At 72.5% G+C, this 115,343-nt stretch carries 111 protein-coding genes, 1 tRNA gene and 1 riboswitch (2 of these 113 cut by a window edge); of the genes, 92 read left to right on the top strand and 20 right to left on the bottom strand.

The window, feature by feature from the left end:
• Positions 1 to 246 carry the 5' portion of an SsgA family sporulation/cell division regulator gene (locus ASD18_RS17460; protein WP_056095121.1) on the bottom strand. 183 nt of this gene lie to the left of the window's left edge, so the window shows 246 of its 429 coding nt (coding positions 1-246); it begins with the start codon at positions 244 to 246; its stop codon lies beyond the left edge, outside the window.
• 291 nt (positions 247 to 537) lie between these two features.
• Between ASD18_RS17460 and ASD18_RS17455 the strand changes: the two genes are divergently transcribed.
• From ASD18_RS17455 to ASD18_RS17410, 10 genes are all read left to right on the top strand, one after another.
• Positions 538 to 613: transfer RNA gene (locus tag ASD18_RS17455), tRNA-Val, on the top strand.
• Between the two features lie 101 nt (positions 614 to 714).
• Positions 715 to 1,272: a hypothetical protein gene (locus tag ASD18_RS17450; protein ID WP_056095118.1), complete on the top strand. Its 558-nt coding sequence runs from the start codon at positions 715 to 717 to the stop codon at positions 1,270 to 1,272.
• Positions 1,273 to 1,388: 116 nt separating this feature from the next.
• Complete coding sequence (gene thrS / locus ASD18_RS17445) at positions 1,389 to 3,401, top strand: threonine--tRNA ligase (RefSeq protein ID WP_056095115.1); 2,013 nt, start codon at positions 1,389 to 1,391, stop codon at positions 3,399 to 3,401.
• Positions 3,402 to 3,403: 2 nt separating this feature from the next.
• Positions 3,404 to 3,955, top strand: coding sequence for an HIT domain-containing protein (locus ASD18_RS17440; RefSeq protein ID WP_056095110.1), 552 nt, complete (start codon positions 3,404 to 3,406; stop codon positions 3,953 to 3,955).
• Positions 3,956 to 3,962: 7 nt separating this feature from the next.
• Complete coding sequence (pgsA, locus tag ASD18_RS17435; RefSeq protein ID WP_056095107.1) at positions 3,963 to 4,577, top strand: phosphatidylinositol phosphate synthase; 615 nt, start codon at positions 3,963 to 3,965, stop codon at positions 4,575 to 4,577.
• Entirely contained in the window at positions 4,574 to 5,536 is a 963-nt protein-coding gene (locus ASD18_RS17430) for a phosphatidylinositol mannoside acyltransferase (RefSeq protein WP_056095100.1), read from the top strand. The genes pgsA and ASD18_RS17430 overlap by 4 nt, the downstream gene beginning before the upstream one ends.
• A complete protein-coding gene (locus tag ASD18_RS17425) occupies positions 5,533 to 6,759 on the top strand; it encodes a glycosyltransferase family 4 protein (RefSeq protein WP_056095097.1) in 1,227 nt (408 codons plus the stop codon). Before ASD18_RS17430 ends, ASD18_RS17425 begins: the two co-directional genes overlap by 4 nt.
• Positions 6,756 to 7,412 (top strand): hypothetical protein, encoded by a 657-nt coding sequence (locus ASD18_RS17420; RefSeq protein ID WP_056095093.1) that lies wholly within the window; start codon positions 6,756 to 6,758, stop codon positions 7,410 to 7,412. Before ASD18_RS17425 ends, ASD18_RS17420 begins: the two co-directional genes overlap by 4 nt.
• 109 nt (positions 7,413 to 7,521) lie before the next feature.
• Positions 7,522 to 8,445: a pyridoxal 5'-phosphate synthase lyase subunit PdxS gene (pdxS, locus tag ASD18_RS17415; RefSeq protein WP_156388062.1), complete on the top strand. Its 924-nt coding sequence runs from the start codon at positions 7,522 to 7,524 to the stop codon at positions 8,443 to 8,445.
• Positions 8,442 to 9,071 carry an NUDIX hydrolase gene (locus ASD18_RS17410; protein WP_235522446.1) on the top strand — a complete coding sequence of 210 codons (630 nt, stop codon included), beginning with the start codon at positions 8,442 to 8,444 and terminating at the stop codon, positions 9,069 to 9,071. Before pdxS ends, ASD18_RS17410 begins: the two co-directional genes overlap by 4 nt.
• A 1-nt stretch (position 9,072) precedes the next feature.
• On the opposite strand, the gene ASD18_RS17405 is transcribed toward ASD18_RS17410, so the two are convergent.
• Positions 9,073 to 10,305 carry a kynureninase gene (locus ASD18_RS17405; RefSeq protein WP_056095087.1) on the bottom strand — a complete coding sequence of 411 codons (1,233 nt, stop codon included), beginning with the start codon at positions 10,303 to 10,305 and terminating at the stop codon, positions 9,073 to 9,075.
• Positions 10,306 to 10,349: 44 nt separating this feature from the next.
• Between ASD18_RS17405 and pdxT the strand changes: the two genes are divergently transcribed.
• From pdxT to ASD18_RS17355, 10 genes are all read left to right on the top strand, one after another.
• The gene (gene pdxT / locus ASD18_RS17400; protein ID WP_056095084.1) at positions 10,350 to 10,949 is read left to right on the top strand and encodes a pyridoxal 5'-phosphate synthase glutaminase subunit PdxT; all 600 of its coding nucleotides are present in this window, start codon (positions 10,350 to 10,352) and stop codon (positions 10,947 to 10,949) included.
• A gap of 49 nt (positions 10,950 to 10,998) precedes the next feature.
• Complete coding sequence (locus ASD18_RS17395; RefSeq protein ID WP_056095081.1) at positions 10,999 to 11,754, top strand: YebC/PmpR family DNA-binding transcriptional regulator; 756 nt, start codon at positions 10,999 to 11,001, stop codon at positions 11,752 to 11,754.
• A gap of 48 nt (positions 11,755 to 11,802) precedes the next feature.
• On the top strand, positions 11,803 to 12,369 hold the full coding sequence (ruvC, locus tag ASD18_RS17390; protein WP_056095078.1) for a crossover junction endodeoxyribonuclease RuvC: 567 nt from the start codon (positions 11,803 to 11,805) through the stop codon (positions 12,367 to 12,369).
• Positions 12,370 to 12,453: 84 nt separating this feature from the next.
• Entirely contained in the window at positions 12,454 to 13,065 is a 612-nt protein-coding gene (ruvA, locus tag ASD18_RS17385) for a Holliday junction branch migration protein RuvA (RefSeq protein ID WP_056095076.1), read from the top strand.
• Complete coding sequence (ruvB, locus tag ASD18_RS17380) at positions 13,058 to 14,116, top strand: Holliday junction branch migration DNA helicase RuvB (protein WP_056095289.1); 1,059 nt, start codon at positions 13,058 to 13,060, stop codon at positions 14,114 to 14,116. The genes ruvA and ruvB overlap by 8 nt, the downstream gene beginning before the upstream one ends.
• 123 nt (positions 14,117 to 14,239) lie before the next feature.
• Positions 14,240 to 14,656: a preprotein translocase subunit YajC gene (gene yajC / locus ASD18_RS17375; protein ID WP_056095072.1), complete on the top strand. Its 417-nt coding sequence runs from the start codon at positions 14,240 to 14,242 to the stop codon at positions 14,654 to 14,656.
• 131 nt (positions 14,657 to 14,787) lie between these two features.
• A complete protein-coding gene (secD, locus tag ASD18_RS17370; RefSeq protein ID WP_369817311.1) occupies positions 14,788 to 16,638 on the top strand; it encodes a protein translocase subunit SecD in 1,851 nt (616 codons plus the stop codon).
• Positions 16,638 to 17,732, top strand: a complete 1,095-nt coding sequence (gene secF, locus ASD18_RS17365) for a protein translocase subunit SecF (protein ID WP_056095065.1) — start codon at positions 16,638 to 16,640, stop codon at positions 17,730 to 17,732. Before secD ends, secF begins: the two co-directional genes overlap by 1 nt.
• On the top strand, positions 17,729 to 18,307 hold the full coding sequence (locus tag ASD18_RS17360; RefSeq protein WP_200938631.1) for an adenine phosphoribosyltransferase: 579 nt from the start codon (positions 17,729 to 17,731) through the stop codon (positions 18,305 to 18,307). The genes secF and ASD18_RS17360 overlap by 4 nt, the downstream gene beginning before the upstream one ends.
• Positions 18,308 to 18,387: 80 nt before the next feature.
• On the top strand, positions 18,388 to 20,712 hold the full coding sequence (locus ASD18_RS17355; RefSeq protein ID WP_056095062.1) for a bifunctional (p)ppGpp synthetase/guanosine-3',5'-bis(diphosphate) 3'-pyrophosphohydrolase: 2,325 nt from the start codon (positions 18,388 to 18,390) through the stop codon (positions 20,710 to 20,712).
• 2 nt (positions 20,713 to 20,714) lie between these two features.
• Here ASD18_RS17355 and ASD18_RS17350 read toward each other — a convergent pair whose 3' ends face one another.
• The 3 genes from ASD18_RS17350 to ASD18_RS17340 form a co-directional block, all read right to left on the bottom strand.
• The gene (locus ASD18_RS17350; protein ID WP_056095058.1) at positions 20,715 to 21,275 is read right to left on the bottom strand and encodes a hypothetical protein; all 561 of its coding nucleotides are present in this window, start codon (positions 21,273 to 21,275) and stop codon (positions 20,715 to 20,717) included.
• Positions 21,276 to 21,384: 109 nt separating this feature from the next.
• Positions 21,385 to 23,217 (bottom strand): DUF349 domain-containing protein, encoded by a 1,833-nt coding sequence (locus ASD18_RS17345; protein ID WP_056095055.1) that lies wholly within the window; start codon positions 23,215 to 23,217, stop codon positions 21,385 to 21,387.
• Positions 23,214 to 23,990, bottom strand: a complete 777-nt coding sequence (locus ASD18_RS17340) for a peptidylprolyl isomerase (RefSeq protein ID WP_056095052.1) — start codon at positions 23,988 to 23,990, stop codon at positions 23,214 to 23,216. Before ASD18_RS17340 ends, ASD18_RS17345 begins: the two co-directional genes overlap by 4 nt.
• A gap of 161 nt (positions 23,991 to 24,151) precedes the next feature.
• Between ASD18_RS17340 and ASD18_RS17335 the strand changes: the two genes are divergently transcribed.
• Genes ASD18_RS17335 through ASD18_RS17310 form a run of 6 tightly spaced genes read left to right on the top strand, consistent with a single transcriptional unit; the run spans position 24,152 to position 30,654 of the window.
• Positions 24,152 to 24,868, top strand: a complete 717-nt coding sequence (locus tag ASD18_RS17335) for an MBL fold metallo-hydrolase (RefSeq protein ID WP_056095049.1) — start codon at positions 24,152 to 24,154, stop codon at positions 24,866 to 24,868.
• A gap of 31 nt (positions 24,869 to 24,899) precedes the next feature.
• Positions 24,900 to 26,249: a histidine--tRNA ligase gene (gene hisS, locus ASD18_RS17330; protein ID WP_056095046.1), complete on the top strand. Its 1,350-nt coding sequence runs from the start codon at positions 24,900 to 24,902 to the stop codon at positions 26,247 to 26,249.
• 31 nt (positions 26,250 to 26,280) lie between these two features.
• The gene (locus ASD18_RS17325) at positions 26,281 to 27,354 is read left to right on the top strand and encodes an Rv2578c family radical SAM protein (RefSeq protein WP_056095043.1); all 1,074 of its coding nucleotides are present in this window, start codon (positions 26,281 to 26,283) and stop codon (positions 27,352 to 27,354) included.
• Between the two features lie 51 nt (positions 27,355 to 27,405).
• Positions 27,406 to 28,071 carry a hypothetical protein gene (locus tag ASD18_RS17320; RefSeq protein ID WP_056095040.1) on the top strand — a complete coding sequence of 222 codons (666 nt, stop codon included), beginning with the start codon at positions 27,406 to 27,408 and terminating at the stop codon, positions 28,069 to 28,071.
• Positions 28,072 to 28,126: 55 nt separating this feature from the next.
• Entirely contained in the window at positions 28,127 to 29,896 is a 1,770-nt protein-coding gene (gene aspS, locus ASD18_RS17315) for an aspartate--tRNA ligase (protein ID WP_056095037.1), read from the top strand.
• Entirely contained in the window at positions 29,896 to 30,654 is a 759-nt protein-coding gene (locus ASD18_RS17310; RefSeq protein ID WP_056095034.1) for an N-acetyltransferase, read from the top strand. Before aspS ends, ASD18_RS17310 begins: the two co-directional genes overlap by 1 nt.
• On the opposite strand, the gene ASD18_RS17305 is transcribed toward ASD18_RS17310, so the two are convergent.
• Both ASD18_RS17305 and ASD18_RS17300 read right to left on the bottom strand, forming a co-directional pair.
• Positions 30,655 to 31,035: a hypothetical protein gene (locus ASD18_RS17305; RefSeq protein WP_056095032.1), complete on the bottom strand. Its 381-nt coding sequence runs from the start codon at positions 31,033 to 31,035 to the stop codon at positions 30,655 to 30,657.
• 93 nt (positions 31,036 to 31,128) lie between these two features.
• Entirely contained in the window at positions 31,129 to 33,372 is a 2,244-nt protein-coding gene (locus tag ASD18_RS17300; protein ID WP_056095030.1) for an MMPL family transporter, read from the bottom strand.
• Between the two features lie 93 nt (positions 33,373 to 33,465).
• Here ASD18_RS17300 and ASD18_RS17295 point away from each other — a divergent pair, with 93 nt between their 5' ends.
• The 30 genes from ASD18_RS17295 (at position 33,466) to ASD18_RS17150 (ending at position 66,374) form a co-directional block, all read left to right on the top strand.
• On the top strand, positions 33,466 to 34,836 hold the full coding sequence (locus ASD18_RS17295; RefSeq protein ID WP_056095027.1) for a replication-associated recombination protein A: 1,371 nt from the start codon (positions 33,466 to 33,468) through the stop codon (positions 34,834 to 34,836).
• Between the two features lie 199 nt (positions 34,837 to 35,035).
• Positions 35,036 to 35,662, top strand: coding sequence for a 30S ribosomal protein S4 (gene rpsD, locus ASD18_RS17290; protein WP_056095024.1), 627 nt, complete (start codon positions 35,036 to 35,038; stop codon positions 35,660 to 35,662).
• Between the two features lie 111 nt (positions 35,663 to 35,773).
• Entirely contained in the window at positions 35,774 to 36,142 is a 369-nt protein-coding gene (locus ASD18_RS17285; protein WP_056095021.1) for a DUF948 domain-containing protein, read from the top strand.
• A complete protein-coding gene (locus tag ASD18_RS17280; protein WP_056095018.1) occupies positions 36,142 to 36,498 on the top strand; it encodes a hypothetical protein in 357 nt (118 codons plus the stop codon). The genes ASD18_RS17285 and ASD18_RS17280 overlap by 1 nt, the downstream gene beginning before the upstream one ends.
• Positions 36,499 to 36,538: 40 nt before the next feature.
• The gene (gene alaS / locus ASD18_RS17275; protein WP_056095015.1) at positions 36,539 to 39,217 is read left to right on the top strand and encodes an alanine--tRNA ligase; all 2,679 of its coding nucleotides are present in this window, start codon (positions 36,539 to 36,541) and stop codon (positions 39,215 to 39,217) included.
• Position 39,218: 1 nt separating this feature from the next.
• On the top strand, positions 39,219 to 39,788 hold the full coding sequence (gene ruvX, locus ASD18_RS17270) for a Holliday junction resolvase RuvX (protein WP_056095013.1): 570 nt from the start codon (positions 39,219 to 39,221) through the stop codon (positions 39,786 to 39,788).
• Between the two features lie 58 nt (positions 39,789 to 39,846).
• A complete protein-coding gene (mltG, locus tag ASD18_RS17265) occupies positions 39,847 to 40,995 on the top strand; it encodes an endolytic transglycosylase MltG (RefSeq protein ID WP_056095010.1) in 1,149 nt (382 codons plus the stop codon).
• 181 nt (positions 40,996 to 41,176) lie between these two features.
• Positions 41,177 to 41,566 carry a peptidoglycan-binding domain-containing protein gene (locus ASD18_RS17260; protein WP_056095007.1) on the top strand — a complete coding sequence of 130 codons (390 nt, stop codon included), beginning with the start codon at positions 41,177 to 41,179 and terminating at the stop codon, positions 41,564 to 41,566.
• Positions 41,567 to 41,793: 227 nt separating this feature from the next.
• The gene (locus ASD18_RS17255; RefSeq protein ID WP_056095004.1) at positions 41,794 to 42,633 is read left to right on the top strand and encodes a shikimate dehydrogenase; all 840 of its coding nucleotides are present in this window, start codon (positions 41,794 to 41,796) and stop codon (positions 42,631 to 42,633) included.
• 90 nt (positions 42,634 to 42,723) lie between these two features.
• Positions 42,724 to 44,400, top strand: coding sequence for a GspE/PulE family protein (locus ASD18_RS17250; RefSeq protein ID WP_056095001.1), 1,677 nt, complete (start codon positions 42,724 to 42,726; stop codon positions 44,398 to 44,400).
• Between the two features lie 121 nt (positions 44,401 to 44,521).
• Positions 44,522 to 46,117: a type IV pilus twitching motility protein PilT gene (locus ASD18_RS17245; RefSeq protein WP_082574172.1), complete on the top strand. Its 1,596-nt coding sequence runs from the start codon at positions 44,522 to 44,524 to the stop codon at positions 46,115 to 46,117.
• Positions 46,117 to 47,349 carry a type II secretion system F family protein gene (locus ASD18_RS17240; protein WP_056094994.1) on the top strand — a complete coding sequence of 411 codons (1,233 nt, stop codon included), beginning with the start codon at positions 46,117 to 46,119 and terminating at the stop codon, positions 47,347 to 47,349. Before ASD18_RS17245 ends, ASD18_RS17240 begins: the two co-directional genes overlap by 1 nt.
• Positions 47,350 to 47,513: 164 nt before the next feature.
• Positions 47,514 to 47,948, top strand: coding sequence for a type II secretion system protein (locus ASD18_RS21790; protein WP_056094991.1), 435 nt, complete (start codon positions 47,514 to 47,516; stop codon positions 47,946 to 47,948).
• Between the two features lie 138 nt (positions 47,949 to 48,086).
• Positions 48,087 to 50,009 carry a type II secretion system protein gene (locus ASD18_RS20825; protein ID WP_162251760.1) on the top strand — a complete coding sequence of 641 codons (1,923 nt, stop codon included), beginning with the start codon at positions 48,087 to 48,089 and terminating at the stop codon, positions 50,007 to 50,009.
• Entirely contained in the window at positions 50,006 to 50,764 is a 759-nt protein-coding gene (locus ASD18_RS17225; protein ID WP_235522445.1) for a type II secretion system protein J, read from the top strand. Before ASD18_RS20825 ends, ASD18_RS17225 begins: the two co-directional genes overlap by 4 nt.
• Positions 50,764 to 52,659, top strand: coding sequence for a hypothetical protein (locus tag ASD18_RS17220; RefSeq protein ID WP_056094988.1), 1,896 nt, complete (start codon positions 50,764 to 50,766; stop codon positions 52,657 to 52,659). The genes ASD18_RS17225 and ASD18_RS17220 overlap by 1 nt, the downstream gene beginning before the upstream one ends.
• Positions 52,660 to 52,856: 197 nt before the next feature.
• Entirely contained in the window at positions 52,857 to 54,644 is a 1,788-nt protein-coding gene (locus ASD18_RS17215) for a prepilin-type N-terminal cleavage/methylation domain-containing protein (RefSeq protein ID WP_056094980.1), read from the top strand.
• Positions 54,637 to 55,338 (top strand): type II secretion system protein J, encoded by a 702-nt coding sequence (locus ASD18_RS17210; protein ID WP_056094976.1) that lies wholly within the window; start codon positions 54,637 to 54,639, stop codon positions 55,336 to 55,338. The genes ASD18_RS17215 and ASD18_RS17210 overlap by 8 nt, the downstream gene beginning before the upstream one ends.
• A 35-nt stretch (positions 55,339 to 55,373) precedes the next feature.
• Complete coding sequence (locus ASD18_RS17205; RefSeq protein WP_056094973.1) at positions 55,374 to 56,945, top strand: hypothetical protein; 1,572 nt, start codon at positions 55,374 to 55,376, stop codon at positions 56,943 to 56,945.
• Entirely contained in the window at positions 56,942 to 57,727 is a 786-nt protein-coding gene (locus ASD18_RS17200; protein WP_056094971.1) for an A24 family peptidase, read from the top strand. The genes ASD18_RS17205 and ASD18_RS17200 overlap by 4 nt, the downstream gene beginning before the upstream one ends.
• 112 nt (positions 57,728 to 57,839) lie before the next feature.
• The gene (pilM, locus tag ASD18_RS17195) at positions 57,840 to 58,904 is read left to right on the top strand and encodes a type IV pilus assembly protein PilM (RefSeq protein WP_056094968.1); all 1,065 of its coding nucleotides are present in this window, start codon (positions 57,840 to 57,842) and stop codon (positions 58,902 to 58,904) included.
• A complete protein-coding gene (locus tag ASD18_RS17190; protein ID WP_056094964.1) occupies positions 58,901 to 59,602 on the top strand; it encodes a PilN domain-containing protein in 702 nt (233 codons plus the stop codon). Before pilM ends, ASD18_RS17190 begins: the two co-directional genes overlap by 4 nt.
• Before the next feature lies 1 nt (position 59,603).
• Positions 59,604 to 60,389: a hypothetical protein gene (locus tag ASD18_RS17185; RefSeq protein ID WP_056094962.1), complete on the top strand. Its 786-nt coding sequence runs from the start codon at positions 59,604 to 59,606 to the stop codon at positions 60,387 to 60,389.
• A 73-nt stretch (positions 60,390 to 60,462) separates the two neighbouring features.
• Entirely contained in the window at positions 60,463 to 61,653 is a 1,191-nt protein-coding gene (gene aroC / locus ASD18_RS17180) for a chorismate synthase (protein WP_056094959.1), read from the top strand.
• A 5-nt stretch (positions 61,654 to 61,658) separates the two neighbouring features.
• On the top strand, positions 61,659 to 62,207 hold the full coding sequence (locus ASD18_RS17175; protein WP_369817314.1) for a shikimate kinase: 549 nt from the start codon (positions 61,659 to 61,661) through the stop codon (positions 62,205 to 62,207).
• Positions 62,204 to 63,328 carry a 3-dehydroquinate synthase gene (aroB, locus tag ASD18_RS17170; protein ID WP_056094954.1) on the top strand — a complete coding sequence of 375 codons (1,125 nt, stop codon included), beginning with the start codon at positions 62,204 to 62,206 and terminating at the stop codon, positions 63,326 to 63,328. Before ASD18_RS17175 ends, aroB begins: the two co-directional genes overlap by 4 nt.
• A 30-nt stretch (positions 63,329 to 63,358) precedes the next feature.
• Positions 63,359 to 63,799: a type II 3-dehydroquinate dehydratase gene (locus ASD18_RS17165; protein WP_056094952.1), complete on the top strand. Its 441-nt coding sequence runs from the start codon at positions 63,359 to 63,361 to the stop codon at positions 63,797 to 63,799.
• A 123-nt stretch (positions 63,800 to 63,922) separates the two neighbouring features.
• On the top strand, positions 63,923 to 64,486 hold the full coding sequence (gene efp, locus ASD18_RS17160) for an elongation factor P (protein ID WP_056094949.1): 564 nt from the start codon (positions 63,923 to 63,925) through the stop codon (positions 64,484 to 64,486).
• Between the two features lies 1 nt (position 64,487).
• Positions 64,488 to 64,904 carry a transcription antitermination factor NusB gene (gene nusB / locus ASD18_RS17155; protein ID WP_056094946.1) on the top strand — a complete coding sequence of 139 codons (417 nt, stop codon included), beginning with the start codon at positions 64,488 to 64,490 and terminating at the stop codon, positions 64,902 to 64,904.
• A 231-nt stretch (positions 64,905 to 65,135) separates the two neighbouring features.
• Complete coding sequence (locus ASD18_RS17150; RefSeq protein ID WP_056094940.1) at positions 65,136 to 66,374, top strand: maltose ABC transporter substrate-binding protein; 1,239 nt, start codon at positions 65,136 to 65,138, stop codon at positions 66,372 to 66,374.
• 12 nt (positions 66,375 to 66,386) lie between these two features.
• Here the strand turns inward: ASD18_RS17150 and ASD18_RS17145 are convergent, their stop codons facing one another.
• Complete coding sequence (locus ASD18_RS17145) at positions 66,387 to 68,648, bottom strand: bifunctional diguanylate cyclase/phosphodiesterase (RefSeq protein ID WP_235522444.1); 2,262 nt, start codon at positions 68,646 to 68,648, stop codon at positions 66,387 to 66,389.
• Positions 68,649 to 68,859: 211 nt separating this feature from the next.
• Here ASD18_RS17145 and pyrR point away from each other — a divergent pair, with 211 nt between their 5' ends.
• From pyrR to ASD18_RS17025, 24 genes are all read left to right on the top strand, one after another.
• Positions 68,860 to 69,450, top strand: a complete 591-nt coding sequence (pyrR, locus tag ASD18_RS17140; RefSeq protein ID WP_056094934.1) for a bifunctional pyr operon transcriptional regulator/uracil phosphoribosyltransferase PyrR — start codon at positions 68,860 to 68,862, stop codon at positions 69,448 to 69,450.
• Entirely contained in the window at positions 69,447 to 70,469 is a 1,023-nt protein-coding gene (locus tag ASD18_RS17135) for an aspartate carbamoyltransferase catalytic subunit (protein WP_056094931.1), read from the top strand. The genes pyrR and ASD18_RS17135 overlap by 4 nt, the downstream gene beginning before the upstream one ends.
• Positions 70,466 to 71,788, top strand: a complete 1,323-nt coding sequence (locus ASD18_RS17130; protein ID WP_056094927.1) for a dihydroorotase — start codon at positions 70,466 to 70,468, stop codon at positions 71,786 to 71,788. The genes ASD18_RS17135 and ASD18_RS17130 overlap by 4 nt, the downstream gene beginning before the upstream one ends.
• Positions 71,785 to 72,318 (top strand): hypothetical protein, encoded by a 534-nt coding sequence (locus ASD18_RS17125; RefSeq protein ID WP_056094925.1) that lies wholly within the window; start codon positions 71,785 to 71,787, stop codon positions 72,316 to 72,318. The genes ASD18_RS17130 and ASD18_RS17125 overlap by 4 nt, the downstream gene beginning before the upstream one ends.
• Complete coding sequence (carA, locus tag ASD18_RS17120) at positions 72,315 to 73,472, top strand: glutamine-hydrolyzing carbamoyl-phosphate synthase small subunit (RefSeq protein WP_056094920.1); 1,158 nt, start codon at positions 72,315 to 72,317, stop codon at positions 73,470 to 73,472. The genes ASD18_RS17125 and carA overlap by 4 nt, the downstream gene beginning before the upstream one ends.
• Entirely contained in the window at positions 73,472 to 76,810 is a 3,339-nt protein-coding gene (gene carB, locus ASD18_RS17115) for a carbamoyl-phosphate synthase large subunit (RefSeq protein ID WP_056094917.1), read from the top strand. The genes carA and carB overlap by 1 nt, the downstream gene beginning before the upstream one ends.
• A complete protein-coding gene (gene pyrF, locus ASD18_RS17110) occupies positions 76,807 to 77,652 on the top strand; it encodes an orotidine-5'-phosphate decarboxylase (RefSeq protein WP_082574170.1) in 846 nt (281 codons plus the stop codon). Before carB ends, pyrF begins: the two co-directional genes overlap by 4 nt.
• Before the next feature lie 144 nt (positions 77,653 to 77,796).
• A complete protein-coding gene (gene mihF / locus ASD18_RS17105) occupies positions 77,797 to 78,108 on the top strand; it encodes an integration host factor, actinobacterial type (RefSeq protein WP_028046342.1) in 312 nt (103 codons plus the stop codon).
• A gap of 43 nt (positions 78,109 to 78,151) precedes the next feature.
• A complete protein-coding gene (gene gmk / locus ASD18_RS17100) occupies positions 78,152 to 78,721 on the top strand; it encodes a guanylate kinase (protein ID WP_056094913.1) in 570 nt (189 codons plus the stop codon).
• Positions 78,722 to 78,763: 42 nt separating this feature from the next.
• Positions 78,764 to 79,027 carry a DNA-directed RNA polymerase subunit omega gene (gene rpoZ / locus ASD18_RS17095; RefSeq protein WP_028046344.1) on the top strand — a complete coding sequence of 88 codons (264 nt, stop codon included), beginning with the start codon at positions 78,764 to 78,766 and terminating at the stop codon, positions 79,025 to 79,027.
• Positions 79,028 to 79,036: 9 nt separating this feature from the next.
• A complete protein-coding gene (gene coaBC / locus ASD18_RS17090) occupies positions 79,037 to 80,233 on the top strand; it encodes a bifunctional phosphopantothenoylcysteine decarboxylase/phosphopantothenate--cysteine ligase CoaBC (RefSeq protein WP_056094909.1) in 1,197 nt (398 codons plus the stop codon).
• Positions 80,234 to 80,276: 43 nt separating this feature from the next.
• A complete protein-coding gene (metK, locus tag ASD18_RS17085) occupies positions 80,277 to 81,479 on the top strand; it encodes a methionine adenosyltransferase (protein ID WP_056094906.1) in 1,203 nt (400 codons plus the stop codon).
• A gap of 61 nt (positions 81,480 to 81,540) precedes the next feature.
• Positions 81,541 to 83,616, top strand: a complete 2,076-nt coding sequence (locus ASD18_RS17080) for a primosomal protein N' (RefSeq protein WP_056094903.1) — start codon at positions 81,541 to 81,543, stop codon at positions 83,614 to 83,616.
• Complete coding sequence (locus ASD18_RS17075) at positions 83,613 to 84,224, top strand: HAD-IA family hydrolase (RefSeq protein ID WP_056094900.1); 612 nt, start codon at positions 83,613 to 83,615, stop codon at positions 84,222 to 84,224. Before ASD18_RS17080 ends, ASD18_RS17075 begins: the two co-directional genes overlap by 4 nt.
• Positions 84,225 to 84,234: 10 nt before the next feature.
• Positions 84,235 to 85,173, top strand: a complete 939-nt coding sequence (gene fmt / locus ASD18_RS17070) for a methionyl-tRNA formyltransferase (RefSeq protein ID WP_056094897.1) — start codon at positions 84,235 to 84,237, stop codon at positions 85,171 to 85,173.
• Positions 85,170 to 86,681, top strand: a complete 1,512-nt coding sequence (locus tag ASD18_RS17065; protein ID WP_056094893.1) for an RsmB/NOP family class I SAM-dependent RNA methyltransferase — start codon at positions 85,170 to 85,172, stop codon at positions 86,679 to 86,681. Before fmt ends, ASD18_RS17065 begins: the two co-directional genes overlap by 4 nt.
• Before the next feature lie 19 nt (positions 86,682 to 86,700).
• Complete coding sequence (rpe, locus tag ASD18_RS17060) at positions 86,701 to 87,360, top strand: ribulose-phosphate 3-epimerase (RefSeq protein ID WP_056094890.1); 660 nt, start codon at positions 86,701 to 86,703, stop codon at positions 87,358 to 87,360.
• A gap of 51 nt (positions 87,361 to 87,411) precedes the next feature.
• Positions 87,412 to 87,544, top strand: a riboswitch (FMN riboswitch).
• Positions 87,545 to 87,620: 76 nt separating this feature from the next.
• Positions 87,621 to 88,685 carry a bifunctional diaminohydroxyphosphoribosylaminopyrimidine deaminase/5-amino-6-(5-phosphoribosylamino)uracil reductase RibD gene (ribD, locus tag ASD18_RS17055; RefSeq protein WP_056094888.1) on the top strand — a complete coding sequence of 355 codons (1,065 nt, stop codon included), beginning with the start codon at positions 87,621 to 87,623 and terminating at the stop codon, positions 88,683 to 88,685.
• The gene (locus tag ASD18_RS17050; protein WP_056094884.1) at positions 88,685 to 89,296 is read left to right on the top strand and encodes a riboflavin synthase; all 612 of its coding nucleotides are present in this window, start codon (positions 88,685 to 88,687) and stop codon (positions 89,294 to 89,296) included. Before ribD ends, ASD18_RS17050 begins: the two co-directional genes overlap by 1 nt.
• Complete coding sequence (locus tag ASD18_RS17045) at positions 89,293 to 90,660, top strand: bifunctional 3,4-dihydroxy-2-butanone-4-phosphate synthase/GTP cyclohydrolase II (protein WP_056094881.1); 1,368 nt, start codon at positions 89,293 to 89,295, stop codon at positions 90,658 to 90,660. The genes ASD18_RS17050 and ASD18_RS17045 overlap by 4 nt, the downstream gene beginning before the upstream one ends.
• Positions 90,657 to 91,151 (top strand): 6,7-dimethyl-8-ribityllumazine synthase, encoded by a 495-nt coding sequence (gene ribH / locus ASD18_RS17040; RefSeq protein WP_056094878.1) that lies wholly within the window; start codon positions 90,657 to 90,659, stop codon positions 91,149 to 91,151. The genes ASD18_RS17045 and ribH overlap by 4 nt, the downstream gene beginning before the upstream one ends.
• Positions 91,148 to 91,411, top strand: coding sequence for a phosphoribosyl-ATP diphosphatase (locus ASD18_RS17035; protein WP_056094875.1), 264 nt, complete (start codon positions 91,148 to 91,150; stop codon positions 91,409 to 91,411). The genes ribH and ASD18_RS17035 overlap by 4 nt, the downstream gene beginning before the upstream one ends.
• Positions 91,412 to 91,422: 11 nt before the next feature.
• Positions 91,423 to 92,271 carry an ATP phosphoribosyltransferase gene (gene hisG, locus ASD18_RS17030; protein WP_056094870.1) on the top strand — a complete coding sequence of 283 codons (849 nt, stop codon included), beginning with the start codon at positions 91,423 to 91,425 and terminating at the stop codon, positions 92,269 to 92,271.
• 20 nt (positions 92,272 to 92,291) lie between these two features.
• Positions 92,292 to 92,726, top strand: a complete 435-nt coding sequence (locus tag ASD18_RS17025; RefSeq protein ID WP_056095277.1) for a PH domain-containing protein — start codon at positions 92,292 to 92,294, stop codon at positions 92,724 to 92,726.
• 9 nt (positions 92,727 to 92,735) lie between these two features.
• Here the strand turns inward: ASD18_RS17025 and ASD18_RS17020 are convergent, their stop codons facing one another.
• The gene (locus tag ASD18_RS17020; RefSeq protein WP_056094867.1) at positions 92,736 to 93,842 is read right to left on the bottom strand and encodes a DUF3866 family protein; all 1,107 of its coding nucleotides are present in this window, start codon (positions 93,840 to 93,842) and stop codon (positions 92,736 to 92,738) included.
• A gap of 34 nt (positions 93,843 to 93,876) precedes the next feature.
• On the opposite strand from ASD18_RS17020, the gene ASD18_RS17015 reads away from it, so the two are divergent.
• The 10 genes from ASD18_RS17015 (at position 93,877) to ASD18_RS16970 (ending at position 105,665) form a co-directional block, all read left to right on the top strand.
• Entirely contained in the window at positions 93,877 to 94,890 is a 1,014-nt protein-coding gene (locus tag ASD18_RS17015) for a YafY family protein (protein WP_056094864.1), read from the top strand.
• On the top strand, positions 94,883 to 95,845 hold the full coding sequence (locus ASD18_RS17010; protein WP_056094862.1) for a YafY family protein: 963 nt from the start codon (positions 94,883 to 94,885) through the stop codon (positions 95,843 to 95,845). The genes ASD18_RS17015 and ASD18_RS17010 overlap by 8 nt, the downstream gene beginning before the upstream one ends.
• Before the next feature lies 1 nt (position 95,846).
• Positions 95,847 to 96,170, top strand: coding sequence for a hypothetical protein (locus ASD18_RS17005; RefSeq protein ID WP_056094859.1), 324 nt, complete (start codon positions 95,847 to 95,849; stop codon positions 96,168 to 96,170).
• A 72-nt stretch (positions 96,171 to 96,242) separates the two neighbouring features.
• A complete protein-coding gene (tatA, locus tag ASD18_RS17000; protein ID WP_056094857.1) occupies positions 96,243 to 96,548 on the top strand; it encodes a Sec-independent protein translocase subunit TatA in 306 nt (101 codons plus the stop codon).
• Positions 96,549 to 96,591: 43 nt separating this feature from the next.
• Positions 96,592 to 97,374: a twin-arginine translocase subunit TatC gene (gene tatC / locus ASD18_RS16995; protein WP_056094854.1), complete on the top strand. Its 783-nt coding sequence runs from the start codon at positions 96,592 to 96,594 to the stop codon at positions 97,372 to 97,374.
• Positions 97,371 to 98,285 carry a diacylglycerol kinase family protein gene (locus ASD18_RS16990; RefSeq protein WP_056094851.1) on the top strand — a complete coding sequence of 305 codons (915 nt, stop codon included), beginning with the start codon at positions 97,371 to 97,373 and terminating at the stop codon, positions 98,283 to 98,285. Before tatC ends, ASD18_RS16990 begins: the two co-directional genes overlap by 4 nt.
• Positions 98,286 to 98,332: 47 nt before the next feature.
• On the top strand, positions 98,333 to 101,200 hold the full coding sequence (locus ASD18_RS16985) for an RNA helicase (RefSeq protein WP_156388058.1): 2,868 nt from the start codon (positions 98,333 to 98,335) through the stop codon (positions 101,198 to 101,200).
• An 85-nt stretch (positions 101,201 to 101,285) separates the two neighbouring features.
• Entirely contained in the window at positions 101,286 to 102,914 is a 1,629-nt protein-coding gene (locus ASD18_RS16980; protein WP_056094842.1) for an amidohydrolase, read from the top strand.
• A 415-nt stretch (positions 102,915 to 103,329) separates the two neighbouring features.
• Positions 103,330 to 104,895: an apolipoprotein N-acyltransferase gene (lnt, locus tag ASD18_RS16975; RefSeq protein ID WP_056094839.1), complete on the top strand. Its 1,566-nt coding sequence runs from the start codon at positions 103,330 to 103,332 to the stop codon at positions 104,893 to 104,895.
• On the top strand, positions 104,892 to 105,665 hold the full coding sequence (locus tag ASD18_RS16970) for a polyprenol monophosphomannose synthase (protein ID WP_056094834.1): 774 nt from the start codon (positions 104,892 to 104,894) through the stop codon (positions 105,663 to 105,665). The genes lnt and ASD18_RS16970 overlap by 4 nt, the downstream gene beginning before the upstream one ends.
• A gap of 5 nt (positions 105,666 to 105,670) precedes the next feature.
• Here ASD18_RS16970 and ASD18_RS16965 read toward each other — a convergent pair whose 3' ends face one another.
• Entirely contained in the window at positions 105,671 to 106,015 is a 345-nt protein-coding gene (locus ASD18_RS16965; RefSeq protein WP_028046368.1) for an RNA polymerase-binding protein RbpA, read from the bottom strand.
• Between the two features lie 209 nt (positions 106,016 to 106,224).
• On the opposite strand from ASD18_RS16965, the gene ASD18_RS16960 reads away from it, so the two are divergent.
• The gene (locus tag ASD18_RS16960; protein ID WP_056094830.1) at positions 106,225 to 107,175 is read left to right on the top strand and encodes an aldo/keto reductase; all 951 of its coding nucleotides are present in this window, start codon (positions 106,225 to 106,227) and stop codon (positions 107,173 to 107,175) included.
• 6 nt (positions 107,176 to 107,181) lie between these two features.
• On the opposite strand, the gene ASD18_RS16955 is transcribed toward ASD18_RS16960, so the two are convergent.
• The 6 genes from ASD18_RS16955 to ASD18_RS16935 form a co-directional block, all read right to left on the bottom strand.
• A complete protein-coding gene (locus ASD18_RS16955; protein ID WP_056094827.1) occupies positions 107,182 to 107,694 on the bottom strand; it encodes a hypothetical protein in 513 nt (170 codons plus the stop codon).
• 89 nt (positions 107,695 to 107,783) lie between these two features.
• Positions 107,784 to 108,257, bottom strand: coding sequence for a heme-degrading domain-containing protein (locus tag ASD18_RS16950; RefSeq protein WP_056094823.1), 474 nt, complete (start codon positions 108,255 to 108,257; stop codon positions 107,784 to 107,786).
• A 4-nt stretch (positions 108,258 to 108,261) separates the two neighbouring features.
• Positions 108,262 to 110,547, bottom strand: a complete 2,286-nt coding sequence (locus ASD18_RS16945) for an LLM class flavin-dependent oxidoreductase (protein ID WP_056094819.1) — start codon at positions 110,545 to 110,547, stop codon at positions 108,262 to 108,264.
• An 89-nt stretch (positions 110,548 to 110,636) separates the two neighbouring features.
• A complete protein-coding gene (locus ASD18_RS16940; RefSeq protein ID WP_056095271.1) occupies positions 110,637 to 111,137 on the bottom strand; it encodes a GNAT family N-acetyltransferase in 501 nt (166 codons plus the stop codon).
• Between the two features lie 35 nt (positions 111,138 to 111,172).
• Positions 111,173 to 111,334 carry a hypothetical protein gene (locus tag ASD18_RS21095; protein WP_156388056.1) on the bottom strand — a complete coding sequence of 54 codons (162 nt, stop codon included), beginning with the start codon at positions 111,332 to 111,334 and terminating at the stop codon, positions 111,173 to 111,175.
• 63 nt (positions 111,335 to 111,397) lie between these two features.
• On the bottom strand, positions 111,398 to 112,042 hold the full coding sequence (locus ASD18_RS16935; protein WP_056094816.1) for an MBL fold metallo-hydrolase: 645 nt from the start codon (positions 112,040 to 112,042) through the stop codon (positions 111,398 to 111,400).
• Positions 112,043 to 112,119: 77 nt separating this feature from the next.
• On the opposite strand from ASD18_RS16935, the gene ASD18_RS16930 reads away from it, so the two are divergent.
• Complete coding sequence (locus ASD18_RS16930; protein ID WP_056094813.1) at positions 112,120 to 112,884, top strand: ParA family protein; 765 nt, start codon at positions 112,120 to 112,122, stop codon at positions 112,882 to 112,884.
• A gap of 52 nt (positions 112,885 to 112,936) precedes the next feature.
• Here the strand turns inward: ASD18_RS16930 and ASD18_RS16925 are convergent, their stop codons facing one another.
• The 4 genes from ASD18_RS16925 to ASD18_RS16910 all read right to left on the bottom strand — a co-directional run.
• Positions 112,937 to 113,530, bottom strand: coding sequence for a MerR family transcriptional regulator (locus ASD18_RS16925; protein ID WP_056094809.1), 594 nt, complete (start codon positions 113,528 to 113,530; stop codon positions 112,937 to 112,939).
• A 148-nt stretch (positions 113,531 to 113,678) separates the two neighbouring features.
• Entirely contained in the window at positions 113,679 to 114,203 is a 525-nt protein-coding gene (locus ASD18_RS16920) for a bifunctional nuclease family protein (RefSeq protein ID WP_056094804.1), read from the bottom strand.
• Between the two features lie 70 nt (positions 114,204 to 114,273).
• Entirely contained in the window at positions 114,274 to 115,038 is a 765-nt protein-coding gene (locus tag ASD18_RS16915; RefSeq protein ID WP_082574168.1) for a MerR family transcriptional regulator, read from the bottom strand.
• 40 nt (positions 115,039 to 115,078) lie between these two features.
• On the bottom strand, positions 115,079 to 115,343 hold the 3' portion of the coding sequence (locus tag ASD18_RS16910; protein ID WP_056094798.1) for an FHA domain-containing protein. The gene runs 200 nt beyond the window's last position; the window shows 265 of its 465 coding nt (coding positions 201-465); its start codon lies beyond the right edge, outside the window; it ends in the stop codon at positions 115,079 to 115,081.

The following is a 115,343-nucleotide window of genomic DNA, read 5'->3' as shown; positions in this document are numbered from 1 at the left end:
GTCACGCCACACCTGCACGTCACCGGTCCCGGCGGGGGCATCGGCCGTCGCGTGCATCCCCAGGGAGAGGAGCTCGCGGCCGATCAGCCAGGTCGACATGGTGTGGGGGCCCGTGAAGACCGCGCGCACCGTGTACGGATCGGAAGTTCTGAAGGAGAACTCGGCGCTCACGGGGATGACGCTGGCGTCGGACCCGATGAGCTGCATGGCGACGACCTCGACGACGTCATAAGTCGAGCTCGGCATCGGGTCCTCCTGTTCGCAAGGGCTGGAGGTCCCATCATGGCAGGCCAGATGCCCGATTGGACCGGTAGGCGCTGCGAGTTCACCCGGAGGGACGCGCGAGTGGATCAAGCGACCAGGTGACAGCACCCATCTTGGGGACGGCGCACCCTCTTGACGCCAGCCTCACGACCTGCGTGCGGCGCGTTTCGGATTCTAGACCCGACACGGGTAGCATCCTCTTCGATGTCACCCGCGGGTGCACGTCGTCTTCGCGTACCGGCGTGTCGCGAACAGGACGGTGCTGGCGGCGACGGGCGATTGGCTCAGTTGGTAGAGCGCCTCGTTCACACCGAGGAGGTCATCGGTTCGAGTCCGGTATCGCCCACCAGCGTCACACAGAAGAGGCCACCTTCGGGTGGCCTCTTCTGTCGTCCGCCCGGCGTAGCGTGAGGAGTGCAGAGGGCTCCCCTCTCGTGGAAGGACATCACGATGAAGCGCCGCGGAGTCGTGGCCGTCGTCGTCCTGCTGGTCGCCCTGCTCCTCACCCCCGCGGCGCCGGCCGCCGCGGCCCCCTACTGCGGCGTCCGATGGGGATCGCTCGCCAAGGGCACCAGCGCGGGCTCGATGACCGGGGACGTCGGCAACGTCCGTACCGGACGACACACCTGCTACGACCGGCTCGTCGTCGACGTGGTGGGGCCCTTCGCCGGCTACACCGTCTCGTACGTCGACACGGTCACCGGGGTCGACGGCCGCGCCGTGGCGGTCCGCGGTGGGGCGCGGCTCCAGATCGACGCCCGCGCCTGGACCCAGACCGATGCGGCATGGGTCCCGTACTTCGTGTCGGGCTTCGGCGGGACGGTCGAGGACATGCGCGACGTCAGCCGCTACCGGACCTTCCGGCAGGTCTCCTGGGCAGGGACGGCCGACGGGCTCTCCACGATCGGCCTGGGTGTGCGCGCCCGGCTGCCGTTCCGTGCGTTCCTCCTGCAGGGACCCGGCGAGGGGAGCTCGCGGCTGGTCGTGGACGTCGCCCACCGGTGGTGACGGTCGATCCCGCGCAGACCGGACGACGTGAGTAAGGCGTCGGGCAGGCGGCGGCCCCGCCGGTAGCATCGAGGGGCTCGCCGCCAGGGCGAGCGGCCACGAAGGAGGCTGTACCGGTGCCCGAGCTCATCACCCTGACCGTCGACGGGATCGCGACCACGGTGGAGCCGGGGACCACGGGTACGGACCTGTACTCCGCCCGCCGCGACGTGCTCGTCGCCCGTGTGGACGGTGAGCTCCGTGACCTGCACCTCCCGCTGCCGGACGGCGCCGTCGTGGAGGCCGTGACCATCGAGGAGCCGGACGGCCTCGCCGTGCTGCGGCACTCCGCCGCGCACGTGCTGGCCCAGGCCGTGCAAGAGGTCAACCCGAAGGCCAAGCTCGGCATCGGCCCGCCGATCACCGACGGCTTCTACTACGACTTCGACGTCGACACCCCGTTCACCCCCGAGGACCTCAAGGCGATCGAGAAGGTCATGGGCCGGATCGTCAAGGAGGGGCAGACCTTCCGGCGCTGGGACGTCACCGAGGAGCAGGCGCGCGCCGAGCTGCGCGAGGAGCCGTACAAGCTCGAGCTCATCGGCCTCAAGGGCGACCCGACGGCGGCCGACGGTGCCTCCGTCGAGGTGGGGCTCGGCGGCCTGAGCATCTACCAGAACGTGCGGGGCGCCGGCCGCGAGAGCGAGGCGGTCGTCTGGCAGGACCTGTGCCGCGGCCCGCACGTGCCGAGCACCCGGGTGCTCGGCAACGGCTTCCAGCTGACCCGGTCGGCGGCCGCGTACTGGCGCGGGTCCGAGAAGAACCCGCAGCTGCAGCGCGTCTACGGCACCGCCTGGCCGACGAAGGACGAGCTGCGCGCCTACCTCGAGCGCATCGCCGAGGCGGAGCGCCGCGACCACCGCAAGCTGGGCAACGAGCTGGATCTGTTCTCCTTCCCGGAGGAGATCGGCTCCGGGCTGGCCGTGTTCCACCCCAAGGGCGGCATCATCCGCATGGAGATGGAGCACTACTCCCGCCGGCGGCACGTGGAGGCGGGGTACTCGTTCGTCAACACCCCGCACATCACCAAGGAGCAGCTGTTCCAGATCTCGGGGCACCTGGACTGGTACTCGGAGGGCATGTACCCCCCGATGACCCTGGACGAGGAGCGCGACGCCGAGGGCAACATCCGCAAGCAGGGGCAGAACTACTACCTCAAGCCGATGAACTGCCCGATGCACAACCTGATCTTCGCGGCGCGCGGGCGTTCGTACCGGGAGCTGCCGCTGCGGCTCTTCGAGTTCGGCACCGTCTACCGCTACGAGAAGTCGGGCGTGGTGCACGGCATGACCCGCGCCCGCGGGTTCACCCAGGACGACGCGCACATCTACTGCACCCGCGAGCAGATGAAGGACGAGCTGACCAGCCTGCTGACCTTCGTCCTCGACCTGCTCAAGGACTACGGGCTCGACGACTTCTACCTGGAGCTCTCCACCAAGAACCCGGAGAAGTCCGTCGGCTCCGACGCAGCCTGGGACGAGGCCACCGAGACGCTGCGTCAGGTGGCCGAGGCGTCGGGCCTCGACCTGGTGCCGGACCCGGGCGGTGCCGCGTTCTACGGTCCGAAGATCTCCGTGCAGGCGAAGGACGCGCTGGGCCGGACCTGGCAGATGTCGACCATCCAGCTCGACTTCAACCTGCCGGAGCGGTTCGAGCTCGAGTACACCGCGCCCGACGGCACCCGCCAGCGGCCCGTGATGATCCACCGCGCACTGTTCGGGTCCATCGAGCGGTTCTTCGCCGTGCTGACCGAGCACTACGCCGGCGCGTTCCCCGCGTGGCTGGCGCCCGTGCAGGTGCTCGCGGTGCCCGTGGCGGAGCCGTTCGAGGGCTACCTCGACGACGTCGTCTCGCAGCTGCGGGCGCAGGGGATCCGTGCCGAGGTGGACCGGTCCGACGACCGGTTCGGCAAGAAGATCCGCAACGCCAGCACGCAGAAGATCCCGTTCGTGCTCATCGCCGGTGGCGAGGACGCGGACGCGGGGGCCGTGTCGTTCCGGTACCGCGACGGCCGCCAGGACAACGGCGTGCCGGTGGCGGAGGCGATCGAGCGGATCGTCTCGGCGGTGCGCGACCGCGTGCAGGTCTGAGCGTGAGCGAGCCCGCCGACCACTTCGCCGGCGTGCCGGACGGCTTCGAGAGGCTGTGGACCCCGCACCGCATGGCGTACCTGGGCGGCCAGGACAAGCCGGTCGACGGCGAGGCCGGCCAGGGGTGCCCGTTCTGCCGCATACCGACGCTGTCCGACGAGGACGGCCTTATCGTCGCGCGCGGCGAGGTCGCGTACGTGGTGCTCAACCTCTACCCGTACAACTCCGGGCACCTTCTCGTCTGCCCCTACCGGCACGTCGCCGACTACACGGAGCTGACCGAGCCGGAGGTGGCCGAGGTCGCCTCGCTGACCCGGACGGCGATGGGCGTCGTGCGGCAGGTGTCGGCTCCGCAGGGCTTCAACCTCGGCATGAACCAGGGCGACGTGGCGGGCGCGGGCATCGCGGCGCACCTGCACCAGCACGTCGTCCCGCGATGGGGTGGGGACTCCAACTTCCTGCCGATCGTCGGGCGCAGCCGCGCGCTGCCCGAGCTTCTCGGCGACACGCGGGCACGGCTGGCGGCCGCCTGGCCGACCGGATCGAAGGGATGATCGGCACGTGCTGAACGGACTGCGCGGCGCCATGACGCGCTTCTTCACCCCGATCGCCAGGGCGCTCCTGCGGCTGGGCGTCTCACCCGACGCGGTGACCATCGGGGGCACCCTCGTCGTCGTCGTCACGGCGTTGTGGGCGTTCCCCACCGGGCACCTGCTCGTCGGTGCCCTGGTCATCGGGGTCTTCGTGCTCACCGACTCGCTCGACGGCGTGATGGCGCGGCAGTCCGGCCGGTCCGGGCCGTGGGGCGCGTTCCTCGACTCGACCCTCGACCGGTTCGGCGACGGCGCGATCTTCGCCGGGCTCGTCCTGTGGTTCACGGCAGGCGGGGACGACCGGCTCACCGCGGTCCTGGCCCTCGCGTGCCTCGTGCTCGGCTCGATCGTCCCGTACGCCCGCGCCCGGGCCGAGGGTCTCGGCATGACGGCGTCCGGCGGCATCGCGGAGCGCGCCGACCGGCTCCTTCTCGTCCTCGTGGCGACCGCGGCAGTCGGGTTCGGCGCGCCGGACGTCGTCCTCACCGTCGTGCTGGCCCTCCTCGCGATCGCGTCGGCCGTGACGGTCGTGCAGCGGATGAGCAAGGTGTACCGCCAGGCCGCGACGCAGGTGTCCGAGTGAAGGTGGACGTCGCCCGCGCCTACGCCCTCGCGTGGAAGGTGGCCGGCAGGCTGCCCGGCGTGGTGCTGCGCGCCCTGTGCGACCTCGCGGCGGACGTGTCCTGGCTGCGTCACGGCGGTGGGGTCCGCCAGCTGGAGAGGAACCTCGCTCGGGTGCGTCCCGAGCTGGACGCGCGCGGCCTTCGCAGGCTCAGCCGGGCGGGCATGCGGTCGTACATGCGCTACTTCGGGGAGGCGTTCGCCCTCGCGACGATGTCCGAGGAGCAGGTGGACGCACGCGTCCGGGCCGTCGGCATGGAGAACCTGCGCCGCTTCACGGACCAGGGCCAGGCCGTCATCCTCGCGCTCGGTCACACCGGCAACTGGGACCTCGCCGGCGCGTACTCCACGCGGGTGATCGCGCCGGTCACCACGGTGGCGGAGCGCCTCGAGCCCGAGGAGCTGTTCCAGGAGTTCGTCGCGTTCCGGGAGAGCATCGGGATCACGATCTTCCCGCTGACCGGCGGCGGAGACGTGTTCCGCGGCCTGGTGCGCGCTGCACGTGGGGGGGCGGGCCTCCTGCCCCTGCTCGCGGACCGCGACCTCACGGCCAAGGGCCTCGAGGTGGACCTGTTCGGCCACCGCGCGCGCGTCGCCGCGGGTCCCGCCGCGCTGTCGGTGACGACCGGTGCGCCGCTGGTCACCACGGTCATCTACTACGAGCGCCTCCGCGGCGCGCAACGTCGGGCGGCCGGCTCGCCGTGGGGCATCGTCATCCAGTTCAACAAGGCGATCGAGATGCCCGCCGACCTGCCGCGTGCCGACCGGGTGCGCGCGTTGACGCAGGCCTGGGTCGACGAGTTCGCCGCCGGCGTCCGGCAGCGCCCGCAGGACTGGCACATGCTGCAGAAGGTGTTCGTGGAGGACCTGGACCCCGCTCGCTACGAGGCGACGCTCGCGGCGCAGGGGAGTGCGCCGTGAGCCCGCGCAGGGCGGAGCGGGCGCTGCGGGTCGGGATCGTGTGCCCGTACTCCTACGACGTCCCCGGCGGGGTGCAGTTCCACGTGCGGGACCTGGCCGAGGCGCTGATCGCCCGCGGGCACGACGTGTCGGTCCTGGTGCCCGCGGACGACGACACCCCGATCCCGCCGTACATGACCGCCGCCGGCCGTGCCATCCCGGTCCGGTACAACGGGGCGGTCGCGCGGATGACGTTCGGACCGGTGACGGCCGCGCGCGTCCGCAAGTGGCTCGCGGCGGGGGAGTTCGACGTCCTGCACCTGCACGAGCCGGTCACGCCCAGCCTCGGGATGCTCGCCCTGTGGATCGCCGACGGCCCCATCGTGGCTACGTTCCACACCGCCCTGATCCGCTCGCGGCCGCTCCAGATGGCCTATCCCTTGGTGCGGCAGTCCCTGGAGAAGATCTCCGCCCGGATCGCCGTGTCGGAGGACGCGCGCCGCACCCTGGTCGAGCACATGGGTGGCGACGCGGTGGTGATCCCGAACGGTGTCTACGTCGACGCGTTCACCGCGGCACAGCCGGACCCCCGGTGGACCGGCACCCCCGAGCGGCCCACGATCGCGTTCCTCGGGCGGCTCGACGAGGCGCGCAAGGGTCTGCCGGTCCTCCTCGAGGCCGTGCCCCACGTGCTCGCCGCCATTCCCGGTGCCCGCTTCCTCGTCGCCGGTCGCGGTGAGACCGGTCCCGACGAGGTGCGCGAGCTGCTGGGCGAGCAGGCGGCGGCTGCCGTCGAGTTCCTCGGCGGGATCTCCGACGACGACAAGGCGAACCTGCTGGCCTCGGTCGACGTCTACTGCGGTCCGCAGACCGGCGGCGAGAGCTTCGGGATCGTCCTGGTCGAGGCGATGAGCGCGGGAGCCACCGTCGTCGCCAGCGACCTCGGGGCGTTCTCGCGCGTGCTCGACGACGGCGAGGCCGGCGAGCTGTTCCGCACCGGGGACAGCGAGGACCTCGCGCGCACGCTGGTGCGGGTGCTGCAGGACCCGGAGCTGCGGGCCCGGGTCTCCGCGCACGCGCTCGAGGTCGTCCGGCAGTACGACTGGTCGACCGTGACGGACCAGGTGCTGGCCGTCTACGAGATGGTCGTGGCCGGGCGGCAGTCACCCGTCGGCGAGGACCCGTCGTCGGTGCGGGGCGCGCGGCTGCTCGAGCTGCGCCGGAACAGGGGTGAGTCCCGATGAGATGGTCCGAGATCACGGTCTACGTGACGATCGTCCTCGCGCTCGCCGGGTGGTGGCTGTGGGTGGCGGCGTCGCGCCTGGACCGCCTGCACCGGAAGGTCGGGACGTCCCGCGCGGTGCTCGACGCCCAGCTGGTCCGCCGCGCGACGGTCGCGGCGGAGATCGCGACGTCCGGCCTGCTCGACCCCGTGAGCTCCGTGCTCGTCGGCGAGGCGGCGTGGGCCGCGCTGTCGACGGGGACGAGCGAGCTGCCTGCCGACCTGCTCGCCCTGGTGGGACCCGACGACGTCCCCGCCGGCGGTGCGGCGCTGCTGGACGTCGACCGCGGGGGCATCGAGAGCGAGCTGTCGGCGACGTTGCGCGAGGCGCTCGACGAGCCCGAGGAGGTGGCCGCGCTGCGCGCCGACCCCGCGGGTGAGGAGCTGATCGCGCTCCTCGCCTCGTCCTGGTACCGGGTGCAGCTGGCCCGCCGGTTCCACAACGAGGCGGTCGCCCAGACGGCGCGCGCCCGGCGCGGCCCGCTGGTCCGGCTGCTGCGGCTGGCCGGCCACGCGCCCGAGCCGCGCAGCCTCGAGATGGACGACGCCTGGCCCGAGAACCTCGGCCGTCCGGGCGCGCGCAGCGGTCCCGCGGAGACCGCCGCCCCGCGCTGAGACGCGCCCGGACGTGCGTCGAGCACGGTCTACGATTGCCCGATCAGGCCGCCGTCCCTCTCGAGGTGGCGGCCACACCCCGACCGCACCACGATCTGTGAGGCTCGACGTGACCAGCGAGAACAGCCAGCCCACCACCGCGACGCACGCCGGCGTCATCGGCACCGCCCGCGTGAAGCGGGGGATGGCCGAGATGCTCAAGGGCGGCGTCATCATGGACGTCGTCACCGCGGAGCAGGCGAAGATCGCCGAGGACGCCGGAGCCGTCGCCGTGATGGCCCTCGAGCGCGTGCCCGCCGACATCCGCGCCCAGGGCGGCGTCGCGCGCATGAGCGACCCGGACCTGATCGACGGCATCATCGAGGCCGTCTCCATCCCCGTCATGGCGAAGGCCCGGATCGGCCACTTCGTCGAGGCGCAGGTGCTCCAGTCGCTCGGTGTCGACTACGTCGACGAGTCCGAGGTGCTCACGCCCGCCGACTACGCGCACCACATCGACAAGTGGGCCTTCACGGTTCCCTTCGTCTGCGGCGCCACCAACCTCGGCGAGGCCCTGCGCCGCATCACCGAGGGCGCGGCCATGATCCGCTCCAAGGGCGAGGCCGGCACGGGCGACGTCTCCAACGCGACCACGCACATGCGCACCCTGCGTGACCAGATCCGCCGCCTCACCTCGCTGCCGGAGGACGAGCTGTTCGTCGCCGCCAAGGAGCTGCAGGCGCCGTACGACCTGGTCAAGGAGGTCGCCCAGGCGGGCAAGCTCCCGGTCGTGCTGTTCACCGCGGGTGGCATCGCCACCCCGGCGGACGCCGCGATGATGATGCAGCTCGGTGCCGAGGGCGTGTTCGTCGGCTCCGGGATCTTCAAGTCGGGCAACCCGGCCGAGCGCGCCGCGGCGATCGTCAAGGCCACCACGTTCTTCGACGACCCGGACGTCATCGCCAAGGTCTCGCGCGGTCTCGGCGAGGCCATGGTCGGCATCAACGTCGAGGACGTGCCGGAGCCGCACCGCCTCGCCGAGCGCGGCTGGTGACGCAGGACCACGCCATGTCGGAGGCCGCGGACGAGTCGTCCGCGGCCTCTGCCGTGCCCTCCCGGTCGAGCGCCGACGGCGGGGGGCCGGTGCACGCGCTCGGGACGGAGTGGCGGCGGGGCGACGACGGCCTGCTGTTCCGCGAGGCGGCCCGCGTGATCCTGCTCGACGAGGACGACCGGGTGCTGCTGATCCGTGGGCACGACGCCGACCAGCCCGACCGCAGCTGGTGGTTCACGGTCGGCGGGGGGATCGACGACGGCGAGGACGCCCTGTCCGCCGCGGTGCGCGAGGTCCGCGAGGAGACCGGCATCGTGCTCGACCCCGCGCAGGTCCTCGGGCCCGTGTTCACCCGGTCGGCGATCTTCGACTTCTACGCCGAGCACTGCCGGCAGGACGAGGTCCTGTACCTGGCGCGCGTCCCCGCCGCCGCGTTCGCCGCGGTCGACCGGGCCGGTTGGACCGACCTGGAGCTCGACGTCATCGACGAGCTGCGCTGGTGGTCGCTCGACGACCTCGACCTGGTGGACCTCGAGGTGTTCCCCGACCGGCTGGTCGAGCTGGTCCGCGGGCTGCTGCCGGCGTGGGACGGCGTGACGCGTCACCTCGGGCTCGCCCGCGAGTAGGTCAGGTGACGACGTTCCGCCTCGACCACGCCGGGTTCAGGTGCTCGCCGCGGTCCAGCACGTCCCGGAGCGTCCGCGCGGCGGTGACCAGGTCCGCATGGGTCAGGTACGGCGCCGCGACGCCCAGGCGCACGATGTCCGGCGTCCGGAAGTCGCCGACGACGCCGCGGGCGGCGAGGGCCTGCACGATCCCGTAGGCGTCGGGGTGCCGGAAGGCCACCTGTGAGCCGCGCAGCCGGTCGACCTCCGGCGAGACGAGCGCCGCCTCCGGCACGACCGCGGCGACCGCGTCCCGCAGGAACCGCGTGAGGGACAGCGAGCGGACGCGGACGTCGTCGATCGTGAGGCCGTCGAACGCGCGGAGCGCCGCCTCGAGAGCGAGGAGCGAGAGCATCGGCGGGGTGCCGATCCGTGCCCGCGCGATGCCCGGGGCGCCCCGGTACACGCCGGCCATCGCGAACGGCTCCGCGTGGCCGTTCCACCCCGGCACGACGTTGACGAAGGCGGCGTGGTGCCGGGCCGCGACGTAGCCGTACGCGGGGGCGCCGGGACCGCCGTTGAGGTACTTGTAGCCGCAGCCCACCGCGAGGTCGACGTCGTGCTCGTCGAGCCCGACCGGGAGGGCACCCGCGGAGTGGCAGAGGTCCCAGACGACGACCGCGCCGGCGTCGTGCGCGGCCGCCGTGATTCCCGGCAGGTCGAGCAGCTCGCCGGTCCGGTAGTCCACGTGGGACAGGACGACGGCTGCGACCTCCGACCCCAGGCGTGCACCGATCTCGGCGGGGGTGGCGTGCTCCACACGCCAGCCGACCTGGGTGGCGACGCCGGCGATCACGTACTGGTCCGTGGGGAACGAACCCGGCTCCGTCAGCACGACCGAGCGGTCCGGGCGCAGGGCCGCGGCAGCGTGCAGCGACTGGTGCAGGCGGACGCTCGTGGAGTCGCCGACGACGATCTGGCCCGGCGCGGCGCCGACGAGCCGCCCGACGGCGTCGCCCACACGCTCGGGGGCGTCCCACCAGCCGTGCGTGTTCCACGAGCCGATCAGGTCGCGCCCCCACTGCTCGCGCACGGCCGACTCGACCGCCTCCGGCACGCCGACGGGGAGTGCCCCGAGCGAGTTCCCGTCGAGGTACACGACTCCGTCGGGGAGCAGGAACCGGTCCCGGAGGTCGGTCGCCGCGTGCTGGGCGTCGAGGGCGGCGGCCCGTGCGTCGAGGTCGTCGGTGGTCACGGCGGCGAGCCTACGGCCGCGGTCGACGCCTAGACTCGCCCGTCGTGACCGTGACCGTCGGAGTCCTCGCCCTGCAGGGAGACGTGCGCGAGCACGTGCACGCCCTCACGTCCGTGGGTGCGCAGGCCGTGCCCGTGCGCCGGCAGCGGGAGCTCGACACGGTCGACGCCCTCGTGATCCCGGGCGGGGAGTCGACGACGATCGACAAGCTCCTGCGGGCGTTCGAGCTGTTCGGGCCGGTCCAGGAGCGGTTGCGCGCCGGGATGCCCGCGTACGGGTCGTGCGCGGGGATGATCCTGCTGGCGGACCGCGTGATCGGCGGGATCGAGGGCCAGCAGACGCTCGGCGGGGTCGACGTCACCGTGCGCCGCAACGCGTTCGGGCGGCAGGTGGAGTCGTTCGAGACCGACCTGTCGATCGAGGGCGTCGACGGGCAGGTGCACGCGGTGTTCATCCGGGCGCCGTGGGTCGAGGAGGTCGGTCCCGCCGCCACGGTGCTGGCACGCGTCGAGTCGGGTCCCGCCGCCGGTAGGATCGTGGCCGTCCGCCAGGGCCCCTTGCTCGTGACCTCGTTCCACCCGGAGGTCACCGGTGACACCCGGGTGCACCAACTGTTCGTAGAGATCGTCCGCGACACCGTGTGAGGCGCAGCAGCCGGCACAGGTCGCGGGAGACGAAGGGGTAGCTGAAGCGATGTCGGGTCACTCCAAGTGGGCCACCACCAAGCACAAGAAGGCCGTGGTCGACGCCAAGCGGAGCAAGCTCTTCGCCAAGCTGATCAAGAACATCGAGGTGGCCGCGCGCACCGGCGGCGGTGACCTCGCGGGCAACCCGACGCTCTTCGACGCGGTCCAGAAGGCCAAGAAGAACTCGGTCCCGATCGACAACATCAACCGTGCGGTCAAGCGCGGGTCCGGCCAGGAGGCCGGTGGCGCCGACTACGCGACGATCATGTACGAGGGCTACGGATCCGGCGGCATCGCGGTGCTGGTCGAGTGCCTGACCGACAACCGCAACCGCGCGGCGTCCGACGTCCGCGTCGCGTTCACGCGCAACGGCGGTCAGATGGCCGACCCCGGCTCGGTCTCGTACCTGTTCTCCCGCAAGGGCGTCGTCATCGTGCCCAAGGAGGGCACCGACGAGGACTCGGTGGTCGAGGCGGTCCTCGACGCCGGCGGCGAAGAGGTCAACGACATCGGCGAGGCGTTCGAGGTCCTCTCGGAGGCGACCGACCTCGTCCCCGTCCGCACGGCCCTGCAGAACGCCGGGATCGAGTACGACTCCGCGGACGTCGTGTTCTGGCCCGCCACGCAGATCGAGGTCGACGCCGAGGGCGCGCGCAAGATCCTGCGCCTCATCGACGCGCTCGAGGACTCCGACGACGTGCAGAACGTCTACGCGAACTTCGACGCCTCCGACGAGGTCATGGCGGAGCTCGAGGAGGACTGACCTGCGCGCCTCCCGGTCGGGCGCCCGATCGGTTGCGAGCATGAGCCCGTGCGCGTCCTCGGTGTCGACCCCGGCCTGACCAGGTGCGGTCTCGGCGTCGTCGACGGTCTCTCGTCCCGCCGGCTGTCCATGGTGGCCGTCGGCGTCGCGACGTCCGACGCCCTGTGGGACGTCGACCAGCGGCTGCTGGTCATCGAGCGGCAGATCGAGGAGTGGCTCGAGGAGCACGCGCCCGACGCCGTGGCGGTCGAGCGGGTGTTCGCGCAGCAGAACCTGCGCACCGTCATGGGCACCGCGCAGGTCGCCGGCATCGCGATGGTCGCGGCGGCGCGCCGCCGGATCCCCGTGGCGCTGCACACGCCGAGCGAGGTCAAGGCCGCGGTGACCGGCAACGGGCGCGCGGACAAGGCGCAGGTCCAGACGATGGTGCAGCGACTGCTGCAGCTCGACGAGCTGCCCCGACCGGCGGACGCAGCCGATGCGCTGGCCCTCGCCGTCTGTCACCTGTGGCGACCCGCCGGTGCCCTCGGCGCACCCCAGCGCGCGCCGGGCTCGTTGACCGCCGCGCAGCGGGCGTGGGCCACCGCCGAGCAGGCGGCCCGGCGCCGCGGCTGACCGCGTGTCTTCGTACACGTGTTCGTCTGCGTGTGCCAGAGTGTCCGGCAGAAGATCTCGTTCTCGACTCATGGAGGTGGCCGGGTGATCGCGTCGGTCCACGGCACGGTGCAGGCGTTGCGGCTCGACGCCGCGGTGGTCGAGGTCGGGGGAGTCGGGCTGCTCGTGCACGCGACACCGGCCACCCTCGCCGGGCTGCGGGTGGGGTCGACCGCGCAGCTGGCCACGTCGCTGCTGGTGCGGGAGGACGCGCTGACCCTGTTCGGCTTCGCCGACGCGGACGAGCGCGAGGTCTTCGAGACGGTCCAGACGGTCAGCGGGGTCGGTCCCCGGCTGGCACTGGCGATGCTCGCGGTGCACACGCCCGACGGTCTGCGGCGCGCGGTGCTCGACGAGGACCTCAAGGCCCTGCAGCGCGTGCCGGGTATCGGGCTCAAGGGCGCGCAGCGGATCGTGCTCGAGCTCAAGGACCGGATCGGCGCCCCCGCGAACGTCTCCGCTCCGGCGGCCGCGGTGTTCGGCGGTGACCGCCGTGACCAGGTGGTCGAGGCGCTCGTCGGCCTGGGCTGGAACGCGCGCGCAGCCGGTGACGCGGTGTCGACCGTCCTGGAGGGCACCGAAGGGCCGGTGGCGGCCGACGAGGTCGCCGGCGTGCTGCGTGCGGCGCTCCGGACGCTGGGCGGCGGGCATGGCTGACGAGCGCGAGGAGCTCGTCACCGAGCGGTTCGCGGCCGAGTCGCTCGTCCAGTCCGGCGCCGACGAGCTCGAGCGTGCGGCCGAGGCGGCACTGCGCCCGCGTCGGCTCGACGAGTTCGTCGGTCAGCGCGTGGTCCGCGACCAGCTCTCCCTCGTGCTCGACGCCGCGCGCGGCCGCGGGAAGGCGCCGGACCACGTGCTGCTCTCGGGACCGCCCGGGCTGGGCAAGACGACGCTCGCGATGATCATCGCCGCGGAGATGGGCGCCCCCCTGCGGGTCACCAGCGGCCCGGCCATCCAGCATGCGGGCGACCTGGCGGCCGTCCTGTCCTCGCTCGAGGAGGGCGAGGTCCTCTTCCTGGACGAGATCCACCGGCTGGCACGTCCCGCCGAGGAGCTCCTCTACATGGCCATGGAGGACTTCCGCGTCGACGTCATCGTGGGCAAGGGGGCGGGTGCCAGCGCGATCCCGCTGACCCTGCCGCCGTTCACGGTGGTCGGCGCCACCACCCGCGCCGGACTGCTCCCGGCGCCGCTGCGCGACCGCTTCGGCTTTACGGCACACCTGGACTTCTACTCGTCCGAGGAGCTCGAGCGCGTGCTCGTCCGGTCGGCCGGCCTGCTAGGCGTGCCCCTGGAGCACCCCGCTGCCGCCGAGCTGGCCTCGCGCTCACGCGGGACGCCACGCATCGCGAACCGGCTGCTCAGGCGCGTGCGCGACTGGGCGGAGGTCCGCGGCGACGGGACGCTCAGCCTGGTCGCGGCACGCTCGGCCCTCGAGGTCTACGAGGTCGACGACCTTGGGCTCGACCGGCTCGACCGGGCCGTGCTGACGGCGTTGTGCACGCGGTTCGGCGGCGGGCCGGTGGGGCTGACCACGCTCGCTGTGGCGGTCGGCGAGGAGCCCGAGACGGTGGAGACGGTCGCGGAGCCGTTCCTGGTGCGCGAGGGTCTCGTCGGTCGCACGCCGCGCGGTCGGATCGCCCTCCCGGCGGCCTGGGCGCACCTCGGTCTCGAGGTGCCCCACGGGTCGGGCACACTGTTCGGCTGAGGCGCCGCTCGAAAGCGCAGATCTCGGAACCCTCGCGGGGGCCCGTGCGTTGGAGCGGCGAGCCGCTGCGCCTAGACTGCGGCGGACACACCACCCGATCGGAGCCGTACCGCCGTGGAACTCATGCTCATTCTGGCCATCGCCCTGGGCGCCCTCTGGCTCATGTCGAGCCGTACCCGCAAGCAGCAGCGTGCGGCACAGGAGTTCCGGAACAACCTTGTGGCCGGTGACGAGGTCATGACGGCGTCCGGCCTGCTGGGCACCGTCGTGGCCGTCGAGGACGACGTGATCACGCTCGAGTCGAGCCCCGGCGCCCAGACGCGCTGGATCCGCGCGGCGATCGCCAAGAAGATCGAGCCGCCGGTCGACGAGCTCGACGACGCCGACGACGACGAGCTCGAGGACGACGTCGACGACGAGAACGACGTGGTGACCGATGCCGACCGCATCAGCCGCGCGAACGACGACGTGATCGACGTCCCGGACGACCTGTCCTCGCTGCCGCCCGCCCGCAAGGATGGGGAGCCGGACACCAAGTAGACCGTTTCGGTCCGGGTGACGACGCCCGGACCTCGACCCCACCGATCGCCTTCCGCGGTCGGTGCGCGCACGAGAGAAGAACTCCGTTGGCTCCTCCTACACGCCGTCAGAGGCCCGTCCGCACGCTCGTCGTGCTCGGGATCCTCATCTTCGCGCTCCTCGGCACCATCGCTGCGGGGACCAAGTGGTCCACCGCGACATGGACGCCGAACCTCGCGCTCGACCTCGAGGGCGGGACGCAGATCATCCTGACCCCGGTCGCGGAGAACGGCGAGGAGGTCACGTCGCAGACGATCGCCCAGGCGATCGACGTGATCCGCCAGCGGGTCGACTCCTCGGGAGTCGCCGAGGCCGAGATCACGAGCCAGAGCGGCGGCAAGATCGTCGTGGCGCTGCCCGGGAACCCGAGCGAGGAGACCCTCGAGCTGGTCCGGACGTCGGCCCAGATGGCGTTCCGGCCGGTGCTGGCCATCGGCAACCCGACGCCGACGGACACGACCCCGACCTCGGAGCCCACCGAGTCCGCGGCCGCGACCGACCCGGCCGCGCCGGCTCCGACGCCCACGCCCACCGCCGCGGCGGAGGAGCCGTCGGACGTGCCCAGCAAGGCAGCGCCCGACAACCCCAGCGACATCGCGTACTACGTCACCCCGGCGGTGCAGGCGCAGTTCGACGCCCTCGACTGCACGGACCCCGCCAACCTCACCGGTGGCGTCAACGGGGACCCGGACAAGGCCTTCGTCACGTGCGGCCAGGACGGCAGCGCGAAGTACATCCTTGGTCCGGTGGAGATCGAGGGAGCGCGGATCTCCAGCGCGACCTCGGGCCTGAACCAGCTGCCCAGCGGCGGTCAGGGCAACAAGTGGGTCGTCAACATCGCGTTCGACAACCAGGGCACCACCGAGTTCACCGACGTGACCACGCGTCTGCAGGGACTCGCGGCCTCGCCGCCGCAGAACCAGTTCGCGATGGTGCTCGACGGCCTCGTCATCTCGGCGCCCAGCCTCGACACCGGCGTGATCATCGCGGACGGCAAGGCGGAGATCTCCGGCACGTTCACGCGTGAGTCGGCGGCCAGCCTGGCCAACCAGCTGAACTTCGGTTCACTCCCGCTGACCTTCACGGTGGAGAGCGAGGAGCAGATCTCGGCCACGCTCGGCTCCGAGCAGCTGGAGAAGGGCCTGCTTGCGGGCCTCATCGGCCTCGGCCTCGTGGTGATCTACTCGCTGCTGCAGTACCGCGCGCTCGGTCTGGTCACGGTCGCGTCGCTGGTGATCGCCGGGGCGCTCACGTACAGCATCATCACGCTGCTCTCGTGGACCCAGGGGTACCGGCTCTCCCTGCCCGGTGTCGCGGGCCTCATCGTGGCCATCGGTATCACGGCGGACTCGTTCATCGTGTACTTCGAACGCATCCGCGACGAGCTCCGGGAGGGCCGGACCCTCGTCGCGGCCGTCGACCGTGGCTGGGAGCGCGCTCGTCGCACCATCCTGGCGTCGGACGCGGTGAACTTCCTCGCCGCGATCGTGCTCTACCTCCTCGCCGTCGGCAGCGTCCGTGGGTTCGCGTTCACCCTCGGTCTCACGACGCTGATCGACGTGCTCGTCGTCTTCATGTTCACGCACCCGCTGATGCAGCTCATCGCACGGACGAAGTTCTTCGGCCAAGGTCACCGGCTCTCCGGGCTGGACCCCCGTCGTCTGGGCGCACCCGAGACCCGCTACGTCGGCCGCGGCCGTGTGGTCCACGGTCCCCGGACGACCTCGGACGACGAGGTGGTCGAGGACGCTCCTGTCGACGCCGAGCCGACGCCCCGCGTCCCGGTCGCCGTCGGCGGCGGGACGAGCGGGCTGACCATCGCGGAGCGCCGTGCAGCGGCCCGTGCCGCCGAGCAGAAGGCCGCGACGACCGATGCCCCGGTCGACGCACCCACGCAGGACGCCGAGCCCGAGTCCGGGCGCACCGAGGGGAACGAGCACTGATGGCCGCCGGATTCGCCCAGTGGGGCAACGACCTCTACACCGGCCGCCGTTCGTACGACATCGTCGGCCGCCGCAAGATCTGGTTCACGATCTCCACGATCCTCGTGCTCCTGTCCGCGGTGCTGCTGATCAAGCCGGGCCTCAACCCCGGCATCGAGTTCCGCGGCGGCTCGGAGTTCGTCGTCTCCGATGTCGCCACGACCGACCAGCAGCTGGCCATCGACACCGTGCTGGCGATCTCCCCGGACGAGCAGCCGAAGGTCACCACCGTCGGTTCCAACGCGCTGCGCATCCAGACCTCGACCCTCACCGCCGACGAGGTGACCGAGGTCAAGAACGCCCTTGCCGCCGCGTTCGACGTGTCGGCGGCGACCGACGTCACGAGCTCGTTCATCGGGCCGTCGTGGGGCGCCGACATCTCGAAGAAGGCCATCAGCGGGATCGTCGTCTTCCTGCTGCTCGCGACCGTCGTGATGACGATCTACTTCCGCAACTGGCGGATGGCCGCGGCGGCGCTGATCGCGCTGTTCCACGACCTGATCATCACCGTCGGCGTGTACGCCGGGGTGGGCTGGGAGGTCACGCCGGCCACGGTGATCGGCTTCCTGACGATCCTCGGGTACTCGATCTACGACACGGTCGTCGTGTTCGACAAGGTGCGCGAGAACACCGCCGACACCCTGATGCAGTCGCGGTACACCTACGCCGAGAAGGCGAACCTGGCGGTCAACCAGACGCTGGTGCGCTCGATCAACACCTCCGTCGTCGCCCTGCTCCCCGTGAGCGCGATCCTCTTCGTCGGGGCGTTCATCCTCGGCGCGGGCACGCTGCGGGACATCGCCCTCGCCCTGTTCGTCGGCATGCTGATCGGCACGTTCTCGTCGGTCTTCCTCGCCACGCCGTTCGAGGTCGCCCTGCGCGAGCGCGAGCCGGCGATCCGCGAGCACACCAAGAAGGTCCTGGACGCCCGCAAGGCGCGCGCCGAGGCCGGCGAGGACGACCTGGTCTCCGCCGGTCAGGTCCGCGTAGCCGTCGGCGCGCTCAAGCCGGGCGCGCACCAGGGCAACGCCGCACAGCCCAAGCGGAAGCGATGACCGTTCCCGACCGCGCGGCGGGGGTGCCTGCGGGCGCTCCCGCCGCGCGTGCGGACGTGCTGCGCCGCATCGACGAGCTCGTCCGGCTGGTGCCGGACTACCCGCAGCCGGGCATCCTGTTCCGCGACATCATGCCGCTGCTGGCGGACGCGTCCGCGTTCGCGGACGTGATCGCCGAGATCGCCGGGCGCGTCGACGGCCCGGTCGACCTCGTGGCCGGCATGGAGGCGCGCGGCTTCCTGCTCGCCGCCCCCGTGGCCGTGGCGCTCGGGGCCGGGGTGCTCCCGGTGCGCAAGGCCGGCAAGCTCCCGGGCCCGACCGCGTCGGAGTCCTACGAGCTCGAGTACGGCACGGCCACCATCGAGATCCACCCCGCCACGGTCCCCGAGGGTGCCCGCGTGCTGGTCATCGACGACGTGCTCGCCACCGGCGGTACCGCGGCGGCCACGGTGGCCCTGCTGCAGCGCTGCGGCGCGGACGTCATCGGCCTCTCGTTCCTCGTGGAGCTCGAGGCCCTGCGGGGTCGAGACCTGCTCACCGGCCACGCCATCGACGTCCTGGTCTCGGTGCCCTGACCAGCGTGGTCGCGGTCGCCGTGACCGTCCCACCCGCCGCACGGTCGTAGACTGTCGCCTCGACCGTGGGAGGGGGTGTGATGAGCGAGGACGTGCGCACGCCCGAGACCGGTGTCCCGGCGGCGCAGAGCGACTCTCCGTCCAGCCGCATGCGCTCGCGCCTCGGCCGGTTCGGCGCCCGCAGCGGTGCCGCGTTCCCGGCCATCGAGCCGGTGCTCCAGGCTGCGCGCACCAACCACCCGAAGGCCGACCTCGCGGTGGTCGAGCAGGCGTACGTGGTAGCCGAGAAGGCGCACCGCGGACAGCTGCGCAAGAGCGGCGACCCGTACATCACGCACCCCGTGGCGGTCGCGACGATCCTCGCGGAGCTGGGCATGACGCCCTCGACGCTGGCTGCGGCGCTGCTGCACGACACCGTCGAGGACACCGAGTACTCGCTCGACCAGCTGCGCCGGGAGTTCGGCCCCGAGATCGCGATGCTGGTCGACGGCGTGACCAAGCTGGACAAGGTCACCTACGGCGACGCGGCGCAGGCCGAGACGGTCCGCAAGATGGTCGTCGCGATGTCGAGGGACATCCGCGTGCTCGTGATCAAGCTCGCCGACCGCCTCCACAACGCGCGGACGTGGAAGTTCGTCGCCGCGGCGTCGGCCGAGAAGAAGGCCCGCGAGACGCTTGAGATCTACGCGCCCCTGGCCCACCGGCTGGGCATGAACACGATCAAGTGGGAGCTCGAGGACCTGTCGTTCGCGACGCTCTACCCCAAGGTCTACGACGAGATCGTGCACCTGGTGGCCGAGCGCGCCCCGGCCCGCGAGGAGTACCTGGCGACCGTCCGTGAGCAGGTGGGCGCCGACCTGGGCAAGGCAAAGATCAAGGCCACGGTCACCGGTCGGCCCAAGCACTACTACTCGATCTACCAGAAGATGATCGTGCGCGGCCGCGACTTCGCGGACATCTACGACCTCGTCGGGGTGCGCGTCCTGGTCGACTCGGTGCGGGACTGCTACGCGGCGCTCGGTGCGCTGCACGCGCGGTGGAACCCGGTCCCGGGCCGGTTCAAGGACTACATCGCGATGCCCAAGTTCAACCTGTACCAGTCGCTGCACACCACGGTGATCGGTCCGGGCGGCAAGCCCGTCGAGATCCAGATCCGCACGCACGACATGCACCGCCGGGCGGAGTACGGCGTCGCCGCGCACTGGAAGTACAAGGAGAGCGCGAAGAACGCCACCACGGGGGAGAAGGACGCCGCCGGCAACGACATGCAGTGGCTGCGGCAGCTGGTCGACTGGCAGAAGGAGACCGCGGACCCGAGCGAGTTCCTCGACTCGCTGCGGTTCGAGATCGCCGGCTCCGAGGTGTACGTGTTCACGCCGAAGGGCGACGTGATCGGTCTGCCGTCCGGGTCGACGCCCGTCGACTTCGCGTACGCGGTGCACACCGAGGTCGGCCACCGGACCATGGGCGCCCGCGTCAACGGTCGCCTGGTGCCGCTGGACTCGTCGCTCGAGAACGGCGACGTGGTCGACGTGTTCACGTCGAAGTCGGAGACCGCCGGTCCGTCCCGCGACTGGCTCGGTTTCGTCAAGAGCCCCCGCGCCCGCAACAAGATCCGCCAGTGGTTCTCCAAGGAGCGCCGCGAGGAGGCGATCGAGCACGGCAAGGACGCCATCGCCAAGGCGATGCGCAAGCAGAACCTGCCGATCCAGCGCCTGCTCTCGCACGAGTCCCTCGTGGCCCTGGCCAACGAGATGCGGTACGCCGACGTCTCCGCGCTCTACGCCGCGATCGGCGAGGGGCAGGTGTCCGCCGGGACGGTCGTGCAGCGGCTGGTGCAGTCGATGGGCGGCGAGCCGGCGGCCGAGGAGGACCTCGCCGAGGTCGCCCGGCCCGGGCAGACGCAGCGGCGGGTCCGCACCGGCGACCCCGGCGTGGTGGTCAAGGGCGTCGACGACATCTGGGTGAAGCTGGCCAAGTGCTGCACCCCGGTGCCCGGTGACGAGATCGTCGGGTTCGTGACGCGGGGCGCCGGCGTGAGCGTGCACCGCTCGGACTGCATCAACGTGACGAGCCTGCGCAACGAGCCCGAGCGCATGGTCGACGTCGAGTGGAGCCACACCAGCTCCTCGCTGTTCCTCGTGCAGATCCAGGTGGAGGCTCTCGACCGCAGCCGCCTCCTGTCGGACGTCACCCGCGTGCTGTCGGACTCGCACGTGAACATCCTGTCCGCGTCCGTCTCGACCTCGCGCGACCGGGTGGCGCTCTCACGGTTCGTCTTCGAGATGGCCGAGCCCTCCCACCTGGCGTCGGTCCTCGCCGCGGTGCGCAAGGTCGAGGGCGTGTTCGACGTCTACCGCATCACGGGGGCCAAGGCCGCCGAGGAGCCGGCGATCCGCGCCTGACGTCAGAGGTCCTGCAGGGTGCTGCGAGCCAGACGGACCCCGCGCTGGCCGCGGAGTTCCGCGAGCTGCTCGAGCGCCCGCTCGGGGTCGAACCCCACCTCGCGCAGCCCTGTCAGCAGCGGCACGGCCTCGTCGCGCGGCAGCATCCGGGCGAGGTCGGTGCCCGTCCGCTGCACGGTGGTGACACGGAGGCGACCGACGCGGACCACGTCGTGCGGCGGGAGGTCGGCCTCGGCGGCGAGGCGTTCGGGGTGCGGGTCGGTCCGGCGGCCACCGGTGCGCACGAGCACGTCGACGCGGACCGGCGAGAAGGACCCGGTGTGCACCCAGGCGGCCGCGCGTCGTCCGACGACCCCGCGGGCCGGCACCAGCGGCGCCAGCGCGACCGCGCGCAGCTCGGGGGTGTCCGCGAGGTCGGCCGCGATCGCGACCTCCCCCCAGACGATCCGCACGACCCCGTCGCGGAGCAGACCGAACCAGGCGGCTGCCCCGACGTCCGCGCGGCTGAGAGTGCGGGGGAGGACCGGCGGCACCGGGCGGAACTCGTCGAGTCGGGTGCTCACCCGTGCAGCATGGCGGTAACCGGGACGTCGTCCGCCGCGGACGACGGATCTGTGGACGACCGAGGCCCCCACCCGGAGGGGCAGGGGCCTCGGTCCGTCAGGCTAGAGCTCAGCCGCGGGCGTCCTGAGCCGCGCGCTGCACCTGCTCGAGCCAGGCGCGCCGGGCGTCCAGCGCGGCCTGGGCGTCCGCGATCTTCCGGGCGTCGCCTGCTGCCTTGGCGCGGTCCAGATCTGCCTCGAGCCCGGCGATCGCCTGCTCGAGCTGCGCGGCCGCACCCTCGGCACGCGCGCGCGTCTCCGGGTTGGTGCGGCGCCACTGGGCCTGGTCCGTGTCGCGCACGACCGTCTCCACGGCACGCAGTCGCGCCTCGATCCGCTGGACGTCGGCGCGCGGGACCTTCCCGGCCGCCTCCCACCGGTCCTGGATCTTGTGCAGCGCCGCCTTGGCCGCCGCGAGGTCGGTCACGGGCACGAGGGCCTCGGCCTCGGCCAGCAGGGCCTCCTTGACCTCGAGGTTGGCGCGGAACTCCTCGTCGGTCGCGGCCGACTGGGCGTCCCGTGCGGCGAAGAACGCGTCCTGTGCCGCGCGGAACCGGGCCCACAGGGCGTCGTCGTCGGCGCGGCTCGCCCGTCCGGCCGCCTTCCACTGCGCCATCAGGTCGCGGAAGACCCCGGCCGTCGCGCCCCAGTCGGTGCTCGACTGCAGCCGCTCGGCGTCGGCCACCAGGCCCTCCTTGACCTGCTTGGCGGACGCGTTGCGCGTCTCCAGCTCGGCGAAGAAGTGGCGGCGTTCGCGGTCGAAGGTGGTGCGCGCGTGGCTGAACCGCTTCCAGAGGGACTCCTCCGTGGGCCGGTCGAGGCGCGGTCCGCTGCGCTGCGCCTCCTTCCACTGGTCCAGGAGCACACGCAGCTGCTCGCCGGCCGGCCGCCACTGGATGCGGGACGGGTCCGTGGACGCGATCTTCTCGGCCTGCTCCACGATCTCGGTGCGGGCCACGACCGCTGCCTCGCGCGCCGCGGCACGCTCCGCCTCAGCGACCGCACGGCGCTCGGCCGCGGTCGCCCGGAGCGCGTCGAGGCGCGCACGCAGCCCGTCCAGGTCGCCCACCGCGGCGGGCTCGGCGACCTCCTCGGTGAGCCTGGCCAGCGTCTGGTCGATCTCCTTGACGGACAGGTCCGTCGCCGCGAGGCGTGCCTCGAAGAGCGTGACCTTGGCCTGCAGGTCCAGGAACCGGCGGACGTAGAGCCCCAGCGCGTCCTCGGTCGTCGCGCCCGGGTACTGGCCGACCACGCGCTCGCCCGCTGCTTCGCGGACCGAGACGTTGCCCTCCTCGTCCACGCTGCCGAACGTGGCGGCGTGGGCTGCCTCGGCGGCATCCTGCGGGGGCGGGACGGGCGCGGCCGGTGCGGCCGCGGTCGCTGCGGGGGTCGGGTGCGTCGGCGGGTGGGGGACCGGGCGGGGTCGCGGGACCGGGCGCACGGTCGCCGGGGCCGCATCCTCGACGACGGGCTCGTCGGGGGCGGCGGGAGCGTCGGTGACGTCGTCGGTCGCCGGGGCTGCATCCTCGACGACGGGCTCGTCGGGAGCCGCGGGAGCATCCGCGACCTCGTCGGCGGGCGCTGTCGCATCGCCGGCGGTGGTCTCATGGACGACGGGAGCATCTGCCAGAACCGTCTCGTCGGCGACGGGAGCGTCTGCCAGGACGGTCTCGTCGATGGCCGCGGGTGTGTCGTCGACGACGGTCTCGTCGGCAGTCGAGGACGGCTCGCCGGCCGGCGCCGCCGACTCCTCGGGTGCCTCGACGGCGGGAGCGTCCTCCGTGACCTGGTCGGGAGCCGTCTCGTCGGCCTCGTCAAGCGCCGCGGGTGCGGCGGGCTGCTCGGCGTCGGGCGCCGGCACGAGGTCGTCGGGGTCGGGTCCGGACGTCGGGGTCTGAGTCACTGGATGTTCACTCCCTCGATGATGACGTCGGACACCGGGACCTGGGTCCCTTCGACGGTGCCCGCGTCGGCGATGGCCTGCAGCACGTCCATGCCGGACGTGATGTGGCCGAACACGGTGTAGCCACCCGCAGTGTCTGCGGGAATAGGTGAGTCCTCGTAGACCAGGAAGAACTGGCTGCCCATCGAGCTGCCGTCGTTCTGGGTCCGTGCCATGGCGATGGTGCCCGCCGGGTACACGCCGTCGGCGGGTGCGTTCTCGATCGGGCCCCACGTGTAGCCGGGTCCGCCGGTGCCGCCGGTGCTGGGGTCCGCGACGCCGAGTGCGGTGGGGTCGCCGCACTGGAGCACGAAGATGCCCTCCTCGGTGAGGCGGTGGCACTTCGTCGAGTCGAAGAAGCCCTCCTGCGCGAGCGTGACGAAGTTGGCGACCGCCTGCGGCGCGGCGGCGCCGTCGACCTCGATGCCCAGGTCGCCCTGGGTGAGCGCGATGTCGCCGGTCCAGGTCCGGCCCTCGGCGAGGGCGGGGTCGGGGACGTCGGCGGAGTTGGCGGGCGGGGTCGTCGCCGTGGCGGTCGGCGTGGGCGAGGCGGCCGGGTCGTCGTCGTTCGTCAGGGCGATCGCGGCGACGACGCCGGTGGTGAGGACGAGCGCGGCGACGATGCTGCCGGCGATCACGCGCTGGCGGTGGCGGCGCGCGCGGGCCTTGGCCTGGCGCTCCTGCCACTTCTCGTACCGGCGGCGCTCGTACTCACGCTCGCTCTTCGTGGACACGCACACGCTCCTCGCGTCGTCGTGCGGTGCGGCGCGTCGTCCGCCAGCCGCACTGCATGTAGGGGACCCGGGACAGTCTAGGCAAGCCAGCGGCACCGGCGACCAGCGACGCCGCGGGGCGACATCACAGTCCGGACACGCCGGGGGATACCGTGCGTCCCATGCAGGTCATCACCGTCGTCTCCGCGGTCTTCGGCGCGCGCTGCAGCGTGCTGGTCCACGACGACGGCTCGTGCGTCGTCATCGACGCCGGAGCTGGCGTCACCGACTCCGTGCTGCAGCTCGTCGCGGACCGGGACCTGCAGCCGGCTGCGGTGCTCGCGACGCACGGCCACGTGGACCACACCTGGGACGCCGGCCGGCTGTCCGAGGCGCTCGACGTGCCGGTGGTGCTGCACGCCGCGGACGTCTACCGCCTGGCGGACCCGTTCGGGACGCTCGGGCTGCTGGGCTCGTCGGGGAGCCCGTCGCACGACCCGTCCGGCCCTCTCGCCCAGGCGATCGCCGCGACCGGGATCGACCCCACGAGCTACACGGCCCCGCACAGGGTCGAGCCGTTCGGTGGCGCCGACGACGCCCGCTCCGCCGACACCGTCCTCGAGCTCGGCAGCCTCCGGATCGTCGCCCGGCACGCCCCCGGGCACACCGAGGGCTCGACCCTCTACCTCGTCGCGGACGTCGCCTTCACGGGGGACGTCCTGTTCGCCGGATCGATCGGCCGCACGGACCTGCCCGGCGGCGACGACGCGACGATGCAGCGGACCCTGCGCGAGGTCGTCGCGACCCTGCCGCCCGCGACGGTCGTCGTCCCCGGGCACGGGCCGACGAGCGACATCGCCACCGAGCTGGCACGCAACCCGTACCTCGCGCGGCTCTGAGCTCCTTCGCGGTCTGGAAGGATCAGGCCCCATGGCGCGACCCACCCCCCTGTCCGGATTCCCCGAGTGGCTGCCCGACGGACGCCTCGTCGAGCAGCACGTCCTCGACGTCCTGCGCCGCACGTTCGAGCTGCACGGCTTCGTCGGCATCGAGACGCGCGCCGTCGAGCCGCTCGACCAGCTGCTGCGCAAGGGCGAGACCTCCAAGGAGGTCTACGTCCTGCGCCGGCTGCAGGAGGAGGCAGGGGCCGAGCCGGACCGCGCGGGCACCCTGGGCCTGCACTTCGACCTGACCGTGCCCTTCGCGCGGTACGTGCTGGAGAACGCCGGGCACCTCGCGTTCCCGTTCCGGCGCTACCAGATCCAGAAGGTGTGGCGGGGTGAGCGGCCCCAGGACGGGCGGTTCCGCGAGTTCGTCCAGGCCGACATCGACGTCGTCGGCGCGGGCGCGCTGCCGTACCACTACGAGGTCGAGCTCCCGCTGGTGATGGCGGAGGCGCTCGGTGCGCTGCAGGAGATCGGTGTGCCGCCGGTCCGGATCCTGGTGAACAACCGCAAGGTCGCCGAGGGCTTCTACCGCGGGCTCGGCCTGACGGACGTCGAAGGCGTGCTGCGGAGCATCGACAAGCTCGACAAGATCGGCGCGGACGCCGTCGCGGCACTCCTGGTCGCGGAGGCCGGTGCCGACGAGGCCCAGGCGCGCGCGTGCCTGGAGCTCGCGTCCATCAGCGGCTCGGACGAGTCCGTCATCGACCGGGTGCGGGCGCTGGCGGGGGAGTCGAACGAGCTCCTCGACGAGGGACTGGCCGAGCTCGGTGCGCTCATCCGCGCGGCCGCCGTCCGGGCGCCCGGCGTCGTCGTCGCCGACCTCAAGATCGCCCGCGGGCTCGACTACTACACGGGAACCGTCTACGAGACCGTCCTCGTCGGGCACGAGCAGCTCGGCTCGATCTGCTCCGGCGGTCGCTACGACACGCTCGCGTCGGACGGCGCGAACACCTACCCGGGCGTCGGGTTGTCGATCGGCGTGTCCCGGCTCGTGTCGCGCCTCCTGGGTGCCGGCCTGGTGAAGGCCACGCGTTCGGTCCCCAGCGCCGTGCTGGTCGCCGTGTCGAACGAGGACGCGCGCGAACGGTCCGACGCCGTCGCGACTGCGCTGCGCAGTCGGGGCATCCCCGTCGAGGTGGCACCGTCCGCGGCGAAGTTCGGCAAGCAGATCCGGCACGCCGACCGACGCGGGATCCCGTTCGTGTGGTTCCTCGGGGAGGACGGGTCGGCCGACCAGGTCAAGGACATCCGCTCCGGCGACCAGGTGGACGCGGACGCAGCGACGTGGACGCCCGACGACGCCGACCTGTGGCCGCGCGTCGTGCCTGCTTGACAGTCGTTCGAACAGGTGTTCGCATGAGTGCATGCGATGGGACGGTCAGAAGCTGGGGAGCGACGAGACGTCGGCTCTGCCCGGGCTCGCGCTCGCCGGGCTGCAGCGCAGCGTGCGCACCCCGGAGTTCGCCGGGGTCACGTTCCACGAGGTGACGTGCCGGAGCGCGCTCAACAAGGTCCCGGCGGCGTCCTCGATGCCCTTCCGGTGGACGGTGAACCCGACGAGGGGCTGCCTCCATGCGTGCAGGTACTGCTTCGCCCGTCCGACGCACGAGTACCTGGACCTGGACGCCGACCGGGACTTCGAGACCCAGATCGTCGTCAAGACCAACGTCGTCGACGTGCTGCGCGCCGAGCTCGCGCGGCCGTCGTGGGCGCGCGAGCACGTGGCGCTGGGGACCAACACCGACCCGTACCAACGCGTCGAGGGTCGGTACAGGTTCATGCCGGGGATCATCGAGGCGCTGGCCGCGAGCGGCACGCCGCTGTCCATCCTCACGAAGGGCACGCTGCTGCGCCGCGACCTGGGTCTGCTCGCCGAGGCGTCGCGGACGGTGCCGATCGGGATCGGGGTCTCCCTGGCGATCGGTGACGAGGCTCTCCAGCAGGCCATGGAGCCCGGCACACCGACGCCCCGGGCGCGGCTCGACCTGATCCGGGCGGTCCGCGAGGCCGGGCTGCCGTGCGGCGTCATGGTGGCGCCGGTGCTGCCGTGGCTCACGGACGACCGGGGGCGCCTCGACGCGTTGCTGCGGGACCTCGCGGACGCGGGCGCCACCGGGGTGACCGTCCTGCCGCTGCACCTCCGGGGACCGGTCAAGCCGCTCTTCCTCACCTGGCTGCGCGAGCACGCTCCGGCCCTCGTGCACCGCTACGAGGAGCTGTACGGGCGCGGGGCCTACGTGCCGCGGGAGTACGCGCGGTGGCTCGACGAGCGCGTGCGCCCGCTGCTGGTGCGGCACGGCTTCGCCGACGGGGCGGGTCACCGGGCGGGACGGCGCGAGACGCCGGGGGAGGGCTCGTACCCGACGGGCAGCCTCGCGGCGGCGGAGCTGCCCGCGCTCGAGCCCAGTGTGGCGGCCGCGCAGCCCGTGCTGTTCTGACGGTCGCCTGCTCGGCGGGTGGCTCAGCCCCGTCGCGGCTAGGGTGCCCGGATGCGCGCACCCGCAGGACTCGGCTCGCGGACGGTGGACCGTTGGGTGTTCGACGGGCACATTGCGGGCACGGGGACGCAGGAGGGCACGCGGATCGTCGTCGGCCGCTGGCTCGCGTCGCCCGTCGGTCCGTTCGCCGACGTCATGGTGGAGCGCGCCGACGGCACGCGGCTGCTCCTGGCACCCCGCGACGACGTCGCCGAGCTGGTGGCGGCGACCTACGACTTCGACGCCGTGCACGTGGTCCCGGTGGTGCTCGCGGCGGACGAGGTCCGGCGTCGCTGGCGGCTGCGGGCGGGCCCGTTGACGGCGGACCTCACGATCGGTCCGCGGACCGCCGTCGGGCACCTGCTCACGCTGGTGCCGCGGTCCCGCGCGGCCGCCCCGCTCGTCGCCTCCGCGGTCGACCCGGTCGCCCGCCTGCTCCTCGACGGCGTGCGCACCCGTGGGACTGCGGGACGAGGCCGACGCGAGTGGTACACCGCGACCGACCAGCACGCCGTGACCGCGGTGCGCGCGCTGTGGGGGTCGGAGGACCTGGGCGCGCTCGCGCCGGTCGATCCGCCGGTGCGGTTCGGGTTCTCGTCCGTGCCGTCGGCGCCCACCGTCACGCGCGTGCTGACGACCATAGAAATCGCGGCGAGCCCCTCCCTGCCCGGGCACTAAGATCGTGCGGGCGTCCGACGGGCGCACCCACCACCCCGACCCCGAAGGACCTTCCGTGCTCCGCACCCACACGGCCGGCTCGCTGCGAGCCGAGCACATCGGTACCACCGTCACCCTCACGGGCTGGGTGGACCGGCGGCGGGATCACGGAGGGGTGGCTTTCGTCGACCTACGGGACGCGTCCGGTATCGCCCAGGTCGTCATCCGCGACGAGGCCGTGGCGCACGGTCTGCGCGCGGAGTACGTGCTGCAGGTGACGGGCGAGGTCGGTCGCCGGCCCGCCGGCAACGAGAACCCCAACCTGGACACCGGCGAGGTCGAGCTGGTCGCCGCGCAGGTTGTCGTGCTGAACGAGGCCGAGCCGCTGCCGTTCCAGGTCTCGTCGTCGCTCGACGAGCCGATCGGCGAGGAGGCTCGCCTCAAGTACCGGTACCTCGACCTGCGCCGGCCGGCCCCGGCCCGCGCGATGAAGCTGCGCGCCAAGGCGAACCAGGCCGCGCGCCGCGTGCTCGACGCGCAGGACTTCGTCGAGGTCGAGACGCCGACCCTCACGCGCTCCACCCCGGAGGGCGCTCGCGACTTCCTGGTGCCTGCGCGCCTGGCGCCCGGCTCCTGGTACGCCCTGCCGCAGTCGCCGCAGCTGTTCAAGCAGCTGCTCATGGTCGGCGGGCTCGAGCGCTACTACCAGATCGCCCGCTGCTACCGCGACGAGGACTTCCGCGCGGACCGGCAGCCGGAGTTCACGCAGCTGGACGTCGAGATGAGCTTCGTCGAGCAGGACGACGTCATCGCCCTCGGCGAGCAGATCCTGGTCGCGCTCTGGGACCTCGTCGGGGTCACCATCCCGACGCCGATCCCGCGGATCACGTTCGCGGAGTCCATGGCGCGCTATGGCAACGACAAGCCGGACCTGCGGTTCGGGCTCGAGCTGGTGGAGCTCACCGAGTACTTCTCCGAGACCCCGTTCCGGGTGTTCCAGGCGCCGTACGTCGGCGCGGTCGTGCAGCCCGGCGGAGGCTCGACGCCGCGTCGCGGGTTCGACGCCTGGCAGGAGTGGGCCAAGCAGCGCGGCGCCAAGGGCCTCGCCTACGTCACGGTCGGTGAGGACGGCGAGCTCGGCGGTCCCGTGGCGAAGAACCTCTCCGAGTCGGAGCGCGCCGGGCTCGTGGCGGCCGTGGGCGCCAGCCCCGGCGACGCGGTCTTCTTCGCGGCCGGCCCGGTGAACGACGCGCGGGCGCTCCTCGGTGCCGCGCGTCTGGAGATCGGCCGCCGCGGCGGGCTCATCGACGAGAACGAGTGGAAGTTCGTCTGGGTGGTCGACGCCCCGCTGTTCAAGCCCACGGGCGAGGACGACGACGTGGCGGTCGGCGGGGGTGCCTGGACCGCGGTGCACCACGCGTTCACCTCACCGACGCCGGAGTGGCTCGACACGTTCGAGCAGGACCCCGGTGCCGCGCTGGCCTACGCGTACGACATCGTCTGCAACGGCAACGAGATCGGCGGCGGGTCCATCCGTATCCACCGCCGGGACGTGCAGGAGCGCGTGTTCGAGGTGATGGGGATCGGGCCTGAGGAGGCGCAGGAGAAGTTCGGCTTCCTGCTCAAGGCCTTCCAGTTCGGCGCGCCGCCGCACGGCGGGATCGCGTTCGGCTGGGACCGCATCCTGGCCCTCCTGACCGGTTCGGAGTCCATCCGCGACGTCATCGCTTTCCCGAAGTCGGGCGGCGGGTTCGACCCGCTGACGGCGGCTCCGGCACCGATCACGCCCGAGCAGCGCCGCGAGGCCGGCGTCGACGCCAAGCCGAAGGTCGCCACCGAGGCCTGATGGTCGACGTGCTCGAGGTCCTCCCGCCCCGGTGGCGGGAGGACCGGATGCTGCGGGGCGACCGCGTCCGCTGGGACGCCGTCGAGGCACTCGGCGACGACGACGCGGTCCTGCTGGTGCTGGGCGCTCGGGATCGGCCGAGCCTGCTGGGCCGTGGCGACCCGGAGGCCGTCGAACGGCTCGTCGCCCGTGCGCCCGTCGGTGCTGCCCGCTGGCTGAGCGTTCCTCGCGGGGCGCTACCGGCGGCCGCCGTGCTGGACCGGCTGGGCCTCGTCCCCTTCTCGACCTGGGACTGGCTCTCGACCGACGGGTCGCCTCCGCCGGTACCGGGCGAGCGCGAGGTGCATCGGCTCGACGTCGGCGCGGACGAGGACCGGATCCGCGCCTGCCTGCGCACGGCCAACCCCGGCACGTCCGCCGACCCGACCGGCCCCGGCGAGATCGGGTGGTGGGGGGTCGAGGTCGACGGTGCGCTCGCCGGTGTCGTCGGCGTCTCCGCACGCGGCGGGGTGGACGGCCGTCCGTCGTGGCACGTGCACGGCCTGGGCGTGGTGCCGACACTGCGCGAGAGCGGGATGGGGACCGCACTGACCGCCGCCGCGACGCGGGCTGGTGTGCTGGCCGGGGCGTCGTGGGTCTCGCTGGGCATGTACGCGGAGAACGACACGGCACGCCGGATCTACCGTCGGCTGGGCTTCCGCACCGACGCGGAGCTCACGTCCTTCTCGCCTCCCGGCTCGGTGCGGCCGCCGGGCTAGTCACCACGGCCTGGTGGGCCAGCGCTCCTGCGACAGCGACGGGTTGCGACGTCCCTCGGTCTCGACGGCGGGCGGGCGCGCCTGTAGCGGCGGCGCCTCGTCCTCGTGGACCCACGCCCAGATGCCGGGCAGGAACTTCAGCCACAGCAGGGCGTTGTCGGGCTCGACGACGATCCACCACTTCTCGGAGATCCATAGGAACAGCAGCGCGGCCGCGACCAGGATGCCGGTCCAGCCGACCCCGATCCACAGGCAGAGCCAGACCACCGTGCCGAGCAGCGTGCCCACCACTACGACGGTGACGGCGGTCGCGACCGTCCGACGGACTGCGCGCCGCGGCCGCCACGTCCACCGGACGCCGAGGACGTCCTGCCAAGTCATGCCTGCTCCCTGCGACGCGCGGACGGCGGAGTCGCACGGTAGCGCCGACGGCGCTGACGCCACATGTCGTTCACCCGTGCGCCAGGCGCGCCGTCAGTGGGTGATGGAGATGCGGTCGTAGGCGCGCCGCAGGAACGGGGGTGCCCACCAGTTCGCCCGGCCGAGGAGCGTCATCGTCGCCGGCACGAGCAGCATCCGCACCAGGGTCGCGTCGATGAGCACGGCGACCGCCAGCGAGAAGCCGACCTCCTTGATCACCAGCAGCTCGCCCGCGACGAAGCCGGCGAACACGACGATGACGATCAGCGCGGCCGAGGTGATGATCCGGCCCGACCGCTGCAGGCCGAGGCGCACGGCGTCGTTGTTGGGCACGCCCTGGTCGACGAGCTCCTTGATCCGGGACAGCAGGAAGACCTCGTAGTCCATGGCCAGCCCGAACGCGAACGCGACCACCAGAGCCACGACGTAGGTCTCGATGCCCCCGGTCGGCGTGAAGTTCAGCAGGCCGGACAGGTGGCCGTCCTGGAACACCCACACGAGCACCCCGAGCGCAGCCGCCAGGGACAGCGCGTTGGTGAGGAGCGCCTTGACGGGAACCACGACGGAGCCGGTCATCAGGAAGAGCAGGACCAGCGTCGTGATCGCCACGATCCCGATCGCGATCGGGGCCCGCTCGACCACGGCGGCGGTGAAGTCGATCTGGGAGGCGGCCTGACCCGTGACCCAGGTGGGGAACGGCGCGTCGAGGTCGCGGACCTGGTGGACGACCTCCCGGGAGACGGCGTCACCGGGGTCGTCGGTGTCGGGCCGGACCCCGATCACCACGTAGGAGTCCACGGGCGACGGCGGGTCGACGGACGCGACGCCGTCGAGGTCCTCGAGGGTCGCGGCCCACGCGGTGGCCTCGTCGAGGGACGTCTGCGCGACGACGGTGATCGCCGGCGTGGAGGCCGCGGGGTAGTTGCGGGCGAGGTCGTCGACGAACTCGCGCTGGGTGCTGCCCGGGGGGAGAAGCTCGGTGGTCGAGTTGCGCAGCTCGATGTGGGCGAGCGGGAGGGCGAGGATCCCGAGCACCGCGAGCGACCCGAGGAGCACGAACCAGGGGTGCCGCTGCACCCGCGCCGCGAGCCGCGAGAAGAGCCCTTCCTCGGTCTGCACGTCGGCGGTGCGCGCCAGGATGCCGCGCAGCCCGGGGACGCGCGCCAGGATGCTCGGCCGGATCAGCCGGCGGCCGGCCAGCACGAGGAGTGCGGGCACGAGGGTCAGGGCGGTCGCAACAGCCACCACGATCACCGCGACGCCCGCCGCACCGAACGCCCGCAGGATCGGCGGCCGGAAGACGAGCAGACCCGCGATGGAGATGGCCACGATGAGCGCGGAGAAGGTCACCGTGCGGCCGGCGGTGGCCATGGTGCGCTCGATCGCGGTCAGCACGGCCCCGTCGCCGCGCCGTCGTCGGCTCCCGCGCCCGCCGTCGTCGTCGACCACGTGGTGCAGCTCCTCGCGGAACCGGGACACCATCAGCAGGCCCCAGTCGATCGAGAGGCCGAGGCCGAGCACGGTCACGATGTTGACCACGGACGAGTCGAGGTCGAGCAGGTAGGAGAAGCCGAGCAGCGCCGCGAGGCCGCCGGCGATGGAGGCGATCGCCCCCATCATCGGCATCGAGGCCGCGAGGAACCCGCCGAAGACGAGCACCATGATGAGGAGCGCGATCGGCAGGGCGATGGTCTCGCCGGTGCGCAGGTCGGTCTCCACCTGGTCCGTGATGGCCTCGACGATCAGGCTCGTGCCGCCGACGATCCCGGTCACGCCCGGCGCGGCGACCTCGAGGTCCGCGGGGACGTCCCGCAGGCGCTCCTCGACCTCGTCCAGGGCGGCCTGCTCCTCCTCCGGGGGCAGGTCCGGGGCGATCTCGACCACGACGAGGAACCCGTCGCCGTCCACGGCGAGCAGAGGGGCGGCGGCCGGGTTGGCGGCGCCGTCCGGGAGGCCCAGGGGGTCGATGACGGAGGCGACGCCCTCGATCGCCGCGAGCTCGGCGCGCGCCGGGGCGAGGGACGTGGCGACCTCGGGGTCCGTCGGGTCGACACCCTGGAGCACCAGCGTGAGCGAGGGGCCGCTCTCGTCGGACTCCTCGAGGATCTGACGCCCCTCGGCGCTCTCGGACCCGGGGACCGACGGAGCCCCGGTGCTCAGGCGGTCGAACAGGTTCTCGCCGTGCACGCCCAGGACGGCCAGGCCGTAGCCGAGCACGGCGAGGACCAGCCACGCGACGACGGTGAGGCGTGGATGGTGGGCGACAGCGCGACCTACTCGGGCGAACACGCCGGTCATCGTCGCAGGTGGAACGGCCGTCGCGCACACGGAGTCACCGGATCGGCGTGACGGCGTCTCTCGGACGTGGGTCCTCGTGCGTACCCTGCCCGCATGGACCTGTTCGATGCGGTGACGTCGACGGCCACCGGCCTGCCCGCCGTGGGTGCCGGCGCGCCGCTCGCCGTGCGCATGCGGCCGCGCGACCTGGGGGAGGTGGCCGGCCAGGAGCACCTGCTCGTCGGGGGCTCGCCGCTGCGCCGTCTGGTGGAGCCGGCCAACGAGGCCGCGCGCCGGGCCGCGCCGACCTCCGTCGTCCTGTGGGGGCCGCCCGGCACGGGCAAGACGACGCTCGCGTACCTCATCGCCGCCACGTCCGGCCGCCGGTTCGTGGAGCTGTCGGCCGTCACCGCCGGCGTCAAGGACGTGCGCGCCGTGATCGAGGACGCCCGTCGCCGGCTGGCCACGGACGGCACCGAGACCGTCCTGTTCATCGACGAGGTGCACCGGTTCACCAAGGCGCAGCAGGACGCCCTGCTGCCCAGCGTGGAGAACCGCTGGGTCACCCTGGTGGCCGCCACCACGGAGAACCCGTCGTTCTCGGTGAACTCGCCGCTGCTGTCGCGGTCCCTGCTGCTCACGCTGCAGCCGCTGGACACCGAGGACGTGCGCCGACTGGTGCGCCGCGCGGTCGACGACGAGCGGGGTCTGGACGGCTCGATCAGCCTGTCCGACGACGCGGAGGAGCACCTGCTGCGCCTGGCCGGGGGGGACGCGCGCAAGGCGCTGACCATCCTCGAGGCCGCCGCCGGGTCCGCCCTGTCCGAGGACGACGCCGTCCCGCCCGTCGCCGTGGACCTCGCGACGATGGAGCGGGCCATCGACGTCGCCGCGGTGCGCTACGACCGCGACGGCGACCAGCACTACGACGTCATCAGCGCCTTCATCAAGTCGATGCGCGGCTCCGACGTCGACGCCTCGCTGCACTACCTCGCGCGGATGATCGCCGCGGGGGAGGACCCCCGGTTCATCGCCCGCCGCATCGTGATCGCCGCGGCCGAGGACGTGGGTATGGCCGATCCGAGCGCGCTGCAGACGGCGGTCGCGGCCGCGCAGGCGGTGGCGCTGATCGGCATGCCCGAGGCGCGGATCATCCTGGCGGAAGCCGTGGTGCACCTGGCGACGGCCCCGAAGTCGAATGCCGCCTACACCGGCATCGACCGCGCCCTGGCCGACGTGCGTGCGGGTCGCATCGGCTCCGTGCCGTCCCACCTGCGCGACGCGCACTACCCAGGGGCGAAGCAGCTGGGGCACGGCACGTCCTACCTGTACGCGCACGACCAGCCGCACGCGGTGGCCGCCCAGCAGTACCTGCCCGACGAGCTGGTGGGCACGCGGTACTACGAGCCGAGCGACCGCGGCTACGAGCGTCAGGTGACCGAGAGGCTGGATCGCATCCGCGCGATCCTCGACGAGCAGGGCTGATTCGGGTTTCACCGCCGCCGCAGGGTAGAGTGTCACGGTCGTCCGCGGGACGGGTGTGCATCCACGCCCCCAGCTCGGACGGCCACCTGGGGCCTTAGCCAGCGTCGGAACAAGACACGACGCACCACACGGTCGGCCCCACGCCCGGCGGAGCTCTCCGACTTCGGGTGTGACGTCTACAACGACAGGAAGTAACTCTGTGAGCAGCGTGACCCGCTCGCGTCGCCAGGTGCGCCTTTCCCGCGCCCTCGGCCTCGCGCTGACGCCCAAGGCCGTCAAGCACTTCGAGAAGCGGCCGTACCCCCCCGGCGAGCACGGCCGTGCGCGTCGTCGCACCGAGTCGGACTACGCGGTCCGTCTCCGCGAGAAGCAGCGTCTGCGCGCCCAGTACGCGCTGCGCGAGAAGCAGATGGCTCGTGCGTACGAGGACGCCCGCAAGGCCCCGGGCCTGACCGGTGAGGCGCTCGTGGAGAACCTCGAGACGCGCCTGGACGCCCTCGTCCTGCGGTCGGGCTTCGCCCGCACCATCCTGCAGGCGCGCCAGGTCGTCGTGCACCGTCACATGCTCGTCGACGGCAAGATCGTGGACCGTCCCTCCTTCCGCGTGAAGCCGGGCCAGACGCTCCAGGTCAAGCCGAAGAGCCAGGCGACCGTGCCGTTCCAGGTCGCCGCCGCCGGTGCCCACCGCGACGTGCTCCCCACGGTGCCGGGCTACCTCGACGTGCAGCTGGAGAAGCTCAGCTCCGTCCTGGTCCGCGCCCCCAAGCGCGCGGAGATCCCCGTGACGTGCGAGGTCCAGCTGGTCGTCGAGTACTACGCCCGCTGATCCGATCTCCTCACGGACGCCCCGCCGCGCACCTGCGCAGCGGGGCGTCCGTGCGTTCAGGACAGGTAGGGTTTCGGCGGGGTCGACGACCCCAGGACCAGGAGGCTTGACATGTCGGTGGGTGACGTCGCGGGTCTGATCGCCGCGATCGCGTTCGTGCTGCTCGTGGGCTTCTTGGCGGTCCCGTTGATCAAGCTGGGACGCGTGCTGGACGAGACGCGGACCTCGGTCAAGGAGATCACCGACCACACCGTGCCCGTGCTCGACGAGACGGCCACGCTCGTGGCGTCCTCGAACACGCAGCTGGCGAACATCGACACGGTCACCACGGCGGCCGCGCAGGTCTCGGAGAACGTCTCGGCGCTGACCTCCCTCTTCGCCGCCACGGTCGGCTCACCCATGATCAAGGTCGCCGCCTTCTCGTACGGCGTGCGCCGGGCGCTGTCCGGTCTCGCGGCGAGCGCACGCCGGAGCCGATGATGGCCCGCCGCCTCACCTGGCTCGCGGTCGGGGTCGTCGTCACCGTCGTCGTCCTCCGCAAGGGGCGCGCGGTCGTCGAGACGTACCTGCCCGCCGGAACGACCGACGCCGTCGACGGGGTCCAGCGGGTCTCGCACGCGGTCGCCACCCTCAAGAGCGAGTTCCTCGCCGGGATGGCGGAGCGCGAGCAGCAGCTGCGGCACGACCTCGTGGGCGACGCCGACATCGACACCCTGCGGGCCGAGCGTCCGGAGCGCGTCGACAAGCTCCGTCGAGCCTGGGCCTCCCGCCGCGGCGACGACTGGGCCGGTCCCACCGAGGACCCGGACGACGACGACGGCTACACCTTCTTCTAGGCACCACCCCGATCACCACAGAACGACGACGAGGACACCGATGCGTACCGCCGAGATCCGCCAGCGCTGGCTCGACTACTTCGAGGGCAAGGGTCACGTCGTCGTCCCCTCGGCCTCGCTGATCTCGCCCGACCCGTCGACCCTGTTCGTCATCGCCGGCATGGTGCCGTTCATCCCGTACATGCTGGGGGAGCAGACCGCGCCGTGGCCGCGCGCCACCAGCGTGCAGAAGTGCGTGCGCACCCTCGACATCGAGGAGGTCGGCAAGACCACGCGGCACGGCACGTTCTTCCAGATGAACGGCAACTTCTCGTTCGGTGACTACTTCAAGGAAGGCGCGATCACCTACGCCTGGGAGCTGGTCACCGGGTCGCGCGAGTCCGGTGGGTTCGGCTTCGACCCCGACACCATCTGGGTGACCGTCTTCCACGACGACGACGAGGCGGCCGACCTGTGGAAGCAGATCGCCGGGCTGCCCGACGAGCGGATCCAGCGCCGCGGCTGGAAGGACAACTTCTGGTCCACCGGTGCGCGCGGACCGTCCGGTCCCTGCTCGGAGATCTACGTGGACCGCGGTCCGGAGTACGGCGCCGAGGGCGGCCCGGTCGTCGACGAGGACCGGTACCTCGAGATCTGGAACCTCGTCTTCATGCAGTACGAACGCGGTGACGGGGGCGGCAAGGAGAACTTCCCGATCCTGGGCGACCTCAAGCAGAAGAACATCGACACGGGCATGGGCCTCGAGCGCGTCGCGTACCTGCTCCAGGGTGTCGACAACCTGTACGAGATCGACGAGGTCTTCCCGGTCATCCAGGGCGCGCAGGAGCTGTCCGGCAAGCGGTACGGCGCGGTGCACGACGACGACGTCCGGATGCGCGTGGTCGCCGACCACGTGCGCAGCGCGCTCATGCTCATGGGCGACGGCGTGACGCCGTCCAACGAGGGCCGCGGCTACGTGCTGCGCCGCCTGCTGCGCCGCTCCATCCGGGCGATGCGGTTGCTCGGCGTCGAGGACCTCGCGCTGCCGTCGCTGCTGCCCCTGAGCAAGGACGCGATGAGCCCGTCCTACCCGGAGCTCGCGGCGAACTTCGAGAAGATCAGCCAGGTCGCGTACGCGGAGGAGGACACCTTCCGCCGCACGCTCGCGGCCGGGACCATGATCCTCGACACCGCGGTGCAGGCGGCCAAGTCGTCTCCCGCGCCGCTGCTCACGGGTTCGCAGGCGTTCCAGCTGCACGACACCTACGGCTTCCCGATCGACCTCACGCTCGAGATGGCGGCCGAGCAGGGCGTCTCCGTCGACGAGACCGCGTTCCGCACCCTGATGAAGGAGCAGCGGGACCGCGCACGTGCGGACGCGCTGGCCAAGCGCGCGGGCCGGGCCGACACGGCGGCCTACCAGGAGCTGCACAGCACGCTCAGCAGCGAGACCGCCAAGCCGGTGCAGTTCATCGGCTACACCGACGCGACCGCGCGCTCGCGCGTCGTCGGCCTCCTGGTGGACGGCGTCCCGGCGCCGGCCGCGACCGCGCCCGCGGACGTGGAGGTCGTGCTCGACGTGACCCCGTTCTACGCCGAGGCGGGCGGGCAGCTGGCGGACACGGGTGTCATCGTGCTCGACGGCGGTGCACGCATCGAGGTCGACGACGTCCAGGCGCCGGTCAAGGGGCTGTCCGTGCACCACGGACGGCTGGTGGACGGCACGGTGACGTTCGGCGAGTCCGGGACGGCGTCGATCGACATCCACCGCCGGCGCGCGATCGCGCGCGCCCACACGGCCACGCACCTGGTGCACAAGGCACTGCACGAGTCCATCGGGGAGAGCGCGACGCAGGCCGGCTCGCTCAACGCGCCGAGCCGGCTCCGGTTCGACTTCCGCTCGCCGTCCGCGACCTCGTCGCAGGTCGTCGCGGAGATCGAGGCGCGCGTCAACGAGCGACTGCAGGACGACCTCGAGGTCACCGACTCGGTCATGCGGATCGACGAGGCGCGGGGCCGGGGTGCGATGGCCCTGTTCGGCGAGAAGTACGGCAACGAGGTCCGTGTCGTCGACATCGGCGACGGCTGGTCGCTCGAGCTGTGCGCGGGCACGCACGTCAAGCGGTCCGGCGAGCTCGGCCTCGTCACCCTGCTGTCCGAGTCGGCGATCGGCTCCGGCGTGCGGCGTGTCGACGCGCTCGTCGGTGCGGGTGCGTACGGGTACCAGGCCAAGGAGCGTGCCCTCGTGGGTCAGCTCTCCGGGTTGCTCGGGGCGCGTCCCGACGAGCTCTCGGAGCGGGTGTCCGCGCTGCTCACCAAGCTCAAGGACTCCGAGAAGGAGCTCGCGGCGCTGCGCCAGGCGACGCTGCTCGCCCAGGCGGGCGCGCTGGCGTCCGGTGCGCAGACCGTGGGGGAGACCCGCGTGGTCACGCACGACGCCGGCGAGGTCGGTGGCGACGAGCTGCGCACCCTCGTGCTCGACGTCCGCTCGCGGCTCGGTGAGGCCTCGCCCGCGGTCGTCGCGATCGGTGGCGTGAGCAAGGGGCGCCCGGTCGTCGTCGTGGCGACCAACGCGGCCGCGCGCGAGCAGGGCGTGCGCGCCGGGGCCCTCGTCCGTACCGCGTCCGGGATCCTCGGCGGCGGCGGGGGCGGCAAGGACGACCTCGCCCAGGGTGGCGGCACGGATCCCGCGCGGCTGGCCGAGGCGCTGTCGGCCGTCGCGACGGCGGTGAGCGGCTGACGTGCCCGCCACCCCCGATCCCGACGCGACCGTCGTCCGCGGCGCCCGCCTCGCCGTCGACGTCGGCTCGGTCCGTGTCGGGCTCGCGAGCAGCGACCCCGACGGGCTGATCGCCACGCCGGTGGCCACGCTCGCGCGGGCGACCGCCACGAAGGGTCGGCTCCCGTCCGATCTCGCGCAGGTGGTGCTTGAGGTGCAGGAGCGGCGTGTGGGTGTTGTGTACGTGGGCCTTCCGATGCACTTGTCGGGTGCCGAAGGTTCCGCATCGCAGGCCGCGCGCGCGTACGCTGTCCAACTGGCGCAGGCCGTCGCACCCGTCGCGGTGCGTCTGGTCGACGAGCGGATGAGCACGGTGTCCGCCCATCACGCGCTGCATGCGTCCGGCCGATCCGGACGCAGCCACCGGCAGGTCGTCGACCAGGCGGCCGCGGTGGTGATCTTGCAGTCCGCGCTGGACGCGGAGCGTGCGTCGGGACGACGTCCCGGTGAGCGGGTCCCGGTCGACCCAGGACAGCACGTTCCAGTGGCGCGCGGGGGGGCTGCGGGCGACGCACGGACGACTGTGGAGTGACGCGCACGTGACCAACAGCCAGACCGACCGCTGGGCCCCTGGAGAACGGAGTGACGAGGTGAGCGATCTCTTCGGCGGCGACACCCGCGTCGCCCCTCCTGAGCACCGGTCGTCGCGATCCCGCGGTCGAGCCAAGGAGCAGCGCGAGCGCAAGCGACGCCGCCGCCGCTCGATCTGGGTCCTCGTCGTGGCCATCCTGATGGTGGTCGGCGCCGCCTATGTGGTCGTCGAGCTGATGGGTGGCCTGTTCCAGGGTCAAGGAGGCTCCGCCAGCGGGGTCGACGACTACAGCGGGGTCGGTCACGGCCGGGTGGAGATCGTCATCAAGCCCGGCGACACCGGCGCGGACATGGCGACGACGATGGTGGACGCAGGGGTCGTCGCCACCGCCAAGGCCTTCAACGACGCCTTCGCGGCGAACCCGCAGGCCAGCTCGATCCAGCCGGGCACCTACTCGATGCTCCTGGAGATGAAGGCGTCGGACGCCGTCACCGCGCTCCTCAACCCGTCGAGCCGGGTCTCGTTCAAGGTCACGATCCCCGAGGGGCTCACCAAGAACCAGATCGCGACGAAGCTCAGCGAGAAGATGGCCGTCCCCGTCGAGGACGTCCAGGCAGCGATCGCGGACCCCGCCGCCATCGGGCTCCCGGCCGAGGCCAACGGCAACGCCGAAGGCTGGCTGTTCCCGGCCACCTACGACATCCAGCCGGACGCGACGCCGGCGAGCGTCCTGGCCCAGATGACCGCGCAGACGGTCGCCGTGCTGACGCAGAAGGGTGTCCCGCAGGACCAGTGGGAGACCGTGCTCAACAAGGCGTCGCTGGTCGAGCGCGAGGCGAAGCTCCCCGAGGACCGGCCCAAGGTGGCGCGCGCCATCGAGAACCGGCTCGCCAAGGAGATGGTGCTGCAGATCGACGCGACCGTCGCCTACGGGCTGGGCATCTCGGGCATGGACCTGACCACGGAGATGACGAAGGACGACTCCAACGCCTACAACACCTACACCCACCTCGGGTTGCCGCCGACGCCGATCGCCTCGCCGGGTGCGGTGTCGATCGACGCGGTCCTCAACCCCGAACCGGGTGACTGGCTGTTCTGGGTGGCCGTCAACCTCGACACCGGGGAGACCCGCTTCGCCGTCACCAACGACGAGCACAACGCGAACAAGGCACTCCTTCGTCAGTGGCAGGCGGAGAACGACGGATAGCTCGGCACGGGTACTCGCTGCCGCAGCAGCGCCGACCCGGTAGCAGGACGACGAGTCATCGACACAGTGACAGGCGTAGTCAACACATTGACTGGCCTGGGCCCCCACCGATACGCTTCAGGCGCCGCAAATGCACCTTTTGTGCGGTATGCCATGAATGACGAATTCAAAGGGGAATTGAATGCGCAAGCTGTTCTCGGCTGTGTCGGTGCTGGCTGTCGCGGGTGTCCTGTCGGTCGGAGCCTTGGCTCCGGCGAATGCCGCGGTGAGCGCGAGCCCGGCGAAGTCCGCGGTCGTCGCGGCACCGGAGGCGCCGTCGCAATGCACGGGAACGGTGGTGCGCTACGGCTCGCGAGGGGACTGCGTCAGGATCCTGCAGATCTCGCTCAACATGGTCTACCAGTACGGGATCGCACAGGACGGCATCTTCGGGTGGGGGACCCACGCGGCCGTGCGCAACTACCAGAGCAGGCGTGGCCTCGTCGTCGACGGGATCGTCGGTGCCGCGACCTGGGGCGACATCGTCTTCTGCACGTCCCGCTACCAGAACGGTGCCCCCGGCTGCCCGTGACGTACGCGTGCCGGGTCCTGCCCCGGCACGAAACCTTCGGTGGACCCCTCTGACGGTGACGTAGGGTTCCTGCGGGCAACAGCAGCGCACGAAGCGACCGACCGCGTCCAGGACGTCGACGCGGTCGGTCGCTCGTCGAGCAGAGTCGGCCGGCGGGCTCGGCTCATCCTCGGCGATGACGCACGTGTGAGCTCCTGCTCGATCAACGTCCACGGAGGGGAGCTCCGATGCACAGCACCGACTCAGGGACACGAGGTCCGCGGCACCGCGCGGCTGTCCTCGGCCACCCCGTCGCACACTCGCTGTCACCGGCGCTGCACCGTGCCGCGTACGCAGCGCTCGGCCTCACCGACTGGCGCTACGACGCCGTCGACGTCACCGAGGCCGAGCTCGAGGCGTTCGTGCGCGGGTTGGACGACTCCTGGGCGGGACTCAGCCTCACCATGCCGCTCAAGCAGACCGTCATCCCGCTGCTCGACCACGTCGAGCCGCTCGCCGAGGTGGTCGGTGCGGTCAACACGGTGCTGTTCCAGGGGCGCACGCTCGTCGGCGCCAACACCGACGTGCACGGGATAGTCGCCGCCCTGGGCCTGGATGCTCCGGTCGGTACCGCGGCCGTTCTCGGCGCCGGCGCCACCGCGTCCTCCGCGCTGGCCGCACTCGCGCAGCTCGGCTGCACCTCCCCGGTGGTCTACGTGCGCGCCGTCGCACGCGCCGGTGGCCTCATGCGGGCCGCGCACCGGATGGGGGTCTCGCCGGTGTACCGCACGCTGGACCACGCCGCCGCCGAGATCGGGCAGGCGGACGTCGTCGTCTCGACCCTCCCGCCGCACGCCGCCGACCCGCTGGCGGGCCGGCTCGAGCACGCCTCGGGCACGCTCCTGGACGTCGCGTACGACCCGCGACCGACCGCGCTGTCCGTCGCCTGGGCGGCTGCCGGGGGAGTGGTGGTGGGTGGTGAGCAGATGCTGCTGCACCAGGCCGCCGAGCAGGTCCGGCTGATGACCGGGCACCCCGCACCCCTGGCTGCGATGTCCGCCGCGCTCGAGGACAAACTCGCCGGCTGACTTCCTCAGGCACGTCGACCTCCCTGCCGATGTCTACGAAGACATCCGCGCGGCCAGCACCCGGCCGCCAGTTCGACCGGAGGGACGCGCGTGAAGCAGCTCGGGGAGATCCTGCTCGACGACGGCCTCGTCACGGAGGCGCAGCTGCTGGCCGCGCTCGACGAGACGCTGGCCCGGGGCACGACGTTGGGACGCACGCTGGTCGAGCTCGGGGTCCTCACGGAGTCGCAGCTGGTCAAGGCGCTCGCCAACCAGGTCGGCATGGACTTCGTCGACCTGGACGACTACCCGGTCGACCGCATCGCCGTGAGCCTGGTCCCCGGCGCGTTGTGCCGCCGCTACTCGGTGCTGCCGGTTGCGCTGGAGGGCGGGTCGATCGTGCTCGCGACCTCCGACCCCGGCAACGTCATGGCCGTCGACGACGTGCGCTCCGTCTCGGGCATGTCCGTCATCCCCGTTATCGCCACGCACGACAACCTGCTGCGCGCGATCGACCGGTTCTGTCGTGCCGACGACGAGATGGAAGACCTGTCGCAGGCGTTCGAGGACGCCGACGCCGAGGCCGAGGCCGACCTCTCCAAGATGGCGGAGATCGGCAACGAGGACGCGCCGATCGTGCGGTTCGTCAACCTTCTGGTGACGCAGGCGATCACCGACCGGGCCTCGGACATCCACATCGAGCCGTCCGAGCACGACCTGCGGGTCCGCTACCGGATCGACGGCGTGCTGCACGAGACCCAGCGGGCGCCCAAGCAGATCACCGGCGGTGTCATCAGCCGCGTGAAGATCATGAGCGACATCGACATCGCGGAGCGCCGCAAGCCCCAGGACGGGCGCATGTCGGTGGTGCACAACGGCCGCAAGATCGACCTCCGGGTGGCCACGCTGCCGACCGTGTGGGGCGAGAAGGTCGTCATGCGAATCCTCGACAACTCCACCGCGAGCCTCGACCTGCGTGACCTGTCGTTCCTCGAGTCGAACTACGAGGTGTACCGCGAGTCGTACACCAAGCCGTACGGGATGATCCTCGTCACCGGGCCGACCGGTTCGGGCAAGTCGACGACGCTCTACGCGACGCTCAACGCGGTGTCGAAGCCGGAGATCAACGTCATCACCGTCGAGGACCCGGTCGAGTACCGCCTCGCCGGCATCAACCAGGTCCAGGTGAACCCGAAGGCGGGGCTGACGTTCGCCGGGGCGCTCCGGTCGATCCTGCGCTCCGACCCCGACGTCGTCCTCCTGGGTGAGATCCGCGACCACGAGACCGCGCAGATCGCCATCGAGGCGGCCCTCACCGGTCACCTCGTGCTCTCGACGCTGCACACCAACGACGCGCCGTCCGCCATCACCCGTCTGACGGAGATGGGGATCGAGCCGTTCCTCGTCGGCTCGGCGCTGGACGCCGTCGTGGCCCAGCGGCTCGCGCGCAAGCTCTGCAACAAGTGCAAGGAGCCGTACACGCCGACCCCCCAGGAGCTCCTGGCGGCCCGGTTCCCGTGGGTCGACGGCGAGCCGCTGCCGGAGCTCATGCGCCGGGTCGGCTGCGCCACGTGCTCCAAGACCGGGTACCGGGGCCGGCTCGCCCTGCACGAGGTCATGCGCGTGACCGAGGAGATCGAGCGCCACGCCGTCGCGCACTCGTCGTCCGCCGACATCGCCGCGACCGCCGTGAAGCAGGGCATGATCCCGCTCCGCGACGACGGCTGGCACAAGGTCGCGCTCGGTCAGACCTCCATCGAGGAGATCCTTCGCGTCGTCGTCACGTAGTAGCGACGCGTGCTGATGCCTCAAGTCGGGCATCTGCACCGCCGATGAACGGTCCAGAACGAAGGCCTGGTACCGGCACGTCCGTGCCGGTCCATCCGGGCGACCACGTGGAGGGAATGACGTGAGCGAGAACTATCAGGCACCCGCGGGGGAGCCCTCGCGGCCGTTGCCGCCCTACCGACCCGTCGGACCGCAGGCGGGGGCGCCGGCGATGTTCTCGCCGATCCCGTCGCAGAGCACGGCGCCGTCGGCGCCGCCCAGCCCGCCGCCGTACCAGCCGCAGGCTCCGGTCGCGCCCGGTGCGGCGTACCAGCCCGGCCCGTCCGGTCCGCCGGCCTACACGACGCCGCCTGCTCCGCCGGCGACGTCGTTCACGCCGCAGGTGCCGACGACCTCCGCGATGGGCGCCACCCGGGTCTTCATGCCTGCCCCGGCCCCGGCGGTCGGCGCCCCCGGACACGTCCCGGCTCCCCAGCCGGCGGCTGAGACGGCAGCTCGGCCCGCTCCCGCTGCCCCTGCCCCCGCCCGCGACCGAGGTCAGCGTCGCGGTATGGGTCAGGAGCAGAAGGAGGGCGACCTCCCGATCGACGAGATCCTCACCGAGATGGTCCGGCTCGGCGCGTCCGACGTGCACCTGACCACGGGCACGACGCCGATGGTCCGCATCAACGGCTCGCTCAAGGCGCTCGACGGTTTCGGCCAGGTCATGCCCGAGGGCCTGCGCCGCACGCTCTACGCGTTCCTGACGCAGAAGCAGCGGGAGAAGTTCGAGACCAACCTCGAGCTCGACCTGTCCTACTCCGTGCGCGGCCTCGCGCGCTTCCGCGTGAACATCTACCAGCAGCGCGAGTCGATCGGCGCCGCCTTCCGGGTGATCCCCTACGAGATCAAGCCGCTCGAGGCGCTCGGGATCCCCGCGGTCGTCGGCACGTTCGCGGGTCTCCCGCGCGGGCTCGTGCTGGTCACCGGTCCGACCGGCTCCGGCAAGTCCACGACGCTCGCCTCGATCGTCGACCTCGCCAACCGGACGCGCGAGGACCACATCATGACGGTCGAGGACCCGATCGAGTTCCTCCACCGCCACAAGAAGTGCGTCGTGAACCAGCGCGAGGTCGGCCAGGACACCCACTCCTTCGCCAACGCGCTCAAGCACGTGCTCCGGCAGGACCCCGACATCATCCTGGTCGGCGAGATGCGTGACCTCGAGACGATCTCGGTGGCTCTGACCGCCGCCGAGACCGGTCACCTGGTCTTCGCCACGCTGCACACCCAGGACGCGGCGCAGACCATCGACCGCGTCATCGACGTGTTCCCCGCGCACCAGCAGTCCCAGGTCCGCACCCAGCTGGCCGGCGCCATCCAGGGCGTCGTCTGCCAGACCCTGGCCAAGCGTTCCGACTCGCCCGGCCGTGCCGTGGCCACCGAGGTGCTCGTCGCCACCCCCGCCATCCGCAACCTCATCCGCGAGGGCAAGACGCACCAGATCTACTCGGCGATGCAGGCCGGTGCCAAGCAGGGCATGCACACCATGGACCAGCACCTCTCCGAGCTGGTGAAGACCGGCAAGATCACCTACGAGACCGGTCTGGAGAAGTGCCATCACGTGGAGGACTTCAACCGTCTGACCGGCCGTTTCTCGGGCGGGTCGCAGGGCGCCGCCGGTCTGGGTGACCAGGCGAGCATGGGTGGCGCCGCCTTCGGAAGCCAGGCCGTCTGATGGCCGGCGGGGCGAAGACGTTCGAGTACGCCGTCCGCGACAAGGGCGGCAAGATCGTCAAGGGTCGCGTCGAGGCGGCCAACCAGGCGGCGGTGGCCAACCGGCTCCGCGAGATGGGCCTCGCGGCGGTCTCGATCTCCGAGGTCAACACCGCAGGGCTGAACGCCGAGATCAACATCCCGGGCTTCGGCGGCAACAAGATCTCGCTCAAGGACCTGGCGATCATGTCGCGCCAGCTGGCCACGATGATCGACTCGGGCCTGTCGCTGCTGCGCGCCCTGTCCATCCTGGCCGACCAGACCGAGTCGAAGCCGCTCGCCAAGGTCGTGGCGCAGGTGCGCAACGACGTCGAGGTGGGCACCGCCTTCTCGACGGCGCTGAACAAGCACGCCGACGTCTTCCCGCCGCTGATGATCAACATGGTCAAGGCCGGCGAGGTGGGCGGGTTCCTCGACCAGACCCTGGTGTCGGTCGCGAACAACTTCGAGTCCGAGGTCAAGCTCCGCGGGAAGATCAAGTCCGCGATGACGTACCCGGTCGTCGTGTTCGTCATCGCGATCCTGGCCACCGTGGGAATGCTGCTCTTCATCGTCCCGGTCTTCGCGGGGATGTTCGAGTCGCTCGGCGGAAAGCTGCCTCTGCCCACGCAGATCCTCATGTGGATGTCGCAGGCGCTGAAGATCACGATCATCCCGCTCATCGTCGTCCTGGTCGCTTTCTCGGTCTGGTGGGGAAAGCACAAGAACGACCGCGGAATCCGGGAGCGCGTCGACCCCTGGAAGCTGAAGCTGCCCGTTTTCGGGCAGTTGTTCCGAAAGATTGCGGTCTCCCGCTTCACCCGCAACTTCGGCACGATGATCCACGCCGGCGTCCCGCTTCTGCAGGCGCTCGACATCGTCGGTGAGACGAGCGGCAACCTCGTGATCGAACGCGCCGCCAAGGCGGTGCAGGAGTCCGTGCGACGCGGAGAGTCCCTGGCAGGGCCGTTGTCCCAGCACCCGGTGTTCCCGCCGATGGTCGTGCAGATGATGGCCGTCGGTGAGGACACCGGTGCGCTGGACACGATGCTCGCCAAGGTCGCCGACTTCTACGACGACGAGGTCGAGTCCACCACCGAGCAGCTCACGAGCCTCATCGAGCCCCTCATGATCGTCGTCATCGGCGCGATCGTCGGCTCCATGGTCATTGCCATGTACATGCCGATCTTCGGCGTGTTCGCGCTCATCGAGTGAGCGGCCCCCGGGGTATTGCTCCGGGAGAGTGAATCCGCAGCGTGCTGCGCATTCTGCTCAAGGTGCGGGCGGCCCGGGACGATGCATGGGCTGTAGGACCGAACCGGCTCTGCCGGACTGAATGAGACACAGACCATCCGCACTGACTTCATGGGGAGCTCAACATGATCGCTCGTATCCGCAAGTCCATGGAGGAGAAGGACAAGGGCTTCACCCTTATCGAGCTCCTCGTCGTCATGATCATCATCGGCATCCTCGCGGCCATCGCGATCCCGGTGTTCCTGAACCAGCGCAAGAAGGCCGTCGACACGGCCGCCAAGGCGGACGTCTCCACCATCGGCAAGGAGATCGCCACGCACTACGTCGACGGCGACCCGGCCGTGGCGGTCACGGTCGGCGGCGGCGACGGCTCCGAGTACACGCTGAACAGCGAGGGCATCGGCGCCTCGAGCGACAAGCTGGGCGTCCCGGTCGTGTCGTTCACCGGCACCGACCTGTCGACCACCTGGTGCGTCGAGCTCCCGATCGACGCGGACGCCGGCACGCTCACCGAGGTGTCGTACTCCGCTGCCGAGGGTCTGCAGCTCGCCGGCTGCTGATCGAAGCACTTGATGCCCCGGTGGGCGACGCGAGCAGCGCTCTCGTTGCCCACCGGGGCTTCTTCGGTCGTCGTACCACCGATTCGTCCGGGTCATCCGCACCCGTCCCCCGCCCGCTGACAGGCAGAGGTGTACACCGTGGTTCGTAGCCCGCACGGCGCCCGAGGCGCCGACCAGGGGTTCTCCCTCATCGAGCTCGTCGTCGCGATGGTCGTGCTCGGCACCATGGCCATGGCGGTCATCGGCGTGATCATGAGCTCGCAGGCGCAGGGCGTGACGAACCGCAGCCGCATCGCCGCGGCGAACCTGGCCGCCCGCGAGATCGACCTGGTGCGCGAGGAGTTCGGCGCCAGCAAGACGGGGCCGGTCAACCTGGCGAACGCCGGCTACGTCGTGAACCCCCACCCCCTGTCGGGCGGCACCGCGGGCCAGCCGCTCCTCATCGACGGCCGTGAGTACACGGTCACCCGCACCGCCCAGTGGAACATCGCCGGTACCGGAGCCTCCGCCTGTGAGGGAGGGTCGCTCGTCGCGTACCCGACCCTGGGCGTGACGGTCTCGGTCACCTGGCCGAACATGGGCTCGGTGCAGCCCGTGGTGAGCACCGCCTCGCTCGCTCCGGACAAGAACACCGGCATCCCCACCACCGACTCGTTCATCGCCGCCAAGGTCCTCGACCAGAACGCCGACCCGCTGGTCGGCATCCCGGTCTCCGCGACCGGCGCCGCGACGACCATGGGCTACACCGACGCGTCCGGCTGTGCCGTGATCCGGGTCAGCCCGGCGATCGCGGGCACGGCCTACACCATCGCGGTGGCCGACAGCTCCTACGTCGACCTGTCCGGCACCGCGAACCCGAGCAAGAACTCGGGCGTCATCCTCCAGGGTCAGATCTACGCCGGCGCCAGCTTCACCGTGGCCCAGGGCGGCACCGTCACGATCAAGATCGTGCGGTCCGACGGGCAGCCGCTGAGCGACGCCCAGGCGGCCGGCTCGGTCGTGACCCTCGTCGCGTCGCAGTACTCCGGCGCCTCGGGGGAGACCCAGCGCACGGCAGCCGGCGTGCTCACCACCATCCCCAACCTGTGGCCCACCGGGTACGGCGGGTACTTCGGCAGCGTGGCGCCCACCGGCGGCTACGCCATGCAGGACCTGCCGCCGGGCGGGAACATCACGATCGAGGTGCCCCTCGAGATGGCCTCCGTCCTCGTCACCGGGCTCCCGTCCGGCACGACGAACGTTCTCGCCGTCCCCACCGGCACCGTCCCCACCACGTGCGGGACCGGGACCTCCGAACCGGTCTCCGGCGCGGGTGCCACCTTCCTGCTCATGCCCGCGGCCTACGACTTCTACGCGGTCGGCAGCATGTTCGCCTGCTCGCCGGGCCCGGTGAACGTCGCGCTCGGGAGCGGTGACAACGAGGACATCGTCTGGGCTACCACGACGATCCGCATCCAGGGCCTCGCGGCCGGGACGGTCTGGATCGCGGAGAAGCAGAAGTCCGGGCTCACCTCGCTGACGACCTGCCCGACCACCGTCGGGGCGATCGCGATCAACATCGACGGTGCGCGTACGGCGCCCGTGGCGATCCCGGCGGGCAGCTGGTACGTGTGGCAGACGAACGGCGCCTGGAACGGGACCTGCACCAGCTACCCGGACCTGATCAGCGCGTTCTCGGCGCCCTACGGCACGGCCACCTCCAAGACCTGGGGAGTGACCCCGCCGCCGACTCTGTACGCCGCGATCACGATGACCAACATCACGTCGCAGCGGTACCTCGTGCTCAGCACGGCGACCACGAACGGCTCCTGCACCGCGACCAACGTGCCGACGACGGGGACCAAGTACACGTCGACGACGAGGACCTCGTCGAACGGCCAGAACCTCACCGTCAACAACGTCCCGCGGCCGACGACCGGGACCAGGACGTACTACGCCTACCTCTGGAACAACAACGGTTCGAACGGGAGCATCGGGTGCACGGCGGTGGGGACCTACATCGTCGGCCCTGGGACCGCGACCCTGACGAAGCCGTCCGGCACGACGTCGGTCGGGCCGTGATCGCCCACCTGCGCCGGGCGATCCCGGCACGACGCGACGACCGGGGCACCTCGCTGACCGAGATGCTCATCTCGATGACGATCTTCTCGGTCCTGCTCGCCGCGGTCGGGACCCTCACGATCGGCTTCATGCGGACCAACGCCCAGTCGATCTCCCGGCAGGACCAGGTCGACTCGGCGCGTGTGGTCGTCGCGACGATGACCAAGACGCTGCGCACGGCGGTCATGCCCAGCCAGCTGACCACCACGTGCACGCTCTGCACGCAGGACGCCTTCGTCCTCGGCCGGGACTTCGCCGTCCAGTTCTACGCGAACGTCAACAACCCGGGGAACACCGTCGGTCCGAGCCGCGTCACCTACACGCTGACGACGTCGGGTGTCGGGGCGGGCACGCTCGTCGAGAAGGTGCAGGTGCCGGACTCGAACGTGCCGGCGGCGACCGGGTACGTGTACTGCGACGCCGAGGCGTCCGGCGCGCCCGCTGCCTGCCGCAACCGGCTCAAGTCGCGCACGCTCGCCACCGGGGTCCAGTCGGACACCGGCGCGATCTTCGCCTACTACGACAGGACGGGCGCCCGGCTCACCCCCCCGACCAACGGCACGCTGACGGCGGACGAGCTCAAGCGGGTGCTCGCCGTGGAGCTCGTCGTGTCCGTGCAGTCGCAGAACGCGACGAAGGTCGACCCCACGACGTACATCCAGCGGGTGACGCTGCCGAACGCGCAGGCCGTCCTCCGCCAGGACGAGGAGGACTGATGACCAGGTTCCGACGTACGCGGAGCGCCGGGGAGGACGATGCCGGTATCGCTCTGCTCATCGTGATCGGGTCCATGCTCGTCCTGGCGATGCTTGCGCTCACCGCCCTGGCCTTCACCGTCTCGAGCCAGAAGTTCGCGCGCTACGACCAGGACTACTCGAGCACCATGTCGGCGGCGCAGTCCGGCATCGACGACTACATCTCGCGACTGAACCGCGACGACGGGTACTTCCAGGCCGTCGACTGCACCAACGTCGCCCTGCGGGGCCCGTCCGTGCCCGGCAACATCTGTGGCTGGGGCGCAGGCACGGCCGTCGGCTGGCTGCCGGTGTCTCCGGGGGAGACCGGGGACAAGGACGCCTTCTTCCACTACTCGGTCGACTCCACGCGGGCGCTGACCGAGGGCACGATCACGGTGCGGTCCACCGGACGCGTCAACGGCGAGTACCGCACCGTCGAGGCGGCCGTGGGCAAGGGCGGGTCGACCGACTACGTCTACTACACCGACTTCGAGTCGGCGGACCCGTCGAACGTGCAGTCGTACACGGCCTCGAAGATCGCCTCGCTGACCACCACCCAGAAGGCCGCCTGTGGCCTCGGCGGGTACGACGCCGCCCTGTACTGGTGGGAAGGGCGCGAGGGCAAGAGCTGCAACGAGATCCAGTTCGCCCCCGGTGACGTGCTCGAGGGCAGCGTGTTCACCAACGACTCGGCGCTGGCCAACGGTCCGACGTTCACCGACGGGTTCATGTCGGCGAACCCGGAGTGCAAGAACGTCACGGCGTCGACCTCGACCTGGAAGTGGTGCCTGCGCAAGACCGGCGGCACCTACAGCACCGCGAACTTCAACAACGTCCGCCCGCAGTACTCCACGGCGCTCTACCTCGACGACACCTCGGCGGCGTTCACCAGCTACCCGGGCTGCCACTACTACGGCTCGACGCGGATCATCTTCGAGGCCGCGGGGACGATGCGGGTCTGGAACAAGGTGGTCAACGGTGGCGGCGTGCCCACGGCCATCGCGCCCCCGGGCGGGACGCAGCCCTCCTGCGGCTCCACCACGGAGCTGAACTCGGCGGCCGGCGCATCGGTGGCCGTCCCGGACAACATGGTCATCCAGGTCTCGCCCGAGAACAGCGGTGTCACGCACGCCCGCTGCGACGCCGGGCAGATCGGTGGTCCCGGGACGTCGACGCTGCCGCTCGGCACCTACACGAAGGCGATGGCCGCGGCCAAGCCGCCGCTGGGGAGCTCGACCTACACGTTCGACCTGACCATGAAGGAAGCGACGAAGTACTGCCAGGAGGGCAACCTCTACGTGCAGGGCACCGTCAAGGGTCGCGTCACGCTCGCCGCGTCGCAGTCCGTGGTCCTCACCGGCGACATCATGCTGGCCGGCGGCCTCAGCGGCGCCGACATGGTCGGCCTCGTCGCCACGAACTCGGTCGAGGTGTTCCACCCGTGGATGACCAGGGTCAGCGCCCTGGGCGGCACGGCGTGCCCGGGTGGCTCCGCCTGCAAGTGGGACAACGAGCCGGGCACCGAGATCGGGGCAGTCGCGGGCTGGCCCGTCGACATCACGCCGCCGGCGGGGATGACTGCGTTCACCGGGATCGAGATCATGGGCTCGATCCAGACCCTGCAGCACTCGTTCTACGTCCAGCGCTACGACAAGGGCACCGGCGAGGGCCAGCTGCGGGTGGACGGTTCGATCGCCCAGCGCTGGCGCGGCATCGTCGGTACGGGCAACGGCGACACCGGGTACCTGAAGAAGTACGTGTACGACACCCGGCTCAAGTACAGCGCCCCGCCGTACTTCCCCCGGTGGGTCAACGCGCAGTGGTCGCAGCGCTACTTCGGCGAGAGCAACACGCCTCCCGAGCTCAAGTCCTGACGACGACGCGGCCGTCGTACCCGAGCGGGTACGGCGGCCGCGGCGGTTCGCCCCGGCTTGTGCGGATGGTCCACCGCGATCCATGAGACTCCGGCCACAGTCTGTCGGCCGGGCTCAGGACCGCCCCCGCCGGTGCCGTTGGGTGGGGAGCGCGTTCCCCGTCGCGCTCACGCGGGACGGACCTGGAGCGGAGGATCGTGGCCACACCGGCACAGCGCAGGCGCGCGCGTCTGCAGTCCGACGAGTCCGGCTTCACGCTCATCGAGCTGCTGATCGCCATGATGATCATCACCGCCGTGCTGTTCGGTCTGATGGCCGTGCAGACCTCCGCGCTGGTGACGACCGCGCAGACGCGCCAGCGCACCCAGGGCACGGCGGTGGCCAACCAGGTCATGGAGCAGATGCGGGCCCTCCCGTGGGCGTCCTTGTCCAAGGGCATGCGCTCGACGTTCGCCTCGGCCGCCGGGGGAGACCCGAACGTCTCGGGGTCGCGGCTGCGGCCCGTCGCGGACCCCTCGATCGACGAACCGCTGGTGACCAGCACCGACCAGACGACGGACCGCGCGCCGCTGTCGGGCGCGGGCGGCTCGAACAAGACCGTGGAGCCGGACCCGTCGATCCCCGGTGTCGTCTACACCAGCCGGGCCTACGTCACGAGGTCCCCGCAGACCGCCGCCGCCGTCCTCACCCTCACCGTCGTCACGTCGTGGCGCGCGAACCAGTCGACCACCCAGAAGCACGTGATCCTGCGGTCCCAGGCCTTCGCGCCAACGGGCGGCTGCGGCGACTCGTCGAACCAGCCGTACCTCGGCGCGTGCCAGGCGCTGCTGTCCGGTGACGCGGGCGCGATCGGCCCGACCGTGACCGTGACGGCTGCCGGTGCGGGTCCCACGGGGCCGGTGACGACTCCCACGACGCCGATCATCCCGGGCACGGACGCGACCGTCGCCACGTTGAGCCTGGGCACCGCGGGCGTCGGTGTGACCTCCCAGCAGGCGACGGCGGTGGAGGCGACCGCGACGCACGCCGGAGCGCAGTCGGTCACTGCGGACGCCGACGTCGCTGCCGTCTCCACGGGAAGCGGTCGGTTGACGAACAACGCGTCGAACGACGCCGGGTCGGCCGGCGCCGCACCCGCCAACCCCGCCGACGTCACCGGCGTCGGGTCTGCCTCGCCCCTCACCCTGTCGGGGACCGGCACGACGCTGCAGCTCGTGCCGCCGACCGGCGCGGCGGCCGGTCTCAAGGCGACCACGACCCTGTCCTGCGCCGCCGGCATCCCGGCGGGACAGGCCTGTGCCGCCGCGGACCTCACCGGTGGTGGCACCGGGTCCGTGGTGCTCACCGCGGGAGGTTCGCCGTTCACGGTGGCCTCCGTGGCCGGTGGCGGGTCCGCGAAGACGCTCGGTGCTCGGTTCAGCTCCGCCGCCGGGACGGCCGCCGTGGGTTGTGCGGTGATCTCCGGTGCGGGCTGCCTGGGGACGTCGGTGAAGCGCACCGTCGGCGCGACGAGCGTCGGGTGGGGAGCCTGGACCGGGGGAGCGGCGCCGTCCGGCCTCGCGTCCGTGTCCTCGTACTCCGACGCCACGCTGGTCGAGCGTGGTCCCTCGCAGAAGACCACCGCCGCCGTGACGTCGCGCAGCGGGACGGTGAGCTACTGGAACGGCACCGGCTACAGCACCCTCGCCGTCACCAGGCTGACGAGTGCCACGGTCGTGACGCCGACGGTGACCGTGACGGTCGGTGCCGTCACCGTGTCCGCGACCGCCACCGTGACGGTGACCCCGGCCATGGCGATCGCCTCGAACCCCGACCCGGTCGGCTGCTCGGGGCAGGGCTGCTCCATCACCTCCGACACCGGCAGCCTCACGCTGACCGTCACGTACGTCGTGACGTCCGGAGGTGTCCCGTCCGCGTTCACCGCGGCCGCGAGCCTGGGTTCGGGTCGGGCCAGCGCCGGGTTCAAGGCGGCTCCGAGTGCGTGAGCTGCGGCGGGCCGTCCGGGCCCGGCTCGCCCAGGGCGAGAGGCGCGAGAGCGGCTGGACCCTGGTCGAGCTCATCGTGTCGATGGGGATCTTCGGCGGCCTGCTCGCCATCGTGTTCTCCGTGCTCGTGACGGTGAGCATGCAGACCAAGGACAACCTGGCTCGCACCAGGGCGGTCGACGAGACGCAGATCGGCCTCATGCAGATCGACCGTCAGGTGCGGTCGGGCAACGTCATCGCCGACCCCGCCAACGAGGGTCCCGCACTGTCCGGCGTGGAGCCGTACTACGCGCTGCGCGTCTACACGCAGACCGACGGCGTCTTCCAGTGCGTGCAGTGGCGCGTGCGCTACCCGGCCGGGTCGTCGTTCGGTGAGCTCGAGTACCGGTCGTGGAAACCGACGTGGCAGTCCACCGGGGGCGTCCAGCAGTGGCGCACGGTCGCTCGGAACATCGTCAAGCCCGCGACGAGCACCGTCGTCGCCGCCGACCCCGCCACCTGGCCGCCGTTCTTCGTCCAGGCGACGGACGCCGAGTCGTCGTCGTCGGCCCAGACCATCCGGGTCACCCTGCGCGTGAAGGACCCGGCCCAGCGGGCGTCGTCGAAGCCCGCGACCGTGACGTCGACGTTGACCGGCCGCAACACGATCTTCGGGTACCCCGCGGACACCTGCAGCCCGGTCCCACCCCCGTGACCGCGCCCGTCATCGACCCCAGGAGCACGAGAACCATGCGGAACGCCCTTCGCCGACGCCTGGCCGCCTCCGGCGACGACCGGGGGGCCGCGCTGGTCGCCGCCGTCGCGGTGGCACTCATCGGCATCATGCTCGTGTCCGTGGTCGTCGCCAACGCCGTCGCGGCGTCGCAGGACTCCGGGGAGGACCGCGCGCGGACCTCCGGCATCCACACCGCCGAGGGAGCGGTCGACGCGGTCTACGCCGAGCTGGAGACGTGGACGCCGTGCAGCTGGCCCGCAGCCGGGCCGCTGAACGGAGGCACGTCACCGTCACGCACGACCGCGACGGCCACGGTGCAGTACTTCTCCGCGTCCGGTGTGCTCCTCACCTGCGGTCCCGGGGGATCGCTCACGGGCGGGCCCCTCGCGTCGGCGGTGGTCACCGCGACCGCGACCGCAGCCGACGGGACCCGGCGGACGGTGCAGTCCAAGGTCGCCCTGACCCCGTCGACCACCCAGGGCAGCGGTGCCGCGATCTTCGCGGCCAACAGCATCATGACCACGAACAACTTCACGGTCACCACGACGCTCCCGGACACCGACGTGGACGTGTGGGTGGACGGCGGGAACGTCAACTGCAACTCGAACGTGCAGATCAAGGGCAACCTGATCGTGGTCAACGGCACGGTCGACATCTCGAACAGCTGCCGGGTGACGGGCAACCTCTGGAGCAAGAAGCAGCTCACGGTGCACCAGGCCGCTCCCGGTGGCCTGCAGACGGTCGGGCAGAGCCTCTACGTCACGGCGAACGCGTCCCTGGCCGCGGGCACGAGGATCGGCGGTGACGTCGTGCTCACGGGAGCCCTGTCCGGCGGGACCCCGATCGTCGGCGGCGCGATCCGGCAGGGCGTGGCGCCGGCGAACATCCCGCAGTATGTCCCGGTGAAGCTTCCCGAGGTCCTGTACCGGCCGGCGGACTGGACCGGGTTCGTCAACACCGGCGACCGGCAGGCTGCGTACCGCACGTGGGTGCGGGCGCAGGCCGCCGCCAACGGAGCGCCGAGCTGGGCGGACGCGATGAACCCGGCCAGGGACCAGTGCAGGGTCGCGGGTGCCAGCTATGACGCCAACGGGCCCCTCGTCGGCCCGACCGTGCCGACCGTGTTCGACACCACCAACTGCGCGGAGACCCGGTTCGAGGGCGGCCTCAACATCAAGCTGCGGTCCGACATGGTGATCTTCGCGAAGAGCTTCTACTCGACCGGTGACTTCAAGGTCACGTCGGCGGACGGCGCCCAGCACAAGTTCTGGGTCATCGTGCCCGACCGCATCCCGAACGGGATCGCGGAGTGCAGCGGCGGTGCGGGGAACATCAAGAACGACTCAGGATCGCTCGCCATCGCGCCGATCACCTTGTTCATGTACACGCCGTGCACCATCGACACCAACAACTCCACGGACTTCTACGGCCAGCTCTACGGCGGGACGGTCCAGCTCCGGAACTCGATGACCATGAACTACGTCCCCATCGGCATCCCGGGTGTCGTGCTCCCCAGCACCGACCCGATCAGCAGCGCCGGGTACCGCGTGGACGTCGTCTTCAAGCGCGAGATCAGGAACCCGTGACCGGCCTGCTCGTGGCGGTCGCCGTCGTCGTCGGTCTGGCCATCGGGTCGTTCCTCAACGTCGTCGTGTGGCGCGTGCCGCGCGGTGAGTCGGTGGCGCACCCGCCGAGCGCGTGCCCCCGCTGCGGCCATGTCATCCGCGCGCGGGACAACGTGCCCGTCGTGTCCTGGGTGCTGCTGCGCGGGCGATGCCGGGACTGCGGTAACCCGATCTCGGCGCGCTACCCCCTCGTCGAGGCGGGCACGGCGGTCCTGTTCGGCCTGACCGCCTGGTTCACCGGCCCTGCGTGGACGCTGCCCGCGCTGCTCTACCTGGCCGCCGTCTCCGTGGCCCTCGCGCTCATCGACATCGACACAAAGCGGCTCCCGAACGCGATCGTGCTCCCGTCCTACCCGGTGGCGCTGGTTCTCCTGGCGCTCGCCAGCTGGAACCCCGGGGGAACCTCCGACTGGTCGGCGTTCGTCCGTGCCCTGATCGGGGGCGCCGCGCTGTTCCTCGTCTACTTCGTCACGGTCCTGGTGTACCCGGCCGGGATGGGGTTCGGCGACGTGAAGCTCGCCGGCGTCCTCGGGCTGTACCTCGGCTGGTTCGGCTGGGGCGCGCTGTTCACGGGCTGGTTCGCGGCCTTCCTCCTGGGCGGGCTGTTCTCGGTGGGGCTGCTGCTCGCCGGACGCGCCGGCCGGAAGTCGGGGATCCCTTTCGGCCCCTGGATGCTCCTCGGGGCCGCCGTCGGCATCGTCCTCGGCGAGCCGCTCTGGGCCTGGTACCTCGGCGCGCTCTGAGCAGGGCAGTCGTCCGCGGACGGGGCGCACAAGATCGGCCGAACGTGCTCAAGTCGGCCGTCGCGACACCCGATAGGACGAAGGAACTCATCCGTACGTAGGAAGGACCCTCGTGGCCACCACACGCGTCATCGGGCTGGACATCGGCTCGTCGTGCGTCCGCGCTGCGGAGCTCGAGTTCGGGAACGGCGGACCTCAGGGCAAGACGCCTCCCACGCTCGTGCGCTTCGGCCAGGTCGCGCTCCCGCTCGGCGCCGTGCGCGACGGTGAGGTGGTGCAGCCCGAGACCGTCTCCAGCGCGCTGCGCCAGCTCTGGGCGCAGGCGAAGTTCGAGTCCAAGGACGTCGTCATCGGCGTCGGCAACCAGCGCGTGATCGTCCGCGAGCTGGACCTGCCGTGGATGCCCCTCAGCCAGCTGAAGGCGTCGCTGCCGTACCAGGTCAGCGAGCTGCTGCCCATGTCCACGGACGACGCGCTGCTCGACTACTTCCCGACCTCCGAGTCCGACGGACCCCAGGGCCGCACGGTGCACGGCATGCTGGTCGCCGCGCAGCGCGACACGGTCAACGCGAACATCCTGGCGGTCGAGGGCGCCGGCCTGCGGCCGCGGATGGTGGACCTGAACGCGTTCGCTCTGCACCGCTCCCTGGCCCGCGGCGAGCTCGCGCAGTCCACGGCCGCCTTCGTCGACATCGGCGCCTCGATCACGACCGTCGTCATCTCCGCACAGGGATCGCCCCGGCTGGTGCGCTCGCTGCCGACCGGCGGCCAGAACGTGACCAACGCCGTCGCCAGCGCGCTGGGCATCGCCGCCGCCGAGGCGGAGGCCGTGAAGCGCGAGATCGGCATCGGCTACGCCGTCGGTCCCGAGCGCGCGGACGCCGCCGAGGCGATCAGCACGGTCGTCCGGGCGCTCGTCGAGTCGGTGCGTAACACGTTCGTCTACTACTCGAGCAACAACCCGGGCGCAGGGATCGACGTCTGCGTGCTCACCGGCGGTGGCTCGCACCTTCCCGGGCTGGGCCAGTACCTGTCGAGCGCGAGCCGGCTGCCCGTCACGCTCGGTGATCCGCTCGCCGGGCTCCGGTCCGCGAAGTCCGTGCAGCGCGACGCGCTGAACGGGCACGAGTCCTTCATCGCCCTTCCCGTCGGACTGGCCTACGGAGTTGCCGCATGACCACGTTGATCGAACGCCCGCGGTCCCGGTCGACCGCCGGCACCGCCCTGAGCGGAACGCTGCCGCAGGTCAACCTGCTGCCCCCCGAGGTCCGCGCGGCGCGCGGGCTGCGGGTCACCAAGCGCTGGCTGCTGATCAGCCTCGTGGTGACGGTCTTCCTGTGCATCGGCGCCTTCGGGCTCGCGCTCATCTCGGGTGCGACTGCCGCCTCCGAGCTCGCCGAGGCGCAGGCCGAGACCACCCGGTTGGACAACGAGGCCGCCAAGTACGCCGAGGTGCCGCAGGTGCTCAACGCCCTGCAGCAGGCGGAGACGGCGCGCACGCTGGGCATGTCCACCGAGGTCCAGTGGAAGCCCTACCTCGACGCCCTCACGAGCGTCCTGCCGGCCGGTGTCAGCATCGAGTCGATCATCTCGGTCGGTGCCACGCCGTTGGTCGCGCCGGCTCCTCCGACGGACCCGCTGCAGGCGCCGAGCGTCGGGCAGCTCGCGTTCACCGCTCGCTCCCTGACCGTTCCGGACACCTCCGCGTTGATCGACTCGCTCAACGCGATCCCCGGCTTCGGCGACGCGTGGGTGTCGTCCGCCGCGGTGTCGGAGGACGACACGGGCACGTTCTACACCGTCTCTGCGACGGTCCAGCTGACCGACGCGACGTACTCGCACCGGTTCGACGCCGGCACCGAAGGGGAGGGCTGACATGGGCGGCGCCAAGAAGAGCACCTGGATCGGTGGCACGGTCTTCATCGGCCTCGTCATCGCCGCGGCGGCGTGGTTCCTCGCGATCTCTCCGACCATGTCGGCCGCGTCCGAGATCCGGTCCGAGGCGCAGAGCACCCGGGAGCGGAACGAGCTGCTCGAGCTCAAGGTGACCAAGCTCAGGTCCGACTTCGAGAAGCTGCCGGAGTACCGGGCCGAGCTCGCCGGGATCCAGCTGCAGATCCCGACGGACGCCATGCTCTCGGACTACCTGCGGCAGCTGGACATGATCGCGATCGCCCACTCGGTCACGCTGACGGCGGTCACGCCGTCGGTCCCGCAGTCGGTCGTGCTCGCGGTCCCGGCCGTCACCGCGCCGGTGCCGGAGGCGACCGAGGAGTCGGGTTCGGAGTCGGACGAGGCGGCGGTCGCACCCGCCACCACCGCCGGTGCCAACGGCCCGGCCGGCTTCACCGCGATCCCGTTCTCGCTCACCGCGCTCGGGACGTACGACAACACGCTCGCGTTCCTGAACGACCTGCAGAACTCCACGCAGCGGCTCTTCCTCGTCACGGGCTTCACCGCGACGGCGCAGGACCAGCAGGACGCCGGGAGCGGGAAGCCGGCCACGGCGGTGGGTGACCAGGAGCTCATCATCACGGGCTACACGTACGCCCTCCCGGATGCGCTCGCCGTTCCTCCGGCAGTCGACCCGGCCGCGGCACCCCCGGTGCTCCCGGGTGCGACTCCGGGCAAGAACCCGCTGGTGCCGGTCGCCGGTCGCTGACCGACGTCGCACTCACGGTCCACCCTCCGGGCGCCAGCCCGGGGGGTGGACCTCGTCATGGGAGGATCCGTCCATGCTGCGTTGGTTGACCTCCGGTGAGTCCCATGGTCCGGCGCTCGTCGGCATCCTCGAGGGCCTCCCGGCGGACGTCGAGGTGCAGAGCTCCGACATCCAGAAGGCGCTCGCCCGGCGCCGGCTCGGGTACGGCCGCGGTGCGCGGATGAAGTTCGAGCAGGACGAGGTGCGGCTGCTCGGCGGCGTGCGGCACGGCCGGACGCAGGGCGGTCCGGTCGCGATCGAGATCGGGAACACCGAGTGGCCCAAGTGGGTCGACGTGATGTCGTCGGACCCCGTGGCGGACCCCGACGTGCTGCTCCGTGCGCGGAACGCCCCCCTGACACGACCCCGGCCGGGGCACGCCGACCTGGTCGGCATGCGCAAGTACGGGTTCGACGACGCGCGGCCGGTCCTCGAGCGCGCGAGCGCCCGGGAGACGGCCACCCGCGTGGCGCTCGGCACGGTGGCGGCACGGTTCCTCGAGCAGGCCGCCGGCGTGCGGCTGGTGTCGCACGTCGTGAGCATCGGGCCGGTGTTCGCACCGGACGACGCTGCTCTTCCGACACCGGACGACGCCGCCGCGCTCGACGCGGACCCGGTGCGCTGCTTCGACCCGGCAGCCTCGGCCGCGATGGTCGCGGAGATCGACGAGTGCCACAAGGACGGCGACACCCTCGGCGGCGTCGTCGAGGTGCTCGCCTACGGGCTGCCGTCCGGGCTCGGGTCGTACGTGCACTCCGACCGGCGCCTCGACGGGCTGCTGGCCGCGGCGCTCATGGGCATCCAGGCGATCAAGGGCGTCGAGGTGGGGGACGGGTTCCGCACCGCTGCCCGACGGGGGTCGCAGGCGCACGACGAGATCGAGCGGGACGCGTCCGGGCGGATCGTGCGGCGGACCAACCGCGCCGGCGGTCTCGAGGGTGGGATGACCAACGGCGAGATCCTGCGGGTGCGTGCCGCGATGAAACCGATCTCGACGGTGCCGCGCGCGCTCGACACGGTCGACACCGCGACGGGTGAGGCGACCAAGGCCCAGCACCAGCGCTCGGACGTCTGCGCGGTCCCGCCGGCCGCGGTGGTCGCCGAGGCGATGGTCGCCCTCGTGCTCGCCGACGCGCTGCTGGCCAAGACCGGCGGCGACTCCGTCGCGGAGGTTCGCCGGAACCTCGAGGCGTACGTGGCGTCGATCCCGGACCTGCTGGCGTGAGCCCGGTGCCAGGCCCGCACATCGTCCTCGTCGGCCCGCCCGGCTCCGGCAAGTCCACGGTCGCGCTGGCCCTCGGGGAGCGGTGGCAGCTGACCGTGCGGGACACCGACGCGGACGTCGAGGCCACGGCGGGCAAGTCGATCGCCGAGATCTTCGTGGAGGACGGCGAGCCGGTGTTCCGCGACCTGGAGCGGGACGCGGTCCGAGAGGCGCTCGCCGATCACGACGGTGTCCTGGCGCTCGGCGGGGGCGCCGTCCTGGACGAGAGCACCCAGGAGCTGCTGACCACGTACGCGGCGGGCGGAGGAGTCGTCGTCTTCCTCGACGTGACGCTCTCCCACGCCGCCCCGCGCGTCGGCTTCAACCAGTCGCGGCCCCTGCTGCTGGGCAACCCGCGGGCGCAGTGGCAGGCGCTCATGGAGGCCCGTCGGCCCGTCTACGAGCGGCTGGCGACCGTCCGCGTGCTCACGGACGGCCAGCGGCCCGCCGACGTGGCCGAGCTGATCGAACAGGAGCTCGCGGTCCTGCGCCGCGGCGAGGGGAGCACTCCATGACCGAGTCGCGGACCGTCCGGGTCTCCGGCGACCAGCCGTACGACGTCGTCATCGGCCGGAACCTGCTCGGCGCACTCCCTGACCTGGTGGGCCCGGGCGTCCGACGGGTCCTCGTGGTGCACCCCGCGGCGCTGGCGACGACCGCCGACGCGGTCCGGGAGGACCTCCGAGCGCACGGGTACGAGGCGTTCATCGCCGAGGTGCCGGACGCGGAGGAGGCCAAGACGGCCCAGGTCGCCGCGTTCCTGTGGCAGGTCCTCGGGCAGGCGGACTTCACGCGCTCCGACGCGATCGTGGCGGTCGGCGGGGGCGCGACGACGGACCTCGGCGGGTTCGTCGCCGCCACCTGGCTGCGTGGCATCCGCGTGGTCCACGTGCCGACCACGCTGCTCGCGATGGTCGATGCGGCCGTCGGCGGGAAGACGGGGATCAACACCGCCGAGGGCAAGAACCTCGTCGGTGCCTTCCACCCGCCCGCCGGGGTGCTCTGCGACCTCGCTGCGCTCGAGTCCATGTCGAAGCACGACTTCGTCGCCGGGCTCGCCGAGGTGGTCAAGTGCGGCTTCATCGCGGACCCGCGCATCCTCGAGCTCGTCGAGGCGCACACCGACGTCCTCACCGATCCCGTGACGGCGGCGTCGTCACCGGTGCTGCTCGAGCTCGTCGAGCGCGCCGTGGCGGTCAAGGCCCGGGTGGTGGGGGAGGACCTCCGTGAGGGCGGCCTGCGCGAGATTCTCAACTACGGGCACACGTTCGCGCACGCGATCGAGCACGTCGAGCGCTTCCAGTGGCGGCACGGCGCCGCCGTCTCGGTGGGAATGGTCTACGTCGCCGAGCTCGCGCGGCTGGCGGGGCGGCTCCCCGACGAGGTCGTCGACCGGCACCGCGCGATCCTCACCTCGCTCGGGCTGCCCGTCACCTACCGCGGCGACCGCTGGGACCGGCTCCTGGCCGCCATGCGCCGGGACAAGAAGACCCGGGGAGACCTGCTGCGGTTCGTCGTGCTGGAGGACATCGGCAAGCCCGTGCGTCTGGAGGGGCCGGACCCGACGCTCCTGGCCGCCGCGTACGCCGAGCTGAGCGAGGGCGCCCCGGCCCCGTCGCGCGCGATCTCCCTCTGACCAGCACGACCGTCACCTAGGCTTCCCGGCATGACGCGCGTGCTGGTGCTCAACGGTCCCAACCTCGGTCGGCTGGGGGTGCGGGAGCCCGAGGTGTACGGCTCCGCGACGCACGCGGACCTGGTGGCGGCCGTCGCCGGCTGGGCCGACGAGCTCGGCCTCGAGGTCGAGGTGCGCCAGACCGACGACGAGTCCGTGCTGGTCGGCTGGCTGCACGAGGCCGTCGACGCGCGCGCCCACGTGGCGCTCAACCCGGCCGCGTTCACGCACTACTCGTACGCGCTGCGGGACGCCGCCGCGCAGGTCACGCAGGCGGGGCTCGTGCTCGTCGAGGTGCACCTGTCCAACCCGTACGCGCGCGAGTCCTTCCGGCACGTCTCCGTGGTCGGACCGATCGCCACGGGCACGATCGCCGGCTTTGGCGTGCACGGCTACCGCCTCGCGCTCGAGGTCGTCGCCGCCCGGGTGTGACGGCGGGCAGGTCGTCGCACGGTACGATGGTCGGCGGTCTGCGGCCGGGGAGGCCGCGCACGCCCTGCAGGGGCCGCGCTTCCGGCGGACCGCACAGAACTCACTCGACAGGAAGCGACGATCGTGGCGACCACCAACGACCTCAAGAACGGCACCGTGCTGAAGATCGACGGCCAGCTGTGGACCGTGATCGAGTTCCAGCACGTCAAGCCCGGCAAGGGTGGCGCCTTCGTCCGCACCAAGCTGAAGAACGTCATGTCGGGCAAGGTCGTCGACCGGACGTTCAACGCCGGCCTGAAGGTCGAGACGGCGAACGTCGACAAGCGCGACATGCAGTACCTGTACAAGGACGGCACGGACTTCGTGTTCATGGACACGGACACGTACGACCAGATCCACATCCCCGAGGTCACGGTCGGCGACGTCTCGCACTTCCTCCTCGAGAACCAGAACGCGATGGTGGCGACCAACGAGGGCGTGCCGCTCTACGTCGAGCTCCCGCCGTCGGTGATCCTCGAGGTCACCTACACCGAGCCCGGCCTGCAGGGCGACCGCTCGTCGGCCGGCACCAAGCCCGCGACGCTCGAGACCGGGTACGAGATCCAGGTGCCGCTGTTCCTCGAGGCGAACACGAAGGTCAAGGTGGACACCCGCGACGGGAGCTACCTGGGCCGCGTGAGCGACTGAGGTGGGAGCTCGCACCAAGGCCCGCAAGAGGGCCCTCGACGTCCTCTTCGAGGCCGACCAGCGCGGCGTCGACCCCGTGAGCCTGCTCGCGGACCGCATCGCGCAGCCCGGCACGGAGGCCTCGCTGCCGCAGTACTCCGTGGACGTGGTCGAGGGCGTCATCGCCGAGCAGGACCGGATCGACGAGCTGCTGGCGACGCACGCCCACGGCTGGACCATCGACCGGATGCCCGCGGTCGACCGTGCCCTGCTGCGCATCGGGACGTGGGAGATCCTCTTCAACGACGACGTCCCCGACGCGGTTGCCGTGGACGAGGCCGTCGAGCTCGCGCGGTCGCTCTCCACGGACGACTCGCCGCAGTTCGTCAACGGGCTCCTGGGCCGGATCGTCGACCTCAAGCCGACGCTGCTCGCCTGACCTGCTGTCGACGCCCGCGCACCCCCAGGGGAGCGCGGGCGTCGTCGTACCCGCGCCTGGGCCGTCCGGGTGATCGTGGTCGGGCGGGGAGCAGTGAATGTGCAGGTGGGGCCTGCAACAGGTGCCTGCAAGTTGCAGCAACGTCTTGCACGGGTGGTTCCCCACCCCTAACCTCGGGCACGCCGCGGCCCGACGACGGGTCGTGCCCGACCGTCGAACCCGGAGCCACCGATGCACCGTCGCATCCGCCACGCCCTCCTCGCCGCACCCCTGGCCATCCTCTCGCTCGCGGCGTGCTCCAGCGGCGCGCAGAGCGCCGTCGACCCCAGCGCGCAGATCACCGTGTGGGCCGACGAGTCCCGCACCGCCGTCCTCGAGTCGCTGGGGGAGCGGTACACGGCCGAGACCGGGGTGGCTGTGCACGTGGTCGGGCACGACAACGAGACCATCCGCGACGACTACTCCCAGGCGGTGGACCGCGGAGACGGCCCTGACGTCCTGATCGGCGCCCACGACTGGCTCGGTCAGCTGGTGTCGACGGGCAGCGTCCTGCCGATCGAGCTGCCGGACCGGTCGGCGTTCGTCCCCGTCGCGGTCGAGGCCATGGCGTACGACCACGTGACCTACGGCGTCCCGCTCTCCACCGAGAACGTCGCGCTGGTCCGCAACGACGCGCTCGTGTCGTCGACGCCGGCGACGTTCGACGCGCTGGTCGCCCAGGGCCAGGAGCTCGTCGAGCGTGGCGACGCCGCGTACCCCGTGCTCCTGCAGCAGACCGAGGCCGCGAGCGACCCGTACCACCTGTACCCGCTGCAGACCTCGTTCGGTGCGCCGGTGTTCGCCACCAACGAGGACGGCTCCTACTCGGACCAGCTGGCGCTCGGCGGCGACGCCGGCCACGCGTACGCGGACTACCTCGCGGCGCTCGGGGAGCAGGGTGTGCTCGACCCCGCCATCACCTCCGACGTCGCCAAGGCCGCCTTCCTGGCCGGTCAGTCGCCCTACATCGTCACCGGGCCGTGGAGCACGGGGGAGTTCGTGGACGCCGGCCTGCAGATCAGCGTCCTGCCGGTACCGCCCGCGGGCCCGCTGCCGTCCCAGCCGTTCGTGGGCGTGCAGGGCGCGTTCGTCAACAGCTCGAGCCTGCGGGCAGCGGCGGCCACCGACTTCGTGACCGGCTTCCTGGCGGCCCCGGACGCCCAGCTGACCCTCTACCGGGAGAGCGGGCGCGCGCCCGCGCTGCGGGCCGCTGTCGAGGAGATCACCGACGACGCCGTCGTCCGCGGGTTCTCGGCCGCGGGCGCCGACGGCGCGCCGATGCCCTCGATCCCGCAGATGTCCGTCGTCTGGACCTTCTGGGGCGGCTCGGAGCACCTGGTCATCTCGCGCAGCGGAGAGGCGCACCGCCTGTGGGACGAGATGGTGGCGAGCATCGCCGCGGCGATCGCGCCGGGCGCGCTCGAGCAGTAGGCGCGTCCGGGCTCAGCCGCGGGGGACGGCCGTCAGGCGGGCCCCGTCGCGGCCGGAGATCGGCGTCGGCACGCTGAGGGACCGCAGGCGGGCCGGCTCGGGGACGATCGCCATCGCGCCCGTGGTCGGCCGCGGACCGCGGACCGGGAGGTTCGGGGCAGCCCGGCCGAGGAAGTTGCCCTGCACGCGGGTCACCCCCATCTCGGCGAGCGCGGTGAGCTGCAGGGGCGTCTCGACGCCCTCCGCGACGATCCCGAGCCCGTGGGTCTGCGCGAGGGCGACGATAGCCCGCACCACGCCGCGGCCCCGCTCGGAGCCCATGTCCCGCACGAACGAGCGGTCGATCTTCAGCTCGTCGACGGGCAGCCGGGCGATCCGCGCCAACGAGCTGTAGCCGGTCCCGAAGTCGTCGACCGCGATCCGGGCGCCGCGGGCCCGCAGCTCGGAGAGCACGGGGACCGCAGAGGACGTCCGCACGAGGGCGCTCTCGGTGATCTCCAGGGTGAGGTGCTCCCAGAAGGCGTCGCCCCAGGCGGTCTCGATCTGCTCGAGGGCGTCGGGCTCGGCCAGCTGGCGTGCCGCGACGTTGACCGACACGGGCATCTGGAACCGCTCGAGCGCACGGCGGGCCTGGCGCAGCACCTCGAGCCCGATGGGCACGATCAGGCCCGACTCCTCGGCCAGCTCGAGCCAGTCCGCCGGGAGGATGAGGTGGCCGTGGTGGTCCCACCGCGCGAGCGCCTCGACCTGGACGATCTCGAGCGACTCGGCGTCCACGATCGGCTGGAAGTACGCGGTGAAGTGACCGTCGGCCACCGCCGCCTCGAGCGCGGCGCGCTGGTGCCGCTCCGCCTCGACCCGGCGGCGGAGCGCCCGGTCGAAGACCCGGAACCCGGACCGCGAGCGCTTGGCCTCGAGCATCGCGGTGTCGGCGTGCCGGACCAGGGCGTCGGCGTCCACGACGTCGCCGGGCAGCCAGGTGGCCACGCCGACGGTGAGTCGCGCAGGTCGGCTCCCACCGGCGCGGTCGATGAACCCCTCCCGGATCGCGCGGGCGATGGCGACGAGATCCACGTCCTGGGGCGCCCGGGCGAGCACGATGACGAACTCGTCGCCGCCCACCCGCCCGACGTACGCCTCGTGGTCCGAGAGCGTGTTGCGCAGGTAGTCGGCGACGCGGACGAGCAGCGCGTCGCCGTGGGCGTGACCGAAGGAGTCGTTGACCCGCTTGAACCCGTCGAGGTCGCAGTAGACGAGGGAGACCCGCGTGCGCTCGACGTTCGCCCGCTCGAGGGTGGCCAGGAGGTGCTCCTCGACCGCCCGGCGGTTGGGCAGGCGCGTCAGCGGGTCGGCGAAGGCCGTCGTGTGCAGCCGCTCGCTCAGCTGGTAGCGCTCAGCCGCCGCGGAGACGATCTGGGCGAGGTCGATGAGGAAGGTCCGCGCCGCCGGTGGGTGCTCGACCTTGTCGGATGAGAACAGCTCGGTGACGAACCGGTCGCGGGCGATCGGCCGCAGCGATCCCTCGATGCTGGGGTCGCGCAGGATCGTCCGTGCCTCGTCGCGCGCGGTGACGAGGAGACCGTCGGCGTCCTTGACGAACCAGGCGGAGTTGGCGAGCCGGGCCAGGGCGTCACGCATCTGGTGCTGACGGACGGCCGCGTCCTGGGCGTCTCGCAGCCGGTAGAGAGCGAGCACCTCGATGCCGACGGCGAGCGGGATGGCCCACAGCGCGGCGCACATGGCACCGAACGTGTGGTCGCGGACCAGCACGCCGGCAGTGAAGATGGCGAGCGACTCGGCACCGGCGATGACGAGCAGCAGGCCGAAGGCGGTCAGCCGGGTCCGGCCGACCGCGATCACGACGTAGGACACGACGACGGCCGTGGGCACGAGCAGCAGTGCGGCCGAGAGCACGTCGGCGTCGGCGACGTAGCTGTCGAGCGGCACCCACCAGAGCCCCGCCCGTGCGACGAAGAGGGCGATGGTGGCCCAGAGCCAGTACCGGGTCTTCGGACCGCCGGCGATGGCGCGCGTGGCGGGGATCGCGATCACGAGGAAGCCGGCCACGAGCTGCGCGTGGACGAAGACGAGGACGTCGCGCACGGTGCCGGGCGTGGTCAGCGCGAACAGCCCACCGGCCAGGAGCACCAGGGCCATGTGGATCGACCAGGCGAGGGACCAGGCGGCGCTGGCCGGCCGGACCTCACCGCGCCACCACACCCACTGGAGCACGCAGAAGCCACCGACCAGGCCGGCAGCCAGGAGCTGCAGCACAGTGACCCACGTAGGAACGGTTCCGAGCACGATGGGGGCATCGTCACGTAGTTGCCTCGGGATGACGTGGCATCCGGGTGATGGAGGTGCGTTCCCGCACGTGGCACGTGATGGACGTCGCGTCGGGCGGACCGTTCCCGGGAGGTAGGGTGAGCGCCGCAGAGACATTCCTTTAAGACCCGTCCAGTGAGGCGGGGAAGGAGTTTGCTTGATGAGCACAGGTACGCCCGCGCCCGCCTCGGATGCCGTCGACGACGACGCCAACGTGGTCCTCGGCGCCCCGGAGATCGGCCGGGCCCTCACGCGCATCGCGCACGAGATCCTCGAACGCAACAAGGGCGGCGCCGACGTCGTCCTGCTGGGCATCCCCACCCGGGGCCTGCCGCTCGCACGTCGCCTGGCCGAGCGCCTGATCGCGGTGGAGCCGAGCCTCGACCCGGCGCTCCTCGTGGGCAGCCTCGACGTGACGATGTACCGCGACGACCTCGCGCACCACCCCACCCGGACCATCGGCGCCACGGACATCCCGGGCGGCGGTCTCGACGGCAAGGTGGTCGTGCTCGTCGACGACGTCCTGTTCTCCGGGCGCACCATCCGGGCGGCCCTCGACGCGATCAGCGACCTCGGCCGACCGAGGGCGGTCCAGCTGGCGGCGCTCGTCGACCGCGGCCACCGCGAGCTGCCGATCCGCGCCGACTACGTCGGCAAGAACCTGCCGACCTCGACGAGCGAGCGCGTCCGCGTGCTGCTCGAGGAGAACGACGGCCGCGACGCCGTGCTGATCGAGGGAGGGGTGCGATGAAGCACCTGCTGTCCACCGCCGACCTCTCCCTCGACGACGCCGTGCGCATCCTCGACACCGCCGGCTCGATGGCGGCCACGCAGGGCCGGGAGATCAAGAAGCTGCCCACGTTGCGCGGGCGGACGGTGGTGAACCTGTTCTTCGAGGACTCCACGCGCACCCGCATCTCCTTCGAGACCGCCGCCAAGCGACTGTCTGCGGACGTCATCAACTTCTCCGCCAAGGGCTCGAGCGTCTCCAAGGGCGAGTCGCTCAAGGACACCGCCCTCACGCTGCAGGCGATGGGCGCCGACGCGGTCGTGATCCGGCACCACGCGTCCGGAGCGCCGCACACGCTCGCCACGTCCGGCTGGACCAGCGGCGCAGTCATCAATGCGGGCGACGGGATGCACCAGCACCCCACGCAGGCGCTCCTCGACGCCTACACGCTGCGCCGGCACCTGTCCGGTCCGGGCGACGTGACCGGCCGCGACCTGACCGGGCTGCGGGTGGCGATCGTCGGCGACGTGCTGCACAGCCGCGTCGCACGCTCCAACGTGCACCTGCTGCACACGCTCGGCGCGGAGGTCGTGCTGGTGGCGCCGCCGACCCTGCTGCCCGTCGGGGTCGGTGCCTGGCCGGCGCGCGTCTCGTACCACCTGGACGAGGTCATCGCCGACGAGAAGCCGGACGCGGTGATGATGCTGCGGGTCCAGCGCGAGCGGATGTCGAGCGCGGGTGGCGGGTTCTTCCCGAGCCCGCTGGAGTACACCCGCCGGTACGGCCTCGACGCCCGCCGGCTCGCCCTGCTGCCGGAGCACGCGATCGTGCTGCACCCGGGTCCGATGAACCGCGGCCTGGAGATCTCCGCCGACGCCGCCGACTCGTCCCGCGCGGTCATCGTCGAGCAGGTGGCCAACGGCGTGGCGGTCCGGATGGCCGTCCTGTACCTGCTGCTCGCGGGCGGCGACGCCCCCGCTCGAGCGGCGGTCTCGGGTGCGCCCGAGAAGAGCTCCGACGAGACGAAGGTGGACGCGTGACGAGGAACTACCTGCTGCGGGACGTCAGCCCGCTCGGCGACGGCACGACCGACGTGCTGCTCGCCGACGGCGTGATCGCGGCGATCGGCCCGGACGCCGAGGCGCAGGCCGGCCCCGACCCGGTGATCATCAACGGCAGCGGGCTGATCCTGCTGCCCGGCCTCGTCGACCTGCACACGCACCTGCGCGAGCCGGGCCGGGAGGACGCCGAGACGGTCCGCTCCGGCACGCGCGCCGCCGCGATGGGCGGGTTCACGGCCGTGCACGCGATGGCGAACACGACCCCGACGCAGGACACCGCGGGCGTCGTCGAGCAGGTCTGGCGGCTCGGCCGGGACGCCGGCTGGGTGGACGTGCGACCGATCGGAGCCGTCACGGTCGGCCTCGAGGGCGAGCGGCTGGCGGAGCTCGGTGCCATGGCCGAGTCGGCGGCGCAGGTCCGGGTGTTCTCCGACGACGGCAAGTGCGTGCACGACCCGGTCGTGATGCGGCGCGCCCTGGAGTACGTCAAGGCGTTCGACGGCGTCATCGCGCAGCACGCGCAGGAGCCCCGGCTGACCGAGGGCGCCCAGATGCACGAGGGCGTGGTCTCCGCCGAGCTGGGTCTGGCCGGCTGGCCCGCGGTCGCGGAAGAGGCGATCATCGCCCGCGACGTGCTGCTCGCCGAGCACGTGGGCTCGCGGCTGCACGTCTGCCACCTGTCCACGGCCGGCTCGGTCGAGATCATCCGCTGGGCCAAGTCCCGGGGAATCGACGTCACCGCCGAGGTCACCCCGCACCACCTCATGCTCACCGACGAGCTCGCGCGCGGGTACGACCCGGTGTTCAAGGTCAACCCGCCCCTGCGCACGCAGCGGGACGTCGAGGCCGTCCGCGAGGGGCTGGCCGACGGCACGATCGACATCGTCGCCACCGACCACGCGCCGCACACACGCGAGGACAAGGACTGCGAGTGGGGCGCGGCGGCCTTCGGCATGACCGGGCTCGAGACCGCGCTGTCGGTCGTCCAGGAGACGATGGTCGACACCGGCCGCATGACCTGGGCCGACGTCGCCCGGGTGCTCTCGACCACCCCGGCGCGGATCGGTCGCGTCGGTGACCACGGTCGGCCGATCGCCGTGGGGGAGCCCGCCAACCTCACGCTGGTCGATCCGGGCATCCGCCGGACCGTGGTGCCCGAGGAGCAGGCGACGCAGAGCGTGAACTCGCCGTTCCGCGGCCGCGAGCTGTCCGGCTGCGTCATCGCGACGTGGCTGCGCGGCCGCGCGACGGTGATGGACGGGTCGGCGTGCGACGAGAGCGTGGTGGTCAGCTCGTGACCCGCCAGGCGGTCTCGACGGTCGTCCTCGTCCTGGTCGTGATCGTGGTGTTCTGGGGCATGCGCGCCGGCTGGCGGGCCCGCACCCGGCGGTCGTCCACGCTGGTGCCCGCGCTCCCGGCCGCCCCCGCCGTGCTGGGTGCCGAGCGGCTCGGGCCGGTGGAGGCGACCTACGTGTCGACCACCCGGGCGGGGGACTGGCTCGACCGGATCACCGCCGAGGGCCTCGGGGTGCGCAGCCCCGCGCAGATCAGCGTCTTCGACGCCGGGGTGCGGATCACCCGCCAGGGCGCGACCGACCTCTTCGTGCCGGCGTCGGCCGTGCGCAGCGCGACCGGTGCGCCCGGCATGGCCGGCAAGGTCGTCGGGGGAGAGGGCCTCGTCGTCCTCACCTGGCAGGCCGACACCGACGACCCGCGCGGCCTGGACACCGGCCTGCGACCCAAGCACGCGGCGGACCGCGAGCGGCTCATCGACGCACTGACCACCTTGACCTCGGGCACCGCGCCCGCGCAGGAGGAGAACTCATGACCGACGCAGTGCTCGTTCTCGAGGACGGCCGGACGTTCACCGGCCGCCCCTACGGCGCCGAGGGCTCGACGCTGGGCGAGATCGTCTTCAACACCGGCATGACCGGCTACCAGGAGACGCTCACCGACCCGTCGTACCACCGCCAGATCGTCGTCATGACGGCCCCGCACATCGGGAACACCGGCGTGAACGACGAGGACGACGAGTCGGCGCGGATCTGGGTGGCCGGCTACGTGGTGCGCGACCCCGCGCGCCGCGCCTCGAACTGGCGGTCGGTCCGCACGCTCGACGACGACCTCGTCGCACAGGACATCGTCGGCATCAGCGAGATCGACACCCGTGCCCTCACGCGTCACCTGCGGGAGCGCGGTGTCATGCGGGCCGGGATCTTCTCGGGCGCCGCGCTGCTGGACGAGAACGGCGAGCGCAGGCCCGACGACGAGCTGCTGGACGACGTCCTGGCCGCGCCCGCGATGGTCGGCGCCGACCTGGCCGGCGAGGTGTCCACCGACGCCGCCTACGTGGTCGAGCCGATCGGGGAGCACGTCGCCACGGTGGCCGCCGTCGACCTCGGCATCAAGGCCATGACGCCGCAGCGACTGGCCGAGCGCGGCGTGCGGGTCCACGTGCTGCCCTCGACCGCGACCATCGACGAGGTCCTGGCGACCTCGCCCGACGGCGTCTTCTTCTCCAACGGGCCTGGCGACCCCGCCGCGGCGACGCACGAGATCGACCTGCTGCGGGACGTGCTCGACCGGCGGATCCCGTTCTTCGGCATCTGCTACGGCAACCAGCTGCTGGGCCGCGCGCTCGGCTACGGCACCTACAAGCTGGGCTACGGCCACCGCGGCGTGAACCAGCCGGTGATGGACCGGGCGACCGGCAAGGTGGAGATCACCGCCCACAACCACGGGTTCGCGGTCGACGCGCCCCTGGACGGCGAGTCCGTCGCGCCGCACGACGGCGGCCGCTACGGCCGGGTGGTCGTCAGCCACGTCGACCTGAACGACGACGTGGTCGAGGGCCTGCGAGCGCTCGACCTGCCGGCCTTCTCGGTGCAGTACCACCCGGAGGCCGCCGCCGGCCCGCACGACGCCGCGTACCTCTTCGACCGGTTCCTCGATCTCATGACCGCACAGAAGGGTGCTGCCTGATGCCCCGGCGCACAGACATCAAGAGCGTCCTGGTCATCGGCTCCGGCCCGATCGTCATCGGCCAGGCGTGCGAGTTCGACTACTCGGGGACGCAGGCGTGCCGGGTGCTCAAGGAGGAGGGCCTGCGGGTCATCCTCGTGAACTCCAACCCGGCCACGATCATGACGGACCCCGAGTTCGCCGACGCCACCTACGTGGAGCCGATCACCACCGAGATCCTCACCACGATCATCGCCAAGGAGCGCCCGGACGCGATCCTCCCGACGCTGGGCGGCCAGACGGCGCTCAACGCGGCGATCGCGCTGGACGAGGCGGGCGTGCTCGAGAAGTACGACGTCGAGCTGATCGGCGCCAACATCGCGTCGATCCAGAAGGGCGAGGACCGCGAGCAGTTCAAGGAGGTCGTGGAGGTCTGCGGCGCCGAGAGCGCTCGCTCCGCGATCGTGCACACCATCGACGACGCGCTCGCCGCCGTCGACGACCTCTTGTACCCGGTCGTCGTGCGGCCCTCGTTCACCATGGGCGGGCTCGGCTCGGGCATCGCGTACGACGAGACCGACCTGCGCCGCATCGTCGGGCAGGGCCTGCACTACTCGCCGACCACCGAGGTGCTCCTGGAGGAGTCGATCCTCGGCTGGAAGGAGTACGAGCTCGAGCTCATGCGGGACAAGCACGACAACGTGGTGGTCGTCTGCTCGATCGAGAACGTCGACCCGGTGGGCGTGCACACGGGGGACTCGGTCACGGTCGCCCCGGCGCTGACCCTCACCGACCGCGAGTACCAGCGGCTGCGGGACATCGGCATCGCCGTCATCCGCGAGGTCGGCGTCGACACGGGCGGCTGCAACATCCAGTTCGCCATCGAACCGTCCACCGGCCGGATCGTGGTCATCGAGATGAACCCCCGGGTCTCGCGCTCGTCGGCCCTGGCGTCCAAGGCGACCGGCTTCCCGATCGCGAAGATCGCCGCCAAGCTCGCGGTCGGCTACACGCTCGACGAGATCCCGAACGACATCACGGGTGGCTCCACGCCGGCGTCGTTCGAGCCCACGCTCGACTACGTCGTGGTGAAGGTCCCGCGGTTCGCGTTCGAGAAGTTCCCGGCCGCGGACGACACGCTCACGACGACCATGAAGTCGGTCGGCGAGGCCATGGCGCTGGGCCGCAACTTCACCGAGGCGCTCGGCAAGGCCATGCGGTCCTTGGACAAGAAGGACTCGGTCTTCCACTGGACCGGCGACGCCCTGGCGGGCGAGGCGCTCGACGCGCTGACCGCGACGATCTCCCGGCCCACCGAGCACCGCCTCGTCGACGTGCAGCAGGTCCTGCGCTTCGGCGTCCCGCTCGAGACGGTGTACGAGCTCACGGGCATCGACCCCTGGTTCCTCGACCAGATCCAGCTGATCAACGAGGTCGCGGAGCAGACCCGGACGGCCGACGCCCTGACCCGGGACGTGCTCCTGCACGCGAAGCGCCACGGCCTGTCGGACGCGCAGGTCGCGACGCTGCGCCGGACGTCGGAGGACGCGGTCCGCCGTGCCCGCCACGCGGTCGGCCTGCGTCCGGTGTTCAAGACGGTCGACACGTGCGCCGCCGAGTTCGCCGCGAGCACGCCGTACCACTACTCCACGTACGACGAGGAGACCGAGGTCGCGCCGCGCACACGGCCGGCGATCCTCATCCTCGGCTCGGGCCCCAACCGGATCGGCCAGGGCATCGAGTTCGACTACTCCTGCGTGCACGCCGCACTGGCGCTCAAGGGCGAGTTCGAGACCGTCATGATCAACTGCAACCCCGAGACGGTCTCCACGGACTACGACACGTCGGACCGGCTATACTTCGAGCCCCTGACGTTCGAGGACGTGCTCGAGGTCTACACGGCCGAGCTCGCCGCCGGCCCGGTCGAGGGCCTCATCGTCACGCTCGGCGGGCAGACGCCCCTGTCGCTCGCCCAGCGCCTGCTCGACGCCGGCCTGCCGATCCTCGGCACGTCGCCGGCCGCGATCGACGCCGCCGAGGACCGGGGGGAGTTCGGCAAGGTCCTCGAGGCCGCCGGGCTGCCGGCGCCCGCGTTCGGCACCGCCACCACGCAGGCGGGTGCCCGCGACACGGCGCGCCGGATCGGCTTCCCGGTGCTCGTGCGGCCGAGCTACGTGCTCGGCGGCCGTGGCATGGAGATCGTCTACGACGAGCCGCAGCTCAACGAGTACGTCCAGCGCGCGCTGGACAACGCGGCCGACGGGGGGCGCGCCGGCACCCTGCCGCCGCTGCTCATCGACCGCTTCCTGGACGACGCCATCGAGATCGACGTCGACGCCCTGTTCGACGGGACCGAGCTGTTCCTCGGCGGCGTCATGGAGCACATCGAGGAGGCCGGCATCCACTCCGGCGACTCGGCGTGCACCCTCCCGCCCGTGACGCTGTCGACCTCGGAGCTCGAGCGGATCCGCCTGTCCACCGAGGCGATCGCGCGCGGGGTCGGGGTGCACGGGCTGCTCAACATCCAGTTCGCCCTGGTCTCCGACGTGCTCTACGTCCTCGAGGCCAACCCGCGGGCGTCGCGCACGGTGCCGTTCGTGTCCAAGGCCACGGGCGTCTCGCTGGCCAAGGCCGCGGCACTGGTCATGGCGGGCCGGTCGATCGCGGACCTGCGCGCGATGGGGATCCTTCCCGTGGACGACGCGAGCGTTCTCGACCTCGACTCGCCGATCGCGGTCAAGGAGGCGGTGCTGCCGTTCAAGCGGTTCCGCACCAAGGAGGGCGTCGTCGTCGACACCGTGCTCGGCCCGGAGATGCGCTCGACGGGCGAGGTCATGGGCTTCGACGTCGACTTCCCGACCGCGTTCGCCAAGTCGCAGGACGCCGCGTTCGGTGGCCTCCCCACGGGCGGCCGGGCCTTCATCTCCGTCGCCGACCGGGACAAGCGCTCGATCGTCTTCCCGGTGAAGCGCCTGGCGGAGCTCGGCTTCGAGATCCTGGCGACCGAGGGGACCGCGGCGGTCCTGCACCGCAGCGGCATCGCGTCGACGGTCGTCCGCAAGTACTCGTCGGGTCGCGGTGCGGCGGGGGAGCCGACCATCGTCGACCTCATCACCTCCGGCGACGTCGACATCGTGGTGAACACCCCGTCGGGTCAGGGCGCTCGTGCCGACGGCTACGAGATCCGGGCGGCCACGGTCGCGGCGGACAAGGCGATGGTCACCACCGTGCAGCAGCTCGGTGCGGCCGTGCAGGCCATCGAGGCGCGGCAGGCGGGACCGTTCCGGGTGACCAGCCTGCAGGAGCACGACGCGGCCGCGCTGGTGCGCCGCGAGGCACGCGCGGCGGCCCGCGCGTGACCGCTCCGTTCGGGGCGCGCCTGGCGGCCGCCATGGAGGCCCACGGGCCGCTGTGCGTCGGCATCGACCCGCACACGAGCCTGCTGGACGCGTGGGGTCTGCCGGACGACGCCTCCGGACTGCGGCGGTTCGCCCTGACCGTGCTCGAGGCGGTCGGGGGCCAGGCGGCCGCCGTCAAGCCGCAGGCGGCGTTCTTCGAGCGGCACGGCTCCGCCGGGGTCGCGGTGCTCGAGGAGGTCGTCGCGGCCGGACGGGAGACCGGCACGCTGGTCATCGTCGACGCCAAGCGCGGGGACATCGGCTCGACCATGGGCGCGTACGCCGACGCGTTCCTCCGCGACGGCTCCCCGCTCGCGGGGGACGCGCTCACCGTGTCGCCGTACCTCGGGTTCGGGTCGCTCGATCCTGCCGTCGACCTCGCGCTCTCGACCGGGCGGGGTCTGTTCGTCCTGTGCCTGACGTCCAACAAGGAGGGCCACGAGGTCCAGCACGCGCGCACCCAGGAGGGCGACACCGTCGCTGCCGTCGTGGCGGCGCGAGCGGCTGCCCTGAACGCGGGCGCGGTGCCGATGGGGTCGGTCGGGCTGGTCGTGGGCGCGACGATCGGCGACGCGGCGTCCCGCACCGGCGTGGACCTGGCCGCCGTGAACGGCCCGCTGCTGGCCCCCGGCGTGGGTGCCCAGGGTGCTGGCCCGCGCGAGCTGGCCCAGGTCTTCGGCTCCGCACGAGGTCAGGTGCTGGCGTCCTCCTCGCGCGGCGTGCTCGTCGCAGGCCCCTCCGTCCCGGCGCTGCGGGCAGCTGCCCGGCAGGCCTCGGACGAGGCGGCTGCGGCGTTGTCCTGAGCTCCGCGTGCTGTGTCGGTGCAGGTCGTGGGCGGCTGGACGCGCGTCCGCATTGCCGATGAGGGTGTCGCTCGCTAGTTTCGTTGTCACGATCCCGCGCACTTCCACGTGGGTCGCCGGCCCACTGACGAGAAGGTGACGCGCGTGGCACTCCCTCCGCTGACTCCCGAACAACGAGCGGCAGCGCTCCAGAAGGCCGCCGCCGCCCGGCAGGCCCGCGCTGAGGTCAAGAACCGCCTCAAGTACTCGCAGGGAACCCTCTCCGAGGTGATCGCGCAGGGGCAGGCGGACGAGACGATCGGCAAGCTCAAGGTCCTCGCGCTCCTCGAGTCCCTGCCTGGCGTGGGCAAGGTCAAGGCGCGTGCGATCATCTCCGAGATCGGAATCTCCGAGACGCGTCGCGTGCGCGGTCTCGGGCCGCACCAGGTGAAGGCTCTCGTCGACCGCTTCGGGTGACGTCGGGGCCGCGCCGCGCATCTCGAGGAGCACCGCGCCACCCATGACGACGACGCCAGCCCGGTTGACCGTTCTCGCCGGACCGACCGCCGTCGGCAAGGGCACCGTGTCCGCCGACGTCCGGACCCGCTATCCCGAGGTCTGGTTGTCGGTGTCCGCCACCACGAGGCCCCCTCGGCCCGGCGAGGTCGACGGGGTCCACTACCTCTTCGTGACGGGCGACGACTTCGACGCCATGGTCGAGCGCGGCGACCTGCTCGAGTGGGCGGTCGTGCACGGGCGCAACCGGTACGGCACGCCGCGGAAGCCGGTCGAGGAGCGCCTGGCCGCGGGGTTGCCGGCGCTCCTGGAGATCGACCTCCAGGGTGCGCGACAGGTCCGCGAGTCGATGCCCGATGCGCACTTCGTCTTCCTCGCGCCCCCGTCGTTCGCGGAGCTCGAGCGTCGGCTCGTCGGTCGGGGGACCGAGGACGCGGAGGAGCGGGAGCGGCGCCTCGAGACCGCGCGCGTCGAGCTCGCCGCGGAGGCCGAGTTCGACCAGGTGATCGTCAACGACGACGTCCACCGGGCCACCGACGAGCTGGTCCGCGGGATGGGCATCGCGACCAGGTAGGATGGGGCCAGCCCCAACCCCTTTCACGTACGGGAGATCACCGTGTCCGGAACCGTCGCCGCCCCCACCGGCATCACCGACCCGCCCATCGACCGTCTGCTCGAGCGCGCCGACTCCAAGTACGCGCTCGTCCTGTACTCGGCCAAGCGCGCGCGCCAGATCAACGCCTACTACTCGCAGCTCAACGAGGGCCTGCTCGAGTACGTCGGCCCGCTGGTGGACACGCGTCCGCAGGAGAAGCCGCTCTCGATCGCCATGCGCGAGATCGACGCCGGCCTGCTCACCTCTGAGGCCACCGAGGGCTGACCTGCCCCCATGCACATCGTCCTCGGCGTCGCGGGCGGGATCGCCGCCTACAAGGCCGTCCTGCTCCTGCGCCTGCTGCGTGAGGACGGCCACGCCGTCCGCGTGGTGCCCACGCGCGCGGCGCTCGAGTTCGTCGGGCGCGCGACGTGGGAGGCCCTGTCGGGGCAGCCGGTGACCACCGACGTGTTCGAGGACGTCGACCAGGTGGCACACGTCGCGGTCGGCAAGCAGGCCGAGCTGGTGATCGTCGCCCCCGCCACGGCCGACCTCCTGGCCCGCGCCGCGAGCGGGCAGGCGGACGACCTGCTGACCGCCACGCTGCTGGTTGCGCGGTGCCCGGTGCTGCTGGCGCCGGCGATGCACACCGAGATGTGGGAGCACCCCGCCACGGTCGCGAACGTCGCGACGCTGCGCTCCCGCGGCGTGCACGTGCTCGACCCCGCCGCCGGTCGCCTCACCGGCACGGACACCGGTCCCGGGCGCCTCCCCGAGCCCGACGAGATCGCCGCCGCGGCGTTCGCCCTGGTCACCGACCGGCCCCGCGACCTCGCAGGTCGCCACGTCGTCGTGTCCGCCGGCGGTACGCGTGAGCCCCTCGACCCGGTGCGCTTCCTCGGCAACCGGTCGTCCGGCAGGCAGGGTGTCGCGCTCGCGAGGACCGCGCACGCGCGTGGAGCCCGGGTCACGCTCGTGGCCGCCAACATCGACGTGCCGGTCCCGCCGGATGTCGACGTCGTCCGCGCCGAGACCGGAGCCGAGCTGCGGGACGCCGTGCGTGCCGCGGCGAAGGACGCGGACGTGGTCGTGATGGCGGCCGCGGTCGCCGACTTCCGGCCGCGCACCAGCGCCGAGAGCAAGATCAAGAAGGAACCGGGTGGCGGCGCCCCGGTGCTCGAGCTCGTCGAGACGGTCGACATCCTCGCCGAGCTGGCGCACGACCGTCTCCGCGCAGGGCAGCTCGTGGTGGGCTTCGCGGCGGAGACGGGCGACGAGACCGGCAGCGTGCTCGAGCACGGGCAGGCGAAGGCGCGTCGCAAGGGTGCGGACCTCCTCGTGGTCAACGCGGTGGGCGGCGGCCGGGGGTTCGGCACCGACGCGAACGACATCACGATCCTCGACGGGTCCGGCGCGGTCGTGGGCACCGCTGCGGGGAGCAAGGACGTGGTGGCCCACGCCGTCTGGGACGCGGTCGTCGCGCGCTCCTGAGATGTCGCCCCGGCCGTGGACCACGGCCATTACGCTGTCCGCCATGACCGAGCCCGACATGCGCCTGTTCACGTCCGAGTCCGTGACCGAGGGGCACCCGGACAAGATCTGTGACCAGATCTCCGACGCCATCCTCGACGCGATGCTCGAGCAGGACCCGCAGGCGCGCGTGGCCGTCGAGACGATGGTGACCACCGGTCTCGTGCACGTCGCCGGGGAGGTCACGACCAGCGCGTACGTCGAGATCCCGCAGATCGTGCGCCAGGTCGTCAAGGGCATCGGGTACACCTCGTCGGCGATCGGCTTCGACGGTGACTCGTGCGGCATCTCCGTGTCGATCGGGCAGCAGTCGCCCGACATCGCCGCCGGCGTCGACAAGGCCCTCGAGGTCCGCGAGGACGCCTCCGACCTCGACCCGCTGGATGCGCAGGGCGCCGGCGACCAGGGGCTGATGTTCGGCTACGCGAGCGACGACACCCCGTCGCTGCTGCCCCTGCCGATCTGGTTGGCGCACCGGCTCGCCGAGCGCCTGACGCTCGTGCGCAAGGAGGGGATCCTGCCCGGGCTTCGCCCCGACGGGAAGACCCAGGTCACCATCGGCTACGACGGCGACCGCGCGGTCCGGCTCGACACGGTGGTCCTGTCCACGCAGCACGACCCCGACGTGCAGCTGGAGACCATGCTGCGCCCCGGGATCACCGAGCACGTCATCGCACCGGTGCTGGCGCAGCTCGAGCTGGACACGACCGACTTCCGCCTGCTGGTGAACCCGACCGGGACGTTCGTCGTCGGTGGTCCGCAGGGCGATGCCGGGCTGACCGGCCGCAAGATCATCGTCGACACGTATGGCGGCATCGCCCGCCACGGTGGTGGCGCGTTCTCCGGCAAGGACCCGTCGAAGGTCGACCGCTCGGCCGCCTACGCGATGCGGTGGGTGGCCAAGAACGTGGTCGCTGCCGGGCTCGCGCGCCGGTGCGAGGTCCAGGTCGCCTACGCCATCGGCAAGGCGAACCCGGTGGGCCTGTACGTCGAGACGTTCGGTACGGAGACGGTGCCGCTCGAGCGGCTCACCAGCGCGATCCGCGACGTGTTCGACCTGCGGCCGGCCGCGATCGTGCGCGACCTCGACCTCCTGCGCCCGATCTACCGCAAGACCGCCGCGTACGGGCACTTCGGCCGTGAGCTGCCGGAGTTCACCTGGGAGCGCACCGACCGCGTCGCGGACCTCCAGTCCGCGGTGGGCTGACGCCTTCCGCAGTCGCTCCCGGTCCTGCGTGGGCAGCGGATGGTCTGATGGGCGCGTGGGCATGAGCGCGGGCGGTGAGCAGCTGATGCTCGAGGGTCTGCCGCAGCCGAAGCGGCGTGCGCGTCCTGCCGTCGGTGGTGTCCCGCTCGCCGAGCACCTGCCGGTCGCGCGGGTGTGCGTGGACCTGGTGCCGCACCACCTCGACCGCGTGTTCGAGTACGCGGTGCCGGCGGCGCTCGCCGACGCCGCGGTGCCGGGCACCCGGGTCAAGGTGCGGTTCGGTGGCCAGGACGTCAACGGCTACGTGCTGGAGCGCGTCGAGGAGGCGGAGCACGACGGCGCCCTGCAGCCCGTGCGCAAGGTCGTGTCCGCCGAGCCCGTGCTCACGCCCCAGGTCGCCCGCCTGGCGCGGGCGGTCGCGGACCGGTGGGCGGGGACGCTCAACGACGTCCTGCGGCTTGCCGTCCCGGCACGGCACGCCCGGGTGGAGGCGGAGGTTCCCGTGTCCTCCGACGAGCCGGCACCGCCGTCCCCGTCGGCCGCCGCGTGGGCGCCCTACCGCGGCGGGGCGGCCTTCCTGCAGCACGTCGCCGCGGGTGGTGCGCCGCGTGCGGTGTGGTCCGCGCTGCCGGGTGCGGCGGGGGAGCGGTGGCCGGACGCGATCGCTCAGGCGGTCGCCGCGTGCGTGCTGGGCGGTCGAGGTGCTCTCGTCGTGGTCCCCGACGCCCGGGACATCGACCGCGTGCTCGCCGCCCTGGACGACGCCGGCATCCCGCGCTGGGCACCGGGCTCGACGGGCGGCGCGGTCCGGCTCGCCGCCGACGACGGCCCCGCCGTCCGCTACCGGTCGTTCCTCGCGGCACTGCGGGGTCAGGCGTCGGTGGTCGTCGGCACGCGGGCGTCGGCGTTCGCCCCCGTGACGAACCTCGGGCTCGCCGTGGTCTGGGACGACGGCGACCCGTTGCACGCCGAACCCCGAGCGCCGTACCCGCACGTCCGCGAGGTGCTGGCGCTGCGCTCGGAGCTGGAGCACTGTGCGCTCCTCGTCGCCGCGCACGCGCGCTCGGTCGAGGCGCAGGCACTCGTCGAGGCGGGCTGGGCGCACGAGGTGGCAGCGGACCGTCCGACGACCCGCGCGCGTGCCGCGCGGGTGCTGGCCCTGACGTCGGTCGAGCTCGCCCGCGAGGGACCGGCGGCCGCGGCGAGACTCCCGGCGCCGGCCTGGCGCACGTTGCGGGACCGGCTGGCCCACGGCCCGGTCCTCGTGCAGGTGCCCCGCGCGGGGTACGTGCCCGCGGTGGCGTGCGGGCGCTGCCGCGCGGCGGCGCGCTGCGGCGTCTGCCACGGCCCGCTCGGGCTGACCACCGCCGACGGCGTCCCCACCTGCGGCTGGTGCGGGCGGCTGGCCACCGACTGGCGGTGCACCGAGTGCGGCGCGGGCTCACTGCGCTCGGTCCGTGTCGGGTCGGAGCGCACGGCCGAGGAGCTCGGCCGCGCGTTCCCCGGGGTGCCGATCCGCGTCTCGGGGGCGCGTGCGGCGGGCGGCGTGCTGGCGACCGTGAAGGACGTCCCCGCGGTGGTGGTGGCGACGCCGGGCGCCGAGCCGGTGGCCCCGGGCGGGTACGCCGCCGCACTGCTGCTGGACGCCGCCGTGAGCACGGCAGGGGCGTCGCTGCGGACCGGGGAGGATGCGCTGCGCCGCTGGTTGACGGCTGCCGCGCTGGTGCGTCCGGCGGCCGAGGGCGGCACCGTCGTCCTCGTCGGCGACGCCGAGGAGCGGGTGACGCAGGCGCTCGTGCGCTGGGACCCGGCCGGATACGCCTCGCGCGAGCTCGCCGAGCGCGCCGAGCTCGCGCTCCCGCCCGCCGTGCGGATCGCCGCGGTCACCGGGCCGCGCGACGCCGTCGACACCCTGCTCGGGCGGCTCGACGTCGCGGATGCCGAGATTCTCGGGCCCGTCCCGGCCGGTGCGGCCGAGCCGGGCGCGCTCGAGCCGGACGTGCGCGCCCTGGTGCGCGTGCCGCGTCCCGGCGGCGCGGCCCTCGCACGCTCTCTGGCCGCGTCGCTCGCGGTGCGCAGCGCCCGGCGCGAGGGCGGCACGGTGCGCGTCCAGCTGGACCCGGCGGAGCTCGGATGATCGACACCGTCGTGCTGGACCTCGGCAACGTTCTCGTGCGGTGGGACCCGCGCCGCGCGTTCGCCGGACGACTGCCTGCGCGCGACACCGAGGCGTTCCTCGTCGACTTCGACTTCATGGCGTTCAACCACCAGCAGGACGCCGGTCGTCCGTGGGCCGACGCGCGGGTCGACCTCGCCGCTAGCGCGCCCGAGCACCTGCCCGCGCTGGACCTGTACGTCGAGCACAGCGCCGACACGCTCGCGGGGCCCGTGCCGGGGTCGGCCGAGCTCGTGCACGACCTTCGGGCGAGCGGCGTCCGGCTCCTCGGGCTCACCAACTGGTCGGCCGAGACGTTCCACCTGGCCGAGACCGCGGCGCCGGCGATCGGGCTGCTCGAGGACGTCCTGGTGTCGGGCGAGGTCGGCGTCGCCAAGCCGGACCCACGGATCTTCGCCCTGCTGACGCAGCGGTTCGGCCTGCGCCCGGAGCGGGCGGTGTTCGCCGACGACTCCGCCGCGAACGTCGCCGCCGGCTCGGCGGCCGGGTACGACGCCGTGCTGTTCACCACGGCGGACGCCCTCCGGGCCGACCTGGCTGCGCGCGGGGTCGCCCTGCCGCGCACCTAGGATCGACGCCATGCGACTGCTCTTCGCCGGAACCCCTGCGGCCGCGGTGCCGTCGCTCGAGGCGCTCCTCGCGTCCCGTCACGAGGTCGTCGCGGTGCTCACGCGTCCCGACGCCCGCTCCGGCCGAGGGCGGTCGTCGACGCAGAGCGAGGTCAAGGCGCGAGCTCTGGAGGCCGGCATCGAGGTCCTCACGCCGCAGCGCCCCCGGGACGACGAGTTCCAGTCGCGGCTCGCGGAGCTCGAGGTCGATGCGGCACCCGTGGTCGCCTACGGTGCCCTGATCCCGCCGTCGCTCCTGGACGTCCCCGTGCACGGCTGGGTGAACCTGCACTTCTCGGTGCTGCCCGCCTGGCGCGGGGCTGCGCCGGTGCAGCACGCGATCATCGCCGGCGACGAGGTCACGGGCGCCACGACCTTCCGGCTCGAGGCGGGCCTGGACACCGGCCCGGTGTTCGGGTTCCTCACCGAGACGATCCGCCCGCGCGACACGTCGGGCGACCTGCTCGGGCGCCTCGCCGTGGCGGGCGCCGGCCTGCTGGTGCAGACGCTCGACGCGCTCGAGGACGGGATCCTCAGCCCGGTCGTCCAGGCTTCCGACGGCGTCAGCCACGCCCCGAAGATCGAGGTCGAGGACGCGCGCGTGCGCTGGGCCCATCCCGCGCACGCGGTCGACCGCCGGATCCGCGGCTGCACCCCCGCGCCGGGCGCGTGGACCACGCTGCCCGACGGCTCACGGCTGGGGGTCGCGCCCGTGCTGCCCGTGCCGGACATCACCGACCTCGCCCCCGGGCAGCTGCTCGTCGGGAAGAAGGACGTCCTCGTCGGGACGGGCGGCAGCGCCGTGCGGCTGTCCCACGTGACCCCGCAGGGGAAGCGGGCGATGGACGCGGCCGACTGGGCCCGCGGCGCGCGCCTGGCGTCGGACACCGTGCTGGGAGGTGCGGCGTGAGCCCCGCGGACGACCGGCGCGACCCGAGCGGTCGCCAGCGCGGCGCCGCGCGCTCTCAAGGGCGGACCCAGCGGACCGCGGCTGCGCCGTCGCAGCGCCGTCGGGGGAGCGACCCCGCACGGACCGCGGCCTACGACGTGCTGCGGGCGGTCGACGGCTCCGACTCCTACGCCAACCTCGTCCTGCCACCCCTGCTGCGGGACCGCCGGATCACCGGGCGCGACGCGGCATTCGCCACCGAGCTCGCCTACGGCACCCTGCGGTTGCGCGGGCGGTACGACGCGGTCATCGCCCAGGCTGCGGCACGCGAGGTCTCGACGATCGACGCACCCGCGCTGGATGTCCTACGGCTCGGGGTCCACCAGCTCCTCGGCATGCGGGTCCCCGCGCACGCGGCGGTCTCGGAGACCGTGGGGCTGGCGCGTGAGCAGCTGGGCACCGGCCCGTCGCAGTTCGTCAACGCCGTCCTGCGGACGGTCGGCAGGACGACCTCCGAGGAGTGGGAGCAGCGGATCGCCGAGGCAGCAGGCGACGACGAGCTCGCGCGGCTGTCCGTCACGCAGAGCCACCCGCTCTGGGTGGTCCGGGCACTGCGCGAGGCCCTGGTGGGCAACGGGCGGTCCGCCGACGAGATCGGGGCACTCCTCACCGCGGACAACGCTGCACCGCGCGTCACCCTCGTCGCGCGCCCCGGCCTGGTGGACCAGGAGGCGGTGCTCGAGGAGACCGAGGGCGCGGGTCTGTTCGGTGCACTGACCCCGACGGGAGTGATCCTCACCGGCGGCGACCCCGCGGCGCTGCCGACCGTGCGCGACGGTCGCGCGGGGGTGCAGGACGAGGGCAGCCAGCTCGTCGCGCTCGCCCTGACGGAGGCACCGCTGGACGGCCCCGACGCGCGCTGGCTGGACCTGTGCGCGGGTCCCGGTGGCAAGGCCGCGCTGCTCGCCGCCGTCGCGGGGGAGCGCGGTGCGCGGATCGTCGCGAACGAGCTCCAGCCCCACCGCGCACGTCTCGTCGAGCAGGCGCTGCGCGCGGTCCCCGCCGATGCGGTCGAGGACGTGCGGACCGGCGACGGCCGGACGGTGGGCACGGACGAGCCCGGTGCGTACGACCGTGTGATGGTCGACGCGCCCTGCACCGGCCTCGGAGCGCTGCGTCGGCGTCCGGAGGCCCGCTGGCGGCGCACACCGGCAGACCTCGCGGGCCTCAGTGCGCTCCAGCGCGACCTGCTGGTCTCCGCGCTCCAGGCGGTCCGACCGGGGGGTGTCGTCGCCTACGTGACCTGCTCGCCGCACCTGGTCGAGACACAGCTCGTGGTCAAGGACGCCGTCAAGGCTGCGAGGCGAGCCGGCGTCGAGGTGGAACCGGTCGACGCCCGCGAGGTCGTGCGCCGCATCGCCCCCGGCGGGTACGTCGACCTGGACGACGACCGCACCGACGTCCAGCTGTGGCCGCACGTGCACGGCACCGACGCGATGCACCTGACGCTCCTGCGCCGCACGTCCTGACGCCCTCTACGCTGGCCGGGTGCCTGCGCTGATCAACCCGAGCATCCTGTCCGCCGACTTCGCCAACCTCGAGCGTGATCTCCAGGCGATCGCGACGGCCGACTACGTGCACGTCGACGTCATGGACAACCACTTCGTGCCCAACCTGACGCTCGGCCTGCCCGTGGTGAGGCGGATCGCCGAGGTCGCCCCCGTGCCGCTCGACGTGCACCTGATGATCGAGGACGCCGACCGGTGGGCCCCCGAGTACGCCGCTGCGGGTGCCGCCTCGGTGACGTTCCACGCGGAGGCGACGCAGGCACCCGTGCGGCTGGCCCGCGAGCTGCGGTCCCGCGGGGTCCGGGCGGGCATCGCCCTGCGGCCGGCCTCACCTGTCGAGCCCTTGCTGGACCTGCTGCCGGAGTTCGACATGCTGCTCGTGATGACGGTCGAGCCGGGGTTCGGCGGGCAGTCCTTCATCGAGGGGATGCTCCCGAAGATCCGTCGTGCCCGCGCCGCGCTGGACGCGTCCGGGGGCGACACGTGGATCCAGGTCGACGGCGGGGTCGCCCGCGACACGATCGGCCGGATCGCGGACGCCGGTGCGAACGTGTTCGTCGCCGGCTCCGCGGTGTACGGCGCACCCGACGTCGCGGCCGAGATCGCGGCGCTCCGGTCCCTGGCGGGCGCGGGCGCCTGATCGGCGGGAATGCCTGGTGTGGCATGATCGTTGCCGCACTACGAACATATACACGTGCTCCGGGGTCGGTGTAATTCCGAGCCGGCGGTGACAGTCCGCGACCCGCACGGTCCGCAAGGATCGGGCGGTTGACCTGGTGGAACTCCAGGACCGACGGTGAAAGTCCGGATGGGAGGATCACGTGGCGGCGCGCTCGCGCCGTGGCTGCGGGACCCTTCCTGCCGCCCTCACCCCGGAGCCCCGCGCGTCCGGAGGTGAGCATGTCCAGCATCGAGACCGAGGTGCGCGCACCCTCCGAGGCGCACGCGATGCGCCGCGCCCTCGAGCTCGGTCGGCGCGGACCGGCCACCGGTCCGAACCCGCGAGTGGGCGCCGTCCTGCTGGACCCGTCCGGTGACGTCCTCGGCGAGGGCTGGCACCGGGGCGCCGGGACGCCGCACGCCGAGGTCGCCGCGCTGGCGGACGCGGCCGAGCGCGGCGCGGACGTGCGGGGTGCGACCGCCGTCGTCACGCTCGAGCCCTGCAACCACACCGGACGCACCGGGCCGTGCTCCGAGGCGCTCATCACCGCGGGCGTGGCCCGCGTGGTGGTGTCCGTGCCCGACCCGAACCCGGTCGCGGCAGGCGGTGCCGAGCGGCTGCGCGCCGCCGGGATCGACGTGGAGGCGGGCCTGCTCGCCGACGAGGGCCGTGAGCTCCTGGGCGCGTGGCTGCCCTCGGTCGAGCGTGGCCGCCCGTTCGTGACGCTCAAGCTCGCGACCTCCCTCGACGGACGGGTCGCCGCCGCCGACGGGTCGAGCCGCTGGATCACCTCCGAGGTCTCCCGGCACCACGCCCACGACCTGCGGGCCGAGGTCGACGCCATCGTGGTCGGCACGGGCACCGCACTCGTCGACGACCCCTCGCTGACGGCGCGCAACGCGGCGGGCGAGCTGCACGGGCACCAGCCGCTGCGCGTGGTCGTGGGACACCGCGAGATCCCCGTCGGTGCGCGGCTCCGCGGACCCGGCGGCGAGCTGGTCCAGGTGCGGACGCACGACCCGGCCGACGTCCTGGCGCTGCTCACCGAGCGTGAGGTCCGGCACGTGCTCGTCGAGGGCGGCCCCACGCTCGCCGCGGCGTTCCTGCAGGCCGGGCTCGTCGACGAGGTGCACGCCTACATCGCCCCGATCCTGCTCGGCTCCGGTCCGTCCGCCGTGACCGACCTGGGCGTCACCAGCATCGGCGACGCCGTCCGCCTGACCGCCCGATCCGTCCTTCCGCTCGGCCCCGACGTCTTCGTCGTCGCGACCGTCGACCCGCACAGCCCCACGGAGGAGCACTGATGTTCACCGGAATCGTCGAGGAGATCGGCACCGTCGAAGCGATCGAGCACGGACCAGACGGGTCCGACGCGCGCCTGCGCGTGCGCGGCCCGCTGGTGGTCTCCGACGCCCACCTGGGCGACTCGATCAGCGTCTCCGGTGTCTGTCTGACGGTCACCGAGCTCCCGGGTGACGGCACGTTCTTCGCGGACGTGATGCCGGAGACGCTGCGGCGCAGCGCCCTGGAGGACGTCGGCGTGTCCAGCCCGGTGAACCTCGAGCGCGCGCTGCCTGTCGGCGGGCGCTACGGCGGGCACGTCGTGCAGGGGCACGTCGACGGCGTCGGCACCATCCTGTCCCGGTCGCCCGGTCCCCGCTGGGACGACGTCGAGATCGGCCTCGCGCCCGAGCTCGCGCGGTACGTCGCCGAGAAGGGCTCCATCGCCGTCTCCGGCATCTCGCTCACCGTGACGCACGTGACCGACGAGTCGTTCGGCGTCTCCCTCATCCCCACCACGCTCGAGGCGACGACCCTCGGCACCCTGGCGCCCGGTGCGCGGGTCAACCTGGAGGTCGACGTGCTGGCCAAGTACACCGAACGGCTGCTCTCGACGGCGGGGATCCTGCGATGACGGCCCCCACGGGTGTGCGCCTCGGCACCGTCGAGGAGGCCCTGGAGGCGCTGCGAGCGGGCCGTCCGGTGCTCGTCGCCGACTCGCCCGACCGGGAGAACGAGGCCGACGTCATCCTGGCCGCGCAGTCGGCGACCCCCGAGTGGATCGCCTGGACCATCCGGCACTCGTCCGGCTACCTCTGCGCCCCGATGCCCGCGTCACGCGCGGACGCGCTCGACCTGCCGCTGATGGTCCCGCACAGCCAGGACCCCCGGCGGACCGCCTACACGGTGACCGTCGACGCGGCCACGGGCGTGACCACGGGCATCTCGGCCTCGGACCGCGCACGGACGCTCCGGGTGCTGGCAGACCCGGCGTCGGGGCGGGAGGACCTCATCCGGCCCGGTCACGTGCTGCCGCTGCGTGCGGTCCCCGGCGGGGTGCTGCACCGTGCCGGGCACACCGAGGCGGCCGTCGACCTGTGCCGGCTCGCCGACCTGGAACCCGTGGGCGCCATCGCGGAGCTGGTCAACGACGACGGGTCGATGACGCGTCTGCCGGTCGCGTCCGCGCTGGCGGAGGCCGAGGGGCTCGTGCTGCTGACCATCGAGGACATCGTCGCGTGGCGCACGCAGCACGGCGACGACGTGACCGCCGAGGTGGCCGTCGCAGCGCCGCCGAAGGAGCGCGTGCATGCGACGCACACCGCCTACCTGCCGACCAAGCACGGCGACTTCCGCATCCACGGCTACCGGGACCTGCGCACGGGCGCCGAGCACGTGGCCCTCGTCCCGACCGCCGGCCTGGCCGACGAGCCGGTGGTCCGCGTGCACTCCGAGTGCCTCACGGGGGACGCGTTCGGCTCGGCCCGCTGCGACTGCGGTCCGCAGCTCGACGCGGCCCTCGAGCTCGCCGCCGAGCAGGGTGGCGCCGTCATCTACCTGCGCGGGCACGAGGGCCGCGGCATCGGCCTGCTGGCCAAGGTCGCCGCCTACGCGCTGCAGGACCAGGGTCGCGACACGGTGGAGGCGAACCTCGACCTCGGGTGGCCGGCCGACCGGCGCGAGTACGGCGCCGCCGCGGCGATCCTCACCGACCTCGGCGTGCAGAAGGTCAGCCTGCTCACCAACAACCCCGCCAAGGTGGCGGGGCTGCGTGCGCACGGGATCGACGTCGCGGAGATCCGCAGCCTCGAGGTGGGGCGCACCCCGCAGAACGAGGCGTACCTGCGCACCAAGGCGACGTCGATGGGGCACCTGCTCCACCTGCCGCCCGGGACGGAGCGAGAGCCCATCGCGGTCTCGCCCGTGCACGCGACGCCGGCCACGCCCGGCGCCGACCACGAGGACCACGCGTTCGAGAGCCTGGAGGACCTGGCATGAGCGGTGCTGGAGCACCCACCCTGACCGTCGACGGGACCGGCCTGAAGGTCGTCGTCATCGCCGCCAGCTGGCACACCGTCGTCATGGACGGCCTGCTCGCGGGGGCGCAGCGCGCGCTGGCCGCGGCGCACGTCGAGGACGTGACGATCGTGCGCGTGCCCGGCACGTTCGAGCTGCCGGTCGCTGCGCAGGTGGCCGCCGCGGGCGGCGCCGACGCGGTCGTCGCGCTCGGCGTCGTGATCCGCGGCGGCACCCCGCACTTCGAGTACGTGTGCCAGGGAGCCACCCTCGGGCTCACGGACGTCGGCATCCGGACCGGCGTGCCCGTCGGGTTCGGCGTGCTCACCTGCGACAACGAGGAGCAGGCGCTCGACCGCGCCGGCCTCGAGGGGTCGCACGAGGACAAGGGCGCCGAGGCCGCGGAGGCCGCCGTCGCGACCGTGGTCGCCCTGCGCGCGCTTCGTCCGGTGACGTCTAGAGTGCCCGCGTGAAGACCTTCGACACCCTGTTCGCCGAGCTCTCGGAGAAGGCCGCCACCCGCCCCGCGGGGTCCGGCACGGTCGCGGAGCTGGACACCGGCGTGCACGGCATCGGCAAGAAGGTCGTCGAGGAGGCCGCCGAGGTCTGGATGGCCGCGGAGCACGAGTCGGACGAGCGGACGGCCGAGGAGATCTCGCAGCTCCTCTACCACCTGCAGGTGTTGATGATCGCGCGCGGGCTCACGCTCGCCGACGTCTACACCCACCTCTGAGGAGAACGACCGTGCTGAGGATCGCCGTCCCGAACAAGGGCTCCCTGTCGGAGCCCGCCGTCGAGATGCTCAAGGAGGCCGGGTACCGGCAGCGTCGCGACTCCCGCGAGCTCGTGCTGCCCGACCCGGACAACGACGTCGAGTTCTTCTTCCTGCGCCCCCGGGACATCGCCGTGTACGTCGGCGCGGGCACCGTCGACGTCGGCATCACCGGCCGGGACCTCATGCTCGACTCCGAGTCCGAGGCCGTCGAGCACCTGCCGCTCGGGTTCGCGCGCTCCACGTTCCGGTTCGCCGGCACCGCGGGGGAGTGGACCGACGTCGCGCAGGTCGGCGGACGCCGGGTCGCGACGTCGTACCCCGTGCTGGTCCGCTCGTACCTGTGGTCGCTCGGCATCGAGCCGGCGGGCGTGGTCCGGTTGGACGGAGCGGTGGAGTCCGCGATCAAGCTGGGCGTCGCCGACGTGATCGCCGACGTCGTCGAGACGGGCACCACCCTGCGCGCCGCGGGGCTGGAGATCTTCGCCGACCCGATCCTGCGCTCCGAGGCCGTGCTGGTGCGCCGCGCGGACGTCGACGAGCCCGCCGGTCTCGACGTGCTGACCCGTCGGATCCAGGGCGTGCTCACCGCGCGCGAGTACGTGCTCATGGACTACGACGTGCCGCTCGCGCTGGTCGACCGGGCTGTCGCGATCACCCCCGGTCTGGAGTCGCCGACCGTGTCACCGCTGCACAACCGCGACTGGGCGGCCGTGCGGGCGATGGTCCGGCGCGACCAGACCAACCGGGTCATGGACTCGCTGTACGACATCGGTGCGCGCGCGATCCTCGTGACGTCGATCCACGCGTGCCGGCTCTGAGCGGTGAGCGAGGGCCGGTCGTGGACGACCTGACTGCCCCCTTCCGGCCCCGGTTCGCGCGGGTGGTCACCCTCGCCCTGGCCGTCCTCGTCATCGTGCTCACCGTCGCGATCATGCTGGCCATGTCCGTGCTCTCCACCGGCGACCGCATCGGGTTCGCCCTCGTCGGCGGGCTCATCGTGTGGTTCCTCTGGCGGCAGGCGTCGGTGGTCGCGCGGGTCTCCGACGACGGGCTGGTGGTCCGGAACCTCGTGTTCACGCGGCGGCTCGAGTGGGCGGAGATCGTCTCGGTGCGCTTCGGGTCGGGTCGGCCGTGGGTCCAGCTCGACCTGTCCGACGGGGACACGCTCGCCGTGATGGGGATCCAGCGGGCGGACGGTGCGTTCGCCGACGCGGAGGCCCGTCGGCTGGCCACCCTGGTGGCGACGCACACCGCGACCGCCCGGGACGACTGATCCGACCGGTCAGAGGCCGGCGGCGTACACGCCAGCCGCTGCGGCGGCGATGAACGCCGCGGGGTCCTGGTCGAGCGAGCGTCCCATGGTCGACAGCCGCACCGGGGTGGCCGCGAGCGCCGCGAGCAGCCCGGCGTCCACCGGCACCTCGACCAGCCGGTGCCGCTCGGCCAGGGGCGCAGCCTGCGCCCGGACCCGAGCTCCGAGCTCGCCCTCGAGCAGCGGCACGACGACGTCCGCCGACGCGAGCGCCACCCGGCCGTAGGCCGTCAGGGAGTGGTGGGACACGCCGAGATGCCGCTCGCGCTGGTCGGCGCCGGACACCCGCAGCGACGCCACAGGCCTGCCGCCGAGCGTGGCCGCGGCATTGACCGCCTCACCTGCGGCCACCCCGGAGAACCCCCAGCGCGTGCCTGTCCCGAGGTTGCCCGGACCCTGCGCCACGACCACGAGGTCGGCACTGACGACGTGCCGGGCCGCGAGCAGCCCCGTGTGCACGGTGACCGCCTCCAGGTCGCCGCCGAACGACTGCCCGGTGGTCACGCACGCCTCGATCCAGCCGGCGGACCGCAGCCCGGCCACCGTCCGGGAGAACCAGGCGGGCAGCGCGCCGCCGTCGGTCATCACATAGGCGACCCGCGGGGGCCGACGCCCGTGGCTCTCGGCAGCGAACCGCGCACCCGCGACGATCGCGGGGAGCGCCGAGTGCAGGTCCGCGACGACCACCGGGAGGCCGTCGAGGTCGTCGGCGTCGCGCAGGACCTCGTGGTGCGGGGACTCCTGGTCGTCGACCCCGAGCACCATGGCCTGCAGCGGCGTGTAGCGGGCCTTCACCAGGTGCCCCGGTCCCGCGGGTGGGTCGGCGGGTGTGCGGTCGGGCAGGGCGATGACGAGGGCGTACCCGCCGGTGCCCAGCCCGCGGGCCAGCGCCGAGACGTTGAGCAGCACGCGGTCACCGATCTCCGGGCTGCCGACCAGCGAGGGGAAGGCCAGCGCACGGACCGTGTCCCCGGCCGTCGCCGTGCCCACCGGGGCCTCCAGCTCGACCGTCACCTCGGCGGCGCCGGGCCACGTGGCCCCGAGCGACACCACGACACCCGCACGCCACGTGATCACCCGCCCACGCTACCGGCCACTACGGTGGTGCCCGATGGCCGCTCAGATCGCCCCCGCCGAGCGCCTGCTCAACCTCGTCATCGCCCTGGTCAACACCGCGGGCCGGATGACGAAGGAGCAGGTGCGCACCAGCGTCGCCGGATACCAGGAGGCCCCGTCCGACGACGCCTTCGAGCGGATGTTCGAGCGCGACAAGGACACCCTGCGCGACCTCGGCATCCCGATCCTCACGGTCACCGACGCCGGACACGGCGACGACATCGGCTACCGCGTGGACCTGGACGCCTACGCGCTGCCGCCCCTGGACCTCACGGCCGCCGAGCTGGGCGTGCTCGCGATGGCCGCCCAGGTGTGGCAGGACCAGGCGGTCCGCGCGGACACCACCCGCGCTCTGACCAAGCTGCGCGCGGTCGGTGAGGCACCGGAGTCCGGTGACCTGGTCGCCGGGCTCGCTCCGCGCGTGCGGGCCGGGGGTGGCGCGTTCGGCCCGCTGGTCGACGCCGTGCAGGCGCGCCAGGCGGTCCGGTTCACCTACCGCGCCGCCACCACCGGCGAGGTCCGCGAACGCTCCGTCGAGCCGTGGAAGCTGCTCGCGCGCCGCGGCGGGTGGGTGCTCGTCGCCCGGGACCGCGACCGCGGGGCCAGCCGCTCGTTCCGCCTGAGCCGGATCGAGGGGGCGGTGCGGACCGTCGGCGAGCCCGGCGCGTTCCAGCCGCCGAGCGCCGAGGAGCTCGCGCACGCCCTGGAGACGTGGGGGAGCGGTCCCGAGCGGATCGCGACCCTGGCGATCCTGCCCGAGCGCGCGAGCGCTCCCCGAGCCCGTGCCGTCCCCGCACCGGCGGACGGCCCGGACTGGTCCGCGGATCCCGCACTCGCGCACCGCGATCTCGTGCACGTCCCGTTCCGCGCCGAGTGGGAGCTCGCCGAGGAGCTGGTCGGGTACGGCGACGCCGTCGTCGTGCTCGCTCCGGCAGGTCTGCGCAGCTCGGTCCTGCACCTGCTGCGCACGGCCGCCACTCTCGACGAGGGGGTGGCGTTCGATGGCTGAGCGCGCCAGCGACCGGCTCCTGCGGATGCTCGGCATGATCACGTACCTGGACCGCCACGAGGGCGTCCCGGTCGACGCGATCGCTGAGCAGTTCGGGGTGACGACCCGGCAGGTGATGGACGACATCGACACCCTGTGGGTGACCGGCACGCCCGGCTACTACCCGCACGACCTCATCGACTTCGACGCCGCGTCCTACGAGCAGGGTGTCGTCCGGCTGACCGAGTCGCGCGGGATGACCCGGCCTTTGCGGCTGGGCGCCCGGGAGGCGGTGGCCCTGGTCGCGGCGCTGCGCGCCCTGGACGCCGCGCTCGGCTCGGCGCTGGAGCCCGAGCAGGCCGCGGTGCTCCGGTCCGCCCTGGCGAAGCTCACCGCGGCTACGGGTGACGCCGCCGCTGCCGTGGACGTGCAGCTCTCGGTCGACGCCGCCCCCGACGTCGCCGCCGCGGTCGCGACCGCGCTGCGCCACGGCCGTCGGCTCCACCTGCGGTACGTGAACGCGTCCGACGTCAGCACGGAACGCGACGTCGACCCGATCCGGCTGGTCACCGACGACGAGCGCTCCTACCTGCTGGGCTGGTGCCTGCTGGTCGACGGCGAGCGACTGTTCCGGATCGACCGTGTGCTGGCCGCCGAGGTGCTCGACACCGACGCGGAGGACCACCAGGTGCGGCCCGGCGCCGAGGTCTTCTCGCCGGGGACGGACGGCGAGCTGGTCACCCTCCACCTGACGAGCCAGGCCCGCTGGGTGGCGGAAACGATCCCGGTGGACGCGGTCCGCAACCTGGACGACGGGTCGTTCGAGGTGGACCTGCGCGTGGTCCAGCACGCCTGGCTGCGCCACCTGGTGCTCCAGGTGGCCGACGACGTGCTCGAGGTGCGCCCGGCGCGCATCGCGCAGGAGGTCGCCGCGTCCGCGCGTGCCGCCCTGCGCGCCTACGGGGAGGTGGGCTGACGTGCTCTGGTTCACGGTCTGGACGGTGCTCGTCCTGGCGACCCTCGGTGGCGCGTTCCTGCTCGGCCGCCGCCTGTGGCGGTCGGCGGTCGCGCTCGGACGCGAGCTGTCGCGCGCGGCCGAGGTCGCCGCGCAGCTGGCCGACCGCGTCGACGAGCTGCGGGCCGCCGCGGGGACGCGGGAGACCGGTCCGACGCTGTTCGCCGATCGGGACCTGCTCCGTGCCCGGCTCGCCGAGGTGCGTGCCGGCGCAGCAGGCCGGAAGGTGGAGCGCGAGGAGCGACGCGCGGCGACGCGGCTGCGGTGGCGCGCGTACTGGACGTGAGCCGTCTGCGCCCGATCCCCAGGTGACACGGGTAGGATCACCCGGTCATCGACATCCGACGGAGGACTCGACGTGTTCCGAAACATCAGCGCCTGGCACGTGATCATCGTGCTGCTCGTGGTCGTCTTGCTGTTCGGCGCGAAGCGGCTGCCCGACCTGGCCAAGAGCGTGGGCCAGTCGATGAAGATCTTCAAGAACGAGGTCAAGGACCTGCGCAACGACGAGACGCCGGCCACGCCCAGCGCGCCCGTGCCGCCCGCCGGCGTGACGCCCGTCGGCGCGCCCCCCGTGGTGCCCCCGGTCGTCGAGTCCAAGTACGTCACCCCGGTCCGGCCCGTCGAGGAGCCGTCCGAGGGTCACGCGCCGCCGAAGGTCTGAACCGCACGTGAACGCTCGCCGCGGGGGTGAACCCGGCGGCCGGATGCCGCTGCGAGCACATCTGGTCGAGCTGCGCCGCCGTGTCTTCCTCGCCGCCCTCGGCGTCGTGGTGGGCGCGGTGATCGGCTGGTTCCTCTACGACCCCGTCTTCACCGCCCTCCAGCAGCCGATCGTGCGTGTCGCCGAGGAGCGCGACAGCCTCATCGCGCTCAACTTCTCGGGGATCGCCACGTCGTTCGACATGCGCGTCAAGGTGTCGTTCTTCCTGGGCGTGATCCTGTCCAGCCCCTGGTGGCTGTACCAGTTCTGGGCCTTCGTGACGCCCGGTCTGACGCGCAAGGAGCGGGGCTACGCGTTCGGCTTCGTCGGCGTGGCGGTGCCGCTGTTCCTCGCCGGCGCCTTCATGGCGTGGTGGGTGCTCCCCAACGCGGTGCGGCTGCTGACCGAGTTCACGCCGACGGGCGCCACCAACCTCATCGACGCGCAGACGTACCTCGGCTTCGTCATGCGGATCATGCTCGCGTTCGGGATCGCCTTCCTGCTGCCCGTCGTCATGGTCGCGCTGAACTTCGCGGGGATCGGCACCGCGGCCACCTGGCGCAAGAGCTGGCGGTGGGCGGTGCTGCTCTCGTTCGTGTTCGCCGCGATCGTCACCCCGACGCCCGACGCGATCACCATGCTCGCCGTCGCCATCCCGATGAGTGCCCTGTACTTCCTGGCGCTCGGCGTGTGCGTGCTGCACGACCGCCGCGTGGACCGGCAGCGCGTGGCCGCGGGCCTGCCGCGCCTCGACGGGACGATGGCCGACGAGCCGGGCACGGCGTGATCCACGTCGGCCTCGTCATCAACCCGACCGCGGGCCGGGGACGCGGCACGCAGGCCGGCCGCCGGGCGCACGAGATCCTGCGGTCGCGCGGGCACAAGGTGGAGGACCTGTCCGCCTCGACGCTGGCTCGGGCGACGGACCGGGCTCGTGCGGCCGCCGTGCAGGGCCTGGACGCGCTCGTCGTGGTCGGTGGCGACGGGATGGTGCACCTCGGAGCGAACGTCGTGGCGGGCACCGGGCTCCCGCTCGGCATCGTGGCGGCCGGCACGGGCAACGACGTCGCCCGGTCCCTGGACCTCCCGCGCGGGGACGTCGAGGCCTCCGTGGAGGCGATCGAGCACGGTCTGCTGGACGGGCCGCGCCGGGTCGACGCGGTGCGCGTCGGGTCTCCCGAGCACGCGGCGCACGAGTGGTACCTCGGGGTGCTCTCCTGCGGCTTCGACGCCGCGATCAACGCGCGGGCAAACGAGATGACCTGGCCCAAGGGCTCGGCCCGCTACGTGCGTGCTCTGGGGGCCGAGCTCGGCCGGTTCCGGCCCTACGGGTACCGCGTCACGCTCGACGACCGGGTCTGGGAGTCCGCGGGCACCCTGGTCGCCGTCGCCAACACGCCGTGGTTCGGGGGTGGGTTCAAGATCGCCCCCGACGCCGCGGTCGACGACGGGCTGCTCGACGTCGTGGTCGCCGGCCCGTTCACCCGGACCGGAGTGCTGAAGATCTTCCCGGGCATCCCGCAGGGCAAGCACGTGACGCACCCCGCGGTGGACGTCTACCGGAGCAGGTCCGTCCTCATCGAGCCGCTGACCGAGCTCGGGCCGACGCCGCCGGTCGCGTTCGCGGACGGCGAGCGCATCGGCCCGCTGCCCCTGCGGGTGACGGTCGACCCCGGGGCGTTGTCGATCCTCTGCTGAGCGCGCGCCGCGCGTCCGCCCAGGGCCGGTGTGCCTAGGGTGTGCAGGTGGTGCCCCGATCCCGCAGATCCGCCTCGTCGTCCCCGTCCCCGGACCAGAGCACGCCCGACGCAGAGCCGTCGCCGGCCGAGCGGTACGCGGCCGCGAAGCGACGGGCCGAGGTCGACCGCAGCGAGCTGGGCCAGTTCCGTGAGCTGCTCGGCTTCCCCCTCGACGACTTCCAGGTCGAGGCGTGCCAGGCGCTGGAGCGGGGGAGCGGGGTGCTCGTCGCCGCCCCCACCGGAGCCGGCAAGACCGTCGTCGGCGAGTTCGCGGTGCACCTCGCGCTCGCGTCCGGGCGCAAGGCGTTCTACACGACGCCCATCAAGGCCCTCTCCAACCAGAAGTACGGCGATCTGGTCCGACGCTACGGAGCCGACCGCGTCGGCCTGCTGACCGGCGACACCACCATCAACGGCGACGCACCCGTCGTGGTGATGACCACCGAGGTCCTGCGCAACATGCTGTACGCGGGGTCGAGCACCCTGCAGGGGCTCGGCTTCGTCGTGATGGACGAGGTGCACTACCTCGCGGACCGGTTCCGGGGCCCCGTGTGGGAGGAGGTGATCATCCACCTCACCGACGACGTGCAGCTGGTCTCCTTGTCCGCGACCGTGTCCAACGCGGAGGAGTTCGGGGACTGGCTGGCCACCGTCCGCGGGGACACCACGGTGGTGGTGAGCGAGCACCGACCCGTCCCGCTCGGCCAGCACGTGCTGGTACGCGGCGACCTGCTCGACCTGTACGCCGGCCACCTGGACCCCACCGCGCCGGGCGTCGACCCGCCGATCAACCCCGACCTCACGCACCTGCTGCGGCGCAGCAACCGGGAGGAGCCAGGGCAGCCGCGCCGCGGACCGCGGGACCGGGGTGGCCGTCCGCGTCCCGGCGGAGGACGACCCGGTGGCGGTCGCCCGACCCCCCGGTTCGCGGTCGTCGACGCGCTCGACCGGGACGGTCTGCTGCCGGCCATCGTGTTCATCTTCTCCCGCGCCGGGTGCCAGGGCGCCGTCCAGCAGTGCCTGGCGGCGGGCGTTCGGCTGACCAGTCCCGCCGAGGTCTCCGAGATCCGCCGCATCGTGGAGGAGCGCTGCGCCGCGGTCCCCCCGGAGGACCTCGACGTGCTCGGCTACTGGGAGTTCAGCGACGCCCTGCAGCGGGGGGTCGCCGCGCACCATGCCGGGATGCTCCCGCTGTTCAAGGAGACCGTCGAGGACCTCTTCTCGCGCGGCCTGGTCAAGGTCGTGTTCGCCACGGAGACGCTCGCGCTGGGCATCAACATGCCCGCGCGCTCGGTGGTGATGGAGAAGCTGGTCAAGTGGGACGGGTCGAGCCACGTCGACGTCACGCCGGGGGAGTACACCCAGCTGACCGGGCGCGCGGGCCGGCGCGGGATCGACACGGAGGGTCACGCGGTCGTCGTGGCGCATCCCGGGCTCGACCCCGTGCAGCTGGCGGGCCTGGCGTCCAAGCGCCTGTACCCGCTGCGCTCGAGCTTCCGACCGACCTACAACATGGCGGTCAACCTCGTCGCGCAGGTGGGTCGGGACAGGGCGCGTGAGGTCCTCGAGACGTCCTTCGCGCAGTTCCAGGCCGATCGGGGCGTGGTGGGCCTCGCGCGGCAGGCACAGGGGCACGCAGAGGCCTTGGAGGGGTACGCCAAGGCGATGGAGTGCCACCTCGGCGACTTCCCGGAGTACGCCGCCCTGCGCCGCACGATCGCCGCTCGCGAGAAGGACCTGACCCGGGCCGAGGCACAGGCGCGGCGTGCCGAGGTGGCCCGCACGCTCGAAGGGCTGCGCGTCGGTGACGTCATCGAGATCCCCGTCGGCCGCCGGTCCGGGCACGCCGTCGTCATCGACCCCGGTGGTGACGCCGGGTTCGACGGTCCTCGTCCCACCGTGCTGACGATCGACCGCCAGGTGCGCAAGCTCACCGTGGCCGACGTCGGGACCGGGGTGCGCACGGTGGGCTTCCTGCGCGTGCCCAAGGGCTTCACCGCGCGCGTGCCGGCGGCCCGTCGGGACCTGGCGGCCGCGCTGCGGTCGTCGGTGGGCACCAGCACCGGACCCACCCGCAAGGACCGTCCCAAGGGCGGCCAGCGCGCGGCCGCGGACGACGCCGAGATCGCGGCCCTGCGGCGCAGGCTGCGCGCGCACCCGTGCCACAGCTGTCCCGACCGCGAGGAGCACGCCCGTTGGGCCGAGCGCTGGGCGCGCCTGGCGGGGGAGCACGACGCCCTCGTCGCCCGGATCGCGGGCCGCACCGGCTCGATCGCCGCGGTCTTCGACCGCATCTGCGACATCCTGCTGCGCCTCGGCTACCTGGAGCGGACCACCGACGACGCCGGCCGCAGCGCCCTGCAGGTCACGGACGACGGACGGTGGCTGCGCCGGATCTACGCCGAGAACGACCTCCTGCTCGCCGAGTGCCTGCGCCGCGGCATCTTCGACGAGCTCGACGCCCCCGGCCTGGCCGCGGCCGTGTCCACGCTCGTCTACCGGTCACGCCGCGACGACCAGGGCGAGCCGCGGATCCCCGGCGGTCCGGGCAGCCGGCTCGGGGTGGCGCTCGACGCGTGCGTGCGCGCGTGGTCGGAGCTGGACGACCTGGAGACGGCGCACAAGGTGGAGACCATCCAGCCGCTCGACGCGGGGCTGGTCGAGGCCGTGCACCGCTGGGCGGCCGGTCGCAGCCTGGACGCGGTCCTCAAGGGCAGCGAGCTGTCCGCGGGCGACTTCGTGCGGTGGTGCAAGCAGGTCATCGACGTGCTCGACCAGGTGTCCCAGGCGGCGCCGCACCAGCGCCTGCGGGACACCGCCCGCAAGGCGGTCGACGCCCTCCGGCACGGGGTGGTGGCGTACTCGTCGGTGTGACGTGACGCCCGTGACGGACCCCGGGGACGGGTTCGCCCTGTTGTGCGGCCTCTGCCTGCGCTGACCTGCCCTATCGTGTGCCCCTGTGAGCTCGACCCTCTACCGACACGGCGTGGTGCACACCTCGGCCGACCCCTTCGCCGAGGCGATCCTCATCGACGACGGCACCGTCGCCTGGATCGGTGCCGACGACACCGCCGACGGCCTGGTGTCGCGCGCCGACGAGGTGGTCGACCTCGACGGGGCGCTGGTCGCCCCCGGGTTCGTCGACGCGCACGTCCACGTGCTCGAGACCGGGCTCGCGCTGGAGAGCATCGACCTGTCGCCCGAGGGCGGCGTGCACTCGCTGGCGGACGCCCTGGACGCCGTCCACCGCGCCGCTGCGGCCCGGTCCGGGCCCGACCCGGTGCTCGGCTTCGGCTGGGACGAGCTGCGCTGGCCCGAAGGCCGCCCGCCCACGCGGGACGAGCTCGACGCCGCCGGCGGCGGAGCGCCCGTCTACCTCGCGCGGGTCGACGTCCACTCGGCCGTGGTCTCGACCGCGCTGTCGCGCAGCGCGGGTCTCGACATGCTCCCCGGCTGGAGCTTCGACGGCCGGGTCGAGCGGGACGCCCACCACGCGGCCCGCGACGCCGCGCGCGACGTCACCCCCGAGCGCCGCACCGCCCTGTACCGCCGCGCCCTGACGCACGCCGCCGCGCGGGGGGTGGTGTCCGTGCACGAGCACTCGGCGCCGTCCATCGACACGCGCGCCGGGCTGGTGGAGCTCCTGGAGCTGACGGCGGACGCGCGCGACGGTCTGCCGCACCTCGTCGCGTACCGCGGTGAGCAGTGCGTGACGGTCGACGACGCCCGCGAGATCCTCGCGGCGATCCCGGGCCTCACGGGGATCGGCGGCGACCTCAACGTGGACGGTTCGCTCGGCTCCCACACGGCGGCGGTGCGCGCGCCGTACACCGACGCCCCGGGGACGTCCGGGGTCCTGTACCTGGGCGCGGAGCAGATCTGCAACCACCTGACCGCCGTGACGCGCGCCGGGGTGCAAGGCGGCTTCCACGTGATCGGCGACCGCGCCATGGACGAGCTCCTGATCGGCCTGCGGGCGGCCGTCGACGTCGAGGGTCCGGACGCCATCGCGCGCATGGGCCACCGGCTGGAGCACGCGGAGATGGTCGATGCACCGACGCTCGCGGCCCTCGTCCTGCTCGGGGTGCGCCTGAGCATGCAGCCGGCGTTCGACGCGGCGTGGGGAGGACCGGACGGCATGTACGCCACCCGGCTCGGCGCGGGGCGTGCGGCGGCGCTCAACCCGCTCGCGGACCTGGCCACCGCCGGCGTCCCCCTCGCGTTCGGTTCCGACTCGCCCGTGACGCCCGTCGACCCGTGGGCGGGGGTCCGGGCCGCCGTGCAGCATCACGCGGCCGACCAGCGGATCTCCGCGCGTGCGGCCTTCCGGGCGTCGACCCGCGGCGGCTGGCGGGTCGCAGGGCTCGACCACACGGGCGCTGGGGAGCTGCGGGTGGGCTCGCCCGCGCACTTCGCGGTCTGGCGCGCCGAGCACCTCACGGTGCAGTCGGCGGAAGGGCGGTTCTCGTCCTGGAGTGCCGACGCGCGCGCCGGGATCCCGCTCCTGCCGGATCTTGCGCCGGACGCGCCGGCGCCGGTCTGCCTGCGGACGGTCCGCGACGGGATCGTCCTGCACGACGCGCTCTGACGTCCGACCGGGTGAATTCTGCGGCGCCGGCGGCCGACCGGATCCGCCCGCTTCGACCCGATCCGCCGACACGCGGAGCGACACGCCGAGCCGAACAGTACAGACGGGACCGATGGTGCGCGGGTGACCTGCGCGTACGGCTCCCACCTGCACCGACGCTGCCTTGACACCTCTGTGGATCTCGGTAGGTTCCTCAGGAGATCCACCGCGGCGACATGCCCACGACGACGTCGGGCCTGCTGGGCCGCGGTAGGGGGTAGGGCTCCGACCGGGCCCGCGTGTTCAGTAGACAACGGTCCGTGCGCCTGCACGCCGACCGGTACGAAGGACACGCGGGCCGGTCGGTCGGACCTCGGCCGGAGCCCTGACACCCACTCCTTCTCCGGGCCTCAGCCCGCTGCCGTACCCTCCAGGGGTGCCCGCCCGTGAACCCGCCCGCTGGTGGACTCTCGTCCTCGCCGTCGCGGGGGGCGTCCTCACCCGGCTCGCGTTCCCGGCGCCCGGGTGGTGGGGCACGGCGTTCCTCGGCGTCGCCCTGCTGTACCTGGCCCTGCGCCGGGACAGCGCCCGCTGGAACGCCCTCGTCGGGCTCCTGTGGGGTCTCGCGTTCATCGCCCCGCTGATCACCTGGGCGGACGAGGCGGTCGGCCAGGTGCCCTGGCTGGCCCTCAGCACGCTGGAGGCGTCGTACTTCGCCCTGTTCGGCGCGGCATGGGCCTGGGCGCGGCGGGGCAACTCGGTGTGGCGCAGCGTCGGCCTGCAGGTGCTCGTCTTCACGATCCTGTTCGTCGCGACCGAGGAGCTCGCCGCCGCGTGGCCGTTCGGCGGGTTCCCGTGGGGGCGGCTGGCGTTCTCGCAGGCAGACTCGCCGCTCGCCGCCCTGGTGTCGCTGGGGGGCACCCCGCTGCTCACCGGGGCGGTGGTGGCCGTCGGCGTGCTGCTCGCCCGCATCCTGCTCGCCGCCCGCCGGCTGGAGATCGGGCGGCTGGTGGTCGCGACCGCCGTCGTGGCGGCGTTCGTGGTGGTCGGGCTGCTGATCCCGCTCGACACGCAGGCGCAGACCGGCACCCTGCGCGTCGGCGCCGTGCAGGGCAACGTCCCGGGCGTCGGGCTCGACGCGTTCGGCCAGCGCCAGGCGGTGCTGGACAACCACGTGGCAGGCACCATGGCCCTGCTCGACCAGGTGGAGCCCGGAGAGCTCGATCTCGTCCTCTGGCCGGAGAACGGCACGGACATCGACCCGCAGGTCGACCAGACGGCCGCGGGGCTCATCGACGGCGCGGCGCAGGCGGTGGGCGCACCGATGCTCGTCGGCACCGTCGAGTACCCGCCCAGCGGCGGCCGCTACAACACCGCGGTCCTCTGGGAACCGGGCGTCGGCGTCACCGCGACGTACACCAAGCAGCACCCGGCACCGTTCGCCGAGTACATCCCGCTGCGGTCGCTGGTCCGGCCGTTCTCCTCGGCGGTCGACCTGGTGACGCGGGACATGCTGCCCGGCGACGAGCCCGGCTACATCCCGCTCGACTCGGAGCGCCTCGGGCGGACGGTCGGCATCGGCGACGTCATCTGCTTCGAGGTGGCGTACGACGGCATCGTGCGCGGCGCGGTGGAGGCCGGGGGAGAGGTGCTCGTCGTGCAGACGAACAACGCCTCCTTCGGGGTGTCCGACGAGTCGACGCAGCAGCTTGCGATGTCCCGCATCCGGGCCATCGAGCACGGTCGTGCGACCGTGCAGATCTCCACCGTCGGCGTGAGCGCGGTCATCGAGCCCAACGGGGTGATCAGCCAGCAGACGGGTCTCTTCACCGCGGAGCAGATGGTGGCTACCCTTCCTCTGCGCGACACTCTGACCCCCGCGACGAGGCTGGGCTCGTGGCCCGCGTGGATCATCGACGCCCTCGCGGTGTGCGTGGTGGTCGCCGGTGCAGCCGGCGCGCACCGGGTGCGTCGCTCCGACCGGATCGAGACAGCCGCATGACCGAGACCCCGCAGCGGGTGCTCGTCGTCGTCCCGACGTACGACGAGCGCGAGAACCTGCCGGGCGCGCTGGACCGCCTGCGCACCCACGTCCCGGACGCCGACGTCCTGGTGGTCGACGACGGCTCGCCTGACGGCACCGGAGAGCTCGCGGAGAAGATCGCGGAGACCGAGACCGCAGCGGATGGCTCGCGCCGGATCCACGTCCTGCACCGGGCCGGCAAGCTGGGTCTGGGCACCGCGTACGTGGCCGGGTTCGGGTGGGCGCTCGAGCGGGGCTACGACGTCGTCGTCGAGATGGACGCCGACGGCTCGCACCGCGCCGAGGACCTGCCCCTCCTGCTGGCCGCGATCGACGACGCGGACCTCGTGCTCGGCTCCCGGTGGGTGCCCGGCGGGAGCGTGGTGAACTGGCCGATGAGCCGGCTCCTGCTGTCGCGCGGCGCGAACACCTACACCCGCATCGCGCTCGGCATCCCGCTGCACGACGCCACCGGTGGCTTCCGCGCCTACCGCGCCTCGCTGCTCGGCGAGCTGACCCTGCAGGACGTCGCGTCGCAGGGGTACTGCTTCCAGGTCGACATGGCGTGGCGCGCCGTCCGTAGCGGCGCCCGGGTGGTCGAGGTGCCCATCACGTTCGTCGAGCGCGAGCTCGGCCAGTCCAAGATGAGCCGCGCGATCGTCGTCGAGGCGCTGGTCAACGTGACCCGGTGGGGGATAGCAGAACGCTCCCGCCGTGTGGCGGGAGCGTTCCGTCGATCTCGAGGCTGAGTGCCTCAGGCGCTGCGGCGCAGCTTGCCCGAGCGGAGGAGGTCCAGGCGCTCGTCGAGCAGCTCCTGGAGCTCGCCGACCGTCCGGCGCTCGAGCAGCATGTCCCAGTGGGTGCGCGGCGGCTTGCCGGCCTTCACCTCGGGCCGCGACGCGTCACGGAGCAGTGCTTCCTCGCCGCAACGGCACTCCCACACCACCGGGACGTCGGCCTCGACCGAGAACGGCAGGATGATGGTGTGCCCGTTGGGGCAGTCGTAGTGAGCCTGGAGGCGGGGGGCGAACTCGACGCCGTCTTCCGTCTCCATGCTGTGGGACCCGATGCGCATGCCGCGCAGGGACCGGTTTGCCATCTGGGGAACCTCCGTGCCGTTGTACGGCCGTCGAGAGTGAGAACTTCCACCGGTGTCAACGGCGGGCGCCCCTCCAGTGTTCCAGGAGGACGTGAAGGTCTCGTGAACGCGGGTGGGGTGCGGGGGAGAGGCTTAGGGTTGCCCGGGTGAGCAATTCTTCGGCCCCGTCGCCCGTGACTACCCCTCCAGCCTCCCGCACCGACGCGGATATGTCCTTCCGACAGCTGGGTGACAGTGGTCTCGTCGTCTCGGTGGCCGGTCTCGGCTGCAACACGTTCGGCGCGACGCTCGACCCGCAGGACGTCCCCGCCCTGGTGGCGGCCGCGCTGGACGCGGGAATCACGTTCTTCGACACGGCGGACGTCTACGGCGGGGTGGCGGGCCAGAGCGAGGAGCTGCTCGGGGACGCACTCGTCGGGCACAGGGACGACGTCGTCATCGCGACGAAGTTCGGCATGGACGCGCGCGGGCTGAACGGTCCGGACTGGGGTGTGCGCGGCTCGCGCCGGTACGTGCGCCGGGCTGTAGAGAGCTCGCTGGCGCGGCTGCGCACGGACCACATCGACCTGTTCCAGATGCACGCGCCCGATCCCGTGACACCGATCGAAGAGACCCTGGCCGCGCTCCACGAGCTCGTCGTCGAGGGCAAGGTCCGGTACATCGGCTCCTCGAACTTCGCGGCCTGGCAGGTGGTCGACGCCGACTGGAGCGCCAGGACGGCCGGGGCGACGCCCTTCGTCTCGGCGCAGAACCGCTACAACCTGCTCGACCGGTCCGCGGAGGCCGAGCTCGTGCCGGCCGCGGAACAGGTCGGTGTGGGCATGATCCCGTACGTCCCGCTGGCGTCCGGTCTGCTCACGGGCAAGTACCGGCGAGGGCAGTCCGCTCCCGACGGGTCCCGGCTCACGCGGATGCCCGAGCGGCTGGCCCGGGCGGACTTCGACCGGATCGAGGCGCTCGAGGCGCTGGCCCGGGAGTGGGGGATCGACCTGCCGACCCTCGCGCTCGGTGGCCTCGCCGCCCAGCCCGCCGTGGCGACGGTGATCGCGGGCGCCCGCACGCCGGAACAGCTGCGCGCGAACGTGACGTCGATCGCCTGGGAGCCGACCCTGGAGCAGCTGGCCGCGATCGACGAGGCCGCCCCCGGACCCTCGGCCTGAGCGGGATCACCACTCGAGCACCCGCGCGCGGCTCTGGCCGATCGCGACGACCGACCAGAGGCGGACTCCCGCGTCGTCGGCGGCCTCGCGCACGGCCGGCACCCAGGACGCCTCGAACGCTCCACGGTCACCGCCTGCCGCGCGGACGAGCCCGACGACGACCGACCCGCCCGGCGCGTCGGACGCGAGCACCGAGGCGAGCACCGCGGCCAGCCGGCGCGCGACCGCCGGGTCGGCTCGCAGCGGCACGTCGGTGATCGGCAGCACGACGGGGATCGTGCGGTCCTCCGCGTCGAGCAGGACGAACCAGAGCGCCGGCGGCCCGGAGCGTTCGGGTCCCACGAGGTCGAGCAGCACCGCGAGCGCATCGCTGCCCGACCGCAGGGGGGCACCCGGGGGGTCGGGCAGGTCGTGGTCGGGGCCGTCGACGTCGAGCACCCACGGCACGTCGGCCCACTGGTCGTCGGGTGCGTCGTCCCAGTCGTCGTCGAACCAGCCGTGGTCCTCGCGCTCCGTCATGCGGATGATCCTGGGACCGCCGCACGCTCACGAACGCGGGACCAGATCGTTCGGTGGACGTGCTCGCGGGGAGCAGGGCTGGGGGCGGCTCAGGCGAGGTGCGCGGTCACGGCCTCGACGACGAGCGCGTGGTCGTCGGCCTGGGGGAGCCCGGAGACGGTCACCACGCCGACGATGCCGACGTCGTGGACGCGGATCGGGAAGGCCCCGCCGTGGGCCGCGTACTGCTGCAGCGGGAGGTCGTGCTGCGCGGCGAAGGTGGTGCCCTTGGCCGCGGCGCGCAGGCCGACCAGGTACGACGACGCCCCGAAGCGCTCGACCACGCGGACCTTGCGCTCGATCCAGCTGTCGTTGTCGGGCGTGGTGCCCGGCCGCGCCGCGTGGAACAGCTGCTGGCTGCCCCGCCGGATGTCGACCGTGACGGCCAGGTCGCGCTCCTGTGCCAGCTCGACGAGCAGGCAGCCCAGACGCCACGCGTCGTCGTGGGTGAACGTGCGGAACACGAGGTCGTGCTCCTGCTGCTCGACGTGGGCGACGGTGCCGGCGATGTCGTCAGTGCTCATGACGTCATCGTGGCACGGGCGCCCCGGACGCCAGGGGAGCGACCCCGAAGTTGCCGTCGAACACATGTTCGGGGTCGTACAGCGCCTTGAGCCGAGCGATGCGCGCGAGCGTCTCCGGCGGGAACGCCTCGGCGACGCGAGCGGGGGACTGGTTCGTCTCGAAGCTGAGGTACACGCCGCGCAGGTGCGGAGCCAGCCGATCCCACCAGGTGTCGATCTGCGCGCGCCGGCTGCCGCGGGCAGACGCCAGCAGCGAGAAGTTCTGCGTCCGGTGCGCGTATGCAGTCGCTGCCGGATCCATGTCGTTGACGGCGCCGCCGACGGCACGCAGCTGCAGCATGTCGGCGTCGCCCGCGGCCAGGAGCTCGCTCAGCAGCGCGGCGAGGTCAGGTGTCACGTGCTCGACCAGCCCGCCGCGCGCGGCGGAGTCGGCGCCGCCGGTCTGCTGGCCGTGCTGCGCGGCCACGGTCGCGGCGTACGGCACGAGCTGCGCCTGCTGCTGCAGGACGGGTGCCAGGTCCAGGAACTGCTCGAGCGCCCCGATCGCCGCCCGGGTGTCGTCGTTCGCCCACACGACGATCGCGTAGCCGACCGCGGGGTTCTGTCCTCTCGCGGGTACCAGGGTGAGGAAGCTGGTCAGCTCGCGCGGCGAGGCCTCGACGAGCTCGGCCCACGACTCGACGAACGACGCGGTGTCCGTGGCGTCGTACACGATCGTGGCGTAGACGACGTTGCCCACCTCGGCGGCCTCGATCTCGACCGCGGTGAGGATGCCGAAGTTCGCCCCGGCGCCGCGGACGGCCCAGAGCAGGTCCGGCTCGTGGTCGGCGTCGGTCCGGACGAGGCGACCGTCGGCGAGAACCAGCTCGGCGGCGACCACGTGGTCGAGCGTGAGCCCGTACGAGCGCGAGAGGAAGCCCTGTCCGCCGGCCGTCACCAGCCCGCCGACACCGACGTCCCCGTAGTCGCCGGAGCTGATGGCGAGCCCGACCGGTGAGAGCACCGAGGCGACGTCACCCCATCGGGCTCCGGCGCCGAGCCTCACGACGCGCTTCTCGCGGTCGAGCACCTCGACGGTGTCCAGCGCCCCGAGGTCGACGACGATCCCGCCGTCGTTCGTCGACCGGCCGCTGATCCCGTGCCCGCCGCTGCGGACGGCGAACGGGACGTCCTGGGCGCGGGCGAACGACAGCGCCTCGCTGACCTGCTCGGCGGTGTCCGGCCGCAGGACGAGACCGGGGGAGCCGGAGTAGACGTAGGACGACCGCACGCGCGCGTACTCGCGGTCGCCGGGCTCCACGGCGGTCGCGACGAGGGAGGCGGGCAGGCCGTCGTAGTCGATCCCGGCGCGCCGCTTGGCCAGCGCGATCACGGGCCGCACGATGCCGGTGGCGGTGCCCGCGGCAGCACGCTCGGCTGCGACGGCGTCCCGCAGCGCCGGAGCGATCTCCCCGCCGAACACCGCGATCGTGGTCTCGTCGTCGGTGCCCAGGATGAAGGTGGCGATCCCGTCCTCCAGGACCAGGGGGAGCAGGTCGTCGACCCACCGGTCGGGAGGCCCCTGCAGGAACCCGCTGCCCTGGAACGACCCGGCTCCGAGGTTGAGGAGGCGCCGGATCTCGCGAGGATCACGACCGGCGGCTGCTGCCGCGTCGTCGATGCGCGCGTTGCCGGCGGCCAGGTCACCCGGCTTCAGGTAGCCGAGGCTCGGCAGCCACCCGTCCGCCTTGCGCCCGACGAGGCCGAGCATCCGCGGCTTGTACGCACCGAGCCAGATCGGGACGTCGTGGACCGGCGCCGGACCGCGCTTGGCGCCGTCGACGTGGTGGTACGTCCCGTGCACCCGCAGCGGTGCGCGCTCGTCGGTGTCCCAGATGCCCCGGATGATGTCGATGGCCTCGTCCAGGGCGTCCACGGCCTGCCCGGGGGTCAGCCGCGGTGCGCCCATCGCGACGATGGCGTCCCAGAACGCTCCTGAGCCGAGGCCGAGCGCGAACCGACCGCCCGAGAGGAGGTCGAGGCTCGCCGAGGCGCGCGCCAGGACGGCCGGCGGCCGCAGCGGCAGGTTCAGCACGTTCCCGGCGACCTGGACCCGCTGCGTCGACGCGGCGACCCAGGACAGCAGCGTCCAGGTGTCGAGGAACGCCGGCTGGTACGGATGGTCCTGGAACGTCACCAGGTCGAGCCCGGAGCGCTCGGACAGCTGCGCCAGCGCGACGACCAGCTGCGGGTCCTTGGCCGTCGGGGTCAGGAAGCTGCCGAAGGCGAGATCGTGGCCGTAGTCGGGCATCGAAGCATCTCCCTAGTGATTGATGCTTCAACTATAGATCAGGGCGAGTCGCGTGCGTGTGCCTCACGCCGATAATGCACATTATGACATTACGGCTGGGAAGGAGCACGGAGCGTCAGCACGTACCGCTCCTCCGTCTGCGACTGGTCCCGTGGCACCACCTGGCGCTCCCCGGTCCGCGTGTACCCGGAACGGACGAACAGGTCGCCGGCGGCGTGGTTGCTGTCCAGCAGCCACAGCGACACCGTGCGGGCGTCCTCGGCGACGGCTGCACGACGGACGGTGTCCAGCAGCGCCCACCCCACGCCATGACGCCGCGACTCCGCAGCCACCCACAGGGCGACGACGTGCCGGTCGTCGACCGGCGACCCCGGCTCCTGCATCATCGTGACCATCCCGCGGCCCACGCCGTCGTCGTCCACGGAGACCCAGGTGACCGACGTCCGCAGGCGCATGCGCCAGTGCGACTCGGCGAACCGTTCCTCCCGCGCCAACGAGGCGCCGAAGACGTCCGGGTTCTCCCGCAGGGCGCGCAGTCGGACGCCCTGGACGAGACGCCAGTCGTTCTCCCCCACCTGTCGGATATCCACGTCCACAGGATGCCTCATCTGGGGCGGAGCACCGGTCAGGGCAGCTCGCGCGCCGTCGTCTGGTCGGCCGGGGTCCCGCCGTGGCCGTCGGGGTCGGGCACCGAGCGTGCGGCGTCGGCGATCTCCTCCTCCGGGCGGGGCGGCACCGATTCGTCGTACTCGAGCTCGGGCACCTCGTGCCCTGCGGACTCCGTCATGGCGGTCTCCTTCCGACGCGTTCACGCTACGGGCGGACGGCGCGCTGCGAAAGCCGGACGACGTCAGAGGTCGATGCCCTCACCGGAGTCGAGCGAGAGCGGCTCCCCCGCGCCGCCGAGCCGGCCCAGCAAGCCGATGGCCATGCCCTGCCCGATCGCGCTCAGGAGGGCGTCGTGGACGACGACGAGGCGCGCCGGCTGCACGTGCCGGACGTAGTCGACGACCTCTCCCAGCTTGAGCCACGGCGCCCCGAGCGGTGCGCACAGGACGTCGACGTGCGCGCCCGCAGGGTCGATGTACGCGTCGCCCGGGTGGAGCACGCCCGCGACGAGATAGCCGACGTTGTGCACGCGCGGCACGTCCGGGTGGACCAGTGCGTGCCACTCCCCCAGCGCTGCCACCTCGAACCCACCGGCGGAGACGACATCGCCTCCGCGCACGGCGTGCACGCGCTCCACAGGCGCCCCGGCCTCGACGAGGACGTCGACCACGGACTGCGGGGCCCACACCTCGAGGCCCCCCTGCACCGCCTCGACGACCGGCTCGGTGGCCACGTGGTCGGGGTGCTCGTGCGTGATGAGGACGGCCGTCACACCCTCGAGCGCGCCCGGCAGGTCGGAGAAGACGCCGGGGTCGATGACGAGGTGGTCGGCGCCCCGATCGAGGCGGATGCAGGCGTGTCCCCAGCGGCTCAGGCGGATGCTCATCCGTTCAGTGTGTCCTGACCTGGGATGATGCGCGCGGCGTTTCGCCGGACGCCGGTGCCCCGGCTACGGTTGCGCACGTGCTGGTGCTCGGGGTGTGCAGTCTCAAGGGTGGCGTGGGAAAGACGTCGATCACCCTCGGTCTGGCGTCGGCTGCCCTGGAGCGCGGGCTGCGCACGCTGGTCATCGATCTCGACCCCCAGGGCGACAGCACGATGGCGCTCGGAGCGCGTCCGCAGGCGGGCGACGTCGCGTCCGTCCTCGACGAGCCGGGCGAGGCGACGATGGCCAAGGCCACCGTGCTGTCCTCGTGGGCCGACGAGGGCCTCGACGTCCTCGCCGGGTCCGAGCGGTCCGCGACGCACGACCGGCTCGACGGCGACGACCTGGACCGGCTCCGCTACGCGCTGTCCTGGGTGCGCGACTACGACCTCGTCCTCATCGACTGCCCGCCGTCCCTGGGGGGCCTCACGCGCACGGGACTGTCCGCGTGCGACCGCGCCCTCGTGGTGACCGAGCCGGGCCTGTTCGCCGTGATGGCCGTCGGCCGCGCGATGCGCACCATCGATGAGCTGCGTCGCGGTCCCGCGCCGGCTCTGCAGCCGCTCGGCATCGTGGTCAACCGCGTCCGCGCCCGCTCGATCGAGCAGGCGTTCCGGCTGGAGGAGCTGCAGACGCTCTACGGCCCGCTGGTCCTCACTCCCCCGGTGCCCGAGCGCGCGGCGCTCCAGCAGGCCCAGGGCGCCGCGCAGCCGGTGCACGCGTGGCCCGGTGCCGCGGCCGCCGAGCTGGCGCGCACGTTCGACGCCCTGCTCGACCGCGCGCTGCGCGCACCTCGCCACTGACACGACACGAGCGGCCGCCCCGGAGGGCAGCCGCTCGTCGAGTCGGTCGGTGTCAGCCGGCGGTGCGGGCTTGCCGGCGCAGTGCGAGCTCGTCGTGGGCCGACGGCGTCGCGATGAGCTCCTCGTCCTCGTCCGCCCGCTCGGTCGGGAGCGCGGCGAGCGTGCCCTCCACCTCACGCCAGACACGGCCGACCGCGATGCCGAACACGCCCTGGCCGCCCTGCACGAGGTCGATGACCTCGTCGGCGGAGGTGCACTCGTAGACGCTGGCCCCGTCGGACATCAGGGTGATCTGGGCGAGGTCGTCGACCCCCCGCTCGCGCAGGTGGCTGACGGCGGTGCGGATCTGCTGCAGCGAGACGCCCGTGTCCAGCAGTCGCTTGACCACCTTGAGCACGAGGATGTCGCGGAAGCTGTACAGGCGCTGGGTGCCTGAACCGGTGGCCGGCCGGATGGACGGCTCCACCAGGCCCGTGCGGGCCCAGTAGTCGAGCTGGCGGTACGTGATGCCCGCGGCGCGGCACGCGGTGGGACCGCGGTAGCCGGTGGCGGTGTCGAGGTCCGGGAGGTCGTCGTCGAACAGCATGCCCTGAGCGCGCTGCGGCACTGCCCCGCTGACGCTCTCGGCGCTCTCGTTGCTGGTCACGAATCCTCCACTCGTCGCACGCCGGTCGGCGGACATCTCCTCCGGCTGCTTGCCAGACTAGGCCCGCGGCGGTACGGACGCCATGACGCCCGCCGGGCGTGTCGCGACGGGCGAGTCTCACCTTCGACCTGAAGGAGAAGGTTTGGGACTAACGACCCTCCGCGCCGCCCTCCTCCTCAGGCTCCGCCCCGGTGCTGAAGTCCTCCGGCGTCACGAGGTCGAGGAACCGCCGGAACCGCTCGAGATCCTGCTCGGACGTGGTGGTCCGCACCTCGACACCGGCGATCGCCACGACCTCGGCGGAGCACAGGACCGGGCAGCCGAACCGGAGCGCCATCGCGATCGCGTCCGACGCGCGGGAGTCCACGCGAGGGCCTGTCCGCAGCACCAGCTCGGCGTGGAACACGCCCTCCTCGAGGCGGGTGATCTCCACCCGGGTCAGGCCCGAGCCCACCGCGATGAGCACGTCACGGAGCAGGTCGTGCGTCATCGGCCGCGGCGGCACGATGCCCGCCTGCGCGGAGGCGATGGCACTCGCCTCCGTGGGACCGATGAGGATCGGCACCAGGAGCTCGGAGTCGGGGTCGAGGAGCAGCACGACGATCTCGTCGTCGGCCATGTGCTGGCGCACCCCGACGACCTCGACCGGCACGAGCTCGGCGTCCTCTCCCATGCAGCCCACGCTACGACGCCCACGCCGATCCGGCGCCCCCCAGGAGACAGCCGGTGTGCTGGCGACCCCGCTACGGCGCGAGGTCGGCGACCGCTGCGCGCACGAGCGCGGTGTGCATCTGCGTGCAGAGCTCGCCCACCTCGGCCGCCAGCGTGCCCGCCCGCGCCCGCGACGACGCGCTCCGCTGGCCGCGCCACGGCGCCACCACCTGCTCGACGAGGTCCGCCTGGCGGTCGGCGGAGGTCCGGAACTGCCGCAGGTGTCGCGGGTCGATCCCGTGCTCGGCCAGGGCGGCGGCCGCGACGACGATCTCGCGGGCCCACAGGTCGAACGACCCCGTGCCGTGCGCGCGCAGGACCCCGGCGGCCACGAGGTCCTCGACGAACGCGACCTCGACCCCGGACTCGCGAGCGAGCGTGTCGAGCGTCCACCGCGTGCCGGTGCCCTCGCTGACGCCGTCGCGCGTGGCGAGCCGGGCCCGCGGAGCCGGCTCGTCCTCCTCCCCCGCGTCCAGGGCGGCGAGGCGGTCACCGATGACCTTCAAGGGCATGTACCGGTCGCGCTGCTGCCGGAGGACGAACCGGAGGCGCTCGATGTCCGCCGGCGAGTACTGCCGGTACCCGGCAGCCGTGCGCACCGGCTCGACGAGCCCCTGCTCCTCGAGGAAGCGGAGCTTGGACGTGGTGACGGCCGGGAACTCGATGCGCAGCGCGGCCAGGACGTCGGAGATCCGCATCGAGGCGCGGCGCGAGATGCCGCGGGGCCACGGCTCGTGCGTGACCTCTGCCGGTGCGGCGGTGTCGACCTGCACGCGCTGTGCTCGGGCGCTCGTCACGTGGTGCTCCCCGTGGGGCCGAGCGGCAGGGACCGGCCGGTCACGCGCCGGCCGCGTCGCGGTGCGGGCTGGGGTGGAACGTCATGCGGTACTTGCCGATCTGGACCTCGTCGCCCGCCCGCAGCGCCGACTGGTCGATGCGGGTCCGGTTGACGTAGGTGCCGTTCAGCGACCCGATGTCCCGGACGACGAACGTCTGGCCCTCGCGGACGAACTCGGCGTGCTTGCGGGAGACGGTGACGTCGTCGAGGAAGATGTCGGCTGCCGTCGACCGCCCCGCGACCGTCCGCTCGGCATCGAGCAGG

This window comes from Cellulomonas sp. Root137, assembly GCF_001426725.1.
Lineage (GTDB): Bacteria > Actinomycetota > Actinomycetes > Actinomycetales > Cellulomonadaceae > Cellulomonas.
This window is presented reverse-complemented; position numbering and strand designations above follow the sequence as displayed.

Coding starts and splice junctions, on each gene's coding strand:
- ASD18_RS16935 (WP_056094816.1), bottom strand. CDS start 112,042: ATGAGCATCCGCCTGAGCCGCTGGGGACACGCCTGCATCCGCCTCGAT.
- ASD18_RS17335 (WP_056095049.1), top strand. CDS start 24,152: ATGCAGGTCATCACCGTCGTCTCCGCGGTCTTCGGCGCGCGCTGCAGC.
- ASD18_RS17240 (WP_056094994.1), top strand. CDS start 46,117: ATGGCCGGCGGGGCGAAGACGTTCGAGTACGCCGTCCGCGACAAGGGC.
- ASD18_RS17075 (WP_056094900.1), top strand. CDS start 83,613: ATGATCGACACCGTCGTGCTGGACCTCGGCAACGTTCTCGTGCGGTGG.
- ruvB (WP_056095289.1), top strand. CDS start 13,058: ATGGCTGACGAGCGCGAGGAGCTCGTCACCGAGCGGTTCGCGGCCGAG.
- ASD18_RS17305 (WP_056095032.1), bottom strand. CDS start 31,035: ATGACTTGGCAGGACGTCCTCGGCGTCCGGTGGACGTGGCGGCCGCGG.
- ASD18_RS16965 (WP_028046368.1), bottom strand. CDS start 106,015: ATGGCAAACCGGTCCCTGCGCGGCATGCGCATCGGGTCCCACAGCATG.
- aroB (WP_056094954.1), top strand. CDS start 62,204: ATGACCGAGTCGCGGACCGTCCGGGTCTCCGGCGACCAGCCGTACGAC.
- ASD18_RS17450 (WP_056095118.1), top strand. CDS start 715: ATGAAGCGCCGCGGAGTCGTGGCCGTCGTCGTCCTGCTGGTCGCCCTG.
- aroC (WP_056094959.1), top strand. CDS start 60,463: ATGCTGCGTTGGTTGACCTCCGGTGAGTCCCATGGTCCGGCGCTCGTC.
- ASD18_RS21095 (WP_156388056.1), bottom strand. CDS start 111,334: ATGACGGAGTCCGCAGGGCACGAGGTGCCCGAGCTCGAGTACGACGAA.
- yajC (WP_056095072.1), top strand. CDS start 14,240: ATGCTCATTCTGGCCATCGCCCTGGGCGCCCTCTGGCTCATGTCGAGC.
- ASD18_RS17285 (WP_056095021.1), top strand. CDS start 35,774: ATGTCGGTGGGTGACGTCGCGGGTCTGATCGCCGCGATCGCGTTCGTG.
- ASD18_RS17185 (WP_056094962.1), top strand. CDS start 59,604: ATGGGCGGCGCCAAGAAGAGCACCTGGATCGGTGGCACGGTCTTCATC.
- ASD18_RS16970 (WP_056094834.1), top strand. CDS start 104,892: ATGACCGAGACCCCGCAGCGGGTGCTCGTCGTCGTCCCGACGTACGAC.
- ribH (WP_056094878.1), top strand. CDS start 90,657: ATGAGCGGTGCTGGAGCACCCACCCTGACCGTCGACGGGACCGGCCTG.
- ASD18_RS17080 (WP_056094903.1), top strand. CDS start 81,541: ATGAGCGCGGGCGGTGAGCAGCTGATGCTCGAGGGTCTGCCGCAGCCG.
- ASD18_RS17420 (WP_056095093.1), top strand. CDS start 6,756: ATGAGATGGTCCGAGATCACGGTCTACGTGACGATCGTCCTCGCGCTC.
- ASD18_RS17355 (WP_056095062.1), top strand. CDS start 18,388: ATGAGCGAGGACGTGCGCACGCCCGAGACCGGTGTCCCGGCGGCGCAG.
- ASD18_RS17015 (WP_056094864.1), top strand. CDS start 93,877: ATGGCCGCTCAGATCGCCCCCGCCGAGCGCCTGCTCAACCTCGTCATC.
- ASD18_RS17135 (WP_056094931.1), top strand. CDS start 69,447: ATGAAGCACCTGCTGTCCACCGCCGACCTCTCCCTCGACGACGCCGTG.
- ASD18_RS17255 (WP_056095004.1), top strand. CDS start 41,794: ATGCACAGCACCGACTCAGGGACACGAGGTCCGCGGCACCGCGCGGCT.
- ASD18_RS17310 (WP_056095034.1), top strand. CDS start 29,896: ATGGTCGACGTGCTCGAGGTCCTCCCGCCCCGGTGGCGGGAGGACCGG.
- ASD18_RS16955 (WP_056094827.1), bottom strand. CDS start 107,694: ATGACGGAGCGCGAGGACCACGGCTGGTTCGACGACGACTGGGACGAC.
- fmt (WP_056094897.1), top strand. CDS start 84,235: ATGCGACTGCTCTTCGCCGGAACCCCTGCGGCCGCGGTGCCGTCGCTC.
- ASD18_RS17205 (WP_056094973.1), top strand. CDS start 55,374: ATGCGGAACGCCCTTCGCCGACGCCTGGCCGCCTCCGGCGACGACCGG.
- ASD18_RS17220 (WP_056094988.1), top strand. CDS start 50,764: ATGACCAGGTTCCGACGTACGCGGAGCGCCGGGGAGGACGATGCCGGT.
- tatC (WP_056094854.1), top strand. CDS start 96,592: ATGCCGCTGCGAGCACATCTGGTCGAGCTGCGCCGCCGTGTCTTCCTC.
- coaBC (WP_056094909.1), top strand. CDS start 79,037: ATGCACATCGTCCTCGGCGTCGCGGGCGGGATCGCCGCCTACAAGGCC.
- ASD18_RS16950 (WP_056094823.1), bottom strand. CDS start 108,257: ATGAGCACTGACGACATCGCCGGCACCGTCGCCCACGTCGAGCAGCAG.
- ASD18_RS17325 (WP_056095043.1), top strand. CDS start 26,281: ATGCGATGGGACGGTCAGAAGCTGGGGAGCGACGAGACGTCGGCTCTG.
- gmk (WP_056094913.1), top strand. CDS start 78,152: ATGACGACGACGCCAGCCCGGTTGACCGTTCTCGCCGGACCGACCGCC.
- ASD18_RS17165 (WP_056094952.1), top strand. CDS start 63,359: ATGACGCGCGTGCTGGTGCTCAACGGTCCCAACCTCGGTCGGCTGGGG.
- ASD18_RS17395 (WP_056095081.1), top strand. CDS start 10,999: ATGTCGGGTCACTCCAAGTGGGCCACCACCAAGCACAAGAAGGCCGTG.
- carB (WP_056094917.1), top strand. CDS start 73,472: ATGCCCCGGCGCACAGACATCAAGAGCGTCCTGGTCATCGGCTCCGGC.
- ribD (WP_056094888.1), top strand. CDS start 87,621: ATGTCCAGCATCGAGACCGAGGTGCGCGCACCCTCCGAGGCGCACGCG.
- ASD18_RS17360 (WP_200938631.1), top strand. CDS start 17,729: ATGACCGTTCCCGACCGCGCGGCGGGGGTGCCTGCGGGCGCTCCCGCC.
- ASD18_RS21790 (WP_056094991.1), top strand. CDS start 47,514: ATGATCGCTCGTATCCGCAAGTCCATGGAGGAGAAGGACAAGGGCTTC.
- ASD18_RS17150 (WP_056094940.1), top strand. CDS start 65,136: ATGCACCGTCGCATCCGCCACGCCCTCCTCGCCGCACCCCTGGCCATC.
- ASD18_RS17300 (WP_056095030.1), bottom strand. CDS start 33,372: ATGACCGGCGTGTTCGCCCGAGTAGGTCGCGCTGTCGCCCACCATCCA.
- ASD18_RS17010 (WP_056094862.1), top strand. CDS start 94,883: ATGGCTGAGCGCGCCAGCGACCGGCTCCTGCGGATGCTCGGCATGATC.
- ASD18_RS17050 (WP_056094884.1), top strand. CDS start 88,685: ATGTTCACCGGAATCGTCGAGGAGATCGGCACCGTCGAAGCGATCGAG.
- alaS (WP_056095015.1), top strand. CDS start 36,539: ATGCGTACCGCCGAGATCCGCCAGCGCTGGCTCGACTACTTCGAGGGC.
- ASD18_RS17320 (WP_056095040.1), top strand. CDS start 27,406: ATGCGCGCACCCGCAGGACTCGGCTCGCGGACGGTGGACCGTTGGGTG.
- ASD18_RS17045 (WP_056094881.1), top strand. CDS start 89,293: ATGACGGCCCCCACGGGTGTGCGCCTCGGCACCGTCGAGGAGGCCCTG.
- pyrR (WP_056094934.1), top strand. CDS start 68,860: ATGAGCACAGGTACGCCCGCGCCCGCCTCGGATGCCGTCGACGACGAC.
- hisS (WP_056095046.1), top strand. CDS start 24,900: ATGGCGCGACCCACCCCCCTGTCCGGATTCCCCGAGTGGCTGCCCGAC.
- carA (WP_056094920.1), top strand. CDS start 72,315: ATGACCGACGCAGTGCTCGTTCTCGAGGACGGCCGGACGTTCACCGGC.
- ASD18_RS16945 (WP_056094819.1), bottom strand. CDS start 110,547: ATGCCCGACTACGGCCACGATCTCGCCTTCGGCAGCTTCCTGACCCCG.
- ASD18_RS16920 (WP_056094804.1), bottom strand. CDS start 114,203: ATGGGAGAGGACGCCGAGCTCGTGCCGGTCGAGGTCGTCGGGGTGCGC.
- metK (WP_056094906.1), top strand. CDS start 80,277: ATGACCGAGCCCGACATGCGCCTGTTCACGTCCGAGTCCGTGACCGAG.
- ASD18_RS17280 (WP_056095018.1), top strand. CDS start 36,142: ATGGCCCGCCGCCTCACCTGGCTCGCGGTCGGGGTCGTCGTCACCGTC.
- ASD18_RS16960 (WP_056094830.1), top strand. CDS start 106,225: ATGTCCTTCCGACAGCTGGGTGACAGTGGTCTCGTCGTCTCGGTGGCC.
- ASD18_RS17190 (WP_056094964.1), top strand. CDS start 58,901: ATGACCACGTTGATCGAACGCCCGCGGTCCCGGTCGACCGCCGGCACC.
- ASD18_RS17295 (WP_056095027.1), top strand. CDS start 33,466: ATGGACCTGTTCGATGCGGTGACGTCGACGGCCACCGGCCTGCCCGCC.
- secF (WP_056095065.1), top strand. CDS start 16,638: ATGGCCGCCGGATTCGCCCAGTGGGGCAACGACCTCTACACCGGCCGC.
- ASD18_RS17260 (WP_056095007.1), top strand. CDS start 41,177: ATGCGCAAGCTGTTCTCGGCTGTGTCGGTGCTGGCTGTCGCGGGTGTC.